This window comes from Amycolatopsis sp. lyj-112 (assembly GCF_046549055.1).
GTDB lineage: Bacteria > Actinomycetota > Actinomycetes > Mycobacteriales > Pseudonocardiaceae > Amycolatopsis.
In genome coordinates this window covers 731110-844324 of the sequence record NZ_JAJPWS010000002.1, presented here as the reverse complement: position 1 = coordinate 844324, position 113215 = coordinate 731110, and the positions used below count along the sequence as shown (strand labels likewise).

107 protein-coding genes, 2 tRNA genes and 1 pseudogene (1 of these 110 cut by a window edge) are annotated in these 113215 nt (G+C 68.5%); 74 read left to right on the top strand and 36 right to left on the bottom strand.

The features are described from left to right. The 3 genes from ACLJRL_RS10845 to ACLJRL_RS10835 form a co-directional block, all read left to right on the top strand. Window positions 1–717, top strand: the 3' portion of a protein-coding gene (locus ACLJRL_RS10845) for a glutamate decarboxylase (protein WP_410655953.1). It extends 657 nt beyond the left edge of the window; 717 of the gene's 1374 nt are visible here — the last part of the coding sequence; its start codon lies beyond the left edge, outside the window; it ends in the stop codon at window positions 715–717. A 62-nt stretch (window positions 718–779) separates the two neighbouring features. Then, on the top strand, window positions 780–1406 hold the full coding sequence (locus ACLJRL_RS10840; protein ID WP_410655952.1) for a TIGR03085 family metal-binding protein: 627 nt from the start codon (window positions 780–782) through the stop codon (window positions 1404–1406). A 10-nt stretch (window positions 1407–1416) separates the two neighbouring features. Further along, window positions 1417–1602 carry a 2-hydroxymuconate tautomerase gene (locus ACLJRL_RS10835; protein WP_410655951.1) on the top strand — a complete coding sequence of 62 codons (186 nt, stop codon included), beginning with the start codon at window positions 1417–1419 and terminating at the stop codon, window positions 1600–1602. Window positions 1603–1617: 15 nt separating this feature from the next. On the opposite strand, the gene ACLJRL_RS10830 is transcribed toward ACLJRL_RS10835, so the two are convergent. Continuing rightward, the gene (locus tag ACLJRL_RS10830) at window positions 1618–3462 is read right to left on the bottom strand and encodes a prolyl oligopeptidase family serine peptidase (RefSeq protein WP_410655950.1); all 1845 of its coding nucleotides are present in this window, start codon (window positions 3460–3462) and stop codon (window positions 1618–1620) included. A gap of 39 nt (window positions 3463–3501) precedes the next feature. Here ACLJRL_RS10830 and ACLJRL_RS10825 point away from each other — a divergent pair, with 39 nt between their 5' ends. Beyond that, entirely contained in the window at window positions 3502–4203 is a 702-nt protein-coding gene (locus ACLJRL_RS10825) for a class I SAM-dependent methyltransferase (protein ID WP_410655949.1), read from the top strand. 180 nt (window positions 4204–4383) lie between these two features. Here the strand turns inward: ACLJRL_RS10825 and ACLJRL_RS10820 are convergent. The 3 genes from ACLJRL_RS10820 to ACLJRL_RS10810 form a co-directional block, all read right to left on the bottom strand. Beyond that, a tRNA-Pro gene (locus ACLJRL_RS10820) sits at window positions 4384–4457 on the bottom strand. A gap of 28 nt (window positions 4458–4485) precedes the next feature. Then, the gene (locus ACLJRL_RS10815; RefSeq protein WP_410656170.1) at window positions 4486–5412 is read right to left on the bottom strand and encodes a metallophosphoesterase; all 927 of its coding nucleotides are present in this window, start codon (window positions 5410–5412) and stop codon (window positions 4486–4488) included. Between the two features lie 286 nt (window positions 5413–5698). Further along, on the bottom strand, window positions 5699–7867 hold the full coding sequence (locus ACLJRL_RS10810) for a transglycosylase domain-containing protein (RefSeq protein ID WP_410655948.1): 2169 nt from the start codon (window positions 7865–7867) through the stop codon (window positions 5699–5701). 351 nt (window positions 7868–8218) lie between these two features. Here ACLJRL_RS10810 and ACLJRL_RS10805 point away from each other — a divergent pair, with 351 nt between their 5' ends. Beyond that, complete coding sequence (locus ACLJRL_RS10805; protein WP_410655947.1) at window positions 8219–8542, top strand: WhiB family transcriptional regulator; 324 nt, start codon at window positions 8219–8221, stop codon at window positions 8540–8542. 63 nt (window positions 8543–8605) lie between these two features. Here ACLJRL_RS10805 and ACLJRL_RS10800 read toward each other — a convergent pair whose 3' ends face one another. The 4 genes from ACLJRL_RS10800 to ACLJRL_RS10785 form a co-directional block, all read right to left on the bottom strand. Beyond that, window positions 8606–9736, bottom strand: a complete 1131-nt coding sequence (locus ACLJRL_RS10800; RefSeq protein ID WP_410655946.1) for an ArsA family ATPase — start codon at window positions 9734–9736, stop codon at window positions 8606–8608. Then, a complete protein-coding gene (locus ACLJRL_RS10795) occupies window positions 9736–10740 on the bottom strand; it encodes an ArsA-related P-loop ATPase (protein WP_410655945.1) in 1005 nt (334 codons plus the stop codon). The genes ACLJRL_RS10800 and ACLJRL_RS10795 overlap by 1 nt, the downstream gene beginning before the upstream one ends. A 22-nt stretch (window positions 10741–10762) precedes the next feature. Next, on the bottom strand, window positions 10763–11011 hold the full coding sequence (locus ACLJRL_RS10790) for a hypothetical protein (protein WP_410655944.1): 249 nt from the start codon (window positions 11009–11011) through the stop codon (window positions 10763–10765). Window positions 11012–11182: 171 nt separating this feature from the next. Continuing rightward, the gene (locus ACLJRL_RS10785) at window positions 11183–12136 is read right to left on the bottom strand and encodes an esterase/lipase family protein (RefSeq protein ID WP_410655943.1); all 954 of its coding nucleotides are present in this window, start codon (window positions 12134–12136) and stop codon (window positions 11183–11185) included. A gap of 129 nt (window positions 12137–12265) precedes the next feature. Between ACLJRL_RS10785 and ACLJRL_RS10780 the strand changes: the two genes are divergently transcribed. From ACLJRL_RS10780 to ACLJRL_RS10750, 7 genes are all read left to right on the top strand, one after another. After that, a complete protein-coding gene (locus ACLJRL_RS10780; protein ID WP_005166970.1) occupies window positions 12266–12427 on the top strand; it encodes a DUF4177 domain-containing protein in 162 nt (53 codons plus the stop codon). Between the two features lie 12 nt (window positions 12428–12439). After that, window positions 12440–12895 carry a RidA family protein gene (locus ACLJRL_RS10775; protein WP_410655942.1) on the top strand — a complete coding sequence of 152 codons (456 nt, stop codon included), beginning with the start codon at window positions 12440–12442 and terminating at the stop codon, window positions 12893–12895. Then, window positions 12895–13524 carry a hypothetical protein gene (locus tag ACLJRL_RS10770; protein WP_410655941.1) on the top strand — a complete coding sequence of 210 codons (630 nt, stop codon included), beginning with the start codon at window positions 12895–12897 and terminating at the stop codon, window positions 13522–13524. The genes ACLJRL_RS10775 and ACLJRL_RS10770 overlap by 1 nt, the downstream gene beginning before the upstream one ends. A gap of 38 nt (window positions 13525–13562) precedes the next feature. Continuing rightward, window positions 13563–14729, top strand: coding sequence for a hypothetical protein (locus ACLJRL_RS10765; protein WP_410655940.1), 1167 nt, complete (start codon window positions 13563–13565; stop codon window positions 14727–14729). An 89-nt stretch (window positions 14730–14818) separates the two neighbouring features. Further along, entirely contained in the window at window positions 14819–15631 is an 813-nt protein-coding gene (locus ACLJRL_RS10760; RefSeq protein ID WP_410655939.1) for an NUDIX hydrolase, read from the top strand. Next, the gene (locus ACLJRL_RS10755; RefSeq protein ID WP_410655938.1) at window positions 15628–16398 is read left to right on the top strand and encodes an MBL fold metallo-hydrolase; all 771 of its coding nucleotides are present in this window, start codon (window positions 15628–15630) and stop codon (window positions 16396–16398) included. Before ACLJRL_RS10760 ends, ACLJRL_RS10755 begins: the two co-directional genes overlap by 4 nt. Beyond that, entirely contained in the window at window positions 16395–16646 is a 252-nt protein-coding gene (locus ACLJRL_RS10750; protein ID WP_410655937.1) for a glutaredoxin domain-containing protein, read from the top strand. Before ACLJRL_RS10755 ends, ACLJRL_RS10750 begins: the two co-directional genes overlap by 4 nt. Window positions 16647–16715: 69 nt before the next feature. On the opposite strand, the gene dnaN is transcribed toward ACLJRL_RS10750, so the two are convergent. The 4 genes from dnaN to ACLJRL_RS10730 all read right to left on the bottom strand — a co-directional run bounded on the left by dnaN (window position 16716) and on the right by ACLJRL_RS10730 (window position 20720). Next, window positions 16716–17786 (bottom strand): DNA polymerase III subunit beta, encoded by a 1071-nt coding sequence (dnaN, locus tag ACLJRL_RS10745; protein WP_410655936.1) that lies wholly within the window; start codon window positions 17784–17786, stop codon window positions 16716–16718. Between the two features lie 9 nt (window positions 17787–17795). Beyond that, complete coding sequence (locus ACLJRL_RS10740; RefSeq protein ID WP_410655935.1) at window positions 17796–19067, bottom strand: MFS transporter; 1272 nt, start codon at window positions 19065–19067, stop codon at window positions 17796–17798. Window positions 19068–19635: 568 nt separating this feature from the next. Then, on the bottom strand, window positions 19636–20310 hold the full coding sequence (locus tag ACLJRL_RS10735) for a Crp/Fnr family transcriptional regulator (protein WP_003081747.1): 675 nt from the start codon (window positions 20308–20310) through the stop codon (window positions 19636–19638). Between the two features lie 158 nt (window positions 20311–20468). After that, window positions 20469–20720, bottom strand: a complete 252-nt coding sequence (locus ACLJRL_RS10730; RefSeq protein ID WP_181776673.1) for a hypothetical protein — start codon at window positions 20718–20720, stop codon at window positions 20469–20471. A gap of 238 nt (window positions 20721–20958) precedes the next feature. On the opposite strand from ACLJRL_RS10730, the gene nth reads away from it, so the two are divergent. From nth to ACLJRL_RS10710, 4 genes are read left to right on the top strand one after another with little or no spacing between them, the layout of a single operon-like run. Beyond that, complete coding sequence (gene nth / locus ACLJRL_RS10725) at window positions 20959–21642, top strand: endonuclease III (protein WP_410656169.1); 684 nt, start codon at window positions 20959–20961, stop codon at window positions 21640–21642. Further along, the gene (locus ACLJRL_RS10720; protein ID WP_410655934.1) at window positions 21639–22235 is read left to right on the top strand and encodes a TlpA family protein disulfide reductase; all 597 of its coding nucleotides are present in this window, start codon (window positions 21639–21641) and stop codon (window positions 22233–22235) included. The genes nth and ACLJRL_RS10720 overlap by 4 nt, the downstream gene beginning before the upstream one ends. Then, a complete protein-coding gene (locus ACLJRL_RS10715; RefSeq protein WP_410655933.1) occupies window positions 22232–22939 on the top strand; it encodes an NUDIX hydrolase in 708 nt (235 codons plus the stop codon). The genes ACLJRL_RS10720 and ACLJRL_RS10715 overlap by 4 nt, the downstream gene beginning before the upstream one ends. Before the next feature lie 6 nt (window positions 22940–22945). Next, complete coding sequence (locus ACLJRL_RS10710; RefSeq protein WP_410655932.1) at window positions 22946–24130, top strand: MarP family serine protease; 1185 nt, start codon at window positions 22946–22948, stop codon at window positions 24128–24130. A 93-nt stretch (window positions 24131–24223) separates the two neighbouring features. Here the strand turns inward: ACLJRL_RS10710 and ACLJRL_RS10705 are convergent, their stop codons facing one another. From ACLJRL_RS10705 to nhaA, 3 genes are all read right to left on the bottom strand, one after another. Further along, window positions 24224–25141, bottom strand: coding sequence for an alpha/beta fold hydrolase (locus tag ACLJRL_RS10705; RefSeq protein WP_410655931.1), 918 nt, complete (start codon window positions 25139–25141; stop codon window positions 24224–24226). Window positions 25142–25155: 14 nt separating this feature from the next. After that, window positions 25156–25656, bottom strand: a complete 501-nt coding sequence (locus ACLJRL_RS10700; protein WP_410655930.1) for a phage holin family protein — start codon at window positions 25654–25656, stop codon at window positions 25156–25158. A gap of 222 nt (window positions 25657–25878) precedes the next feature. After that, the gene (nhaA, locus tag ACLJRL_RS10695) at window positions 25879–27078 is read right to left on the bottom strand and encodes a Na+/H+ antiporter NhaA (protein ID WP_410655929.1); all 1200 of its coding nucleotides are present in this window, start codon (window positions 27076–27078) and stop codon (window positions 25879–25881) included. Window positions 27079–27286: 208 nt separating this feature from the next. Between nhaA and ACLJRL_RS10690 the strand changes: the two genes are divergently transcribed. The 5 genes from ACLJRL_RS10690 (at window position 27287) to ACLJRL_RS10670 (ending at window position 31504) form a co-directional block, all read left to right on the top strand. After that, entirely contained in the window at window positions 27287–28747 is a 1461-nt protein-coding gene (locus ACLJRL_RS10690; protein WP_410655928.1) for a peptide MFS transporter, read from the top strand. A gap of 181 nt (window positions 28748–28928) precedes the next feature. Beyond that, on the top strand, window positions 28929–29246 hold the full coding sequence (locus tag ACLJRL_RS10685; protein ID WP_410655927.1) for an SAV_915 family protein: 318 nt from the start codon (window positions 28929–28931) through the stop codon (window positions 29244–29246). After that, window positions 29243–29530, top strand: coding sequence for a hypothetical protein (locus ACLJRL_RS10680; protein ID WP_410655926.1), 288 nt, complete (start codon window positions 29243–29245; stop codon window positions 29528–29530). Before ACLJRL_RS10685 ends, ACLJRL_RS10680 begins: the two co-directional genes overlap by 4 nt. Window positions 29531–29532: 2 nt before the next feature. Further along, a complete protein-coding gene (locus tag ACLJRL_RS10675; RefSeq protein ID WP_410655925.1) occupies window positions 29533–30696 on the top strand; it encodes a hypothetical protein in 1164 nt (387 codons plus the stop codon). Continuing rightward, complete coding sequence (locus tag ACLJRL_RS10670) at window positions 30683–31504, top strand: hypothetical protein (RefSeq protein WP_410655924.1); 822 nt, start codon at window positions 30683–30685, stop codon at window positions 31502–31504. Before ACLJRL_RS10675 ends, ACLJRL_RS10670 begins: the two co-directional genes overlap by 14 nt. Before the next feature lie 39 nt (window positions 31505–31543). On the opposite strand, the gene ACLJRL_RS10665 is transcribed toward ACLJRL_RS10670, so the two are convergent. After that, a complete protein-coding gene (locus tag ACLJRL_RS10665; protein ID WP_410655923.1) occupies window positions 31544–32272 on the bottom strand; it encodes a VIT family protein in 729 nt (242 codons plus the stop codon). Between the two features lie 113 nt (window positions 32273–32385). Between ACLJRL_RS10665 and ACLJRL_RS10660 the strand changes: the two genes are divergently transcribed. Both ACLJRL_RS10660 and ACLJRL_RS10655 read left to right on the top strand, forming a co-directional pair. Next, a complete protein-coding gene (locus ACLJRL_RS10660) occupies window positions 32386–32838 on the top strand; it encodes an AAA family ATPase (protein WP_410655922.1) in 453 nt (150 codons plus the stop codon). Window positions 32839–32840: 2 nt separating this feature from the next. Further along, window positions 32841–33617 carry a tRNA(His) guanylyltransferase Thg1 family protein gene (locus ACLJRL_RS10655; protein ID WP_410655921.1) on the top strand — a complete coding sequence of 259 codons (777 nt, stop codon included), beginning with the start codon at window positions 32841–32843 and terminating at the stop codon, window positions 33615–33617. On the opposite strand, the gene ACLJRL_RS10650 is transcribed toward ACLJRL_RS10655, so the two are convergent. Beyond that, window positions 33581–34261, bottom strand: coding sequence for a DUF2848 domain-containing protein (locus ACLJRL_RS10650; RefSeq protein WP_410655920.1), 681 nt, complete (start codon window positions 34259–34261; stop codon window positions 33581–33583). The two genes, ACLJRL_RS10655 and ACLJRL_RS10650, sit on opposite strands and share 37 nt — an antisense overlap. A 108-nt stretch (window positions 34262–34369) precedes the next feature. Here ACLJRL_RS10650 and ACLJRL_RS10645 point away from each other — a divergent pair, with 108 nt between their 5' ends. Both ACLJRL_RS10645 and ACLJRL_RS10640 read left to right on the top strand, forming a co-directional pair. Next, window positions 34370–35677, top strand: a complete 1308-nt coding sequence (locus ACLJRL_RS10645; RefSeq protein WP_410655919.1) for an MFS transporter — start codon at window positions 34370–34372, stop codon at window positions 35675–35677. After that, entirely contained in the window at window positions 35674–36009 is a 336-nt protein-coding gene (locus ACLJRL_RS10640) for a cupin domain-containing protein (RefSeq protein ID WP_410655918.1), read from the top strand. Before ACLJRL_RS10645 ends, ACLJRL_RS10640 begins: the two co-directional genes overlap by 4 nt. A 57-nt stretch (window positions 36010–36066) precedes the next feature. Here the strand turns inward: ACLJRL_RS10640 and ACLJRL_RS10635 are convergent, their stop codons facing one another. Next, window positions 36067–36573 carry a DUF6319 family protein gene (locus ACLJRL_RS10635; RefSeq protein ID WP_410655917.1) on the bottom strand — a complete coding sequence of 169 codons (507 nt, stop codon included), beginning with the start codon at window positions 36571–36573 and terminating at the stop codon, window positions 36067–36069. Window positions 36574–36740: 167 nt separating this feature from the next. On the opposite strand from ACLJRL_RS10635, the gene ACLJRL_RS10630 reads away from it, so the two are divergent. Then, entirely contained in the window at window positions 36741–37610 is an 870-nt protein-coding gene (locus ACLJRL_RS10630; protein ID WP_410655916.1) for a GyrI-like domain-containing protein, read from the top strand. A 69-nt stretch (window positions 37611–37679) separates the two neighbouring features. On the opposite strand, the gene acs is transcribed toward ACLJRL_RS10630, so the two are convergent. Then, window positions 37680–39650, bottom strand: coding sequence for an acetate--CoA ligase (gene acs / locus ACLJRL_RS10625; RefSeq protein WP_410655915.1), 1971 nt, complete (start codon window positions 39648–39650; stop codon window positions 37680–37682). A 100-nt stretch (window positions 39651–39750) separates the two neighbouring features. After that, the gene (locus tag ACLJRL_RS10620; RefSeq protein ID WP_410655914.1) at window positions 39751–40329 is read right to left on the bottom strand and encodes a GNAT family N-acetyltransferase; all 579 of its coding nucleotides are present in this window, start codon (window positions 40327–40329) and stop codon (window positions 39751–39753) included. 114 nt (window positions 40330–40443) lie between these two features. Between ACLJRL_RS10620 and ACLJRL_RS10615 the strand changes: the two genes are divergently transcribed. The 5 genes from ACLJRL_RS10615 to ACLJRL_RS10595 all read left to right on the top strand — a co-directional run bounded on the left by ACLJRL_RS10615 (window position 40444) and on the right by ACLJRL_RS10595 (window position 45776). Next, a complete protein-coding gene (locus ACLJRL_RS10615; protein ID WP_410655913.1) occupies window positions 40444–40941 on the top strand; it encodes a phosphoribosyltransferase in 498 nt (165 codons plus the stop codon). Beyond that, complete coding sequence (locus ACLJRL_RS10610) at window positions 40938–41669, top strand: oxidoreductase (RefSeq protein WP_410655912.1); 732 nt, start codon at window positions 40938–40940, stop codon at window positions 41667–41669. Before ACLJRL_RS10615 ends, ACLJRL_RS10610 begins: the two co-directional genes overlap by 4 nt. 167 nt (window positions 41670–41836) lie before the next feature. After that, complete coding sequence (locus ACLJRL_RS10605) at window positions 41837–42595, top strand: 3-hydroxybutyrate dehydrogenase (protein ID WP_410655911.1); 759 nt, start codon at window positions 41837–41839, stop codon at window positions 42593–42595. A gap of 23 nt (window positions 42596–42618) precedes the next feature. Next, window positions 42619–43935, top strand: a complete 1317-nt coding sequence (locus ACLJRL_RS10600; RefSeq protein ID WP_410655910.1) for an MFS transporter — start codon at window positions 42619–42621, stop codon at window positions 43933–43935. Next, entirely contained in the window at window positions 43932–45776 is a 1845-nt protein-coding gene (locus tag ACLJRL_RS10595; RefSeq protein WP_410655909.1) for a helix-turn-helix domain-containing protein, read from the top strand. Before ACLJRL_RS10600 ends, ACLJRL_RS10595 begins: the two co-directional genes overlap by 4 nt. On the opposite strand, the gene ACLJRL_RS10590 is transcribed toward ACLJRL_RS10595, so the two are convergent. The 3 genes from ACLJRL_RS10590 to ACLJRL_RS10580 form a co-directional block, all read right to left on the bottom strand. Continuing rightward, window positions 45754–46338: a nitroreductase family protein gene (locus tag ACLJRL_RS10590; protein WP_410655908.1), complete on the bottom strand. Its 585-nt coding sequence runs from the start codon at window positions 46336–46338 to the stop codon at window positions 45754–45756. The two genes, ACLJRL_RS10595 and ACLJRL_RS10590, sit on opposite strands and share 23 nt — an antisense overlap. 16 nt (window positions 46339–46354) lie before the next feature. Further along, on the bottom strand, window positions 46355–47629 hold the full coding sequence (locus ACLJRL_RS10585; protein ID WP_410655907.1) for a tannase/feruloyl esterase family alpha/beta hydrolase: 1275 nt from the start codon (window positions 47627–47629) through the stop codon (window positions 46355–46357). Between the two features lie 96 nt (window positions 47630–47725). After that, entirely contained in the window at window positions 47726–48031 is a 306-nt protein-coding gene (locus ACLJRL_RS10580) for an ArsR/SmtB family transcription factor (protein ID WP_410655906.1), read from the bottom strand. Window positions 48032–48082: 51 nt separating this feature from the next. Here ACLJRL_RS10580 and ACLJRL_RS10575 point away from each other — a divergent pair, with 51 nt between their 5' ends. After that, a complete protein-coding gene (locus tag ACLJRL_RS10575) occupies window positions 48083–49252 on the top strand; it encodes an MFS transporter (protein ID WP_410655905.1) in 1170 nt (389 codons plus the stop codon). A 97-nt stretch (window positions 49253–49349) separates the two neighbouring features. Here the strand turns inward: ACLJRL_RS10575 and ACLJRL_RS10570 are convergent, their stop codons facing one another. The 7 genes from ACLJRL_RS10570 to ACLJRL_RS10540 form a co-directional block, all read right to left on the bottom strand. Next, window positions 49350–50453, bottom strand: a complete 1104-nt coding sequence (locus ACLJRL_RS10570) for a HoxN/HupN/NixA family nickel/cobalt transporter (protein ID WP_410655904.1) — start codon at window positions 50451–50453, stop codon at window positions 49350–49352. Window positions 50454–50526: 73 nt separating this feature from the next. Then, window positions 50527–51456 (bottom strand): N-acetylmuramic acid 6-phosphate etherase, encoded by a 930-nt coding sequence (locus ACLJRL_RS10565; protein ID WP_410655903.1) that lies wholly within the window; start codon window positions 51454–51456, stop codon window positions 50527–50529. Between the two features lie 17 nt (window positions 51457–51473). Next, the gene (locus tag ACLJRL_RS10560; RefSeq protein ID WP_410655902.1) at window positions 51474–52445 is read right to left on the bottom strand and encodes a MurR/RpiR family transcriptional regulator; all 972 of its coding nucleotides are present in this window, start codon (window positions 52443–52445) and stop codon (window positions 51474–51476) included. A 237-nt stretch (window positions 52446–52682) separates the two neighbouring features. Then, window positions 52683–54416, bottom strand: coding sequence for a serine hydrolase (locus tag ACLJRL_RS10555; protein ID WP_410656168.1), 1734 nt, complete (start codon window positions 54414–54416; stop codon window positions 52683–52685). Window positions 54417–54466: 50 nt separating this feature from the next. Beyond that, window positions 54467–55765: an exo-beta-N-acetylmuramidase NamZ domain-containing protein gene (locus ACLJRL_RS10550; RefSeq protein ID WP_410655901.1), complete on the bottom strand. Its 1299-nt coding sequence runs from the start codon at window positions 55763–55765 to the stop codon at window positions 54467–54469. After that, a complete protein-coding gene (locus ACLJRL_RS10545) occupies window positions 55762–57567 on the bottom strand; it encodes a glycoside hydrolase family 3 protein (RefSeq protein ID WP_410655900.1) in 1806 nt (601 codons plus the stop codon). The genes ACLJRL_RS10550 and ACLJRL_RS10545 overlap by 4 nt, the downstream gene beginning before the upstream one ends. A gap of 730 nt (window positions 57568–58297) precedes the next feature. Beyond that, window positions 58298–59095 (bottom strand): HAD family hydrolase, encoded by a 798-nt coding sequence (locus ACLJRL_RS10540; RefSeq protein ID WP_410655899.1) that lies wholly within the window; start codon window positions 59093–59095, stop codon window positions 58298–58300. Between the two features lie 597 nt (window positions 59096–59692). Between ACLJRL_RS10540 and ssd the strand changes: the two genes are divergently transcribed. From ssd to ACLJRL_RS10500, 8 genes are all read left to right on the top strand, one after another. Further along, on the top strand, window positions 59693–60766 hold the full coding sequence (ssd, locus tag ACLJRL_RS10535; protein ID WP_410655898.1) for a septum site-determining protein Ssd: 1074 nt from the start codon (window positions 59693–59695) through the stop codon (window positions 60764–60766). Beyond that, window positions 60763–61905 carry a TadA family conjugal transfer-associated ATPase gene (locus tag ACLJRL_RS10530; RefSeq protein ID WP_410655897.1) on the top strand — a complete coding sequence of 381 codons (1143 nt, stop codon included), beginning with the start codon at window positions 60763–60765 and terminating at the stop codon, window positions 61903–61905. Before ssd ends, ACLJRL_RS10530 begins: the two co-directional genes overlap by 4 nt. Continuing rightward, window positions 61902–62642: a type II secretion system F family protein gene (locus ACLJRL_RS10525; protein WP_410655896.1), complete on the top strand. Its 741-nt coding sequence runs from the start codon at window positions 61902–61904 to the stop codon at window positions 62640–62642. Before ACLJRL_RS10530 ends, ACLJRL_RS10525 begins: the two co-directional genes overlap by 4 nt. Before the next feature lie 8 nt (window positions 62643–62650). Beyond that, window positions 62651–63229, top strand: a complete 579-nt coding sequence (locus tag ACLJRL_RS10520; RefSeq protein ID WP_410655895.1) for a type II secretion system F family protein — start codon at window positions 62651–62653, stop codon at window positions 63227–63229. A 24-nt stretch (window positions 63230–63253) separates the two neighbouring features. Beyond that, entirely contained in the window at window positions 63254–63427 is a 174-nt protein-coding gene (locus tag ACLJRL_RS10515) for a DUF4244 domain-containing protein (RefSeq protein WP_410655894.1), read from the top strand. Further along, window positions 63427–63777: a TadE family type IV pilus minor pilin gene (locus tag ACLJRL_RS10510; RefSeq protein ID WP_410655893.1), complete on the top strand. Its 351-nt coding sequence runs from the start codon at window positions 63427–63429 to the stop codon at window positions 63775–63777. The genes ACLJRL_RS10515 and ACLJRL_RS10510 overlap by 1 nt, the downstream gene beginning before the upstream one ends. Further along, complete coding sequence (locus tag ACLJRL_RS10505) at window positions 63767–64162, top strand: Rv3654c family TadE-like protein (RefSeq protein ID WP_410655892.1); 396 nt, start codon at window positions 63767–63769, stop codon at window positions 64160–64162. Before ACLJRL_RS10510 ends, ACLJRL_RS10505 begins: the two co-directional genes overlap by 11 nt. Window positions 64163–64570: 408 nt before the next feature. Then, a complete protein-coding gene (locus ACLJRL_RS10500) occupies window positions 64571–65197 on the top strand; it encodes a bifunctional DNA primase/polymerase (RefSeq protein ID WP_410655891.1) in 627 nt (208 codons plus the stop codon). Between the two features lie 29 nt (window positions 65198–65226). Here ACLJRL_RS10500 and ACLJRL_RS10495 read toward each other — a convergent pair whose 3' ends face one another. Next, window positions 65227–67719, bottom strand: coding sequence for a DEAD/DEAH box helicase (locus tag ACLJRL_RS10495; RefSeq protein WP_410655890.1), 2493 nt, complete (start codon window positions 67717–67719; stop codon window positions 65227–65229). Window positions 67720–68037: 318 nt separating this feature from the next. Here ACLJRL_RS10495 and ACLJRL_RS10490 point away from each other — a divergent pair, with 318 nt between their 5' ends. The 4 genes from ACLJRL_RS10490 to ACLJRL_RS10475 all read left to right on the top strand — a co-directional run bounded on the left by ACLJRL_RS10490 (window position 68038) and on the right by ACLJRL_RS10475 (window position 72311). Next, on the top strand, window positions 68038–70299 hold the full coding sequence (locus tag ACLJRL_RS10490; RefSeq protein ID WP_410655889.1) for a sodium-translocating pyrophosphatase: 2262 nt from the start codon (window positions 68038–68040) through the stop codon (window positions 70297–70299). A 115-nt stretch (window positions 70300–70414) separates the two neighbouring features. Beyond that, window positions 70415–70978: a hypothetical protein gene (locus tag ACLJRL_RS10485; protein WP_410655888.1), complete on the top strand. Its 564-nt coding sequence runs from the start codon at window positions 70415–70417 to the stop codon at window positions 70976–70978. Window positions 70979–71080: 102 nt separating this feature from the next. Further along, window positions 71081–71665: a hypothetical protein gene (locus ACLJRL_RS10480; protein ID WP_410655887.1), complete on the top strand. Its 585-nt coding sequence runs from the start codon at window positions 71081–71083 to the stop codon at window positions 71663–71665. 52 nt (window positions 71666–71717) lie between these two features. Beyond that, complete coding sequence (locus ACLJRL_RS10475) at window positions 71718–72311, top strand: hypothetical protein (protein ID WP_410655886.1); 594 nt, start codon at window positions 71718–71720, stop codon at window positions 72309–72311. A gap of 81 nt (window positions 72312–72392) precedes the next feature. Here ACLJRL_RS10475 and ACLJRL_RS10470 read toward each other — a convergent pair whose 3' ends face one another. Further along, the gene (locus tag ACLJRL_RS10470) at window positions 72393–73205 is read right to left on the bottom strand and encodes a serine protease (RefSeq protein WP_410655885.1); all 813 of its coding nucleotides are present in this window, start codon (window positions 73203–73205) and stop codon (window positions 72393–72395) included. A gap of 267 nt (window positions 73206–73472) precedes the next feature. On the opposite strand from ACLJRL_RS10470, the gene topA reads away from it, so the two are divergent. From topA to ACLJRL_RS10435, 7 genes are all read left to right on the top strand, one after another. After that, complete coding sequence (gene topA, locus ACLJRL_RS10465; RefSeq protein ID WP_410655884.1) at window positions 73473–76394, top strand: type I DNA topoisomerase; 2922 nt, start codon at window positions 73473–73475, stop codon at window positions 76392–76394. 214 nt (window positions 76395–76608) lie between these two features. Then, window positions 76609–77412: an ESX secretion-associated protein EspG gene (locus tag ACLJRL_RS10460; protein ID WP_410655883.1), complete on the top strand. Its 804-nt coding sequence runs from the start codon at window positions 76609–76611 to the stop codon at window positions 77410–77412. Beyond that, entirely contained in the window at window positions 77405–78175 is a 771-nt protein-coding gene (locus ACLJRL_RS10455; RefSeq protein WP_410655882.1) for an ESX secretion-associated protein EspG, read from the top strand. Before ACLJRL_RS10460 ends, ACLJRL_RS10455 begins: the two co-directional genes overlap by 8 nt. A 30-nt stretch (window positions 78176–78205) precedes the next feature. Beyond that, window positions 78206–79426, top strand: coding sequence for a hypothetical protein (locus ACLJRL_RS10450; protein WP_410655881.1), 1221 nt, complete (start codon window positions 78206–78208; stop codon window positions 79424–79426). 13 nt (window positions 79427–79439) lie between these two features. Continuing rightward, complete coding sequence (locus ACLJRL_RS10445; protein ID WP_410656167.1) at window positions 79440–80054, top strand: hypothetical protein; 615 nt, start codon at window positions 79440–79442, stop codon at window positions 80052–80054. 143 nt (window positions 80055–80197) lie between these two features. Further along, window positions 80198–82252 carry a bifunctional MFS transporter/dTMP kinase gene (locus ACLJRL_RS10440; RefSeq protein ID WP_410655880.1) on the top strand — a complete coding sequence of 685 codons (2055 nt, stop codon included), beginning with the start codon at window positions 80198–80200 and terminating at the stop codon, window positions 82250–82252. Continuing rightward, window positions 82249–83457, top strand: coding sequence for a DNA polymerase III subunit delta' (locus tag ACLJRL_RS10435; RefSeq protein ID WP_410655879.1), 1209 nt, complete (start codon window positions 82249–82251; stop codon window positions 83455–83457). The genes ACLJRL_RS10440 and ACLJRL_RS10435 overlap by 4 nt, the downstream gene beginning before the upstream one ends. A gap of 348 nt (window positions 83458–83805) precedes the next feature. On the opposite strand, the gene ACLJRL_RS10430 is transcribed toward ACLJRL_RS10435, so the two are convergent. After that, a complete protein-coding gene (locus ACLJRL_RS10430; RefSeq protein WP_410655878.1) occupies window positions 83806–85485 on the bottom strand; it encodes a hypothetical protein in 1680 nt (559 codons plus the stop codon). Between the two features lie 141 nt (window positions 85486–85626). Here ACLJRL_RS10430 and ACLJRL_RS10425 point away from each other — a divergent pair. Further along, a tRNA-Thr gene (locus ACLJRL_RS10425) sits at window positions 85627–85700 on the top strand. 572 nt (window positions 85701–86272) lie between these two features. Beyond that, on the top strand, window positions 86273–87418 hold the full coding sequence (locus ACLJRL_RS10420) for a TIR domain-containing protein (RefSeq protein ID WP_410655877.1): 1146 nt from the start codon (window positions 86273–86275) through the stop codon (window positions 87416–87418). A 325-nt stretch (window positions 87419–87743) separates the two neighbouring features. Here ACLJRL_RS10420 and ACLJRL_RS10415 read toward each other — a convergent pair whose 3' ends face one another. Beyond that, window positions 87744–88382: a TetR/AcrR family transcriptional regulator gene (locus ACLJRL_RS10415; RefSeq protein WP_410655876.1), complete on the bottom strand. Its 639-nt coding sequence runs from the start codon at window positions 88380–88382 to the stop codon at window positions 87744–87746. A 44-nt stretch (window positions 88383–88426) separates the two neighbouring features. Here ACLJRL_RS10415 and ACLJRL_RS10410 point away from each other — a divergent pair, with 44 nt between their 5' ends. The 6 genes from ACLJRL_RS10410 (at window position 88427) to ACLJRL_RS10385 (ending at window position 94720) form a co-directional block, all read left to right on the top strand. Further along, window positions 88427–89383 (top strand): alpha/beta hydrolase, encoded by a 957-nt coding sequence (locus tag ACLJRL_RS10410; protein WP_410655875.1) that lies wholly within the window; start codon window positions 88427–88429, stop codon window positions 89381–89383. Continuing rightward, on the top strand, window positions 89380–90207 hold the full coding sequence (locus ACLJRL_RS10405) for an SDR family NAD(P)-dependent oxidoreductase (RefSeq protein ID WP_410655874.1): 828 nt from the start codon (window positions 89380–89382) through the stop codon (window positions 90205–90207). Before ACLJRL_RS10410 ends, ACLJRL_RS10405 begins: the two co-directional genes overlap by 4 nt. Beyond that, window positions 90207–91136 carry a ferritin-like domain-containing protein gene (locus tag ACLJRL_RS10400; RefSeq protein ID WP_410655873.1) on the top strand — a complete coding sequence of 310 codons (930 nt, stop codon included), beginning with the start codon at window positions 90207–90209 and terminating at the stop codon, window positions 91134–91136. Before ACLJRL_RS10405 ends, ACLJRL_RS10400 begins: the two co-directional genes overlap by 1 nt. Next, window positions 91133–91618: an FAD-dependent oxidoreductase gene (locus ACLJRL_RS10395; protein WP_410655872.1), complete on the top strand. Its 486-nt coding sequence runs from the start codon at window positions 91133–91135 to the stop codon at window positions 91616–91618. The genes ACLJRL_RS10400 and ACLJRL_RS10395 overlap by 4 nt, the downstream gene beginning before the upstream one ends. Further along, window positions 91615–93102 carry a flavin-containing monooxygenase gene (locus tag ACLJRL_RS10390; protein ID WP_410655871.1) on the top strand — a complete coding sequence of 496 codons (1488 nt, stop codon included), beginning with the start codon at window positions 91615–91617 and terminating at the stop codon, window positions 93100–93102. Before ACLJRL_RS10395 ends, ACLJRL_RS10390 begins: the two co-directional genes overlap by 4 nt. Before the next feature lie 73 nt (window positions 93103–93175). Next, complete coding sequence (locus tag ACLJRL_RS10385) at window positions 93176–94720, top strand: PstS family phosphate ABC transporter substrate-binding protein (RefSeq protein ID WP_410655870.1); 1545 nt, start codon at window positions 93176–93178, stop codon at window positions 94718–94720. Between the two features lie 55 nt (window positions 94721–94775). Here the strand turns inward: ACLJRL_RS10385 and ACLJRL_RS10380 are convergent, their stop codons facing one another. Further along, window positions 94776–95237: a GreA/GreB family elongation factor gene (locus tag ACLJRL_RS10380; protein WP_410655869.1), complete on the bottom strand. Its 462-nt coding sequence runs from the start codon at window positions 95235–95237 to the stop codon at window positions 94776–94778. Window positions 95238–95360: 123 nt separating this feature from the next. Here ACLJRL_RS10380 and ACLJRL_RS10375 point away from each other — a divergent pair, with 123 nt between their 5' ends. The 5 genes from ACLJRL_RS10375 to glyA all read left to right on the top strand — a co-directional run bounded on the left by ACLJRL_RS10375 (window position 95361) and on the right by glyA (window position 100181). Further along, the gene (locus ACLJRL_RS10375) at window positions 95361–95948 is read left to right on the top strand and encodes a TetR/AcrR family transcriptional regulator (protein WP_410655868.1); all 588 of its coding nucleotides are present in this window, start codon (window positions 95361–95363) and stop codon (window positions 95946–95948) included. A 121-nt stretch (window positions 95949–96069) separates the two neighbouring features. Further along, window positions 96070–97296 (top strand): M14 family metallopeptidase, encoded by a 1227-nt coding sequence (locus ACLJRL_RS10370; RefSeq protein WP_410656166.1) that lies wholly within the window; start codon window positions 96070–96072, stop codon window positions 97294–97296. A gap of 87 nt (window positions 97297–97383) precedes the next feature. Then, the gene (locus ACLJRL_RS10365; RefSeq protein WP_410655867.1) at window positions 97384–97905 is read left to right on the top strand and encodes a gamma carbonic anhydrase family protein; all 522 of its coding nucleotides are present in this window, start codon (window positions 97384–97386) and stop codon (window positions 97903–97905) included. Between the two features lie 253 nt (window positions 97906–98158). Then, window positions 98159–98590: an uL11 family ribosomal protein gene (locus ACLJRL_RS10360; protein WP_410655866.1), complete on the top strand. Its 432-nt coding sequence runs from the start codon at window positions 98159–98161 to the stop codon at window positions 98588–98590. A 322-nt stretch (window positions 98591–98912) separates the two neighbouring features. After that, window positions 98913–100181 carry a serine hydroxymethyltransferase gene (gene glyA / locus ACLJRL_RS10355; RefSeq protein ID WP_410655865.1) on the top strand — a complete coding sequence of 423 codons (1269 nt, stop codon included), beginning with the start codon at window positions 98913–98915 and terminating at the stop codon, window positions 100179–100181. A gap of 173 nt (window positions 100182–100354) precedes the next feature. Here glyA and ACLJRL_RS10350 read toward each other — a convergent pair whose 3' ends face one another. Then, a complete protein-coding gene (locus tag ACLJRL_RS10350) occupies window positions 100355–100873 on the bottom strand; it encodes an inorganic diphosphatase (protein ID WP_410655864.1) in 519 nt (172 codons plus the stop codon). 152 nt (window positions 100874–101025) lie between these two features. On the opposite strand from ACLJRL_RS10350, the gene dacB reads away from it, so the two are divergent. The 10 genes and pseudogenes from dacB to ACLJRL_RS10300 form a co-directional block, all read left to right on the top strand. Next, window positions 101026–103140: a D-alanyl-D-alanine carboxypeptidase/D-alanyl-D-alanine-endopeptidase gene (dacB, locus tag ACLJRL_RS10345; protein WP_410655863.1), complete on the top strand. Its 2115-nt coding sequence runs from the start codon at window positions 101026–101028 to the stop codon at window positions 103138–103140. A 177-nt stretch (window positions 103141–103317) separates the two neighbouring features. Then, complete coding sequence (locus ACLJRL_RS10340; RefSeq protein ID WP_410656165.1) at window positions 103318–104346, top strand: zinc-dependent metalloprotease; 1029 nt, start codon at window positions 103318–103320, stop codon at window positions 104344–104346. Continuing rightward, a complete protein-coding gene (tilS, locus tag ACLJRL_RS10335; protein ID WP_410655862.1) occupies window positions 104343–105326 on the top strand; it encodes a tRNA lysidine(34) synthetase TilS in 984 nt (327 codons plus the stop codon). The genes ACLJRL_RS10340 and tilS overlap by 4 nt, the downstream gene beginning before the upstream one ends. 13 nt (window positions 105327–105339) lie before the next feature. Further along, a complete protein-coding gene (hpt, locus tag ACLJRL_RS10330; RefSeq protein WP_410655861.1) occupies window positions 105340–105903 on the top strand; it encodes a hypoxanthine phosphoribosyltransferase in 564 nt (187 codons plus the stop codon). A 145-nt stretch (window positions 105904–106048) separates the two neighbouring features. Beyond that, window positions 106049–106414 carry a hypothetical protein gene (locus ACLJRL_RS10325; protein ID WP_410655860.1) on the top strand — a complete coding sequence of 122 codons (366 nt, stop codon included), beginning with the start codon at window positions 106049–106051 and terminating at the stop codon, window positions 106412–106414. 17 nt (window positions 106415–106431) lie between these two features. After that, on the top strand, window positions 106432–107808 hold the full coding sequence (locus ACLJRL_RS10320; protein WP_410655859.1) for a hypothetical protein: 1377 nt from the start codon (window positions 106432–106434) through the stop codon (window positions 107806–107808). A 211-nt stretch (window positions 107809–108019) separates the two neighbouring features. Then, on the top strand, window positions 108020–108814 hold the full coding sequence (locus ACLJRL_RS10315) for an ESX secretion-associated protein EspG (RefSeq protein ID WP_410655858.1): 795 nt from the start codon (window positions 108020–108022) through the stop codon (window positions 108812–108814). A 233-nt stretch (window positions 108815–109047) separates the two neighbouring features. Beyond that, on the top strand, window positions 109048–109881 hold the full coding sequence (locus tag ACLJRL_RS10310; RefSeq protein ID WP_410655857.1) for an ESX secretion-associated protein EspG: 834 nt from the start codon (window positions 109048–109050) through the stop codon (window positions 109879–109881). A 201-nt stretch (window positions 109882–110082) separates the two neighbouring features. Further along, window positions 110083–112506 carry an ATP-dependent zinc metalloprotease FtsH gene (gene ftsH, locus ACLJRL_RS10305; protein WP_410655856.1) on the top strand — a complete coding sequence of 808 codons (2424 nt, stop codon included), beginning with the start codon at window positions 110083–110085 and terminating at the stop codon, window positions 112504–112506. Further along, window positions 112472–112747: pseudogene (locus ACLJRL_RS10300) on the top strand (GTP cyclohydrolase I); the annotation flags it as partial. The gene ftsH and the pseudogene ACLJRL_RS10300, both read left to right, overlap by 35 nt. Window positions 112748–113215 lie beyond the last annotated feature (468 nt).

The following is a 113215-nucleotide window of genomic DNA, read 5'->3' as shown; positions in this document are numbered from 1 at the left end:
CCGGTCGCCGAGATCGCCGCCGCGCTCGACGGGCTGCGGGAACGGTCCGGCTGGGACATTCCCGTGCACGTCGACGGGGCTTCGGGCGCGATGATCGCGCCGTTCCTCGATCCGGAGCTGGTCTGGGACTTCCAGCTGCCGAGGGTGGCGTCGATCAACACCTCCGGGCACAAGTACGGGCTGGTCTACCCGGGTGTCGGCTGGGTGGTGTGGCGCGACAAGGAGGCGTTGCCGGAGGAGCTGGTGTTCAACGTCAACTACCTCGGTGGCGACATGCCGACATTCGCGCTGAACTTCTCGCGGCCCGGCGCCGAGGTGGCCGCGCAGTACTACACGTTCGTGCGGCTCGGGCGCGAAGGTTTCCGCGCTGTGCAACAGGCTTCTCGCGATGTGGCGACCCAGCTGGCGGACGGGATCGCCGGGCTCGGCCCGTTCGAGCTGCTGACGCGCGGCGATCAGCTGCCCGTGTTCGCTTTCACGACGAAGGTGGACGTCGAGAGCTTCGACGTTTTCGACGTGTCCCGGCGGCTTCGCGAGCGCGGCTGGCTGGTCCCGGCGTACACGTTCCCGGAGAACCGGACCGATCTCGCGGTGCTGAGGATCGTGGTGCGCAACGGTTTCACCCACGACCTCGCGGACCTGCTGCTCGCGGACCTGAAGCGGGTGCTGCCCGAGCTCGATCACCATCCGCGACGACGGACGGCGTTCCATCACTGAGCCGGGTGCCCTCCGTCACGCGGTTCGTCCGGGTGGCGTACCGGCGCGTAACGTCAAAGGGTATGGGAGTCGCCGGAGACGAACGTCGTGCGTTGAGCGAGCTTTTCGAAGAGGTCGGGCCGGACGCGCCGACCCTGTGCGCGGGCTGGAAGACACGGGACCTCGCGGCACATCTGCTGGTGCGTGAGCGCCGGCCGGACGCGGCGCCCGGGATCCTGGTGCCCGCGCTGGCCCCCTACACGCAGCGGGTGCAGGACTCCTACGCCGCGCGGCCGTGGGCCGAAGTCGTCGGCAAGGTGCGATCCGGTCCCGCGTGGTTCTGGCCGACCTCGATCGGCGCGCTCGACGAACTGACGAACAGCGCGGAATTCCTGGTGCACCACGAGGACGTCCGCCGCGGCCAGCCTGGCTGGGAGCCGCGGGAGGCCGACAACGCGCGCGACGCCGCAGCGTGGAAGTCAGTCAAGCAGGCGTCGAAGCTGAACCTGCGGAAATCGCCGGTCGGCGTGATCCTCAAGACCCCCGAAGGCCGCGAGGCCCACGTGAAGGAGGGGCCGGACACGGTGAGCGTGGTCGGTGCGCCGATCGAACTGTTGCTGTTCGTCTTCGGTCGCGACGCCGCCCGGCTCACCTTCGAGGGTGACGCCTACGCCGTCGACCGCCTGCGGAAGCACGACCGCGGCCTTTAGAGTTCCGCCCATGCCGATGATCAGTGTTTCGATGTTCCCCGGCCGGACGGCCGAACAGAAGCAGGCCCTCGTACGCGAGGTGACCGACGCCTTCGTCCGCACCTGCGGCGGTAACCCCGAGGGTATCTGGGTCACCATCAACGAGATTCCCGCCGAACACTGGGCGACCGGCGGGACTCTCCTCTCCGAGCGCTGACCCTGTTCGCCGGGGTCAGCTCAGCCCGACGGCGCGCTGCGCGAAGGCCACCTCGATCGCCGTCTGCTTGATGGTCTCGGCGATCACCAGCGAACCGTGGCCCGCGTCGAAGCGGTAGAACTCGAACGGGATCTCCCGCTTCGCGAGCCTGTCGAGGTAGTTCTCGACCTGCCGGATCGGGCATCGCGGGTCGTTGTCCCCGGCGAGCACCAGCACCGGCGCCGTCACGGCCTCGACGTAGGTGATCGGCGAACATTCCTTGTACACCGCCGGTACCGACTCGGGCGACCCGCCGAACAACGCCCGGTCGAACGAGCGGAGCTGCTCCATCTCGTCCTCGTACGCGGCGACGTAGTCCGCGACAGGCACCCCGGCGACCCCGGCCGCCCAGCGCGCGGGCTGCGTGCCCAACGCCAGCAACGTCAGGTAACCGCCCCAGGAAGCGCCGCTCACCACGCATTTCGCCGGATCGGTGAGTCCACTTTGGACAGCCCAGTCGTGCACGGCGGCGACGTCTTCGAGTTCGGTCAGGCCGGGACGGCCTTCGATGGCGTCACGCCACGCCGAGCCGTAGCCGGTCGAGCCGCGGTAGTTGACCTCCACGACGGCGAATCCCGCGTCGAGCCAGGTGGCGCGATACGCGGAGAACCGGTCCTCGTCGGCCGAGTGCGGTCCGCCGTGCAGGGAGAAGACCGTCGGAAGCGGGCCTTCCGGAGCGTCGGCCGGCCGGGAGACCAGCGCGTGGATCTGCCCGCCGATCCCGTCGACGAACGCGTCGGTGACCGGAGCGGACTCCGGCGCCCGGTCGCCCGGCGGTTCGAGCAGCACCGCGTCGGTGCCGTCCTCGGCCCGCACGCGCACCGCCGTCGGCTGCGCGGCACTGGACCACGAGTACTCGACACTGCCGTCGGGACGCACGCCGGCACCGCCGATCCGGCCCGGCGGAGTGTCCAAAGAGGACAACGTGCCGCTCGCGAGTTCGTACCGGTGAAGGGAACTGCGGCCCTGGTGGAAGTGCACGACCAGCAGAGCGCGCGCGTCCGGGTACCAGCCCGCGACGACCTCGCCGGGCAGGTCGAGTTCGATCTCCTGCTCGGTGTCCACGGCGGTGTCCCAGATCAGCAGTTCTTCGTGCCCGCGCCGCTCGTGCAGCACCAGCAGTCGCTGGTCGCCCGCGACCGGCGAGAACTCCAATGCGCCGAGGCCCTTGCCTTCGCCGTCCCACTTGTCGGCGACCGTCGTGAACCCGTCGGTGGAAAGGACTCGCAGCGCGGGGTGTCGTGAATCACCGTGTTCGGAATGGGAGATCGCGAGCCGGGACTCGTCGCGGGAAAGCGACGCGATCCCGGCGTCGTCGTCGTGGCTGTAGAAGCGCGTGGTCTCGCCGTCGATCCGCGCGAAGAGTGCGCTGCCGTCGTCGGTCGAGACGCCGACGGCGATCACGCGGGTGCCGATCTCGAGCCCGGCGGGATAGCCGTCGTGGACGTCCGGAACCGCGCGCTCGGCGGCTGTCCCGGCGGCGAAGGGTTCCCGGACCCACGAGCCGAATTCGTCGCCGTCGGTGTCGTTGAACCACCAGATCCACTGCCCGTCCGGGGACGGGGTCGCGTGCAGGGTGCCGTTGGGCCGGTCGGTGACGCGGCGGTGTTCGCCGGTCGCCCGGTCCCAGCTGTAGACCTCCCAGACGCCACTGGCGTTGGAGACGTAGACGTTCGCGTCGGGGGCGTCGATGGCCCACTCGGGGACCGAAATACGTGGCGCGTGGAAGCGTGCCCGCCACCTGGCCTCGGCTTCGGCGTCGTCGAACAGGTGGTCCGGGACCACCGCGGACGGATATTTGTTGCCTGGCTGCGTGCTCACCCCTCGATCCTGCCACCTTGGAGCCGTACTGTGTGCGGAGTGCTGGAGGGATACGCGCCGGGCGTCGCGCGCAACGCGGTGACGAAGGTGGCGGCGCGCCAGGCGGTCGAGCGTGCGGTGTTCGCGCAACCGCTGTTCGCGCCGGGAATGTGGGTCGTCGACGTCGGTTGCGGTCCGGGTTCGATCACCCTGGGTGTCGGTGGCGAACACGCACGGTCCAAAGTGGACTTCTTGACCGTCGATGTCTGTTCCCTGCCGTTCGCCACCGCTTCGGTGGACGTCGTTTTCGCGCAGGCGATCTTCGAACATCTCACGGAGCCCGGTGCCGCTCTGGCGGAGATCCGGCGGGTACTCAAACCGGGAGGTGCGCTCGCAATGTCCACATCGGACTGGAGTCGCGCGCGTCTCCGGCCGAAGACGGCGAACGTGGACGCGGCGCTTCGCGGTCACTATCTTCTGTGCCGTCGCGCGGGTGGTGACCCGTTCGCCGGGCGGTCGATCTCCGCCGCTGTCTCGGCCGCCGGTTTCACCGACGTACGCACGAAAACCCGTTACCGCGCGGACGCGACCTACCGCTCGCTGGCCACCTACGTCGAGGCCCGTTTGATCACGGCGCTGGAAACCGCGACGACCCCGGACCGCGACCAGCTCGCCTCGGCCGCCCGCTCGGCGTGGTCCTGGGCACGCTCCGGCGATGGCGATTTCGCCCAATGCTGGACAGAACTCCTAGCCACCCGCTGACAGCACCGGTATCAACCCAGACGCCTTACTCAAGCTTCGACGCGTACGGAACCGACCACGGATGGGGGTCCGGGGGCGAAGCCCGCCGGGCGGGGCCTGGGGGTTGCACCCCCAGAAAACGCCGTTAGGGCCGTTGTGGTCGGCGCTTTCTGCCAACACAACGGCCCTACGGATCTAACGTCGGGGTGGCGGGATTCGAACCCACGACCTCCTCGACCCGAACGAGGCACGCTACCAAGCTGCGCCACACCCCGGTTACTGCTTAGTGGGTCGTGGAGAAGTTTAGCGGACGGTGTTTCGGGCTTTGCGGGGGGCTGCTTTCCGGGGATTCGCGCTGGTCGTACCGCGTGGGACCAGGGTCAGCAGGCTGGCCTCGGGCGGGCACGCGAAGCGGGCGGGGGCGTAGGGCGAGGTGCCCAGTCCGGCCGAGACGTGGAGCCACATCTGGGCGCCCCAGCGGGAGGCGCCGCGGGCGCGGGCGCGGTCGAGTTCGCAGTTGGTGATGATCGCGCCGTAGCCGGGGATGCGGAGCTGTCCGCCGTGGGTGTGGCCGGCGAGGACGAGGTCGTAGCCGTCGCCCGCGAAGTCGTCGAGGACGCGCGGTTCCGGGGAGTGGGTGACGCCGATGCGGACGGCGGCGCCGGTGTCGGCCGGGCCGGAGATGTCGGCGTAGCGGTCGCGGCGCAGGTGGGCGTCGTCGACGCCGGCGGTGAAGACGTACTGGTCGGCGACCTCGATGGTGCGGCGGACGTGGGTGAGGTCGGTCCAGCCGTGTTCGACGAAGGCGGCGCGCAGGTCCCGCCAGGGCAGGTGCTCGCCGTGGATCCGCTTTTTCCGGCCCTTGGGCATGAGGTAGCGCGCGGGGTTCTTCGGCTTCGGTGCGTAGTAGTCGTTGCTGCCGAAGATGAACACGCCGGGCCGCTTGAGCAGGGGGCCGAGGGCGCGCAGGACGGACGGGACGGCCTGGTGATGTGACAGGTTGTCACCGGTGTTGACGACGAGGTCCGGTTCGAGCTCGTCGAGGGCGGCTACCCAGCGTTGCTTGCTCACATGGCCGGGGAGCATGTGCAGGTCCGAGATGTGAAGGATCGTGAAGGGCTTGGCCCCTGCGGCGAGGACCGGGAGCTCCGCGGTACGGAGCGTCCACCGGCGCCTTTCGATGCCGACCGCGTAACCGAGGGTCGCGGCTCCGAGAGCGACGGTTCCCACGGCCAAACGCCGCGCCGTCGCCCCGGAGGTGTGGGTATTACTGAGCGTGCTCACAATGTCCAGTTTACGTGCTCATCCGGGGTGATCGTCCGCCCCCATTCCGGCGATGTCGAAAGACCGCCGGAATGGCCTCTTTTCTTAACTTTCCGTGGTCGATGTGCGGTTCGGTGATCAATCGACATGATTCCGTCGATCGCTGTTCCCCGGAAGGCCGCCACCTGCTCACTTAAAGTTATATCTCAGTAACTCATCGTGATTTGCGCTGGTGAACGCCCGCCTCGGAAGATCAGCGTCCACCGCCCAAATAGCGCGGGTCCGGCTGCGGCAGCGGGATGGTTTCCTGCCCTTCGAGGATCTTCGACATCGCCCCGAACCACGTCTGCGCCGGCGTCTTGCCGCCGAACATGTTCTCGCAGCCGCGGGTCGTCACATTGCCAGGGCCGAGGTAGCAGAGGCCACCACTGCCACCCTTCGGGCGGAACACCATCGCCGCGCCCGAGAGCTGCGGAGTCGCCCCGAGGAACGCCGCCGAGCCGTTGTTCTGCGTCGTACCGGTCTTGCCGATCATCGGCCGGTTCCAGTTGACGCCACGGGCCGCGCCGGCCGCGGTCCCGCCAGGCAGGTCGTCCTTGCTCATGCCGACGGCGAGGGTGTTGGCGAGCCCTTCGGGCACGACCTGCTCGCAGGCTTCTTCCTTCACCGGGACCGGCTTCCCGTCCCGGTCGGTGACGCCGGACAGCGGGGTCGGCGGGCACCAGACGCCGCCGCTCATGATCGTGGCGCCGACGTTCGCGAGTTCGAGTCCGCTGAGCGGGCTCACGCCGAGCGTGAAGGCACCGGTCCCGGGCCAGCCGGGCCTCGGGCCGTAGGCCTGCAGCTGGCTGGAGTTCGCGCCGGCGTTGGTGGAGTTCGGGTCGACGGTGCCACCGCCGAGGTTGCTGGCCATGGTGTCGCGCATGCCGAGCTTCCGCGCCATGTCCACGACGGGTCCGGTGTTCCCGATCTTCTCCTCGAGGATCACGAACGCGGTGTTCGGTGAGGTCTGCAGCGCCTGCTGCATCGACATGCTGCCGCCCGCGGCGTTGTAGTCGCCCGCGTTGCCGAGGCAGTACCAGCGTGAACGCAAAGGCGGCCCGGTCGGGGCGCATTTGTTGCCACCACCGGCGAACACGTTGGAGGTGTAGAAGTCGGGCACCGGAATGGAACTGTTGATCCCGGCGGCACCGGTTTCCAGTGCCGCCGCGGCGGTGAAGATCTTGTACGACGACCCGGCGCCGGCGGTGTTGTAGACGCCGGAAGGCAGCGCGTAAGTCGTCTGTCCCTTGGGTTCGTCCAGGCCGTAGTCACGGTTCGCCGCCAGTGCGACGACTTCGTGCCGGTTCTTGCCCGGTTTCACCAGTGACAGCGTGTTCGCGACGTTGTCCTGCGTCTTCTTGACCTGGGCTTCGGCCGACATCTTGGCTTCGTGGTTCGCCCGTTCGTCCAAAGTGGTCTTGATGACGTAGCCGCCGGTGTAGAGGTCGTCCTTCGTCATGCCGGACTTGAGGAGATAGTCCTCGACGTACTGGCAGAAGAAGCCGTTCTCCGTGCCGGCGCCGGTGCAGTTCGACGCGGGTTTCTGCGGCCCGCCCTCGGTGACGCCCAGCGGCTCGGCCTTGAACCGGTCGGCGTCCACCTTCGCGAGCTTCTGGTTGTCGACCATGCGGTCCAGCACCAGGTTGCGCCGCTCGGTCGCCTTCGCCGGGCTCTTCCACGGGTCGTTGGCGATCGGGTTGTTCACCAGACCGGCCAGCAGCGCCGCCTGCGGCACCGTCAGCTTGTCCACGGGGGTGTTGAAGTACGCCTGCGCGGCGGCGCCGACGCCGAAGATCTCGCGCGAGAATTCGACGACGTTCAGGTAGCCGGTCAGGATCTGCATCTTGTTCAGCTTGGTTTCCAGCTGGATCGCGATGCGGGCTTCCTTCAGCTTCCGGGCGACCGACTGCTCCTGCGCGCGCTTCTGCCCGGGCTTGTCGTCCCGGTAGACGACGTTGATCAGGTAGTTCTTGACGTACTGCTGGGTCAGCGTCGAGGCGCCCTGGGTGTCGCCGCCGGTGCTGTTGCTGACCGCGGCGCGCAGCGTGCCCTTCCAGTCCACCCCGTTGTGCTCGTAGAAGCGCTTGTCCTCGACCGAGATCAGCGCCCACTTCATGGCGTCGTTGATCTGGGCTTCGTTCGTCGGGATGCGGAACTGCTTGTACAGCGTCGCGATCTGCTTGCCGGTGTTGTCCGTGATGGTCGTCACCAGGGGCGGAGGGATGTCCGCAAGGTCCGAAGACGTCTTGTCGACGGTCTCGCTCGCCTGGTTGGAGATCACGCCCGCGGCACCGGCGACCGGGAACAACATCCCCGCTACCAGCACCCCCGCGAGCACACACAGGCCAAGGAGCTTCAACAGACCGTCGGTTTTGCGCACGCGGACCAGGGTACGCGGATCCCGTTAGCCCACCGTGACGTCACCTGGCTGTCGGTGCAAATTCGATTACAAAACCGACCCCATGAGGTGACTTCTGGTAGTGGGAGGCATTCTAGGGCTTGGCGGGGGGAACCGAGGGCCCCTACAGTCCGTCAACGTCTCACGTATGAAAAAGCCGACAGACGGGTGAGTGCGAGCGGCAGTCGCATTCGACCGAACGGAGGCACCGGCGCCGGGGAGGTGTCGGGTCAACCGACGTGAGCGCATAAGGGAGACACGCTCGTGGGGGCAGGAGCGCATGCTTTTCGTCCCCCCGTGGTGTGTCGAACACCAGGGTAGGGAGCTGGGGGTATGGAAACCAACCAGTCGAGCTGGCGAGTAAAGGCGTCGTGCCGCGACACCGATCCGGACGGTTTGTTCGTCCGGGGGGCCGAGCAGAACCGGGCCAAGGCGGTCTGCCTTGGCTGTCCGGTCAGGACGGAATGCCTCGCTGAAGCGCTGGACGGCCGGATCAACTTCGGCATCTGGGGCGGGATGACCGAGCGGGAACGGCGGGCGCTGCTGCGGCGGCGTCCGGACGTGACCAGCTGGGCAGACCTGCTCGAGGCGGCGAAGCGCAGGTTCATTGGGGTAGACGAAGACGAAGAGGAAGACGTACGCGTCCGAGTCTCGTGATCAGGAATCCGTGAAGGACCCCTTCCCTGAGTCCAAGGTAGGGAAGGGGTCCTTCACGGACCTTCAGGACTGGGTACCCAACCTGGTTCCGATGTCGCGCAGGCCTTCGAGATCGTGCACGTCACTGGGGAGCGCGGGCACCCGCACCAGCGGGACCTCGGGGTGAGCCCGCGTGAACCTGGCGAGCAGCCGTGTCTCGCGTTCGGCGAGCGCGACCCGGTCCGCGTGCAGGCGAAGGACGGCTTCGGCCAGCGGTGCGCTGGCCTCGCCCTTCGCCAGCTGTTCCGCGGCCGCGAGGGCCTCGGGGCCGGAAAGCGGGGCGAGTACCGGATGCGTCCGGTTCGCGACCAGCCCGGCCAGCGGCATGTGCTCCTCCGAAAGTCGCTCCACGAAGTAGGACGCCTCGCGTAGCGCGTCCGGCTCCGGCGCGGCTATCACGAGAAAGGAAGTGCCGCCGGAACGCAGCAGCTCGGAGGTCTTGCGGGCCCGTTCGCGGAACCCGCCGAACATGCTGTCGAAGGCCTGCATGAACGACGAAGCGTCGGTCAGCAACTGGCCGCCGATGATCGTCGAAACGGCCTTCGCGAACATCGAGAACCCGGCGTTGACGACCTTGCGCAGACCCCAGCCGCCCGCCTTCGCGGGTCCGGTGAGCAGCCGGATCATCCGGCCGTCGAGCGCGCTCGAAAGCCGGGTCGGCGCGTCGAGGAAGTCCAGCGCCGACCGGCTCGGCGGCGTGTCGACGATGATCAGGTCCCAGTCGTCGGTGGCCGCGAGCTGCCCCAGCTTCTCCATCGCCATGTACTCCTGCGTACCGGAGAACGACGTGGAAATGGTCTGGTAGAAGGGGTTCTGCAGCAGCTGCTCGGCGCGTTCGGGGCCGGCGTGCACGCGCACCATGTCGTCGAAGGTGCGGCGCATGTCCAGCATCATCGCCCAGAGTTCGCCCTTGGGTTCGAAACCCTCGACGTGCACCTGCTTCGGGTGGTTGCCCAGTTCCCGCAGGCCGAGCGCCTGCGCCAGCCGTCGCGCCGGGTCGATGGTGAGCACCACCGTCTGCCGTCCGCGTTCGGCCGCGCGCAGCGCCAGCGCCGCCGCGGTGGTCGTCTTGCCGACCCCGCCGGAGCCGCAGCAGACGATGACCCTGCTCTCCGGATCGTCGATCAGGGCGTCGATCTCCAGGATTTCCGACATCACCGCACCCCCTGCTCGGTCAGCGCTTCGGCGAGGTCGTAGAGCGCCGCGACGTCGACCCCGTCGGTGAGATCCGGCAGTTCCAGGCCCGGAAGATCGGCTTCGGCCAGCTGTTCGCGGGCACGTTGCTCGGCGGCGACGCGGACGGCGTGCTCGACGGTCTCTTCGACCAGCGCGTCGAGAGTGCTGTCGGGCAGGTTCAGCCCGGCCGACGCGAGCCCGGCGCGGACGCGCGAGGCGTCGACGCGGCCGTCGGCGGCGGCGGTCACCGATCGCGCGGGCAGCCGCGGTGGGCGGACCCGGTTGACCAGCACCGCGCCGGGGCGCAGATCCGCGCCGTCGAGTTCGGCGACCGCTTCGACGGTCTCCCGCACCGGCATCTCTTCGAGCAGCGTCACCAGGTGGATGGCGGTCTCGCCGGAGTGAAGCAGGCGGACGACGCCGTCGGCCTGGCCCCGGATCGGGCCGGTCTTGGCGAGGTCGGTGAGGGCCTTGGTGACGTCGAGGAACTTCACGACGCGGCCGGTGGGCGGCGAGTCGACGACGACGGCGTCATAGGTGTGGCGGCCGTCGGATTCGGTCCGGCCGACGCATTCCTTGATCTTCCCGGTGAGCAGGACGTCGCGCAGGCCCGGCGCGAGCGTGGTCGCGAACTCGATCGCGCCCATCCGCCGCAGCGTCCGCCCGGCGAAGCCGAGGTTGTAGAACATTTCGAAGTATTCGAGCAGCGCGGCCTCGACGTCGATGTGCAGCGCGCGCAGCTCACCGCCGCCGGGAACGGCCGCGATGCGCTGCTCGGCGTAGGGCAGCGGTTCGGTGTCGAAGAGCTGGGCGAGGCCCTGGCGGCCTTCGACCTCGATCACCAGCACGCGGCGCCCGCCCTTGGCGAGCGCGAGGCCCAGCGAGGCGGCGAGCGTGGTCTTGCCCGTCCCGCCCTTGCCGGTGACGAAATGCAGCCTGGCTCTGGCGAGTTCGTCGGTCCAGCCGGCAGGGGGAGTGCTCACCGGTCCCACCCTAATTGAGTGTTCAGCTCGCCAGCATCATGACGCTGAGCGCAGCCGCGACCAGTGCCACGACGGCCCAGGTCAGGACGCCGGGCAGAACCGTGAGCATCACCACACCGAGCAGAAGGAGCACCACGAGGGTGACCGCGCCGGTGACGGCGACCGTCCCCGAGCTGCTCGTCCGGTCCCGGGCCTTGGCCATCAGGACCAGCACCAGCGGCAGCCCGGCCGTGGCGAGCAGGACGGTCGCGACCACACGCCAGGTCTCCACGACCCCACCGTAACTGTCCGGCGTGATTGGCGTGATCAGACGGCGATCTCACGTGATCAGGCACCGAACTCACGTGATCAGACGGCGATCTCACGAGATCCGCCTCCAATCACGCGTGATCGCCGTCTGATCACGTGAGATCGCCGCGCAATCACGTGAGATCGCCGCGGGTCAGCTCCCGATGGGTGTCGCGGGCACGCACGGCACCGGCTTGGCGTGCGCCGGGTCGAGCGCGTTGAGGACGTGCCCGGCCGCGTTGCGGTCGGCGGCGACACCGGCGTGCTCGGCGAGGTCCAGCAGGCATCGGTCCTGCAGGACGATGTTCTTCACGTTCGATCCCTTGCCGAGCCCGCTCGTGTACGGGACGACGGCTTCGTCGTACCGGGTCAGGATGTTCGTGTACGTCACCCCCGGCTGGAAGATGCCGTTGCCTGACCGAAGGTTCGTGAGGAACTCCGAGCCGTGCAGGAACTGGCGGCACGAGCCGCAGACCGGGTCGAGGATGCCGTTGAACCCCGGGGCCAATCCCAGCGCGCCGGCGAGCGCGTACAGATGTGAGGCGCCGAAAAGCGTGGTGCCGTCCCATAACGGGGTCAGGCTGACGTACTTGTCCACTTTGGACGCACCGCCGAGGAACTTCACGTAATAAGAAGGCATCAGCGTTCCCTCGGAATGGCCGAGGATGTCCACCTTGGACGCACCGGTCGCGTCGAGCACCTTGCCGACGAACGCGGACAGTTCCTTCGCGCTCTGTTCCATCGGCAGCAGCCCGCCGGGCTGGTAGATCGGCAGCGGCTGCCCGGGGACGCCGTAGGTGAGAGAAAAGACGCAGTACCCGTTGTTCTTGAGCAGCGGGCCGAAGGTCTGCCAGTTCACCGTCTGGTTGGCGCCGAGGCCGTGGGCGAGCACGACCGGGTTCGGATGATCGGCGCTCGGGCGGCAGCCGAAGTCGTTCGCTCCCGGGGGCGGGCCGCCGGGATTGGCCGCCTGCGCGGGCAGGGCCGCGGCGAGTGTCCACGGAACGGGGAGTTTCTCGTCGGCGTTCGCGATGTTCGCGAAAGAGGTGCAGATCAGGGCTGCGACCGCGGCCAGGCAGGCGGCGGCACGGGACGTCGTTGTCCGCATGTCGGTGTCCTATCTACTCACGAGTAGGTGTGAAGTGAACCACATCGACGGGAAATCGGCGAACCGCACGCGAGAGGGTTTTCCGCATGTGTGTCAGACGCGTTCGCCGGTTTGACTACGCTCCCGGGCATGAGCGCCACCAAGTGGGAGTACGCGACCGTCCCCCTGTTGATCCACGCCACCAAGCAGATCCTCGACCAGTGGGGCGAGGACGGCTGGGAGCTCGTCACCGTGCTCCCGAACCCGACCGGCGAGCAGCACGTCGCGTACCTCAAACGAGCCAAGAACTGAGGGAATGAAGCCATGACCTGGAGCGATCGCCTCGCCGAGCTCGGTATCGAACTGCCCGCCGTCGCCGCCCCGCTGGCGGCTTACGTGCCCGCCGTGCGCACCGGCTCGTACGTCTACACGGCCGGGCAGCTGCCCTTCGTCAAGGGCGAGCTCGAAGCGACCGGCAAGGTCGGCGCCGAGGTCAGTCCCGAAGAGGCGAAGCAGCACGCGCGGACCTCGATCCTCAACGCGCTCGCCGCGGTCGACTCGGTCGTCGGGATCGACAACGTCGTGCGCGTGGTCAAGGTCGTCGGATTCGTGGCGTCCGCGGAGGGCTTCACCGGCCAGCCCGCGGTGATCAACGGAGCGTCCGAGCTGCTCGGCGAGGTCTTCGGCGAGGCGGGCGTGCATGCGCGCTCGGCCGTCGGGGTCTCCGAGCTGCCGATCGGGGCGCCGGTCGAGATCGAACTGATCGTGGAGGTGAAGTGATGGATCCGGACATCGAGCAGTCCTCGCACGAGCTCCTGCTCCGGCTGGCCGGACGGCTGCCGGACCAGCTCCTGTGGCGGTTCCGCGACTGGCTGGGCGAAGGCGCGATGGGAACGCTCGCGCGGACCCTCCCCAGGTCTTTGCTTAAGCACAGGATCGACCTGGATCAAACGGAGTATCGCCTGCTAGTCGCCGGGCTCATTCCTCACGGAGCCGACTGGCATCAGGTGAGTTCCACCCTGGGGGTAGACGACGTCACCGAGACCAGGTACACATTCACGCAGAGTGCGCCCGAATGGGTGAACTCCGTCGACTCTGTGTCCGTATTGATCCACGCAACGTTGCGGGGACGGCCGGATGTGGGTGAAGTGCGGCAAAGCTGGCGACACCTTGGTGTGGTCGGCGAGGGTGGGGCGAAGCGAGTCCTCCTGGTCACGGCGCTGAACGGGCTGCCGAGGCTGACGGGGGAACTGCAGCGTGTCCTGCGCGTGCTGGGGGACGAAGAACCCGGCGTCGAGGTGCTCCCACCGAGCATCGACCTCACCGGCTACCACCGGACCGCGCTCACCAACTCCGAGCTGGTCTGTGTGGGTGCCGTGGACACCGGTAGTCGGCTGGTCGCCGCTTAGCGCTCGCTCCACCAGGCGAGCTGGGAGGGAGCAGAGCAATGGTGGAGGTCCACGAAGGCCCGCCTATGGACGGGTTCTCGGTGCCACTGCGCCTGCACAACCTGTTATTGGCCCTGGCAGGCCGAATCGACGACAGTGCTTTGACCGAAGCGCGTGAGCTGATCGCGCGTGCGCACATCGACGAAGCGGTGGAACTCACCACCGGCACCCTGATCGCGGGCAAGATCCCGGTGAGCTCGGCCGAACAGCGTGAGCTCGCGCTCGTTCTCGAGATGAGCCGGTCGGACGCCACCCTGGCGAACGACCTGCTCGTCGAAGAGGACGAGTCGGTACTCACGCACCGGTTCACCGGCGACAACCAGCCCGAATTCGGCCTCGCCGAGGCGCTCGACCGCACCCTGCAGGTGCTGCCGGACGTCCGTTCGGTGCACGCCGTGTGGCGCAACACCCCGGCCGGGAGCGTGCCCGGCGCGCTGCCGCAGCGGGTGGTCCTGGTCGAGATCGGTCCGGAGGGCAACCCGCCCGCGGTCGCGTTCCGCGTGGACACCGCGCTGCGCCGGGCGGGTATCCGCTCGGTCGTCGAGGTCGCGGGCCCCGGCGTCGCACGGTCCGCGTACCACCAGGCCGCTTCGTCGGCCGCGAGCCCCGTCTGGGTCACTGGGAGTACCCATTCCAGTGACTTTCGGTCGGAGCCGGTGATTCCCAAGCCGGCTCCCGCTCCCGCGCCGTCCTCCGAGGCGGCCAAGGAGCAGCCGAGCAGGCACGGGCTGCGCCCGGTCAGCAACAACCCGGAGCCGATCGCGCCGGTGGTGCCGATCGTGCAGCAGGCGCCTGCCCCGCCGACGCCGCCCTCGGCGCCGGCGGCGGTTTCTCCCGCGCCGTCTTCGGAGCCGCCCGCGCCGCGCAAGTCGCGTGCGGAGACCCGTGCCGAGCGCACGGCCGACCTGACTCCGGCCGAGGTGGCGCAACTGCGTCAGGCGCTGCGGGAAGACCCGGAAAAGGGTCGCGAGATCGCCACGGGCAAGCCGAGCATGCACGAGGTCGTCGAGCTGCCCGCTCTCGACCTCGACGACCCGAGCCTCAGCGAGCGTGATCGTGCGCTCCTGCGTGAGCTGCATGCCGAGCTCGCCGAACGGGAGCGTGCCGAGGCGGCGAAGATCCGGCTTAACGGGGCTTCGCGCAGCAGCGGTTCCAGCTGGTCTTAGTAAGCCGTCCGCGATTCGTCCTCTAGTCGCGGTGGTTGCACGCGCAACTACCGCAACTAGAGGACGAATCGCGATGTTAGGTTGCGGGTGTGGCTGAAGAACTGACATTCGACATCCCGGTGGGGGCCGGGGTGGGCACCCGTGCCAACGCCGGCGGCCCGCCGGTGACACCCAAGGACGCGGCGACCGTGATCCTTCTCCGCGACGGCTCCGAAGGCGTCGAGGTCTTCCTCCAGCACCGCGTCAAGGGCATGCCCTTCGCGGGCGGGATGACCGTCTTCCCCGGTGGTGGCGTGGACTCGCGCGATGTCGACGCCTCGGTGAGCTGGGCCGGTCCGGAACCCGCCTGGTGGGCGGAGCGCTTCGGGTGTGACGAATCGCTGGCCCGCGCCCTGGTGTGCGCGGCCGTGCGGGAGATGTTCGAAGAGTCGGGCGTCCTGCTCGCGAGCGCCGGGGACACCGTCGTCGCCGACGTGACGCCGTACCAGGACGCCCGCGAAAAGCTGGTCTCCCGTGAGATCTCCCTCGCCGCGTTCCTCAAAGCGAACGACCTGACGCTACGCGCGGATCTCCTGCGCCCGTGGGCGAACTGGGTCACCCCGCCGGAGGAACCGCGCCGCTACGACACCTGTTTCTTCATCGCCGTGCTTCCCGAGGGGCAGCAGGCCGACAGCGCCACGTCCGAGGCCGTCAGCTCCGGCTGGCAGCGGCCGCAGGACGCCATCGACGACGCCAAAGAAGGGCGCCGCATGCTCATGCCGCCGACCTGGCTGACCCTCGCGGAACTGGAGTCCTTCGAGTCGGCCGCCGCGGCGCAGGGCACCGAGCGTGAGATCAAGAAGATCATGCCGACGCTGGTGCGCGAGGGCGACAAGATCCGCGTCGTGCTGGACCTCGCGTGAGCGCCCCCGCGTACGGCGTACTGCGCCAGGTCTCGCCGACGGCTTCGGTGCTGCTGGAAAACAATCCGTCGTCGATGACGTTGGAGGGCACCAATTCCTGGGTGCTGCGCGGGCCCGGCGCTGCCGGTTCCGTGGTCGTCGACCCCGGTTACGAGGACGTCGAGCATCTGACACTGCTCGCCGGAACCGGCGCTGTCGAGCTGATCATCCTGACCCACCACCACCCCGACCACGCCGAAGGCGCACCCTGGTTAGCCGAGCGCGTCGGTGCTCCGGTGCGTGCGTTCGACGAGTCGCTGTGCATCGACGGGAAGTCCCTTGTGGACGGTGAAGTCGTCGAGGCGGCCGGGCTGGAGATCACCGTGCTGCACACGCCCGGGCACACCGCCGACTCCGTTTCGCTGCGGACGGGCGAGCAGATCCTCACCGGCGACACCATCCTCGGCCGCGGCACGACCGTGCTGCACGACCTCGGCGACTACCTGCGCTCCCTGCGGAAACTCATCGAGTTACCCGCCGGCACCGTAGGCCTGCCGGGACACGGCCCCGAACTACCCGACCTGGCCGCGACCGCGCGCGAATACCTGGCACACCGGGAAGAGCGGCTGGACCAGGTGCGTTCGGCACTGAAGGTGCTCGGCGCGGACGCCACTCCCCGCCAGGTGGTCGAGGTCGTCTACGCCGACGTCGACAAGGCTTTGTGGGTGCCCGCGGAGTGGAGTGTGCAGGCACAGTTGGACTACCTGAGGTCGGAGGACGGCGAATGAGTGACGTCGAGGTCGAGTTCTACTGGCGCCCCGGATGCGGCTTCTGTGCCGCACTGGAGCGGCCGCTCGCGAAGAGCGGTTTCAAGGTGAAGGCAGTCAACATCTGGGAGGACCCGGCCGCTGCCGCGCGCGTGCGCGAAGTGGCGAACGGGAACGAGATCGTGCCGACGGTGTTCGTCGGGTCCACGGCGATGGTGAACCCTTCGTTCGCCGAGATCGAGGCCGCCGTTAAGGCCGCTTCCGCCTGACTTACCGATGCTATGAACGACTCGTTACTTGCAAAATTTGCAAGTAACGAGTCGTTCATAGCGTTTCGGTCAGCGGGGGAGCATCGGCATGACGTAGTAGGTCAGCTCGACGTCGCCAGGGTCCACCGCGCGGATGACGCACGCCCGCAGTCCGGGCTGGATGTCGAGCCGGATCCGTTCCCCGGCGAAACCCTGGAGCGCGTCCAGCAGGTATTTGGCCTGGAACGATGGCGATGTCCGGCCGCCGGAGACGTTCGCCTTCACCGTTTCCTCGGCCTCGCCGGTGTCCTGTTTCGCACTGGCCAGCCGCAGGTGTGAGTCGCCGACCTCCAGCGTCAGCACCCGCCGCTCGTCCGCGTAGACGCCGACCCGGCGCACGGCGGCGGCCAGCGCGTCGGCGGTGACCTCGACTGTGGTGTCCACAGTGGACGATTCGATCAGCTTCTCCGACAGGAATCCCGCGTCGAGCACGGCCGTGGTGACGGCGACCCCGGACCAGCTCAGCCCGAACCGGGTGCCGTCGCCGTGCAGGCCGACGGTGCCGCGCGCCTGTTTCGCCGTCTCGGCCAGCAGGCCGGCCGGGACCAGCGCGTCGATCGGCTCGCCCGCGGAACGCAGCGGCACGGTGGCCACGGCCATCCGGTATCGGTCGGACGCGGTCAGCCGCAGCTCACGGCTGAAGGTCTGCACGCGGACGCCGGTGAACATCGGCAGCGCGTCGTCCTTCGCCGCGGTGCCCGCGACCGTGCGCAGCGCCGTCGCCAGCGCCGGACCGTCCACTTCGGACACCTTGGGCGGCATGTCCGGCAGACCGGGGTGCAGTTCGCGGTTCAGCAGCGGCAGCGCGTACCGCCCGCCCTCGACCCGCACGGCCAGCCGCGAACCCTCGACGACCAGGCGCACCAGATCGTCTTCGAGCATGCGCAGGGTCTCCGCGAGCGGCCCGGCCGGGACGAGGACCTCGCCGTCGGTGTGGACCGTCGCGTCGCCGCTCAGCCGCACCGCCCGCTCGCTGTCGTTGCCGCCGACCGTCAGCCCGTCCCGGCCAGCACGCAGGAGTAGGCCGGACCGGGCCGAGAGCAGCCGCGCGGCGGCGGAAACGGCGGAGGAGAGGGAACGGGTGGCGGCGGTCAGGTCCATGCCCGCAAGTTAGCGGGCGGCACCGACAAGTTCGGGCGTCTCGACGGCGTCCACGGCCGGCTTCGGGCGGAAGGTGCCGCGCAGCAGCCAGACCAGTACCGCGAGCGCGAACCCGACACCGCCCGCGGCGAGGAACGCCGCTTCGGTGCCAGCGTGCTCGACGAGGTAGCCGCTGATCGACTGCCCGAAGGCGAGGCCGAGGGTCACCGCGGTGAGCACCCAGCCGAACGCTTCGGCCGCCGTGCCCTTCGGCGCGGCGATTTCGATCGCGGCCGAATGCGTCGTCGACTGCGGCGTGATGAGCGCGCCCGCCGCGAGCATGGCGATCGCGAGACCCCACAGCGTCGACGGCAGCGCGAGCAGCGCCACCAGCGCGCCGAATCCGGCCAGCAGTACCGGCAGCCGCAGGCCCATCTGCCGAGGCCACGGGCGAAGGCTGTACGCGACGCCGAACGCGACCGAACTGACCGACCACGCCGAAAGCAGCAGTCCGCCGATCGAGGTGTTCCCGGCCTCGGCGGCGGCCGCCGGGACGGCGACCTCGACGAAGCCGATCACGGCGCCGAAGCCCAGTGCCGCGAGCGCGAGCGTGCGCATCCCGGGACTGGCCAGCGCGCCGAGCAGTTTGCCGCCCGACGACGGAGCGGGGCCCCAGGCCCGGACCGTCGGGCTCAGTGCGAAGAACACCGCGCCGGCGGTCATGGTCAGCGCGCCCACCACGATGCCGGTGCCCGCCCACGGCGCGGCGATCAGCAGCCCGGCGAACCCGGGACCGAGGATGAAGAAGACCTCCATGCTGATCGCCTCGTAGGAGAACGCGGCGTTCCGCGTCGGCCCGGCGGGAAGAAGCCGTGTCCACAGCGCCCGCGAGGCGGAGCCGACCATCGGTTCGGTGATGCCGGTGCCGAAGGCCAGCGGGACGAGCATGAGCGTCGGGGAGTGCGCCTCGATCGCGAACACCAGCCCGGTCATCGCCAGCACGAAGAACACCGTCGTCGTCAGCAGCGGACGTGTCGGCCCGAAGCGGTCGATGAGCCTGCCCTGCACCACCGCGCCGACGGAAACGCCGACGAGCGACCCGGCCGAGACCAGCCCGGCCGAGGCGAAGGAACCCGTCTCACGCTGGACGTAGAGCAGGGCGGAGATGCCGATCATCGCGATCGGCAGGCGGGCGAGCAGCGACGCGATGACGGCCCCGCGGGACCCGGGCGCGGTCAGCGCGGCTCGGTAGTCGGCGAGGGTCGTGCGGCTCTCGGGGTGTTCGGACACAGACTGGGACACGCGTACCAGTATGACTACTTTGGTACGCGAGTACCAGATCTGCCGCGGTAAGGTTTGTCACCCCTGGATCTTGGGTACTACGCACCTTGAGGCTGTCGAGTTCGTCACGATCGGGTAACAGTCGGTCAAATCTTGGTCATTCGGGGCAACAAATCGCCGCAGATGGCGTCCTTGAGAGTGAAAGAACTTGAGTTCACGGCCGACGGCCGTGGATGGTTGTACAACAGCACACAATCTCCAACTCCCTCCGGCACACGGTCGGGGCCTGAATCCGGAGGGCGGGGAGCGCGGATCGTCGGGGGATGGTCCGCGCACAGCGAAGAGCCGGTGCGCCACGTCGGGGGTGGCGCCCGGCTCTTCGTTGTTATTGCCGCGCGCTGACGGAAACATTTCGCAGGGCGCTGGACCGAAGTCAAAGTCACTCGGGGTGCCCAGGGCGCCCTGCAAAATATTTCCGTGGGCCTTCGGCCCAAAAGCGGCGCGCGGGGGGTGAAGTTTCCGACGCAATTAGTCCTCTAGTTGCGGTACTTGAACGCACAACTGCCGCAACTAGAGGACTAATTGCGGCCTATCGGGCGCGGCGCGCCAGGCGTTCCGGGTCCAGGATGAGGACGCTCTTGCCCTCGAGACGCAGCCAGCCACGGTGCGCGAAGTCGGCGAGAGCCTTGTTGACGGTCTCGCGCGAAGCGCCGACGTACTGGGCGATCTCTTCCTGCGTGAGGTCGTGCGTGACCCGCAGCAAGCCGGCTTCCTGGCTGCCGAAGCGCTGCGCGAGCTGCAGCAGCGCCCGGGCGACCCGGCCGGGGACGTCGGTGAAGATCAGTTCGGCGACCATGTTGTTCGTCCGGCGCAGCCTACGGGCGACGACCCGCAGTAACTGCTCGGCGATCTCGGGGCGGGTGGAGATCCACTGCCGCAGTGCCGGGCGGTCCATCGTCACCGCGCGGACCTCGGTCACGGTCGTCGCGCTGGACGTCCGCGGGCCCGGGTCGAAGATGGACAGCTCGCCGAACATGTCGGACGGGCCGAAGATGCCCAGCAGGTTCTCCCGGCCGTCGGGTGACTTGCGGCCGATCTTCACCTTGCCGGACTGGATGATGTAAAGCTTGTCGCCGGGTTCACCTTCGTTGAAGATGACATGCCCGCGAGGGAACTCCACGGATTCCAAGGTCTGGGCCAGCGCCTCGGCGGCTGCAGGCTCAACACCCTGGAAAATGCCCGCTCGGGCCAGGGTTTCGTCCACCTCGGGTGCCTCCTCATCGAGAAACGACGCCGAACCTCGTTCCCGAGGATCGTGTCGCCGATCACTTATCGCGTCAGTCTAGGGCGTGCTGGCGAGATCGCTCGTCGGCTCGCCGCTGGCGCGTCCGGACCGGAAACGATCTCGCTCGAACGTGGAGCCTAACTCCGCACGCGACGCGCGCGTAGCCTGGCCGCCCGTCCGCCCAGCCTGCGCAGCCGGAACAGCTCCAGAGCGCGTCCGATGCCGTGCCCGTAGAGGGCCCTGACCTCGTTGGGCTGTGCCTGCTCGAGGAACTCCTCGACCTCGTTCTCCTGTACCGCGACGTGCTTGAGCCTGGTCTCCACGCGTTCCATGAACAGCGCGAAGAACATGATCACCAAGGGAACCAGGATGACGAACCAGACGGTCATGAGTCCTGCCCGGGGAAGTTCGGAAAACTGTGCATTACTCCAGATCCTCGCTCATGGCGCCCTCGAGCTCTGCGCCGAGGTGGTGCTCTGGCGTGTCGGCCGTCGACCGGCGGGTGCTCCCCACTGGCTCGTCCGATGGCGCCCGTAGGCTATCGGGGTGCCTCCTGCCCCCACCAATGCCCCCCGTGCGGGAGGTAAGGGTGAAAGCCGGCTCGCGTTGGTGAGACGCGCCAGGCGGATGAAGCGTTGCCTCGACGACGAGTTCCCGGACGCCCATTGCGAACTTGATTTCACCGATCCGCTCGAACTGCTGGTCGCGGTCGTGCTGTCGGCGCAGACCACCGACGTCCGCGTGAACCAGGTCACGCCCGCACTGTTCAAGCGTTATCGCACCGCCGCCGACTATGCCGGCGCCGATCGCGCCGAACTGGAGGAGTACCTCCGGCCGACAGGCTTCTTTCGAGCCAAGGCGAACTCGGTGATGGGCCTCGGTGCCGCCTTGGTGGAGCGCTACGACGGCCAGGTGCCCGGCAAGCAGAAGGATCTGGTCACCTTGCCGGGTGTCGGCCGCAAGACGGCCAACGTCGTGCTCGGCGACGCCTTCGGGGTCCCCGGCATCACCGTCGACACCCATTTCGGCCGCCTGGTGCGGCGCTGGGGCTGGACCGAGGAGGAAGACCCGGTCAAGGTCGAGCGCGCCGTCGGCGAGCTGATCCCGCGCAAGGAGTGGACGCTCCTTTCGCACCGCACGATCTTCCACGGCCGCCGCGTCTGCCACTCCCGTAAACCCGCTTGTGGCGCCTGTCCGCTGGCCAAGATGTGCCCCTCGTACGGAACCGGTCCGACGGGTTTCGAAGAAGCCGCGAAGCTGGTCAAGGGCGAGGAACGCGAGCATCTCCTGGATCTGGCGGCACGCGGGTGACCAGGGTCACCAAGCTGGCTCTCGGTGCCGCCGTGCTGGTGGTGGCCCTGATCGTCGCGTTGCTCACGGCCCGTGACGGCCAGGGACCGGTCAAGACTTCCGGCGATCTGACGGCCGCCCGCGCGAAGGCCGGGCTGGCCGCGTGCCCGCCGCCCGGCCCGGGCGAGGTCGCGGCCGTGCGCGGAGTCGACGTCGAATGCCTCGGCGACGGCTCCCGCGTCGATCTCGCGCGGGTGCTCTCGGGCGGTCCCGTGCTGGTCAACCTGTGGGCGTCGTGGTGCGAGCCGTGCCGCGCCGAGCTGCCGCTGCTCCAGGAATACGCCGCCCGCCCGGGTGCCGCCCGGGTGCTTCTCGTCCAGGTCGCGAGTTCCGGGGCGGACGGGCTGGCGCTGCTGGCCGAACTCGGTGTCCGGCTGCCGTCCGTGTTCGACGGCGACGGGCAGTCTGGTCCGGTCAGGACGGCACTGAAGGTCCCTTCCTCCCTGCCCGCGACGTATGTCGTCACGGCGGGTGGCGAGGTCCGGCTCATCGAGAACCCACGCGTGTTCCTGAACACTGAGCAGGTGCGCGCCGCTGTGGAAGGGACACCATGACCGGACCCCTCGTGGACACCGACGCCGTGCCCGCCTGGCTCCAGCCGCTGGTCAAGATCAGCCGGGACGTCGGCGCCGACACCTTCAGCAGGTTCAGCGTGCCGCCCGATGCCAGCTATCGGGCCGCGTCCGTGCTGATCCTCTTCGGTGAGGGCTCGGACGGGCCGGACGTGCTGCTCCAGCGCCGCGCCGACACCCTCGGCTCCCACGCCGGCCAGGTCTCCTTCCCCGGTGGCGGCGCCGATCCGGGCGACGGCGGGCCGGTCGGCACCGCGCTGCGCGAGGCGGAGGAGGAGACCGGGGTCGAACCCTCCGGGATCCTGCCGGTGGCCGTCTTCCCCGAACTGTTCGTGCCGGTGTCCGGTTTCGCCGTGACGCCGGTGCTCGCCTACTGGCAGACGCCGTCGCCGGTGCACGCCGTCGATCCCGGCGAGACGGCCGCGGTGGCCAGGGTTCCGGTCTCCGAACTCACCGACCCGGCGAACCGGTTCCAGGTCATGCGCAAGGGTTTCGGCTGGAAGGGGCCCGCGTTCGACGTCGGCGGGCTCTTCGTCTGGGGCTTCACCGGCGGCCTGCTGGCGATGACGCTTTCGCTCGGCGGCTGGGAACGCGAGTGGGACCACGGCGACGTCCGTGACCTTGACGTAGCGTTGGCCGAACATCAGGCACGGGTCGACGGGCGGCCAGTGCCGGAGAAGGAGTAGGCGCCCTTGAACTGGGTTGACGTACTGGTGATCCTGCTCGCTCTGCTGGCCGGTGTGTCCGGCGCGTTCCAGGGGGTGATCATCGCCCTTCCCTCACTGGTCGGGGTGGTGCTGGGCGCGCTCGCGGGGATCAAACTCGCGCCGATGGTCGTCGAGCTCTTCGAGCATCCGGCGGCGAAGGTCGCCTTCGCGGTGGCGACGGTGGTGTTCCTGGTCGCGCTCGGTGAGACCCTCGGGGTCTGGTCCGGGCGGAAGCTGCGTCAGAAGATCAATCCCGACAAGCTTTCCGGCATCGACAAGACGCTTGGCGCGGTGGTGCAGGCCGCGGTGGTGTTCGTGGTCGCGTGGCTGATCGCGACGCCGCTCACGGCGGTCTCCGGCGTGCCGGGGCTGGCCAAGTCGATCAACAGCTCGGTGGTGCTCGGCGGCGTCAACGACGTCATGCCCGAGGCGGCCCAGGGCTTCCCGAGCGAACTGCGCAAGATCCTCGACGCCTCCGGCTTCCCGTCCATTGTGGACCCTTTCCAGAAGCCGAACGTCCAGGACACCAGCCCGCCGGACACCGCGCTGCAGGCCAGCGCGATCGTCAAGCAGGTGCACGGCAGCGTCGTGAAGATTCGTGGCAACGCGACTTCGTGCTCGCGGGCGCTGGAAGGCAGCGGATTCGTCATCGCGCCGCAACGCGTGATGACGAACGCGCACGTGGTCGCGGGCACCGACGAGGTCGCCATCGAATCGACGTCGGGCAAGTTCGCGGCACGGGTCGTCTACTTCGACCCCGAGGCCGACGTGGCCGTGCTCGCGGTGCCGAGGCTGCAGGCGAAGGTGCTCCCGTTCGCGCCGCAGCTCGCGCGGGCCGGCGACAACGCCATCGTGCTCGGCTACCCGCTCGACGGCCCGTACACCGCGACGCCCGCCAGAGTGCGCGGCCGGATCAACCTGCGCGGACCGGACATCTACGAGTCCAACACCGTGCAGCGCGACGTGTTCACCGTGCGCGGGCAGGTCCGCAGCGGCAACTCAGGCGGGCCGATGATCGACCCGGACGGCCAGGTCATCGGGGTCGTCTTCGGCGCGGCCGTCGAGGACCCGGAGACCGGCTTCACGCTGACGTCGGAGCAGGTGCGGCCGGTGGTGGAGACGGCGCCGGCGTTGAGCGCGAACGCTTCCACCGGGCGCTGCGCGAACTGAGGTCCGGGTAGGCGCTTGTGTCATGAAAGGGTCTTTCAGGACGAAATATGTCCTGAAAGACCCTTTCATGACACGGGGGAAATCTCACGCGCATCAGGGCTTGCGGAGGAAGTCCAGCAGCCGCTCGGAGGTGCGTTCCGGCGCCTCCAGATGCGGAAAGTGGCCGATGCCCGGCCAGCGTTCGAGGCGCGCGTCGGGAGCCCAGCGGCGTGACGCCGCCGCGGTCTCCGGGAGCACGCAGGTGTCGTCCTCGCCGTGGAGTTGCAGTACACGGGCGGCGAAGCGGCCTCGCAGTGCCTCGCTGAACCGTCGGCCCTCGCCGCGGAACTGCGCGCGGAACGCCCAGCGGTAGTACTCGAGCGCGCTGTGCGGGACGCCGGGCACGAGCATCGCCTGCCGGAACGTCCGCACGGTGTCGGCGAAGTCGGCGGTTTCCGTCCATTGTGGACCGGACCAGTCGCGGAACAGCTCTTCGACGGCGAGCGCGTCGTCCCGGACCAGCCATTTCTCCGGCGCCATCGGCACCTGGAAGCGGAAGAGGTGCCCGGAAGCGCGAAGCTGTCCCGGCCGCCGGACGGCCCCGCGCAGTGCCAGCGGGTGAGCACCGCCCAGCACGCTGACCGAGGCGACCAGCCGGGGATGCAGCGCGCCGACCGTCCACGCGAGCATGCCGCCCCAGGCATGCCCGACCAGATGGGCCTTCCGCGCGCCGAGAGCCTTGATCAGCCCGCCGACGTCGCCCGCGAGCGTCCAGGCGTCGTAGCCGCGCGGGGGTTTGTCCGAGTCGCCGTAGCCGCGCAGATCCACCGCGACAGCACGGAAACCGGCGTCGGCGAGCGCGGTCAGCTGGTGGTGCCAGGTCCACCAGAATTCGGCGAACCCGTGCAGCAGCAGGACCATCGGCCCTTCGCCGATCTCGGCGACGTGCAGCCTGATGCCGTTCGCCGAGAGGTCACGATGGGTCCACGGACCGTCGATCCGGACGATCGACGGGTCCGGTGTGGCCTGCACCGCCTCGAAGACCGTCAGCCGCGGTCTGCGGGCAAGTCGTCATCGCCGTGGCGCGGCTTGAACGCGGCGGCGGTGTCCTTGAAGCTGTTGATCGTGCGCTCGGGCGCCTTGATCTTCTTCACCTTCAGGTAACCGAGGAAGCCCGCGGCGATGGTCGTGACGAGCATCAGCCCGAACACGATCGCGAACGCCGCCCAGCGGTGCAGCCACTCCGACAGCAGTTCGCCGAGGAAGAAAAAGAAGAAGAACGAGCTGTACAGCCCGATGACCAGCGCGATCAGGAAGAAGAGGGCGCCCTTGAGGCCCTTCTTCGCTTCCGCGACGACCTCGGACTTCGCCAGTTCGACCTCGGCGCGGATCAGCGTCGAGACGTGCTGCGTGGCATCGCCGACGAGTTTCCCGAGGGACTGCTCGCTCGCTACCACGTCGTCATCGCTCGACAGGGGGAGGTAGGGCACGGCCCCCACGCCGTCGGGGCCGGTGCGTTCGTGCTTGGGGCTGCTCACACCGGTCATCGTGCCACGTGCCCTCATCCCGGGCGCGGCGGACCGGCGAGTGTCGCGTCCTCAATGTCTGTTGGTGAACCCGCGACCGCTATCGCGTCGCCAGGGCGCGGCCTGGCCTGACCGTCGCGAGTAGCGGGTAATGGCGCCCTGCCGCCGCGATAGCGGGGCCTTCGGCCGGGCGGGTTCGCGTATGGTCGCTGTCCCGAGTGCATCGCAGCTCCGCCGATAGGCTCAATCGTCCCGGGCGTGCACCCGGCTGCGGTGCACGAGCATCGCGGCCGCCGAAAGCGAGGCGATGGCCGAAGCGATCAAGACCGCCGTCTTGGTCAGTTCGACGGCCTCGCCGTCGAGCGCGAGGTCCGCGATCAGCAGGCTCACGGTGAACCCGACGCCGCCGAGCACCGACAGCGCGCCGATGTCCCGCCAGCCCATGCCGCGGGGTTTCTCCGCGAGCTTGAACTTCACCGCGAGCAGGCTGGCGCCGAAGATCCCGACGAGCTTCCCGCCGACGAGTCCGACCAGGACGGCCAGCGGTAATGCCGTGGTGAAGACGGCTCCGAGCGACTCGGCGTTCACGGTGATCCCCGCGGCGAACAGCGCGAAGAGCGGCACGGCGACGGCCGCCGACCAGGGCTGCAGCCGGTGTTCGAGCCGGATCGCGGGGGCGTGCTCCTCGCCCTCGTCTGCGCGGACGCGGGTGAGCAGACCGAGCGCGACCCCGGCGATGGTGGCGTGGATCCCCGCCGAGTGGACAGCGACCCAGGTGATCAGCGCCAGCGGGACGTAGATCCAGGCGCTGCGGACACGGCGGTGCTGCAAGTAGGCGTAGAGCGCGAGGGCGGCGACGGCGACGCCCGCGGCGACGAGGTCGAACTTCGCGGTGAACAGGATCGCGATGACGAGGATCGCGCCGAGGTCGTCGACCACCGCCAGCGACAGCAGGAAGACCCGGGCGCTGCTCGGCAGGTTCGACGCGGTCAGCGCGAGCACGCCCAGCGCGAACGCGATGTCCGTGGCGACCGGGATGGCCCACGCGCGTTCGATCCCCGGCGTTCCCCAGCCGACGGCGAGCGCGACCAGCGCCGGGACGATCATGCCGCCGATCGCGGCCACCACCGGCAGGATCGCCTGCTTGAACCGGGAGAGTTCGCCGACCACCAGTTCGCGTTTGAGTTCGAGGCCCGCGACGAAGAAGAACAGCGCCAGCAGACCGTCCTTGGCCCAGTCGCCGATCGTCAGATTCAGGTGCAGGAATTCGGGACCGAGCCGGAAATCGCGGATTGCGCGGTAAATGTCGTCGATGGGCGAATTCGCCCAGAGCAGGGCGATCGCGGTGGCGCCCAGCAGGATCAGCCCACCGGTGGTCTCGGTGCGCAGATAGCGGGCGAAATCGGCGACGGCTTTCGCGGGACGGCTGGGGCCGGTTGACACGGCATCCTCCGGGTTTCGGCAACGACGAATACTGTTGCCGACCAGACTTCCCGGCGCACCTTGACGCTATTTTAGCGGCTGTAGCTGCGGAAATCTCGCCTTCATGACTTCGGCCACTGGATCATCGCCGACGTCGGTGTTCGGGAAACCTGATGGGCTTCTAGCATGTCAACGGAAAACCGACAACGATGTCTTCATAAAGGACGGCATGGTGAGTACCTCTACCGAGGTCCAGCAGGACACGAGGTTCTTCGGGCACCCACGAGGGCTGGCGAACCTCTTCGGCGTCGAGATGTGGGAGCGATTCTCGTACTACGGGATGCTCGGCATCCTCCCGATCTACCTCTATTACGAAGTCAGCCAGGGCGGCCTCGCGCTGCCGAAGGCCTCCGCGCTCGGCATCGTCGGCGCGTACGGCGGCATGGTCTACCTGTCGGCCGTGATCGGCGCCTGGGTCGCGGACCGCGTGCTCGGCTCCGAACGGACGCTGTTCTACAGCGCCATCCTGATCATGATCGGCCACATCAGCCTCGCGGTGCTGCCGGGACTGGCGGGTATCGGCGTCGGCCTCGTCTGCGTGGCCGTCGGTAGTGGCGGGCTGAAATCCAACGCCACGGCCATCGTCGGCACGCTGTACGCCGACGGCGACGAGCGCCGCGACGGCGGTTTCACGATCTTCTACATGGGCGTGAACATCGGTGGCTTCGTCGGCCCGCTGCTGACCGGGCTCGCGCAGAGCGAGATCGGCTTCCATGTCGGCTTCGGGCTCGCCGCGGTCGGTATGGCGCTCGGCCTGACCCAGTACACGATCGGCCGCAAGAACCTCGGCGAGAAGGCCAGTGAGATCCCCAACCCGCTGCCCGCGTCGAAGCGCCCGCTGGTCTACATCGGCACCGCTGTCGGCGTCGCGGCGATCGTCGTGCTCGTGCTCTCCGGCGTGATCAACCCGGAGAACCTGGTCGACATCGTCGTCTGGACCGTCGCGGTCATCTCGGTCATCTACTTCGCGGTGATCATCACCAGCAAGAAGATCACCGCCGACGAACGCAGCCGGGTGTACTCGTTCATCCCGATGTTCATCGCCAGCGCGGCGTTCTTCTCGCTGTACCAGCAGCAGTTCACCGTCGTCGCGGCTTACACCGACGAGCGACTGAACCGCACCATCTTCGGCTGGGAGATGCCGGTGGCGTGGGTCAACTCGATCAACCCGGTGTTCATCATCCTGTTCGCGCCGGTGATCGCCGCGATCTGGACGAAACTCGGCTCGCGGCAGCCGTCGTCGCCGATCAAGTTCGTGCTCGGCACCGTCGTCATGGGCGCGGCGTTCCTGCTGTTCCTCCCGATGGTCGGCAGCGGCAAGAACGCGAGCCCGCTGCTCGCGCTGGCCGGCATCCTGTTCGTGTTCACCATGGCGGAACTGATGCTTTCGCCGGTCGGCCTCTCGCTGTCGACCAAGCTCGCGCCGCAGGCGTTCCGGACGCAGATGGTGGCGCTGAACTTCCTGTCCATTTCGCTGGGCACGGCGATGTCCGGGAAGCTCGCCGAGTACTACTCGGTGGACGACGAAGCGCCGTATTTCAGCATCGTCGGCGGCGTGGCGATCGTGGTCGGTTTGGCGCTCCTGGCGGCGACGCCGATGATCCGCAAGCTCATGAAGGGCGTCCACTGACGCACTTCATCGCGCACTGACGAGCGATCCTCGGATGTGCGGCCGGAAGGCCCCTTCGTCGCGAAATTCGCCGACGAAGGGGCCTTTCTTTCGGGAACCGGGAGCCGGTCTTCTGCGTCGGAGCGGAGGAACTGAGACGATCATCACGCACGCCGCAAACCGGACCAACAGGGTTGACAAAATGACCACTCCCGAAGACGCACAGCCAGAAGGCAAGCCGATCCCGCGGGAATTCCCGCCGGTCGTCTACCTGCCCTGCGTGGAAGCGGTGGCCGACGCCGCGCAGGCCCGGGTCGCCATGCGAACGACGAGAGACGGCCGTGTCGCGCTTCTCGCCTATTCGGCGCTCGATCGCCTGTACGACTGCTGCGGCGCCCACCAGCCGTGGATCGTCATGCCCACGCCGGGACTCGACGCGTTGCAGAAGGCGCAGCCCTTTCAGCTTCTGCTGCTCGACGTCGTCATTCCCGAAGAGAAGCGTCAGGAGGGGGCGGCGTGACCGGGCCGAAGGTCGATCACGACGTCCTCGACGGAATCGCCAGCACGCTTCGCAACGCGAGTTCCGATGTGGACACACTGGGGAACTCCGTTCCCGGGACTCCGGACGCGGGTGACGGCACGCCCGCGGTCACCGGGATCCTCGCGCATTTCGTGGAGAACGCCAGCGCGCTCGTGCTCGGCGCGGCAGGCGCCGGTGACGACGTCGCCACGGCGAACAAGGGCTACCGCGAGCAGGACCACGCCGCGGGTGAAGACGTACAGAAAGCGGCCGGGGGGCGCTGACCATGGGGATCGACACCAAGATCGCGGGAAATCCGGAAAGCGTCCGCGGGGCGGGCCACTGGCTGCGGGACTCGCTCGCGAAAAGCGTTTCGGACGCGGCGACGCAGATCTACAACGCCCGGAACAGCGCGAACGCCGGATGGGGCGGCGAGGGCGGCGACGCCTTCAGCGGCAAGATGACCACCGGCGCCGAAAAGACCGACCAGCTGTCGGCCGCCGCGAAAACGGCCGCACAGAACTTCGACACCTACGCCGCCGATCTGCAGCGCGCCCAGGAGGACATGCGCAAGGTCCGGGAACGCGCGGCCGGCGCCGGGCTCACGGTGAACGGCGACGTCATCGAGGATCCGGGCAGCGGGCCGTCGGCTCCCGGCGCGGCGCCCACCGGCGAGGCCGCGACACCGGAAGCGGTCAAGTCGCACAACGACGCCGTCACCGCGGCGAGCGCCCACGCGGCCAAGGTCACCGCCTACAACAAGGCGAAAACCGAGTCCGACGCCGCGAGTCATATCGCGAAGCTCGCGGGCGACACCCTGAAGAACGTCTGGCAGGACGTCACGCAGAAGTGGTTCCTCGTGGTCGGCGACCTCACCAGCGGCGCCGCCGGGACGCTCGCCGCCAAACATTCGTCGATTCTCGGCAAGCAGGCGAAATTCCTTTCCGAAGAATCCGCCAAGTTCCTCGAGCGCGCGCGAACCGCGCCCGCCGGAAGCCCCGCGTCCCAGATCTACCGCGACTTCGACCTCGGCCGCGCCGCCGCCTACCAAGCGGACGACGTCGCCGCGGCGGCGAAGAACAGCGATGTGAACGCGGGCAAATGGGGGCTGCGGGCGGGCGGCGCCCTGGCCGTCGCCGGTGTCGCCTACGACATCGCGAACGGCAAACCCGCCGCGCAGGCGATCGTTTCCGGCGGTGTCGGTTTCGGTGCTTCGGTGGCCGCCGGCGCGGCGATCGGCACGCTGATCCCGGTGCCCATCGTCGGAACGGCGGTCGGTGCCATCGGCGGTGCTGTGGTAGGTGTATTCGCGTCGGGCATGGTCGATTCCCTGTGGACGAACGGGATCGGCGACGTGGGCGGAGCGATCGAGGACGGGGCCGAAGCTGTGGGCGATGCGGGCAAGGCCATCGGCGGACTGGCCAAGGACGCGTGGGATGCCATCTTCTGACCCGAACGGCCGGCCGGCGGAATGGCCTCCCGGCGACGGCGCCAAGTACAAGGTGGCGCTGGTCTTCGTCGTCCTCATCGGAATCGCGTGTGTGCCCGTGGGATTCGGTTTCGTCGCGATCGGCAAGCCTGCCGGGCTCAAGTACGCCCTGCTTTTCGCGGCGTTGTTCCTGCTGACGGCGGCGTACGGGCTGGTGACCAGGATCAGCCCGGGGCACCGCCAGGCGGACATCGCGATCACGACGTACGAAGGCCGGCCCGCCACCGAGATCCGGTACTCGCAGGCGGCCTTCGCGATTCTGACGCTGCTGATGGTCTGCGTCACGGCCCTCTGCGCGCTGGGCGTGTGGGACTTCCTGACCGCGGGGGACGACGTCCCGGCGGCACCGATCGGGGCGGCGCTGCTGGGAATCGCCACCCTGTTCTTCCTCAGTTTTATCGTGTTCGTGCTGTCCGGCCGGTTGCGGCGCGGCCGGGTCGTCCTGGCGCAACAGGGTATTTTCCAGCGCGGGCGGGCTTTTTCGTCGTTCCTGCCGTGGGAGGCGTTCGCCGGGGCGAAGGCCGCGTACAACGGAACGCCCGAAGTGCTGGTGATCGCCTACACCAACGCGCCCTGGGACAAACGGCAGTTCGGCGGGGTCTGGAAGCTGGACAAGCTGCCGCCCGCGCCGATGATCGAGATCGACACGACGTCGTTCGCGCTGGATCCGAACGTCGTCTACCAGCTGGTGCGGTTCTACGTGGAGAACCCGGCCGCTCGGACGGAACTGGGTACCGAGACTTCTCTGCGCCGGTTCGGTCGTGAGTGATTCGGGTCGTTCTAACGACCCGAATCACTCACGACCCCGCTAACCGACGCTCGTTCCGAACAGCACGCCCACGAAGTACGTCACCACCATCGTCAGCGCGCCGACACCGACGTTGCGCGCGATCGCGCGGCCGCGCCGGGCGTCGCCGAGTTTCGCGCTGACGAACCCGGTGAGCACCAGTCCGACCACGACGGCCGAGGCGCACGCCCAGACCCGCGCCGAGGTCGGCGTCCACACGATCGACAGCAGTGGGAGCAGGGCGCCGACGGTGAACGCCACCAGCGATGCCCACGCCGCCTGCCACGGGCTGGTCAGATTGCCCGGATCGATGCCGAGTTCGGCCTCCGCGTGCGCCTGCAGCGCGTCCTTCTCGGTGAGTTCGCGCGCGACGTCGGCGGCGAGATCCGCGGAAAGGCCCTTGTCCTCGTAGATCTCCGCGAGTTCCCGTTCTTCGGCCTCGGGCATCTCTTTCAGTTCCTGCTTTTCCAGCCGTAACTGCGCGCGTTCGGTATCGCGTTGCGTGCTCACCGAGACGTATTCGCCACCCGCCATGGAAAGGGCGCCGGCGACCAGTCCCGCGATTCCCGCCGTCGCGATCGTGGTGGAGTCGGTGGTCGCGCCCGCGACGCCGACCACGATGCCGGCCACCGACACGATCCCGTCGTTGGCGCCGAGAACCCCGGCGCGCAGCCGGTTCAGCTTGCCGCCGAGGTTCCCGTGGGGTTCGTGGGGATGCGACGTCGATTCAGCCGGGACGGTTTCGGTCACCGTTTCAGTGAAACACGGGAAACGGAATCCGGCGAGCGGGAAATGTTCTCGGTCAACGCAGGCAATCCTTATTGATTATTGCCTTACCTGACTTGTCGGCTAAGTTGTCGGATGTGGCCGAAGTGGTGATCCTGATCGGGCTCCAGGCGTCCGGGAAGACGACGTTCTTCCGCCGGGAGTTCGCGAGCACGCACGTCCACGTCAGCAAGGACACCTTCCCCAACGCCAAGCGACGGCAGGCCCGGCAACTCCGGATGCTCGCGGAGGCACTCGAGGACGGCCTTTCGGTGGTCGTGGACAACACGAACCCGTCGCCCGAGGAGTGGGCGCCGCTGATCGAGGTCGCCAGGCAGCACGGCGCGAGCGTCGCCGGCTACTGGTTTCCGCCCGATCCCGCCGGGTCGCTGGATCGCAACGCGCTCAGGAAAGGGAAAACCCGGGTGCTGGAGGTCGGTCTGTATGCGACTCTCAAGCGGTTGAGGCGACCTGGCGCCGAAGACGGTTTCGACGAGCTGTACACCGTCGGTTTCGATGGCGAGGGCGGATTCGTCGTGGAACGGGGGTAGGCGTGGAGGCGGGCGGTTTCGAGGCGCGGCAACGTGAGCGCGAGTGGTTTCACGGCCTGACCGTGCCGCCGGGTTCGTGGACGGTGCTCCGGGTCGACGGCCGGAGTTTCTCCAAGTTCACCGAAGCGCGTTTCGAGAAGCCGTTCGATCCACGCTTCGGTGACCTCATGGTCGAGACGGCGCAGGCGTTGATGACCGAGTTCGCCGCGCCGTACGTCTACACCGAAAGCGACGAGATCTCCCTCTTGCTCGATCCCGCCTCCGACTGGTTCGGTCGCGGTGTCGAGAAGCTCGTGTCGATCTCCGCGGGGGTCGCGTCGGCCGCGTTCACGCACGCGGCCGGGGTGCCCGCGCACTTCGACAGCCGGGTCTGGCTCGGTACGACGGCGGAGGACGTCCTCGACTACTTCTCCTGGCGTCAGGCGGACGCGACGCGGTGCGCGCTCAACGGCTGGTGCTATTGGACGCTGCGAAAAGCGGGGAAATCGGCGAGTGCGGCCGGGAAGGCCCTGGAAGGTGCCAGTGTCGCGGACAAGAACGACCTGCTCTTCGCGCACGGGGTCAACTTCACCGAACTGCCCGCCTGGCAGCGACGCGGCGTCGGGCTCTATTGGGAGTCCTTTGAGCGCACCGGATTCGACCCGGTACGGAAGGCCGAGGTCTCCGCGACCCGCCGCCGCGTTCGCGTCGAGCGCGAGTTGCCGATGAAGGACGCCTACCGCGCCTTCCTCGGCGGCCTGCTTCAGCCGATCGGTTCGGGCAGCCGCCGCACGTTGTAGGCGAGTTCGATCGTCTCGCCAGTGGCCGGGTCGCCCAGTTCCACGCGCCAGGAATCGGCGAACTGGTCGACGCCGTGCACCATCGGGATCGTCCCCGAGATCAGCACGGTGCCCGGCGCGTGCAGGCCGCGTTCGCGCAGCACGTCCAGCCAGTATGACGGCGGCAGCAGTTCCGCGAGTTTTCCTTGCTGGATCAGGGTTTCCCCGGCCCAGGCGGAGAGCGTGAGGTCGTCGAGGCGGTCCTGGACGTCGACGAGGCGCCAGGCCTTGGCCGCGAGGACGTCGGGGCCGGCGTTCTTGCTCCACGCGACACCGTGCGCTTCGAGCGCGCGGTCGGTGTGGTCGCAGGCGGCGGTCAGGAGGACGTCCTCGGGTTCGGGGCCGGTGATGACGAGGGCCCACTCCGCCTCACCGGAGGTCCGCTCGTGCTGGACGGGGACCTCGCCGGCCTGGCTCGCCAGGTACGGCGCGACGGGGTAGAGCGCCGGGATCACCGAGGGCGCGGGGACGCCGAGTTCGGCCAGTTCCGCCACGTGGGCGGCCACGTCTTCCTGGCTGCGACCGGCGTATCCGGCGTTCAGCAGCGTGTGGACCTCGGTCCGCCGCTCCTGGCCGTCGGGAAGGGTGAATCGCAGCTCAGACATCGTTCCTCCGAGATTGGGGGTTGCGCATACAGCTTGTATACAAGGAGTATATCCGCAATTCAACCCCTCCCGGCGGGGTTGAGGACCTCGAACGGACGGGATGTGGACATGACCTCACCAGCCGGTGACCGGCGCTCGTTGCACAAGGCTTTCGCCGCCAGCCTCTCGGGAACCGCTCTCGAGTGGTACGACTTCGCCGCTTACTCCGTCGCGGCCGCGACGATCTTCGGGCAGCTCTTCTTCCCTTCGGAAGACCAGCTCGCGAGCACGATGGCGGCCTTCTCGACCTACGCCGTCGGCTACCTTGCCCGCCCGATCGGCGGATTCGTGTTCGGCAGGCTCGGTGACAAGCTCGGCCGCAAACGCATCCTGGTCATGACGCTCGTGCTCACCGGGGTCGCGACGTTCCTCATCGGTGTCCTGCCCACCTACGAGAGCATCGGCGGCTTCGCGGCCGTCATGCTCGTGGCGCTGCGGTTCGCGCAAGGTGTCGGCATCGGCGGCGAATGGGGTGGCGCCGTCCTGCTGTCGAGTGAGTTCGGCGATCCCGCCAAACGCGGGTTCTGGGCGTCGGCCGCGCAGATCGGCCCGCCCGCGGGCAACCTGCTCGCGAACGGCGTCCTCGCCGTCCTGGCCGCGCTGCTCACCGAGGCCCAGTTCAACAGCTGGGGCTGGCGGATCGCGTTCCTGCTCTCCGGCGTGCTGGTCGTCTTCGGCCTGTGGATCCGCCTGAAGCTGGAGGAGACCCCGGTCTTCAAGAAGATCCAGGAAAGCGGCGAACGCTCGTCGGCGCCGATCTCCGAGGTCTTCCGCACCGAACGCCGCGCGCTGGTCGCGGCCGTGCTGATCCGCGTCTGCCCGGACGTGCTGTACGCGCTGTTCACCGTCTTCGTCCTCACCTACGTCACCACGCACACCGATCTCTCGCGCGGGGCCGGGCTGGCCGCGGTGATGATCGGATCGGCGTTCCAGCTGGTGCTGATGCCGCTGTTCGGCGCGCTGTCGGACCGGGTGTCGCGGCGCAAGATGTATCTCTTCGCCACCATCGCCGCCGGGATCTGGCCGTTCGTGTTCTTCCCGATGGTCAGCGGCGGTTCGTTCCTCATGCTGGTGACCGGCATCGTGCTCGCGCTCGTCATCCACGCCGCGCTGTACGGCCCGCAGGCGGCGCTCGTCACCGAGCAGTTCTCGCCGCGCCTGCGCTACACCGGCAGCTCGCTCGCGTACACCCTCGCCGGGGTCATCGGCGGGGCGCCCGCGCCGCTGCTGCTGACCGCGTTGCTGGCCGGCTACGGCACCTGGCTCGCGATCGGCGTCTACCTGCTCGCGACGGCGGTCGTGAGCATCATCGGCGTCGTGCTCGCCCGTGACCCGGACCGCGAGGAGGAGGCCGCCGCGCTGGAGGCGGCGCGATGACCTGGACGTCGATGTCGACGGTGGAGGGTCTGCCGCTGGTCGGCGGGCAGGGCCGGTTCCGGTCGCTCGCCAGAGCGGAAGGCGGTCTCGCGTACGAGATCTTCTACCCGGCCGGTGTCGCTTCTCCGGTGCACAGCCACGATCACGACAGCATCGTGTACCTGATCTCGGGTTCGCTGCGCGGCACACTCGACGGGCGGGCCGTCACACTCGAGGTGGGCGAGACGATCGTCCATCCTCGCGGAATCCCGCACAGCGTCGAGGCCATTGTGGACAGTCGATGGGTCGAGTTCAAGACCCCGCTGCCGCGGCGGCCGCCGATCGGAGAGTAAAAGAAACCGGGGCGGACACTGAAAGAACCAGCGTCCGCCCCGGTCGGGAGGAAAGATCTAGGCGTCCAGCTCGGCCAGCGCCAGCTTCGCCTTCTCCAGCTCGGCCTCGAGCTGGGCGACCTTCGCGGCCTGCAGCTCACGGGCGGCGTTGATGACCTCGTCGATCGGGCCGGACAGGTCCGCGTGCAGCTCCTTGGCCGCACGGGACACGGCGGCGGCCGGGATCTCCAGGCCCTTCGTGACCCACTTGCTGCCGTTCTTGAGCTCGGCCTGCCACTCGCCGTCGGCGGTGCCGGTGACCGTGAGCGTCAGCTCGACGGTGCGGGTCTTCTTGGCCGTGGTGGCGACCTTCGGGCGGCCGCGCTTCGGCTTGGGAGAGTCCACCGCGCTTTCAGAGGCTGGGGTCTCGGCGGGGGTCTCCGGCTTGGGCTCGCCCTCGGGGGTCTCGGCCGAGGCTTCGGCCGGGGTCTCGGTGGTCTCTGCCTGCGGCGTCGAGTCGACGGGCGCTTCAGTAGCCGCTTCTTCGGACACGGCGTCAGTGCGTGTCAAGGCATCCACGGTCATCGTCGGTGTCGCTCCTTGCCCGGGTGGGGGGTGGTACCGGGCACATCCTAGAACAGGCGTTCGACTGGCGCGAACCGGGGTGTGGTACGCGCATGATCGGATCGGATCGCCAAGGTCGGGCGCGGGTGGGCCGCCTTCGGTCAAGGTCGACGTCGAAAGGAGGCCTCATGATCTCGGCACTCAACGGGCTCGTCGATCTCGTCGAGCGGCACCTCACCGAAGAACTCGACGTCAGCGGCACGGCCAGGGCGCTCGGCACCACCGAGTACCACCTGCGCCGGATGTTCTCGTCGCTGGCGGGCATGCCGCTTTCGGAGTACGTGCGCCGTCGCCGCATGACCGTCGCCGCCGCGGACGTCGTGCGGGGCGAGGACGATCTGCTGAGCATCGCCGTCCGGCACGGCTACGGCTCGACAGAGGCGTTCGGACGGGCGTTCCGGGCCGTCCACGGCGCCGGTCCGGGTGACGTCCGCCGCGACGGAGGCCCCCTTCGCACACAACCGCAGCTCAGGTTCCGCCTGAGCGTCGAAGGGAGTATCCCGATGGACACCCGCATCGCCGACCGTCCCGCGTTCCGCCTCGTCGGGCACGCGGCCCGGGTCCCGCTCATCCACGAGGGCGGCAACCCGCATATCCAGCGGCACATCGCCGCGCTGCCGGCGGAGGAGCACGTCCGGCTGAAGGCCCTCGGCGACACCGAGCCGCCAGGCCTGCTGCAGGTCACCGACGCCCTCGGCCCCGACAGCGCCGAGGGCACCGAACTGACCTATCTGCACGGCGTCGCCGTCTCCGGGAGCACACCGGCGCCCGACGACCTCGACGCCATCGAGGTCACGGCCGGCCGGTGGGCGGTCTTCCGCACCGCCGGGCCGCATCCGCAAGCCCTGCAGACGGCGTGGGCGGCGACGGCGACCGAGTGGTTCCCGTCCAACCCGTGGCGGCTGCGGCCGGGACCGTCGATCATCACGATCCTGGAGCACGCGGACGACTTCACGACCGCCACCTGTGAGCTGTGGCTGCCCGTCGAACCCGCCTGACCGATGCTATGAACGGCCCGTTACTTGCAAAATTTGCAAGTAACGGGCCGTTCATAGCGCGCTCGGGGGCTACTCCTCGGACTTGCCGGACTTCAGACCCGAAGAGATCAGGTCCATCACCGACGAGTCGGCCAGCGTGGTGACGTCGCCGACCTGGCGGTTCTCGGCGACGTCGCGCAGCAGGCGGCGCATGATCTTGCCGGAGCGGGTCTTCGGCAGTTCCTGCACGACCAGGATCTGCCGCGGCTTCGCGATCGGCCCGATCTCCTTGGCGACGTGGTTGCGCAGTTCCTGCACGGCCTTTTCGCCGCCGTCCACCGCGTTGCCGCGGAGGATGACGAACGCGACGATGCCCTGTCCGGTGGTCGCGTCGGTCGCGCCGACGACGGCGGCCTCGGCCACGGTCGGGTGCGAGACCAGCGCCGACTCGACCTCGGTGGTCGAGATGCGGTGCCCGGACACGTTCATGACGTCGTCGACGCGGCCCAGGAGCCAGATGTCGCCGTCGGCGTCGTACTTCGCGCCGTCGCCGGCGAAGTAGTAGCCCTGGCTTTCGCAGCGCGACCAGTAGGTCTCGCGGAAACGCGCCTCGTCGCCCCAGATGCCGCGCAGCATCCCCGGCCACGGCTTGTCGAGGACGAGGTATCCGCCGCCGCCCTTGCCGACCTCGACGCCCTGGTCGTCGACGACCTTCGCCGAGATACCCGGCAGCGTCTTCTGTGCCGAACCCGGCTTCGTGGAGGTGACGCCCGGCAGCGGCGAGATCATGATCCCGCCGGTCTCGGTCTGCCACCAGGTGTCGACGATCGGCGCGGAGTTCGCGCCGACGTTTTCGCGGTACCAGATCCACGCCTCGGGGTTGATCGGCTCGCCGACGCTGCCCAGCACGCGCAGTGAGGAGAGGTCGTACTTCTCCGGGATCTCGTTGCCCCACTTCATGAACGTGCGGATCAACGTGGGCGCGGTGTAGTAGATGGAGACCTTGTGCTGCTGGACGATCTCCCAGTGGCGGCCCTCGTGCGGGGTGTTCGGCGTGCCTTCGTAGACGACCTGCGTCGTCCGGTTCGCCAGCGGCCCGTACACGATGTAGGTGTGCCCGGTGATCCAGCCGATGTCGGCGGTGCACCAGTAGACGTCTTCGCCGGCCTTGTGGTCGAAGACGTTGTGGTGCGTGTACGCCGCCTGCGTCAGGTAGCCACCGGAGGTGTGCAGAATGCCCTTCGGCTTACCGGTGGTGCCGGAGGTGTAGAGGATGAAGAGCGGGTGCTCGGAGTCGAAGGCCTCGGGCGCGTGCTCGGTGGACTGGGCGCCGACCAGTTCGTGCCACCAGATGTCGCGGCCTTCGGTGATGGGCACCTCGTCGCCCGTGCGGCGGACGACGATGATCTTCTCGACCGACTCGGCGCCTTCGAGCGCTTCGTCGACGTTGACCTTCATCGGGGCGGCCTTGCCGCGGCGGTACTGGCCGTCGGTGGTGATGACGACCTTCGCCGCCTGGTCATCCACACGAGAACGCAGTGCGGTCGGGGAAAAACCACCGAACACGACACTGTGCAGGACGCCGATGCGGGCGCACGCGAGCATCGCGACGATCGCTTCGGGGACCATCGGCATCTGGATGGCGACGCGGTCGCCCGCGGCGAGGCCGAGCGACTCGAAGGCGTTCGCCGCCTGGGAAACCTCGTCCTTAAGCTGGGCGTAGGTGATGTCCCGGCCGTCGCCGGGCTCGCCGACCCAGTGGATCGCGACCTGGTCTCCGTACCCGTCGGCGACGTGGCGGTCGACGCAGTTGTAGGCGACGTTCAGCTTCCCGCCCACGAACCATTTCGCGACCGGTGCATTGGTCCAGTCCAATACCTGCGACCACTTCGTTTCCCAGTGAAGGCGCTCGGCCTGCTTGGCCCAGAACGCTTCCCGGTCGGCGTCGGCTTCGGCGTAGAAGTCGGCGGTGGCATTCGCTTGCGCGCTGAAGGCCTCACTCGGCGGGAAGGTCCTGCTCTCCGTGAGCAAATTGTCCAGTGCCGGCGACTGCTCGGTCATGGTGCGATGCCTCCTGTGATTCACGTGTCTTCACGCCCGTTGGCACGCTATCGACGTTACGACGCGAAGTAAAAGGTTGCACCGTGGTTGCGCGCGGCATTCACACGCTTGAGGACAAAGCGGTACGGACCGCGGGCCATTCAGGTCCGGTCAGGGAGTAGAGGACGGTGTCGCGGACGGTTCCGTCGGGCCGGACGCGGTGCGCGCGCAGCACGCCTTCCCGTTGCGCGCCGAGGCGTTCGATCGCGCGCTGCGAGCGGAGATTGCGGATGTCGGTCTCCCACGCGACACGATTCGCGCCGAGGTCGTCGAAAGCGTGGCGCAGCAACAAGAGTTTCGACTCGTGGTTGAGTCCGGTGCGCTGCCACGCGGTGCCGATCCAGGTGTGGCCGACGGAAAGGATCTGGTGGCGCGCGTTCATCGCGTAGAACGACGTCGTGCCGGCGACCTCGCCGCTGTGCGCGTCGATCTGCGCCCAGGCGCGGCGGTCCGGGTCGGCGAGGATGCCGTCGACCATCGCTTCGGCCGCGGCGAGGTCCCGCGGCTGCCGCAGGCTCAGCCACGTCCAGATCGCCGGGTCGGAGCCGGCTTCGAACAGGCCCTTGGCGTGGTCACGGGTGAGCGGTTCGAGGCGGACGCGCTCGCCGGTCAAGGTCGCGTGGTCGTTCCAGTCAGTCACGATCTTGACGCTACGACCGGAAATGGCCTTGCTGGATATCCAGTTTCGAAGCATTTGAGAAGGCCACTGAGCGGTTGCCTATGCTCGCGGGAACGATCGAGAAGGCGAGGGCGCATGGCCGAGGAGCGGGAAGAGCTCACCTGGGAGTTGTTCGGAACGGCCGGCAGGGACCTGGCGCAGGCCGTCGCGGACGACGGGTTCGAGCCGGACCTCGTCCTGTCGATCGCGCGCGGCGGGCTGTTCGTCGCCGGCGCGCTCGGCTACGCGCTCGACGTGAAGAACCTGCACGTGATGAACGTCGAGTTCTACACCGGCGTCGACCAGCGCCTCGACCTGCCGGTGATGCTGCCGCCGGTGCCGAACGTCGTCGACCTGACGAAGAAGAAGGTGCTCGTCGCCGACGACGTCGCGGACACCGGCGCCACCCTGAAACTGGTCCGCGACTTCTGCGCCGACCACGTCGCCGAGGTGCGTTGCGCGGTCGTCTACGAAAAGCCGCGGTCCGAGGTCAAATGCGAGTACGTCTGGAAGCACACGGATCTGTGGATCAACTTCCCGTGGTCGGTGCAAGACCCGGTGGTGCGGCGCGCGGGCCAGGTGCTGGACGCATGACGGATCCGCTGAAGCCGCTGCTGGACCTCGAAGGCGTCGCGGCGGCCGCGAAATCGGCCCAGGACGCGGTGTTCGCCGTCCACCGGCTGCCCGCGAACCTGCGTGGCGGCGCGGCGACGGCCGCCGAAGCGTCGGTCCGGTCGGCGCGGGCGTCGGCCGGGATCGAGGGCGCCGCGCCCGAACTGCCGGAATCCGGCGAGGTGACCGATCCGGTGCTGGCCGGGGCGCTGCGCGTCGCCGAAACACTGGAGAGCCTGCTCCCGACCTGGCGCCGCGCGCCGCTGCAGGCGTTGGCGCGCCTGCACCTTCTCGCCGCGTCGGATCTGGTGACCGATGTCGATGCGCTGGGACGGCCTCGGGCGTCCGGCGATGTCGGGCCGCGGCTGGAGATGCTGGCGCAACTGATCACCGGCGCGACGTCGGTCCCCGGTCCGGTGCTGACCGCCGTCGTGCACGGGGAACTGTTGGCACTGCGGCCTTTCGGCTCCGCGGACGGAGTCGTCGCGCGGGCGGCGGCCCGGTTGTCGGCGGTGGCGACGGGGCTCGACCCGAAGGCGCTGACGGTGCCCGAGGTCGCGTACTTCCGGCGCGTGCCCAAGTACCTCGAGGCGGCCGAGGGGTTCGTCACCGGGACACCGGAGGGTATCCGGGCGTGGCTGCTCTTCTCGTGCGAAGCCTTCGAGGCGGGCGCTCGTGAGGCGAAGTCGATCTCGGACGCGGCCGGCTAAACCCCGCGTTTCGTCCTCTAGTTGCGGTACTTGCACGCGCAAGTACCGCAACTAGAGGACGAAACGCGAAGAGGTAGGCGGGTGTGGAGCGCGCACACGGGATCTTGAGCAGGTGTGGCGCGTAGCCACATGGCTTAAGTGCCCAGAGCGACCTAACGTCGTCGGGCATGAGTGGTGCGTATCACAGCGAGCTCGCCGGTAAGTCCGCGCTGGTCACGGGCGCGGCGAGCGGTATCGGCCTGGCCTGCGCCGAGGCGCTCGCCGAAGCCGGGGCGAAGGTCCACCTCGTCGACGTCGACGAGGCCGTCGAGAAGGCGGCGGCCGACGTCAACGGCATCGCGCACGTCGTCGACCTCACCGATGCCCAGGCCATCGAAACGCTCCCGGCCGAGATCGACATCCTCGTCAACAACGCCGGTTTCCAGCATGTCGCGCCGATCCACGAGTTCCCGCCCGAGACGTTCACCCGGATCCAGGCGCTCATGGTCACCGCGCCGTTCCTGCTGATCCGCCGCGCGCTCCCGCAGATGTACCACCGCAGCTGGGGCCGCGTCGTCAACATGTCGAGCGTCCACGGACTCCGCGCGAGCCCGTACAAATCCGCGTACGTCACCGCGAAGCACGCACTCGAAGGCCTCTCCAAGGTCACCGCGCTCGAAGGCGCGGAGCACGGCGTGACCAGCAACTGCGTCAACCCCGGCTACGTCCGGACCCCGCTGGTCACCGGCCAGCTTCAGGCGCAGGCCGAAGAACACGGCCTCGAACCCGACGCCGTCATCGAACAGGTCCTGCTGCGCCGTTCGGCGATCAAGCGGCTGATCGAACCCGCCGACGTCGCCGCGTGCGTGCTGTGGCTGTGCGGCGAGCCCGCCGCCCACATCACCGGAACCTCCCTCCCCCTCGACGGCGGCTGGACCGCCGCGTGAACCCCCAAGAAAGGAAGTCCCCGGTGACCACGCAGAACCGTGGCTCGATCGCGAAGGTCGTCAGCGCCAGTCTCATCGGAACGACGATCGAGTGGTACGACTTCTTCCTCTACACCTCCGCCGCAGCGCTGGTGTTCGGCAAATTGTTCTTTCCCACCAACGATCCGTTGACCGGCACGCTGCTGGCCTTCCTCACCTACGCCGTCGGTTTCCTCGCGCGGCCCATCGGCGGGCTGGTGTTCGGCCACTTCGGCGACCGGGTCGGCCGCAAGAAGCTGCTGGTGCTGAGCCTGCTGCTGATGGGCGGCTCGACCTGCGCGATGGGCATCCTCCCGACGTACGCCAGTGTCGGTGTCCTGGCGCCGATCCTGCTGACGCTCCTGCGCCTGGTGCAGGGTTTCGCGCTCGGTGGCGAATGGGGCGGCGCGGTGCTGATCGTCTCCGAACACGGTGACGACAAACGCCGCGGGTTCTGGGCGTCGTGGCCGCAGTGCGGCGCACCGGGCGGGAACCTGCTCGCGACGGCGGTCCTGGCGATCCTCGCCGCGACACAGTCGGACGAGGCGTTCCTGAGCTGGGGCTGGCGGGTGCCGTTCCTGCTTTCCGGTGTCCTCGTGGTGATCGGGCTGTGGATCCGGCTCGCGGTCAGCGAATCGCCTGTTTTCCTGGCGGCGCAGGAGAAGAGCAAGCCCGAGCATGCGCCGGTCGTCGAGGTGTTCCGGAACCACTGGCGCGCGGTGCTGATCACGATCGGCTCGCGGATGGCGGAGAACGTCTCGTACTACGTGATCACCGCGTTCATCCTCGTTTACGTCACCACCGGGCTGAGCCTGCCGAAATCGGTGGGACTCAACGCGGTGCTCATCGGCTCGGCCGTGCATTTCTTGACGATTCCCTTGTGGGGCATCCTTTCCGACCGGATCGGACGCCGGCCGGTGTACCTCTTCGGCGCGATCGGCATGGCGCTGTGGAGTTTCGCGTTCTTCGCGATGCTCAACACGAAGAACCCGGGCCTCATCATCCTCGCGGCGACCATCGGGCTGGTCCTGCACGGCGCGATGTACGGCCCGCAGGCCGCGTTCTTCTCCGAACAGTTCCCGACGCGGGTGCGCTACACCGGCCTCTCGGTCGGCGGGCAGCTGTCGTCGATCGCGGCCGGCGCGGTGGCGCCGCTCATCGCGGTCGCGTTGTTCAAGGAGTTCGGCAGCACGGTCCCGGTCTCGCTCTACGTCGTCTCGATGTGTGTGCTGACCGTCATCGCGTTGCTCGCCGCCCGTGAGACCAAGGGTGAATCCCTCCACTCCGAAGTTCTCACGGAGCGCACGCACGTGTCAGCATGACCGTTGTGGACGGTTCCGAAACCGCCAGGGCGTTGCGCCGGCTGCTCGAACTGCTCGCCTCCGGGGCGGGCAGTGAGCAGCTGGCGCATGTCCCGGCCGATCCGAAGGCGACTGAGCTGGCGCTGCGGATCCGGGACACCGTCGCCGAGCACCGGCGTCGCGAGGCCGAGCTGGCGGCGTTGTTCGACACCGCCAGCGACCTCGCGCGGCTCGACGATCCGGACGCCGTCCTGCGGTCGATCGTGCGCCGGGCGCGGGCGCTGCTCGGCGTGGACGTCTCCTACCTCAGCCTCAACGACGAGGCCGCGGGCAAGACCTACATCCGGGTCACCGACGGATCGGTTTCCGCGCTCTTCCAGGACATCGTGCTGGGGATGGGGGAAGGGCTCGGCGGGCTGGTCGCGCAGACCGCGCGGCCGTACGCGACGGCCGACTACTTCCACGACGAGCGATTCCACCACACCTCGCCGATCGACACCGGCGTGCTGGACGAAGGCCTGACCGCGATCCTCGGGGTGCCGCTGGCGATCGGCAGCAAGGTCATCGGGGTGCTGTTCGCCTCGGACCGGGGCGCCAGGGAGTTCAGCCCGGAAGAGGTCGCGCTGCTTTCGTCGCTGGCCGACCACGCCGCGATCGCCCTGGACAACGCGCATCTGCTCGACGAGACGCGCCGCGCGGTCGCCGAGCTGAACGGCGCCAACGCGACGATCAGCGCGCACAACGAGGCGATGCGCCGCGCGGAGGACGCGCACGACCGGCTGATGGATCTGGTGCTGCGCGGCGGTGACCTGGCCGAAGTGGCCGCCGCGGTCGCGGGCGTGCTCGGCGGCGGAATCACCGTCTACGACGCCGACGGCGCCGCCCTGGCCGGGACCGAAGGGGAGCTACGTCTCTCGCGAGCCGCGGTCTCGGCGTCCCGGACGAGCGGGCGTGCGGTGTCCACTAAGGACGGCTGGGTCTGCGCGGTCCAGGCGGGGCAGGAGTTCCTGGGCAGTCTGGTGCTGAGCGGCGGCCCCTCGCTCGGCGAGGCGGACCGGCGGCTGTTCGAGCGGGCCGGCGTGGTGACCGCGGTCCTGCTGATGCAGCGGAGGTCCGTCGCGCGGGCGGAGGACGAGGTCCGCGGGGAGCTGCTCTCGGATCTGCTCACCGCGCCGGGCCGCAATCCGGCCGCGCTGCTGGCGAGAGCCCGGCGCCTGGGGGTCGATTTGTCGACACCGCATGCGATCTTGGTCGCGCACTCCGACGATGTCTCGCGGCGACGGCTGGCCGCGGCCGCCGTGCGCCACGCCGATCTCGTCGGTGTCCACGCCGACGAGGTCGTCCTGCTGGTCAAGGGTGGCGATCCCGGTGTGCTGGCACGTACGGTCGTGGCCGAACTGACGTCCACAATGGACTGTGCGGTGACGGTCGGCGCGGCCGGTCCGGCGGCGTCCCCGCGGGCGCTCGCCGAGGCGCATGCCGAAGCCGCGCGCTGTGTCGCGTCGCTGCTGGCACTTGGGCGGGTCGGCGAGGGCGCGAGCATGGCCGATCTCGGGTTCGTCGGGCTGCTTTTAGGCGAGCACGCCGATCTCGCCGCGTACGTGACGGCCACGATCGGGCCGGTGCTCGACTACGACGAGCGGCGCGGCACGGATCTGATCGGCACACTGCGCGCGTATTTCTCCTGCGGCGGCAACCTGACGCGGGCCAAGGACCTGCTCCACGTGCACGTCAACACCGTCGTTCAGCGGCTGGACCGCATCGCGTCGCTGCTGGGCGAGGAGTGGCAGTCGCCCGAGCGCGCGCTGGAACTCCAGCTCGCGCTCAGGCTCCACCGCCTCACCAGTGACCGAAACGAATGACCTCGGAGAAGTCCCGGCGCGCGATCTTCGTCGCCGAAGATCCGGGTGACGGGCCGGGTTCGTCGCTGTGCCCGAGGGCGATGACACCGATCGGGTCGTGATCGCCCGGTACCCCGAATTCGGTGTGGAGGAGTTCCACGCTTTCCGGGGCGAGCCCGAAGAACACGGCGCCGAGACCTTCGTCCACCGCGGTCTGGAGGATCAGCATGGTCGCCATCCCGGTGTCGACGTCCCAGTACGGCACGCGCCACCAGGAGTCGTCTCCTTGGGCGAAACCCTTGTCGGGCTTGGCATAGCGATCGAGGTAGGCGTTCTTGACCGAGAGCGGCACGATCGCGACCGGCGCCGTCGTCACCGTTCCGGGTGCCCAGCTCGCCGCGAACTCCCAGAATCGCCGGAGTTCTTCGCCGGTGAGGACGAGAAACCCTTGTCCCTGGGAGAAACCCGCTGAAGGGCCACGCAGCGCGTTGCGCAGAATGCGCTGCAGGCTCTCGTCGGCGACGGGTTCGTCGGTGAACTTCCGGACCATGCGACGGCGTCGTACGACGTCCTGGAATTCCATCTGACCAGCCTAGTGCTCATCGGAGCGCGCAAGTGGTCGCGAGATCGCCCGCCGCACGCGGAATCGTCGCCGAGGCAGGCGGACGGACGCCGTCGAGCCAGCCTTCCATCGTGGTGAACGCCGTCTGGAAACAAGGACCGAGGGGCCGCAGCTTGTCGGGATAGGCGTCATAAAGACCGTCGACATGGTTGCCGTCCACGATCCGGAAGTACCGCTGCAGACCGGCGCGGCCCTGGGCGGCGATCATCCGCTGGTAGACATCGGAATCGCGGGTGATCGGCAGGAGCGTGTCGAGGGTGCCGTGCAAGGTGATCAGCGGTTTCCCGATCCGGCCGGTCAGCGAGATCCGTTCGACGGCACGGTGGACCGCCGGCGGACGAGCCGCGTAGTCGTAGCCCGGGCCGGTGAACGACGGATCGAATTCGGCCTGGTAGATGTGCTGGGTCAGCTCCCAGTAGACCTGGTTGTGGTACGGCCACAGGAATTCCGAACCCGGCGCGAATCCCGCGTCGAGGATCGCCTTGTGCGCTTCCGCGGAACCGGCGGCGTAGTCCGGGTAGGCCTTGATCGCGGGCGGCAGGAAGGTGAACAGGTTCGGCCCGTCTTCGTGCCAGAGCGTGCCCTCCCAGTCGATCCCGCCGTCGTAGAGCCATGGCCGGTTCTCGAGTTGCCAGCGGACGAGGTACCCGCCGTTCGACATCCCGGCGGCGAGCGTCCGGTTCGGCGGACGGCCGTAGCGGTGCGCCGCCGCGGCCTTCGCGGCGATCGTCAGCTGGGTGACCCGGGAGTTCCACTCGGCGAGCGCGTCGCCGGGGCGACGTCCGTCCTCGGAGAAGGTGGCGCCGGTGTTGCCCTTGTCGGTGGCGGCGAACGCGTAGCCCGCGGCGAGGACCTGGTCGCCGATGGCGCGGTCGTTCGCGTACTGCCGGCGCACGCCGGGCGAGCCCGAGACCACGAGGCCGCCGTTCCAGCGGTCGGGCAGGCGCAGCACGAACTGCGCGTCGTGATTCCAGCCGTGCGCGGTGTTGGACGTCGAAGTGTCCGGGAAGTAGCCGTCGATCTGGATACCGGGAACGCCTTGGGGGACAGGGAAACCGGCCGACGTCAGCCCGGCCCAGTCGGCCTGGACGGTATGCCCGGTGGCGAGCGTGCCGGTGGTGGTCAGATCGTCCAAGCAGGACAGTTGTTGTTTCGCGGCGCCGGGGACGCGCACGTTCGTGCATCCACTCGCCGCCGCTTCGGCGGGTGTTATCAGGGCCAGCATCATCGCGAGGACCAAGGTGAGCCGCATCGGCCGACGGTAAGCAGGTCCGGCGTCGATCGGTACCTGGTGCGACCACACAAAACGCGTACCCGCTGTGGTGGTCGTCCACGGGGGAACCGGCGGTCAGGCGAGAACGGCGTCCAACAGTCCCGGGAAGCGGGCGTGGACGTCGTCGGTCCGTAGCTCAACCCAGCGCGTCCGGCCTTCGACGAACGTCGTCGTGAGGCCGGCCTCGCGCAGGACCTTCCAGTGGTGGGAGAGCGTCGGCGCGCTGATCTCGACGTCGTACTCGGTGATAGCGCAGCTTCGCGGCGAAGGATTGCTTCGCAGGGCACGGATCAGCTCCAGGCGCACGGGATCCGCCAAGGCCTGAAGCACCGGCACGATCTCGATCTCCGTGGTCGCCGGTTGCGGCAACGTGCTGCTCACTTCTCTCCAATAGTTTGACAGTCATCAAAGAGTCCGGCCATCATACCTCTCATGACGATTCGACGATCATCAAATGATCGGCTCGCTCTGGGGGCTCTGCTGGTACTCGCCGTCGGGACTTTCACCGTCGGCACCGACGCATTCGTCTTGAACGGGCTGCTGCCCACCATCGCCGCCGACCTGCGGGTCTCCGAAGCCGCCGCGGGCCAGTTGACCACGGTCTTCGCGGTGACCTACGCGGTTTCTTCGCCGCTCATCGCGGCCTTCACCGGAAAGCTGGATCGGCGCTGGGTACTCGGCGCCGGGATGCTGTTGTTCACCCTCGGCATGGCAGGCCAGGCTGTCGGCGAGTCGTTCGCCGTGGTCGCCGTCGCGCGAGTGCTGGCCGCGCTCGGCGCCGCCGCGTTCCAGTCCAACGCCTACGTCCTCGCCGGTGCGCTGGCTTCGGACGAGCGGCGTGGCCGCGCGCTCGCGACCGTCGCCGCCGGGATGAGCGTGTCGATGGTGCTCGGCGTGCCGATCGGGGTGCTCGCCGGGAACTGGTTCGGCTGGCGGACGGTGATGTGGGGGATCGGTGCGGTGGCGGTGGTCGTCGCGCTGCTCGTGCCGGCGCTGCCCGCGGTCCGGGTCCCGTCGGCGGGCCTGCGCGAACGGCTCGCCGTCATCGTGCGGCCGCCGATCGCGCGCGTGCTGGGCGTGAGCGTCCTCGGCACGGCTGCGGGCTTCGCGGCCTTCGTGTACCTGCCAGTGCTCGTCGCTCCCGTGGCCGCGGGCGCGACGATCTCTTGGCTGCTCGTCGGTTTCGGGGTCGGGCAGATCGCGGGCAACGCCTTCGCGGGCAGGGCCACCGACTCGCTCGGCTCCAGCCGCGTCCGCTCGATTTCGCTCGCCGGAACCGTGGTGACGTTCGCGCTGCTGGACCTCGCCGTGCTGAGCCTGCCCGGATCTCTCGTCCTCGCGCTGGCTTCCGGGGCGTTCGGCGGGATGCTCATGGTGCCGCAGCAGCACCGGCTGTTCTCACTGGCGCCCGACGCGCCGACGGTCGCCCTGGGGCTCAACGGTTCCGCGATCTACGGCGGCGGTGCGCTCGGGGCCGCGCTGGGCGGAGTCGTCCTGTCGACGGCCGGTGTGGGGTGGATCGGACCCGTCGCCGCCTTCGTCGCTCTACTCGCCTTCGCGCTAGCGCTTTCTTCGCGTACTTCGGTGGCCCAGCCCGCCTGACCAAAAGTGAGAGCAAGGGACCTTTAGTGCCGCTTGTTTAGGCACGCTAAGTAAGCGGTAGCAAAGGTCCCTTGCTCTCTTTTAGCAGGTCAGGGAGTTACTTGGCGGAGAGCTGAGCCGACCAGCGCTCCTCGATTCGGCCGAAGCGCCAGACGAGGAGCGCGAGGATCCACGTAACCACGAAGAGCGCCACGACCGCGTAGCCGACGTAGTCCAGACTCAGGCTTCCGATGGCCGCGAGCGGCCCGGTGGTAATGCTGAGCCGTTCGGTGAGGATCGAGATCAGCTCGATCGTCCCGATGATCAGCGCGACCGCGACGGACAGCGCGGTCACGGTGAGGTTGTAGTAGATCTTCCGCACCGGCTTCGCGAAGGCCCAGCCGTACGCGTAGTTCATGAAGCATCCGTCGGCGGTGTCGAACAGCGACATCCCCGCCGCGAACAGGATCGGCAGCACGAGAATCGCGTACCAGGGCAGGGAGAACGCGGCCGCGCCGCCGGCGAGCACCAGCAGGCTGACCTCGGTCGCCGTGTCGAAGCCGAGGCCGAACAGCACGCCGATCGGGTAGATGTGCCACGGCTTGCGCACGGCCTTCGTGGCACCCCGCAGCAGCCGGTTCATGAAGCCGCGGTTGTCGAGTTGCCGCTCCAGCGCCGCTTCGTCGAAATCGCCGTGCCGCATCCGCCGGAACACCTTGATGATGCCGAGCAGCACCACCAGGTTCATGATCCCGATGAGGTACAGGAACACCGCCGACACGGACGTCCCGATCAGCCCGGTCGCCTCGTGCAGCGCAGACGAGTCGTCCTCGACGGCTCCCGCGAGCGCGCGGACGCCGAGCGACAGCAACAGGCACAGGACGAAGACGATCGTCGAATGTCCGAGGGAGAACCAGAAACCCACCGAAAGCGGGCGCTGTCCTTCGGCCATCAGCTTCCGGGTGGTGTTGTCGATCGCCGCGATGTGGTCCGCGTCGAAGGCGTGCCGCATGCCGAGCACGAACGCGGTGACGCCGAGCCCGATCCCGAACATGCCCGTGGCGCCGAGCTCATATTGGCGCGGCGCCACGAAAAGCGTCAGGACCCCCCAGCCCACGACGTTGAGCAGCAGGATGAATCCGGCCATCCCGGCGACGGACGCCCGTTCGCGTCGCGTGAGGGCGAGGCGTCGGGATGAACGGGGCTGTCCGCCGGTGCTCATGACCACCCGACCTCTCAGTCCGAATACCTGAGAGCCTAAGCAGATGAGCAGGTGATGGGCAATCAGCGATATTTCAGCTCGCGCGCACCCGCAGGGAGTCGAGAGCCTTGCGTACGTGCCCGTCGCTGGTCACGAGTGCCTTCGCGGCGTTGGTGACGTCCTCGCCGGACAACAGGTGGACCAGCGCGACCTTCAGGTCGCCCTCGGCCTCGGTGAGCGCGTCGGAACAGTCCGCCATGCTCATCCCGGTGGCCTCGCGCAGGATCCGGATGGTGCGTCCGCGCAGCTTCGCGTTGGTCGCGCGCATGCTCACCATCAGGTTCGAGTACGTCCGGCCGAGCTTGATCATCGTCGCCGTGGAGAACGCGGTGAGGATGATCTTCTGCGCCGTGCCCGCCTTCATCCGCGTCGACCCGGCGATCGCTTCGGGGCCGGTGTCCACGGCGATGAGGACGTCGACCCCGGGCGGGGTCACCGCGGCCGGGTTGCCCGAAACCAGGGCGGTGCGGGCGCCGAGACGGCTGGCCGCGGCCAGCGCGCCGAGCACGAAGGGCGTCCGGCCGGAAGCCGTCAGCCCGAGCACGAAGTCGCCGGGTGCGACGGCCTCGGCCACTTCGGCGGCTCCGGCCTTCGCGTTGTCCTCGGCGTCTTCGACGGCTTGGCGCAGTGCGCGCTCGCCGCCCGCGTGATGCGCGATGAACCAGTCGGACGGCACGTTGAACGTCGGCACGAGCTCCGCCGCGTCCAAGGTGGCCAGCCGGCCGGAAGTGCCGGCCCCGAAGTAGTGCACGCGGTGCCCCGACCGCAGCGCTTCCACGGCGAAATCGACTGCCCTGGCCACCTGCGGCAGAACCGCGGCGACGGCATCAGGGACCCGGCGATCCTCGGCGTTGATGGCGCCGAGGATGCCGATGGTCGACATCAGATCGATGTCGGTCGTCCGTGGATTGCGCTGTTCGGTTGGCGAATCGACGTGCACCACCTGGCGTGGGACGGTCATCATGCGCCTCACTTTTTCGCTCATTTGCCGGTTTCCCGCGGCCGTCGCCTGCCGTCGGGCCGCACGCCCATCCGGTGCGAACCAACCGCGTCCCTGGTTGCGTCGAGTGCGTTGACCGACGCGTCCATGTGCCGCTGCGCGACACCGATGAACAGGCAGTCGATGACGGTCAGCTGCGCGATGCGACTGGCGGTCGCACCGGAACGGAACGTCGTCTCACGTGCGGCCGTGGTCAGCACGTGGTCGGCGACCTCGGTGATCGGCGACCGCGGGAAGTTCGTCACCGCGACGGTGATCGCGCCGTGCTCGCGGGCCACCCGCAAGGCCTCGACGGTGTCCGTGGTCGCCCCGGTGTGGGAGATGCCGATCGCGACGTCTCCGGGGCTCAGCACGGCCGCCGAGGTCAGCATGATGTGCGTGTCGGACCACGCGAAGCTGACCCGGCCGATGCGGTGCAGCTTCTGCTGCAGGTCCGCGGCGACGAACGCGCTGGCGCCCACTCCGTAGACGTCCACACGGCCCGCGCCGGCCAGCATGTCGATCACGCGCTGTAGCGACGGGACGTCGAGCTGTTCGGCGGTCTCCTCCACGGCACGAGCGTCCGCGAAGCTGACCTTGCTGATCACCGCGGCCAGATCGTCGTCCGGGCCGATCTCGCCGCCGAGGTTCCGGCTCGACCGGGCCTCCGTGCGGGCGGTATCGGCCGCCAAGGCGATCCTGAGCTGCGGATACCCGCCGACCCCGACCGCCTTGCAGAACCGCGTGACCGTCGTTTCGCTCGTGTTCGCCGAGAGTGCGACCTCGGTGATGCTGCGCCGCGCGACCCTCGCGGGGTCGTCGAGGACGACCTTCGCGACACGCTGCTCGGCCCGGGCGAGTCCGGGAAGGAGGGAGCGGATCCGGACCAGCGGGCTCGCGTCGGCGTCTCGTGTCGGCTGTACCGGCACGCCATTGGACGGTGCGGCCACGATCACAGATTCGGTATCGCCCACCGTGGGAAAGTTACTAACCGTTGGCATTTGCGACAAGGCTACCCACACCCTTCAGGAAGATCGCAACCTATCCGTGTCTGCGGATTCGATTTACGATTAATCGTTGACCAGAAAGTCGCTAACCAGGTCGTGGTCGTTAACGAGGTCGAGCTAACGACTTGGCAACTTAGTGTCGCGATGCAAGCGGCTGTGTCCCGGTGAACGGGGCACTCTGGTCAGCTCAGCGGAGCGGGGTGGTCACCTAGCGCTCAAGTTCCACCCGGACGCACTAAACGCGGCGGGGTCTTGCTCACCGTCCAGCAGTGAATGGCCGCGTTCAGTGACTTTCACACTGTCCAAAGAAATTCCGCGTCCGGTGTAACGAGCGTCGGTCGTGTAACGCCACCGGAGGGTGATTTGTGAGCTTTGCGACACCTCGGCGCCGGCCCGCCACCAAGCCCGATGACCGTGGCCGCCTAGGCCCGCTAGGTCCCCGGCGGGAGCACCTGGTCCGCTCGCACGCAGAGTAATCGTTTTCCAGGTGATTCCACCGTCGGTGCTCGTCTCCAAGAAGAGCGAATCACTGGGTCCCTCGGTGTCCACGAAGGCGTCGAAAGAGACCTTCAGCGGGCCTCCACGGGTCCGCAACGGCGGCGTCGTGAGCGTGGCTGTGGAGACGTCTCCGGCGCCGCTGAACCACGCGTCCCGGCCGCGTACCGGGCGGACCGCCATCGCCTTCGCGAGCGAGCTCGCCCAGGCCTCCCTGGCGAGGTTGATCGAGCCCCAGTTCCGCGTCGGGTGCACGCGGTTGGTGAGCAGGATCGCGAACGACCTCGAGAGCGGGTCGATCACCAGCGAGGTTCCGGTGAACCCGGTGTGCCCGGCGGTCGACGTCCCGGCGAGCGCGCCCATGTACCAGGGCTGGTCGAGTTCGAACCCGAGCCCGTGGGAGTCGTCCGGGAATTTGTGGTTGTAGTTCGTGAGCATCGAGCGCACCGTCTCCGGGCGCAGGATCCGCTGCCCGCGGTACGCGCCGCCGTTGAGGAGAGCCTGCGCCAGCACGGCCATGTCGGGCGCCGTGGAGAACACCCCCGCGTGCCCGGCGACGCCGCCCAGCGACCACGCGTTCTCGTCGTGGACCTGCCCGCGGACCAGCCCTCGCGGCGGGTTCACCGAGTATTCGGTCGCCGCGACCCTGCCGAGCTTCGACGCCGGCGGGTTGTACCCGGTGTCGGCCAGGCCCAGCGGGGCGGCGATCCGGTCCTGGACCACCTTGTCGAGCGGCGCTCCCGCCAGTTTCTCGACCAGGAGGCCGAGCGTGAGCAGGTTGAGGTCCGAGTAGAGGTATGTGCTGCCCGGCGCGTTCTTCAACGGGCTGTCGAGGATGGCCTTGCGGCGCGAGGGGATGTCCGGGTAGCCGCCCCACAGCGACGGGACCGGCGCGGCCGCGAACCCCGAAACGTGGGTCAGCAGCTGCTGGACGGTGACGGCCTCCTTGCCGTTGACCCCGAACTCCGGCAGGTACCGCACCACCGGCGCCGCGACGTCCAGCTTGCCCGCCTCGGCCAGCTGCATCACCGCGATGGAGGTGAACAGCTTCGAGATCGAGGCCATGTCGAAGATCGTGTCGGCGCGCATCGGGACCTGCTGCTCGGGTGGCAGTTCGGTGCCGTTCGCGTCGGCGTACCGGACGGCGCCGCCGACGGCCTGGCGTTCGACGATCACCCCGTCGTGCGCGAGCAGGCCGACAGCGCCGGAGAAGTGCGGGTGCCCGGTGGAATCCGGCTTCGTCCAGCTCTCGATGAACCGCTCGGCCGCCTTGATGGGCGCCGGATCGAGCCCGACGTCGGAAGGTGCCCCGTTGCGGAGCACCGTGGACGCGGGCGCGAAGCCCTCGCGCGGCTTGTCGAACCGGCCCGCCGCGCGGTTCTGCTGTTCGGTACCCGGAATCGCCTGTGCTCCCGCCGTCGACAGCGTGGTCGCCGCGACCATGACGGAGACAGCCGCGATCAGGATCTTCCTAGCACGCAAGGTCGTTCCCCTCAGCGGTAGATGAGATGGCGACGGCGTTTCCGGTCGAACTCGGCCAGTTCGGCCTGCCAGGAACCGACGATCTCGGCCACCCCGGCGCCCTTGTCGATCATCGTGCGCAGCCTGTCCGATCCCGAGAGCTTGTCGAGGAAGTTGTCGGGTCGCCACTTGAACTTGTCCGGATGCACCTGTTTCGCGGTGACGAACATGGTGACCGCGGTGCGGATGGCGTCGAACTCCCGCGGGTCGGTGATCGTCACCTGCACGCCGCCGCAAGGCTCGTTGACGAACTTGCCGAACGTCGGCACGAAGTACGCCTCGCGGAACTTCACCCCCGGCAGGCGCAGCTCGCCGAGCTTCTCGCGCCAATGCCAGTCCAGGCCCGGCGCGCCGATGATCTCGAACGGCCTGGTGGTGCCGCGGCCTTCGGAGAACACGGTGCCCTCGAACATCCCGGTGCCGGGATAGACGAGCGCGGTGTCCGGCGTCGGCATGTTCGGGCTCGGCGGGATCCAGGTCAGCCCCGTGCGGGCGAAGAGCTGATCCCGCCGCCAGTCGCGGACCTCGACGATCTCGAGCTTGCCCGGCGTGACCCCTTCGGCCGGGAGGAACTCGGCGGCGAAGAACCGCGCGAGTTCACCGACGGTCATGCCGTGCTGCTGCACGATGGGTTTCCGGCCGACACCCGAGGCGTACGCGGGGTTCAGCATCGGCCCGGCGGCCTTGCCGCCCAACGGGTTCGGCCGGTCCAGCACGACCACCGCCGCGCCGACCTTCGCCGCCGCGACCATCGCCGTGTACAGCGACCAGATGTAGGTATAGAACCGCGCTCCGACGTCGGCGATGTCGAAGACGACGGTGTCGACGCCCGCCTTCGTGAACATCCCGGCGAGCTTCGCCGCGTCGGCGCCGTACGCGTCGTACACGGGCACGCCGGTGCGCGGATCGGTGTAGTCGCCTTCGGAGCCGCCAGCTTGCGCACTGCCGCGGAAGCCGTGTTCGGGACCGAACGCGGCGAGCGGGCGGACGCCGGCGGCGACCATCGAATCGACGATGTGGTCGCCGTTCGCGAGCACACCGGTCGGGTTCGACAGCACGCCGAGCTTGCGCCCGGCCAGCGCCGCCCAGCCGCGGGCGGCGAGCACGTCCGCTCCGGTCCGGGTGAGCGAGGGACCTTTGCTCTCACTTTCCGCCTGAGCCCCAGCCCGACCCTGAGCCGGGGCTTGGGCCTGGGCGACCGTGGACCCGGCGGTCAGTGCCGGGACCGCGAGCGCTCCGGCGGCGAGGAAATGGCGGCGCTTGAGGTTCACCAGGTCAGCCCGTGGCCGAAGGGGTACTTCACCGTGCCCACGTCCTTACCGGCCGGGACGTCCACCGGCAGCTTGCCCTGCGGCTTCACCTTCCCGAGGATCACCTTCGCCAGTGCCTCGACCGACGGCGTGATGTAGCCGTACGTCGCGAGCCAGGTCTTGACCGGGTTGTCGTAACCGGCGTCGTAGGGGATCTGTGCGGCGACGGCGACCACCGGCTTACCGGTGTCGGTCAGCGCCTGCAACAGCTTGCCCTGTAACGGGAAAGTGCCGACGTTGTTGGTCAGCACCACGACCAGGTCCACGTTCTGGGCCGCGGCGACGGCCTGCGCGATCTGCGCGTCGGTCGGTGCCTGGCCGGTCTGCAGCGCGGTCGCGCTGGTGCCGTGCGCGGTGAGCTTCGAGGCCAGCGCGGTGGTCGTGCTCGCGCCCCAGCCGGTCACGAGCGTCTTCGCGGGCTGCTGCTTGAGCGGCAGGACCCCGGCGTCGTTACGGATCGCGGTGACCGACCGGTCGGCGATGCCCTGCGCGGTCGCGAGGTTGGCCGGCGTGCCGACCTTCGAGGCGACCTTGGCCGGGTCGACGAACGGCGAGGTCAGGATGCCCCGGTTCAGCTTGAGCTTGAGGATCCGCAGGACGCTCTCGTCGATGCGGCGCTCGGTCAGCTCGCCCTTGCGGACCGCGTCGAGCACCGAGTTGATCGCGAGGTCGAGGTTCACCGGCATGAGCAGCTGATCGACGCCCGCCTTGAGCGCCAGCACCGGGATCTCCGCGTCGCTGTGCAGTTCACGGACGCCTTCCATCGACAGCGAGTCGGTGACGACGACGCCTCGGTAGCCGAGTTCGTCGCGCAGCTTCCCGGTGAGGATCGGCTTCGACAGCGTTGCGGGCTCACCCGACGGGTCGAGGCTCGGGAACTGGATGTGCGCGCTCATGATCGAGTCGATGCCCGCCTTGATGGCGGCCTTGAACGGCGGCACGTCGGTCTCGCGCCAGCTGGCTTCGGACCGGTCGATCCGGGGCAGTTCGTGGTGACTGTCCGTCGCCGCGTCGCCGTGGCCGGGGAAGTGCTTCGCGGCGGCCGACACGGTCTCGGAGCGTCGTCCGGAGTCCTGGAAGCCCTTCACCTGAGCCGCGACGTACTGGCTCGCCAGATCCGGGCGGCCGGAGAAGGAGCGGACGCCGATCACCGGGTTCGCCGGGTTCGAGTTCACGTCGGCGTCCGGCGCGAAGTCCTGGTTGATCCCGACGGCCCGCAGTTCGTGCCCGAGGATCCGCGCGGCTTCCTGGGCGGCCTTGGTGTCGCGCCCGGCCGAAATCGCCATCGCGTTCGGCAGTTCGGTGGCAGGAGCACCCATCCGGGTGACTGTGCCGCCCTCCTGGTCGGTAGCGATCTGCAACGGGATTCGTGCGCCGCTGCGGATCGCGGCCCGCTGGAGCCCGTTCGACAGCTTGGCGACCTGTGCCGGATCGTCGAAGTTGTCGCGGCTGTCGTTGTTGAAGTAGATGACGCCGCCCAGGTGGTACTTCTCGATCACCTGCGCCGGGGTGTCCACGCCGAAATCCGCCTTGTTCTTGGCGTTGACCTCGTCGGCGGTCTTCCCGTTCACCCACGTGACGAACAGCTGGCCGACCTTCTCCTCCAGGCTCAGCCCACGCAGCGTCCGCTGCGCCTCCGCGTCGGCCGTCACCGGCTGCGCGCTGGCCGGAACGCCTGCGACGGCCAGGGTGAGCAAGCCCGCGAGGGGTACGGCGAGCGCATGGATCCTCCGATGACGGGCGTGCGCGGTTCGGTGCGTCACCTCAAGCCTCCCAGACACGTGCCGACTCACAGATGGAAAGAAGTCCACCTGGAAGCACTGATATCCGGAAGCTACCCACGAGCACTTTGCTTGTCCATCGGCCATGCGCACGAACGGTCCGTTCATACACAAAGGGACGCGAATCGGCATGTCAGGCTCGGAAACCCGGATCGGCGCCGGGTGCATGACCGGTACCTGTCACGACGGACAGGGGAGAAAAAGGTCCATAAACACTGGCGGCGCCCGTCGGCCGAAGCCGACGGGCGCCGCCTGCAAGCGCGAACCACTCGGGCGACCAAGCGTGCAACTCTGGTCGTACCTTCATGGACTCGGCGTCCGGCGTCCCGGTACGCAGTCCCTAGACGACGAGCCTCCCGCGGCGCGCTGCGCGTGGGTACCCGGTGTCCGCGCACGGAGATTCGCCGGGGTGGAACAGGCTTCTCTTCTACCTGTTCCCTGGCCGACCGAACGTCCGCACCTACTTTCTACGCCGTGAGCCGGGTCACTTCAAGTGCGCAGACGGGTGCACCGGTACAGAGGCTCGATCTAGTGACACGGGTACCCTCCGCGACGGACAATTCACGGTCCTGCCTCAGAAAAGCCGGTGAGGTACCGCCGTGTGGGTGTGGCTTCAGTGGTCACCATCGGAAGTGGCGCCAGGCGTGATCAGGCACCGCACTCGCGTGATCAGAGGCGTATCTCGCGTGATCAGACGCCGCACACGTGAGTACTAGCGGGTGCGTTTGCGCCGGTTATAGCCGTACCAGGTGGCGCCCGCGGCGACGGCGCCGAGCGCGACCAGGCCGGCCGAACGGGCCGGGATCCGGGTCCGCAGCGACATCGGATGCTCGAACGCGAGGATCTCCCAGCCCTGCTCGGTCGCGTGCTTGCGCAGCATGCGATCGGGGTTGACCGCGTGTGGCCTGCCGACGACCTCGAGAAGCGGGATGTCGGTACTGGAGTCGGTGTAGGCGTGGCACTGGGTGAGGTCGTAGCCGTAGGTCGCGGCGAGTTGCTTCGCGGCGACGGCCTTGTTCTCGCCGTAGCAATAGAACTCGACTTCGCCGGAGTAGCGGCCGTCCACGATCTGCATCCGCGTGGCGACACTGCGCGTCGCGCCGAGCATTTCGGCGACCGGGGCGACGACCTCTTCGCCGGTCGCCGACAGGATCACGACGTCGTGGCCGTCCGCGCGGTGCGACGAGATCAGTTCGGCGGCTTCGGCGTAGACGAGCGGATCGACGACGTCGTGCAGTGTCTCGCGGACGATCGCGGACACCTGGGCGACGTCCCAGCCGGTGCACAGCGCCGAAACCTCGGCGCGCATCCGCTCGGTTTTCGCCGCGTCCGCGCCCGCGAGCGAGAAGACGAGTTGCGCGTACGCACTGCGAAGCGCGGCTCGACGGTTGATCAGACCTTCGCGCAGCAGAGGTTTGCTGAAGGCCAGCGCGCTCGATGACGCGATGATCGTCTTGTCGAGATCGAAGAACGCGGCGACCGGAGTCGGCGTGGTGCTGGGTCGGTCCACCCGGCAAGGATAGGAGAGCCGGGTGACGGCTCGCCCGTTGGCTGACCACGATCGGGATACGGCGGTGGAAAATTCACGACCGCACAGGGGATTCGGCGTGTCGTGCCGTTATCGAATTGTGGGTACCGGCGCGCACCACAACGGGCCGATACCGGAGTTACAGTGAGATTGTCCGGTTGCGAAACCGGGCTCAGGTTCAGTCCGACCCCCCGGGGCTGAACCCCAGGCGGCCCCCGTCCCTCCCCCCTGGCGGGGGCCGCCCTCTAACTTCCTTCCCGGTCAAAAGGTTTAGACCTTTATGGCCGCGAAAAGCCCGGTGGCACAAGGTCGAATCGATCGGTGCCCCGGGATTTTTCTTTTCCCCCAAGGCCTTTTGAATCCGAAGTGTCCGGCTGCACCGAAGGCGCTTTCGAAGAAGAAAAGGCGGGAGTGTGCCATACGGGGCCGACATAACGGCGGGAAAGGTGGGTCCCGGTCGCCGAGTTGTCCACAACACCCCAGTTGTCCACAGGCGGGACGGAATGGCGTTGTGCGGTGCCGGGACTCGGCGCGACCGTGGAGTCACCGAACGAATCCGACCGAACCCCTGGGGGAGTCATGGCCGAAGAACACCCGCTCGTCGTCGCCGGAGACGACACGGTGCTCGACGAGATCCTGCGCGTGGCGGCGGCCGCGGGCTGTGAGGTCGACCGGGCACCCGATCTGCACGCCGCCCGGGGAAGATGGGCCAGGGCACCGCTCGTGGTGCTCGACGAAGAAGCCGCGCGGTTGCCGAATCGCCTGCTGCGGCGGAACAAGGTCCTCCTCGTCTGCAAGGGCGCGCCGACACCGGAGACGTGGGAACGCGCCTTCAACACCGGTTCGGAGAAGGTCCTTTCGCTGCCGGACGAGGAAGGCGACCTCGTCGGGGCGTTCGCGGACGTCCTCGAGGGACCGGCGCGTGACGACGGTGTCGTCATCGGGGTCATCGGCGGCCGAGGCGGCGCTGGAGCCTCCGTGCTGTCGGCCGCCATCGCCTGCCGGGCGGCCCGGTCCGGGGGCGGCGGGCTGCTCGTCGACTGCGATCCGCTCGGCGGCGGGATCGACATCCTCCTCGGCGCCGAACGGGATCGCGGGCCGCGCTGGCCGGAGCTCGATCTCGGCGGCCGGGTCTCTATGACGGCGTTGAGCGAAGCGCTGCCGAGAAAGCGGTACGCGACCGGATCACTGTCCTTTGTGTCCCATGGCCGCGAGGTCCTCGGCCCCGAGCCGGGCGCGATCGAGGCCGTCCTGTCCGCGGGACGGCGATCGGGCCGGACGGTCGTCTGCGACCTGCCGAGACAATTCGGCGCGGAAACCTCTGCCGTCGTCGGGCTGGCCGACCTGGTCGTGGTCGTCGTCCCCGCCGAACTCCGGGCCTGCGCTGCCGCGAAACAGGTCCTCGAAAGGCTCGAACCCCAAGCCAGGCGGATCGGTATCGCCGTCCGCGGCCCGTCGGCCTCCGGGCTGGCGCCGCTGGAGATCGCCAGTGCCGTGGGCGCCCCGCTCATCACGTCGATGGGCCGCGAGCGGTCTCTCTCGATGGCGCTCGACCGCGGTGAGTTCATGGTGAAGCACCGCGGGCAACTGGCCACGGCGGCCGCCGACGTCCTCGCGGCCGTACGCGGAAATCTGGCCGGTGCCTCGCGATGAACGACGAACTGGTCGAGCGCGTCCGGCTGCGGCTGGCCGGATCGGCCGTTCCGGCGGACCCGGTGAGCGTGGCGCGGGCCGTCCGCGCGGAGGCCGGTGGCGCGCTCGGACAGGACGCCGTTCTCGATGCCGTCCGGCTCGCTCGAGACGAATTCGTCGGCGCCGGCCCGCTCGCGCCGCTGCTCGAAGATCCCGGCACCACCGACGTGCTCGTCACCGCACCGCACGAGGTCTGGGCCGACACAGGTGAGGGGCTGGTGAGGACAAAAGTCCGTTTCGTGAGCGAAGAGGCTGTACGCAGACTGGCTCAGCGGCTGGCCCTCGCCGCCGGCCGGCGGCTCGACGACGCGCAGCCGTTCACCGACACCTGGCTGCCGGGAGTGGGACCGCACGGTCGCATCCGGTTGCACGCGGTCCTCCCGCCGCTCGCGCCCGCTGGTACGTCGCTTTCCTTGCGCGTCCTGCATCCCGCCACCCACGACATCGCCGCGCTGCGGCTGCGCGGAGCCTTCGGTGCCGGTGGGGCCGCGCTGCTCGACTCGGTCATCCGGCGACGGCTCGCGTTCCTGGTGACCGGCGGCACCGGGGCGGGCAAGACGACCCTGCTCTCCGCGCTTCTCGGCGCGGTGCCCCCGGCCGAACGCATCGTCTGCGTCGAGGACGCGGGCGAACTGCAACCGGACCATCCCCAGTTCGTCAGCCTGATCGCCAGACCTCCCAACGTCGAAGGAGCGGGTGAGGTCGGGATCGGCGAACTGGTGCGGCAGGCCCTGCGGATGCGCCCGGACCGCCTCGTCGTCGGCGAGGTGCGCGGGGGCGAGGTCTGCGCGCTGCTCAACGCGATGAACACCGGCCACGAGGGCGGCGCCTGCACGATGCACGCCAATTCCCCGTCGGAGGTCCCGGCCCGGATGGAGGCGCTGGCCGCGCTCGGCGGGCTGAACCGGGGCGCGCTGCACAGCCAGCTGGTCGCGGCGGTGCGGGTCGTGCTGCACATGCGCCGGATGCCGAGCGGGATCCGGCGGCTGGACGAGGTCGGCGTGCTGCGGTCGCTGCGCGGCGAGGCCAGTGTCGTCCCGGTCTGGAGCAAGGGCCGCTGGATCGGGGACGAGACACCGTTCGAGGAGGTCGCGGCATGACCCCCTGGTTCCTCCTCTCCTGCGGTGCCGGGCTGGCGTGCTGGCCCAGAACGGTGGCGGGCACTTCGTTCGCCTGGCGCGTTCCCCAGGCCGCGCGTGCCGGGTTATGGCTGCTGCCCGCGGTCCTCGCGCTCGTGGTCCTCGGATTCGGCGGCGCGGTGGCGACCCTGGTCCTCACGCTGACCGTCCGCCAGGAGCACCGGAACCGGGCACGGACCAAGGCCGCTCTCGCCGAAGCCGAACTCACCGCGTCCGTGCTGCGGACGATGGTCGGCGAACTCCGGGCCGGTGCCCATCCGGTGACGGCCGCCGAAGCCGCGGCCGAGGCCGTACCCGCCGCGTCCGGGCGGTTGCGCGGACTGATCGCGGCCGCGCGGCTGGGCGGGGACGTCGCCGATCCGGGAGTGCCGCCGTCGCTGGTGAACGCGTGGACGCTCGCGAACCGCTTCGGGCTGCCGATGGCCGACGTGCTCGACGCCGCCAGGCGGGACGCCGAGGCGGGCATCGGCTTCGGCCGCCGTCTCAAGGCCAAGATGGCGGGCCCGCGGGCGAGCGCCGCTGTGCTCGCCGTACTCCCGCTGGGATGCGTGCTGCTCGGCGAGGCGATGGGGGCCGATCCGGTCCGGGTCTTCACCGAGACCGGCGCCGGCCAGTTGCTGCTAGTCCTGGGCAGCGTGCTGATCTGGGCGGGTACAGCCTGGTGCCGCGCGCTCACCGGGCGGGTGTCGCCGTGCTGAGCGGAGCCATGTTGATCCTGGTGGGCGGTGCCGTCTTCTGCTGGCCGGCCCCGGCTGTCCTGCACCTCCGCCCTGTTTCGACGTCGCGGCCGGAGCGCCTCCTCGGCCGGCTTCGTGAACGTCTGGTCCGGGACAGCGGTGTCACCGAACATCTGCGGTCCGCGGCCACCCTCGACCTGCTGGCGGCGTGCCTGACCGGCGGGCTGCCGGTGCCCGTCGCGCTCGAAGCCGTCGCGGTGACGGCCTCGCCACCGACCGCGGCGGCTTTGCGTTCGGTGGCGTCACACCTCGCCATCGGGGTCGAACCCGCCGAAGCCTGGGCGCCTGTCCGTGACCGGCCCGGGTTGGCCGAACTGGCCGTCGCCGCCGTGCGCACGGCGAGGGCGGGCACCGCGCTGGCCGCCTACGCGAAAGACCTCGCGGCACGGCTGCGCGAGTCGCTCTCGGCCGAAGCGGAGGAACGCGCCGAACGGGCCGGGGTACTGCTGGCCGCACCGATCGGGCTCTGCTTTCTCCCCGCCTTCCTCTGTCTCGGCGTCCTTCCCGTCGTGCTCGGCCTCGCCGCCCGGCTCGACGGCGTCCTCTAACCCCGCCAACGGAAAGGCGATCCCATGACCAAGCTCCCCACCTTCCGCGAAGACGACGGCATGGCGACGGTCGAGTACGCCATCGCCACCCTCGCCGCCGCGGCCCTCGCCGGAGTCCTCTACCTGATCATCAGCGGCGACGCCGTCGTCGCCGGGCTCACCGCGCTCATCGAGCGGGCGCTGGCGGTGAAGTTCTGATGCGCGGCGGCGACCGCGGATCCGTGACGGTGGAGGCCGCGCTCGGCATCGGCGCGCTGACCTTCGTCTCGAGCCTGCTGCTGGCGGGCGTCGGCGTCGCCGCCGATCAGCTCCGGTGCACCGACGCCGCCCGCGAGGCCGCCCGTCTCCTCGCCCGCGGGGAGCCCGCCCGCGCCGAACAGGCGGTGCGGGAGATAGCGCCGCGCGGAGCCCGGCTCGACGTCGTCCGCGAAGGCGACGCCATCACCGCCGGCGTCGAGGCCGAACCGGTGGCCGGCCTGCTGCCGGGCATCCGGCTGAGCTCCCGCGCCTTCGCGATCGCCGAGCCGGGGAGCGGCCGTGAGCGCTGAGAGCCTGTTGGCGGACACGGGTTCACCAACAGACGCCGACGATCGCGGCGTCGCGACCGCGTGGACGGCCTCGATCGTCGCCGTCCTGATCTGCGTGGCGACGTTCACCTACTGGATCGGCGCCGCCGCCGTCACGCGGCATCACACCGAGGCGGCCGCCGACCTGGCCGCGCTCGCCGCGGCCTCGCACGCGACGGACGGCCCGGAAAGGGCCTGCGAACGGGCTCGCCAGGTCGCCGCCCGGATGTCGGTCACGCTGCTGACCTGCCGGTGGGAGCGAGGAGACACTCTCGTCGAGGTGCGGTCAGTGGTGTCAGGACACCTGGCGACCTTCGGGCGGCCGGAGGCACGGGCGAGGGCCGGTCCGGTCGACCGGCCACCGTGACCTACGTCGCACGCCGAACGGTCGCCCGGCGGTAACCGGTCGGGAGTACGGATGAGTAACCGCCGGCCGCGAGCAGCGGTCGTTGACGCGCGGCGAGCGGTCAAATGCATGATCAGCGCTCCGCCGAACGGCCGCACACCGCTGACCGTGAGTGGGTTCACGTCGGCGAAATCCCCTGCTCAGCTGCGATGAACGGCATGGTGCCGGTCGTGGAGGCCCGTTCACCGGACGCGCGATGTTCGGTCCGTCCGGTCGGACTACCGCGCGTTCATCGCTAAGTAACCGCCGGTTGTCGCGTGCCCTCTTCTCCCGATGTGCAACTTGCCGTTTATTGAGATGTGCACCACCTCGAGAAGGTCGCCGGGTGGCAGCGACACAGGACAGAGTTGACCTGAGGCAGGGACAGTAATGTTGGACGCGAATTGGCCGGACAGCTGGCGCGGCGCCTTCCGCATCGAAATGCGGGCGGAGGCGATCGGTCTCGCTTGGCGCGGATGGCCGGTGCTCCCGGGTGCCGAACCCGCCGCGATCACCGCGGAGGGTGACGACCTCACCTGGCGGCGTCCTGTGCCGGCTCAGGACAACTGGCGTGAACTGATCGAGACCCACCCGCACGAGGTCGCCACGTGGTTCGGCGACAGCACGCACAGCCTGCTCGTGGCCACCGGCACCGTGCTGGACGCCATCGAGGTCGATGACCAGCTCGGCAAGCGGGCCGCCCGTCTGCTGCGCGCCACCGGACACCCGGCCCCGATCGTCGCGATGCCGAACGGCCGCTGGCTGTTCCTCACCACCGTCGCCGCGAGCATCCCGCAGGAACTGGCCGCGCAGGCCTCGATCCAGTGGCACGGCGCGAACGACTACATCCCGCTGCCCCCGTCGCCGTTCCAGCACGGTGTCGTGCACTGGCGGGTCAAGCCCGAGGTCTGGGGCTGGCAGCTGCCCGAGGCCACCGAGGTGCACGACGTGCTCGTTCGAGCACTGGCAGAGGACAAGGCCGCAGCCCCTGTGGCGACCCTGACCACCGCCGCCTGATCAACCCACAATTTCAAGCCACATCGATTTCACACCTCCAAGTGGCCTGACTGGGACCCGTGCTGACGCAACGCCCCGAGCACGGTATCCAGAACGGTCACTGCCCCCGCCTTGTCCAGCGGATCGTTGCCGTTCCCGCACTTCGGCGACTGGACGCAGGACGGGCAGCCGGCCGGGCACTCGCAGGAAATGATCGCCTCCCGCGTAGCGGCCAGCCAAGGGACAATCGCGGCGAACCCGCGATCGGCGAATCCCGCACCCCCGGGATGGCCATCGTGCACGAACACCGTTGCCTCCCCGGTGTCTTCGTGCCACGCGGTCGACACCCCGCCAATGTCCCAGCGGTCGCACGTAGCGAACAGCGGTAGCAGGCCGATCGCCGCGTGCTCGGCGGCATGCAGGGCACCGGGGACGCGCGCCGGATCCAACTCGGCGCTCGTCCTCGGTGCCCCGCCAAATTCCTCGGTCCCCACCCTGGAGCCTCCGGTCCCCACCGGCTCCAGCACTTCGGTCCCCGCCCGATGGCCCCCGGTCCCCGCCCCGCCATCGGTGCCACCGAAGCCATCGACGCCACCGATGCCACAGAGCAGATCCGCCGAGATCGTGTACCAGACGGCCCGGGTGTGCAGGCTCTGCTCCGGCAGATCCAGCGGAGTCTGATCCAGCACCTCACCCGAAAGACGACGGCGCAAGTAGCCGACTACTTGCGAACTCACCGACACCTCGCCGAGGTTCACCGTGACTCCGCCGTGCACCTGACTTTCCTCGGTGCGCAACACACTGATGTCGACGATCTCGCGCGGCGACGTGGTCCAGTCCGGATCCTCCGCGTGCACCAGGGCGAGCCCGGTGTCCAGATCCAGTTCGTCGACCACATAGGACGAACCCTGGTGCAGGTACACCGCTCCGGGATGCACCGCGTAACAGGCCGAACCCGGATCGACGGTGCCGAGCATCCGCCCGGAATCGGCTTCCACCACGGCGATCTGCTCACCGCCGGAACCACGGATCCCGACGTCGGCGTGCGGCCTGTCGCGGGAGGTCCAGTACCAGCCGCTGGTGCGGCGCCGGATGATCTTCTCCTTGACCAGATCGGCGAGCACGGCACGAGCCGCGTCACCGCCGAAAGCCGTGACCTCCGGTTCGGTCAGCGGGAGTTCGGCGATGGCGCAGGCCAGTTGCGGTCCCAGCACATACGGATTCGACGGGTCGAGGACGGCCGCCTCCACCGGCCGGTCCAGGATCGCGGCCGGATGGTGCACGAGGTAGGTGTCCAGCGGATCGTCGCGCGCCACGAACACCACCAGCGCCGCGTCACCCGCGCGCCCGGCCCGGCCCGCCTGTTGCCAGAACGACGCGAGCGTCCCCGGATAACCGGCCAGCACCACCGCGTCCAGTCCCGCGATGTCCACCCCGAGTTCGAGCGCGTTCGTCGTCGCGACGCCGAGCAGCCGTCCGGACAGCAACGCCGCTTCGAGCGCGCGGCGCTCCTCCGGTAGGTATCCGGAGCGGTACGCGGCAACGGAGTCCGCCAGCGCACCGTCCACTTCGGACAAGATCCGCCGGGCGGCGAGCGCGGTCAGTTCCGCGCCTCGCCTCGACCGGACGAACGCCAGCGAGCGAGCGCCCTCGATGACCAGTTCGGCCAGGATCCGCGCCGCCTCGGCTCCCGCCGAGCGGCGCACCGGGGCCCCGTTCTCGCCGGAAAGTTCCGACAGCAGCGGAGGCTCCCACAGCGCGACCGTGCGCGAACCGCGCGGTGAACCGTCCTCGGTGACCGGGACGCACTCCTGTCCGGACAGTTTCGCCGCGAACGCCGCCGGGTCCGCCGTCGTCGCCGAGGCGAGGACGAACACCGGCGATGCGCCGTAGTACGCCGCGACCCGTTGCAGCCTGCGCAACAACAGCGCCACATGGGAACCGAAGACGCCTCGGTAGCTGTGGCATTCGTCGATGACGACGAACGAGAGCCGCCGGAAGAACCGGGACCAGCGCGAGTGCGACGAAAGTATGCCGCGGTGGAGCATGTCCGGGTTCGTGAACACCCAGTTCGCGTGGGCGCGGACCCAGTCCCGTTCCTCCATCGGGGTGTCGCCGTCGAACGACGCGGCGCGCACCTTCTTGATGTCCAAAGAGGACACGGCGCGTAACTGGTCGGCGCCGAGCGCCTTGGTCGGGGAGAGGTACAGTGCCGTGGCCCGCTCGTCCTCGACCAGCGCCGAGAGCACGGGCAACTGGTAGGCCAGCGACTTACCGGACGCCGTGCCGGTGGAGATGACGACGTGCCTGCCCTCGCGGGTCAGCGACGACGCTTCGGCCTGATGCCGCCACGGCGCCTTGACCCCGCTCGAGGTCAGCGCCTCGACGACCGGAGCCGCCACCCACCCAGGCCAGTCCACGGAATCCGCCGCCCGTGCCGGCAGCTCGGCCACATGGGTGACCGGGTACAACGAAGCCGGGATCCCCGCCGTCGCGCGGTCGAGAAGCCGCCGCCCCTTACCGGATTCCACCGCGCCGTCCACGTTCCGAGCTTGGCACAGTGCCCCGACAGAAAACGGCCGTCCGCGGCCGGATCGAGCGCCGGGACGGCCCGCGGATGATCGATACAGTGATCAGCCTCACAAGGTAACGGAACGTGCGGTGGCAGGGACGCCTTGCCGCCCTCCATCCCACTACCAATACACTCCCGCAATCCACACCGTCTGTGGCGAGCGTCATGTGAGACGTGCCTTGCAGTGCGACTAGCGTGACGTTCGGCTCAGATCCCCATGCCAACGCGCGAGCCGACGGTTCCATCGGCGGATCGTCGTTGGCCAACGGCGACGTCTCCAGGAGGACGAATGTCCCGGCAGTTCCTCGCGGAGGGCGAAATCACGCTCTCCGGAGGTGGTTACACCATCGTCGGTGTAATCGCCGTGGTCGCCCTTGCCGCACTGGTCATCGGCTACGTCCTGCTCAAGGAGGTGCTGGCCGCCGGCCAAGGCACCGCCAAGATGCAGGACATCGCGAAGGCAGTGCAGGAAGGTGCGGCTGCCTATCTCAAACGGCAGCGCAACACCCTCGTTATTTTCGGGGGAATCGTGTTTTTGCTGCTCTTCGCTCTGCCGGCCGAAGACTGGAACGAAAAGATCGGCAGGTCGATCTTCTTCCTGGTCGGCGCGGGATTCTCCTTCGCGATCGGCTACCTCGGCATGTGGCTGGCGACGCAGGCGAACCTGCGGGTCGCGGCCGCGTCACGTGAGCCCGGGGGTCGCGAGAAGGCGATGCGCCTGGCCTTCCGTACCGGTGGCGTGGTCGGCATGATCACCGTCGGTCTCGGCCTCTTCGGTGCCGCGGTGGTCGTCCTGGTCTACACCGGACAGGCCCCGAAGGTGTTGGAAGGCTTCGGTTTCGGTGCCGCGCTGATCGCGATGTTCATGCGTGTCGGCGGCGGTATCTTCACCAAGGCGGCCGACGTCGGCGCGGACCTGGTCGGCAAGGTCGAGCAGGGCATCCCCGAGGACGACCCGCGCAACGCGGCCACCATCGCCGACAACGTCGGTGACAACGTGGGTGACTGCGCCGGTATGGCCGCCGACCTCTTCGAGTCGTACGCGGTCATGCTCGTGGCGGCACTGATCCTGGGTAGCACCGCCTTCGGCGTGCACGGCCTGATCTTCCCGCTCATCGTTCCCGCCATCGGCGTGATCACCGCGGTCATCGGTGTCTACATCACCAAGGCCAAGGTGGGCGAAGGCGGTCTGGTCACGATCAACCGCTCGTTCTACATCTCCGCGGCCATTTCAGCGGTGCTTTCGACGATCGCGGCGTTCGTCTACCTGCCCAGCACATTCTCCGAGTTCGGCGGCGACTTCGCCGCCAAGGCGGGTAACCCGGCGGTCATCGCGACCATCTCGGTGATCATCGGCATCGTGCTCGCCGCGATCATCCTCAAGATCACCGGCTACTACACCGGCACCGAGCACAAGCCGGTCAAGGAAGTCGGCAAGTCCTCGGAAACCGGTGCGGCGACGGTGATCCTGGCCGGTATCTCGGTCGGTTTCGAGTCCGCTGTGTACACCGCGCTGGTCATCGCCGCGGCCGTGTTCGGCGCTTTCCTGGTCGGTGGCGGCGTCGCGCTGTTCGCCGTGGCGCTGGCCGGTACCGGTCTGCTCACCACCGTCGGTGTCATCGTCGCCATGGACACCTTCGGCCCGATTTCGGACAACGCTCAGGGCATCGCCGAGATGTCGGGCGACGTCGACGAGGAGGCCGCGCAGATCCTCACCGAGCTCGACGCGGTCGGCAACACCACCAAGGCCATCACCAAGGGCATCGCGATCGCCACGGCGGTCCTCGCGGCGACGGCGCTGTTCGGGTCCTATCAGGACGCGATCACCAAGGCGATCGGCGACGGCAAGGAGTTCGTCGCGAACATCGTCGGCCCGGAGACGCTCGTCGGCGTGATCATCGGCGCGGCGGTCGTGTTCCTGTTCTCCGGTCTCGCGGTCAACGCGGTGTCCCGTGCCGCCGGCGCGGTCGTCTACGAAGTGCGCCGCCAGTTCCGCGACATCCCGGGGATCATGGAGGGCACCACGCGGCCCGAGTACGGCCGTGTCGTCGACATCGTCACGCGCGACTCGCTGCGTGAGCTGACCACTCCCGGTCTGCTCGCGGTCTTCGCCCCGATCGCGGTCGGTTTCGGTCTCGGCACCGGCGCGCTCGCCGGTTACCTCGGCGGTGCGATCGCTACCGGCACCCTGATGGCGATCTTCCTCGCCAACTCCGGTGGCGCCTGGGACAACGCGAAGAAGCTCGTGGAGGACGGAAGCCATGGCGGCAAGGGTTCGGCCGCGCACGAGGCCACCATCATCGGTGACACCGTGGGCGACCCGTTCAAGGACACCGCCGGTCCGGCCATCAACCCGCTGATCAAGGTGATGAACCTGGTGTCGGTGCTGATCGCCCCGGCGGTCGTGCAGTTCTCGATCGGCCCGGACGCCAACGTCGGCGTCCGGATCGGGATCTCGCTGGTCGCCGTCGCGATCATCGTGGCCGCGATCGTCGTTTCCAAGCGTCGCGAGTCGGTTCTCTCCGACACGCCCGCGGAAGCGAAGGCGTAACGCCGAAAAGTTCCACCCGCCGGGCCCGCCACGTTTCCCGTGGCGGGCCCGGCGTCCGTCCGGGGCGCGCTAAGGTCTGCGCTCCACGATGTTCCTGATCCGGGGAGTCCCTGTCATGAGGCGTTCGGTCGCCCTGTTCGCCGCCGCTTTCCTGGTGGCTGGCTGCGGCGGTGGTGGCACGCCGCCGCCGTCCGCTCCTTCTTCCTCTTCTTCCGGCCCGGCCGGCGCGACCGGTGTCTCGTGGATGGACGGCTTCTGCGGCTCGCTGATCGACTTCGCCAAGATCGGCGAATTCAGGATGCCCGACTTCGAGCAGGGCAACGTCGCGAACGCCCGGAACGCGATGGACGAGGCCTTCGGTGTGTTCGCCCCCGGTTTCGACAACGCCGTCACCGGCTTGAACGGACTCGGCCAGGCGCCGAGCCCGGAAGCGGAAGCCGCGCGCAAGGACCTTGTCGTCGCGCTGACCCCGGTCCGGGACCAGGTCGTCGCCGCGAAGGCCAAACTCGATGCCGCTCCGAAGGACGACAACGCCGCGACGGCGGAAGCCGCCGCGGCGTTCCGGCAGATCGGCACGGACATCAACGACATGCCCGACCCGTTCCAGCAGCTGGAAACGAACGCGTCGCTCAAAGCGCTGGCCGGACAGGCCCCGAACTGCAAGAAGCTGCCTTCTTGACCTTTCTTTTCGCCGCGTCGATCGCCCGGCGATTTGCATTGCCCCGGGGTATCGGTACCGTCGGGGGCCAGCCGGGAAGTCGTCAGGTCGGGAGGTGTTTTCGTGCGGCCGCGGTCCACCGTCATTGCCGCGCTAGCAACAGGTATCGGGCTCGGCCTCGCCGGGTGCGGGCAGCAGCCCGCAGTGACTTCCCATGCCAGACAAGAGGGTCTCGCCACGGTCAGCGCATCGGCGGCGGACCCTGCTTCAGCCTGGGCCGAGGGCTACTGCGGCGCGGTCAGCCAGCTCATCCGGACGCTGGCGACGCTGCCCAGCGTCGATCCGAGCACGCCGGCGCAGGCGTCCCGGACGTCCAGTGAGCTGATGGGCTCGGTCGTCAACGGGCTGAACCGCACGACCGCCGCGCTCGGGAACCTCGGGTCTTCACCGGTCCCCGGTGGTGACGCCTCGCGAACGGCCGCCGTCGCCCAGCTCGACGACCTCCGTTCCCGCGCCGACGGCGTCCGTCAACGCCTCGACTCCACAACGGACTCCGAGACGACGAAGACGGCCCTGCGCGATGCCCGGACCTCCCTCGACGATCTCGACCGCCTCGACCTTCTCAGGGGCCTTAACGACGTGCCTCAGCTCGCCGCGGCGAGCAGCCGGATCCCCGGTTGCCAGGAATTGGTGAAGCAACCCCGCTGAGTCACCACGTTGTCACTGGCCATGACTCGAACTTGTGTTCTATTGTGTCGGGGTGAACGGGACGATCTCGCTCTTCTCGGCGGAGGCGAGCGGGCCAGGGCTCGCCGACCTCGCCGGGGTGCTGTGCGGGCCCGGTCGGATGGCGGGCTTCGGGCGGACGGCCGCGCGCCTGTCCGCCGTGGTCGACGAGCCGTGGCGGGCGCACGCGCTCGCCCGTGAATGCCGTCGTCGTGGTGCGGAGGCGCAGGTCTCGGCCGCCGAATGCGGGCGGCCGCTCGTGAGGACGCCGTTCCGGGTCGATCTGCTGTCGCTGGAGCGGCGCTGGTGCCGCGGCGAGGGCAAAGTGCTGCCGGAGGGGTTCCGGCTCGACGGGGGAATGCTGAGGCTGTGGGCGCTGGCGGCAGGCAGCCCGCAGGGCAACAACTACCTGCTCGCGCTGGATCCGGAGGCCCCGGAGACGTACGAGCGGCTCATCGCCGCGCTCGCTCAGCTGGGCGTTCCGGCGAAGGTGCAGCGGGGCGAGGAGGCTTTGCTGCGGGTGACGGGGCGTCGGCGGCTCCTGCGGGTGCTGGAGCTGATCGGGGACGCGCCCTTGGGGGCGGAGGCGGCTTGGCCGAGTCCGGTCCCCGTCGTTCGTGCGGTTTGAGTGTCACCAAGCGCTATGAACGACTCGTTACTTGCAAAATTTGCAAGTAACGAGTCGTTCATAGCACTTCAAGGAGCGTCATCAGGGCTTCGGCACCCGGCAGTTCGGGTTCGCCAGGTCCAGCTCGCTACGGGAAAGGCAAGAGGTCAGCTGATAGGTCTGCTCTCCGTAATTGATGCCCTTCCGCACGGTGACCTTCCCGGCGGCGTCGACCTCGCACGGGTTGTTCATCGTGCACCGCTGACCGCTTTCGTTGCCGGTGTTGTTGACGCCGACGACCTTCCCGGTGGAGGTCTCGATGATCGGCGACCCCGACGTCCCGCCGATCGTCTTGCACGCCGAGGTGTACCGGATCGAGTCCTTCCAGACCCAGTCCGCCTCGTGCAGCTCGTGGACGAAGCCGTCGACGTTGCAGGAATAGATCTTCTTCCAGTAGCCGGAGACCACGTCCATCGCGACGCCGGCCGAAGGACGGGTCGGCGAGAGCGTCAGCGGGGCGATACCGTAGGTCGCCTGAATCTGCGAGTAGCTGGTGTTGAGCTGGTACAGCGAGACGTCGGTGTCGGTCATCGTCGCGTAGAGCAGCTTTTTCGCCTTGAGCGTGCCCAGCGACGAACGGCCGTCCTTCGACAGGAGGCTGAAGGTCCGCGTCGACGGCTGGTTGACGATCACCTCTCCTGGGTCCGGGAAACCTTCTTGGAGGCAATGCCCGTTGGAGAGGACGAGGGCGGGGTCGCTGAGGCTCGCTTCGGGCGGCTTGACCACCGACCCGGAGCAGTTCGACAGCGCCACCGTTCCGGCGAAGGTGGTCGTCGCCGCTTCCGCGGGAGTGGCGCCGACCAGGGCGGATGCGGTCAACATGGCGAACAGCGTGCCGAGGAGTCGTCGGGTCACGTGGAGTCCTTTCGGGTCGGCGTGGATACAAGTGAAGCGTTGACGGAAGGGGGCCACCACCGTCGAACGGAGGGTGTTCGGGCGATCACGCGGCCCCCCGGGCGGACGTGTCCGACATCACGTGCTAGGTCTTGAAAGGAAACATCGGCGAGGTCAGCGGCGATGCGCTGGACACACGATCGGCGGCGTGTTGTGCCACCTAGACGTGGTGCGGACGGCGCGAGCGTGCACACTGACGGGTCGAGAGGCGGCGCGAAGGCGCCGAAGATGAGCGGAGAGCAGGACAGCGTGGCAGGAGCACGGACGAAGAAGACAGCGGCGTCGGACGACGGCGCGGGCCGTCGTCGGCTGGTGATCGTCGAGTCGCCGACCAAGGCCCGCAAGATCGCCCCGTACCTCGGCGCCAACTATGTCGTGGAGTCTTCCGTCGGGCACATTCGTGACCTTCCCCGCGGCGCGGCCGACGTGCCCGCCCAGTACAAGGGCGAGTCGTGGGCACGGCTGGGCGTCGACGTCGACAACGACTTCAAGGCGCTCTACGTCGTCACTCCGGACAAGAAGTCCAAGGTCACCGAGCTGAAGAGCCTGCTGAAGGACGTCGACGAGCTCTACCTCGCGACGGACCCCGACCGCGAAGGCGAAGCGATCGCCTGGCACCTGCTGGAGACCCTCAAGCCGAAGGTCCCGGTCCGCCGGATGGTCTTCCACGAGGTCACCGAGCAGGCGATCCGCGCGGCCGCCGACAGCACCCGTGAACTCGACGCCGACCTGGTCGACGCGCAGGAGACTCGGCGCATCCTGGACCGTCTCTACGGCTACGAGGTCTCACCCGTGCTGTGGAAGAAGGTCATGCCGAAGCTTTCGGCGGGCCGTGTGCAGTCCGTGGCGACCCGGATCGTGGTCGAGCGGGAGCGTGAGCGCATGCGCTTCACCTCGGCGTCGTACTGGGACATCTCCGCGACGATGAAGACCACGGCCGCCGGTGCCGATGGCGAGCCCAGCACCTTCCCGGCGCGCATGATCGCCGTCGACGGCGCACGCCTGGCGACCGGCCGCGACTTCGGTTCGGACGGGCAGCTCAAGGCGTCGAACAACGAGATCCGCGTGCTGGCCGAGGCGGACGCCGTCCGGCTGGCCGAGGGGCTGAAGAACCGCGACTTCAAGGTCTCGAGCGTCGAAGAGAAGCCGTACACGCGGAAGCCGTACGCGCCCTTCATGACCTCGACCCTGCAACAGGAGGCGGGCCGCAAGCTGCGGTTCACCTCCGAGCGCACCATGCGGATCGCGCAGAAGCTGTACGAGAACGGTTACATCACTTATATGCGTACCGACTCCACGACGCTGTCGGAGTCGGCGATATCGGCGGCGCGCAGCCAGGCGACGCAGCTGTACGGCAAGGAATACGTCTCGCCTTCGCCGCGGCAGTACACCCGCAAGGTGAAGAACGCGCAGGAGGCCCACGAGGCGATCCGTCCCTCGGGCGAGGTCTTCCGCACGCCGGGTCAGGTCGCGAAGGATCTGGACACCGACGAGTACCGCCTTTACGAGATGATCTGGCAGCGCACGATCGCGTCGCAGATGACCGACGCCAAGGGCACCACGATGTCGGTGCGCATCGCCGGCACCGCCACCAGCGGCGAAGAGGTCACCTTCGCCTCGTCGGGTCGCACGATCACCTTCGCCGGGTTCCTCAAGGCGTACGTCGAAGCCGTCGACACCGAGAGCGGTGGCGAGGCCGACGACAAGCAGAGCCGGCTTCCGCAGCTGGTCAAGGACCAGGCGCTGACCGCCACCGAGCTCAACCCGGACGGGCACACCACCTCGCCGCCGGCGCGGTATTCGGAGCCCAGCCTGGTCAGCAAGATGGAAGAACTGGGCATCGGCCGCCCGTCGACGTACGCGTCGATCATCAAGACCATCCAGGACCGCGGCTATGTCTGGAAAAAGGGCTCCGCGCTGGTGCCCTCCTGGGTCGCGTTCGCCGTGATCGGCCTGATGGAGCGGCACTTCGAGCGGCTGGTCGACTACGACTTCACCGCCGGCATGGAGGACGAACTCGACCGCATCGCCGCCGGTGACGAGCACCGGACGCAGTGGCTGTCGAAGTTCTACTTCGGTGGCGACATGGGCGTCGACGGTTCCGTCGGCCGGCTGGGTGGTTTGAAAAAATTGGTCGGCTCCGGCGTCGAGGACATCGACGCCCGTGAGATCAACTCGATCCCGCTGTTCAGCGACGCCGACGGCCACACCGTCGTCGTGCGCGTCGGCCGCTACGGCCCGTACCTCGAGCGTGAGGTCGACGGTGCCTCGCAGCGGGCGAACCTGCCCGAGGACATGCCGCCGGACGAGCTGACCCTGGAACTCGCCGAAAAGCTGTTCGCGACGCCGCAGGAAGGCCGCGTGCTCGGCACCGACCCGGTCAGCGGACACGAGATCGTGGCGAAGGAAGGCCGCTTCGGGCCGTATGTCACCGAGCTCCTGCCCGAGCCGGAGCCGCTGCCCGAGACCGCGACGGCCGCGCAGAAGAAGGCCGCGAAGGCGAAGCAGCCGAAGCCGCGTACGGGTTCGCTGTTCAAGTCGATGGCGATCGAGTCGATGAACCTCGAAGACGCGCTGAAGCTGCTTTCGCTGCCGCGCGTGGTCGGCAAGGACCCGGAGTCCGGAGACGAGATCACCGCGCAGAACGGGCGCTACGGGCCGTACCTGAAGAAGGGCACGGACTCGCGTTCGCTCACGACCGAGGATCAGCTGTTCTCGATCACCCTCGAAGAGGCGCTGAAGATCTACTCGGAGCCGAAGCAGCGTGGCCGTTCCGCGACCGCGAAGCCGCCGCTCAAGGAACTGGGCGACGACCCGGTGTCCGGTAAGCCGATGGTGGTCAAGGACGGCCGCTTCGGTCCGTACGTGACCGATGGCGAGTTCAACGCGACGCTGCGGAAGTCGGACAGCATCGAGGAGCTCACCGCCGAGCGCGGTGCCGAGCTGCTGGCGGAGAAGCGCGCGAAGGGCCCGGCGCCCAAGCGCAAGGCTCCGGCGCGCAAGCCCGCCGCCTCGAAGACGACGGCCACCAAGACGGCCGCGGCCAAGAAGACCACCGCGACCAAGTCGACCGCGACCAAGACCACCGCTACGAAGACTGCGGCGGCGAAGAAGCCTTCGGCACGCTCCACCGCTACGAAGACGAAGTAGCGCGCCAAGCCCGCACAAGTGTCATGAAGGGGTCTTTCAGGACGCGCTTTGAATCAGCGCTGTACGTCCTGAAAGACCCCTTCATGACGTTCGGGACACATCGGGCCGCTGAGTCTCCCGAGGGTCGCGAACGGACCCCCCGGACCGCTCGCCGACCGCTCACAGACCGCCTTCACCCATTCGAACAGAAGTTCTAAAAATTGTCGGTACCAGGGTGTTCAATGGTCATGTGAGCACTTCAAGGACCGGTTCGTCGACCGCTGTCTTCGACGTCATCGACGAGGTCATCGCGCCCCTGGCAGCCGAGGTTCCGGAGCGTCCCTCGGTCATGGAGTTCTACGATCCGCACCTCGCCGTGCCTCCGGTGCTGGCCGACGAGGAGCCGACCCCAGGGCTCACCCTGGCCGAGGAGGTGGAGCAGTACACCCGGTTCGTGAGCGGGATGGCGACGATCGGGCTGGCCCCCGGCGGCGAGGTCACGCCCGAGGCCGTCGGGCTGTACCGGGCGCTGCGCGGCGGGTTCATCCGCGGCGTGGTGACCGGCGTCTTCCCGGCGCGTCCGGAGCCGTGGGAGGTCCGGTTCTTCGGCGACGAGGACTACACCACGGTGCTGAACAAGCTCGGCAAACGGGCGCGCCTGCGGTCGGGTTTCCTCAGCGCGCTGCCGGGCTGGGTGTTCGACGGGCTGCCCGACCACCCGACGGGGCCCGGCGAGACCGTCCGCATCGAGACGGGTGCGGGCGGGCTGATCCCGGAGCAGGCCAGGGAGGCCGTCGAGGTGATCCGTGAGGGTGCTTCGCGGCCGCGTCACGGCACGGTCCTGGTCGATCTCGCGGTGCGGAACTCCATCCTCGCCGAGTATCCGCACGGCGCGTTCGGCCTGGTGGACAACGATCTCGGCCGGTACCAGTTCAGCGCGGCGATGAACGCGGCCGGCCACTGGACGCTGACCTGGGGCCCGGCCAGCCGGTCGATGGCAGAGCAATGGATCGTGCGGGCGGTGCAGAACCATGCCTGAGCCGACGGTGAAGGACCTGATGAAACGCGCGGCCGAGCCGGTGCTGCGCGCGGTGCCCGAGCGCCGGAGCGTGTACCTGGGCTACGACCCGGAGATCACCGACGACGAGATCCGCCGCCTGTGCCCGTCCTACGACGAGCCGGGGGATCTCGTCACCCAGGCCGAGCGGTACGCGGCCAAGGCGGCGATGCTCGAAGAGGCCGGGCTGATGGAGAACGGCGAGATCCATCCCTCCGCCGTCCAGATGCACGGGGTGATGCTGCGCGGTTCGGTGCGAGGCGTGCTCACCGGCGTCTTCGCGGCCGAGTCGCGCGCGGTGCGGGTCGATTGCTACGGGGACGGGCACCAGGCGGTCGTGTGGCGGATGCGGACCGGACGGCGGACCACGTTCAGCCTGAGCGACTTCGGCGAACTGGGCGCCCGGGTCTTCGGCGGGCTCCCGCACGTCCCCGCCGGTGACTGCACGCCGCTACGCATCCAGGTCGATGGGCACGGTGTGCCGCTGACCGGGCAGGAAGAGGAGGTCGGCCTGGTCGGCGACATGCTGAGCCGCCGGCGGACCGGGACGGCGATCCTCGATCTGGTCGCGTTCGGCGGCCTGAACGCGGAGTATCCGGACTACGGGTTCGTGATCATCGACAACGATCTGGGGAGGTTCGTTCTGTACGCGGCCCCTTCCGAAGGGTGGTTGATGTTCGGTGGAATGGACCGGCCGGCCCTGGCGGGCTGGCTGCACGAGGCGGTGGACTTGAGCCGGACATAGCCGCCTCGGCGGCGAGGGGGAGGGCGGGGCATGGACCTGGACCGGCGCGCGGCGGACGCGTGGTTCCGGCGGCGAGGGCTGCCGATGGTCATCCACCGGCGCAGACGCGGGGCGGGGATGCTGCGCCGGTCGACGCCGGGTGTGGTGTTCCTGTGCCTGCTGGACCTGTTGCTGGCCGGGTTGCTGAAGCTGCTCGACGTCCCCGAGGACGTGCTCGAAGCGAGGATGCGCAGCAGCGGCCTCGGCTACGTACTCGGTGTGCTGACGCTGACGCTGGCCGTCGTCGTGGTGCCGGTGGTCGCCGGCCGCCTGATGGCGAAGCTGCTCCGGATCCTGCACAGAACCCGGGTCCGGCTGGCCGTGATGGCGGCGACGCTCGGGTTCTGGGTGGTGCTGCTGCCGCTCGGGGAACGTCTCACCGGTCTGGTGTCCTGGGGCGATTCGCTGGTCATGGCCGTTCTCACCAACATCGCCGCCCTCGTGGTGCTGATGCTGCTGGTGCGGATCGGCATCGGCTCGATCATGACCTGGGCGGCGCGGAGCGCGGTCTCCCAGGTCCGGGCCATCGGCACGCTGGCGTCGCGGGCGTTGCCGCTGCTCCTGCTGGTGGTGATGTTCAGCTTCTTCACCGCCGAGCTGTGGCAGGCGGTGGAACGGCTGAGCCCGGGACGGCTGTGGCTGGTGGTCGGATTCCTCACCGTGATCGGCGCGGTGTTCCTGGCGTCGATGCTCTCCGACGAGATGAAGGAGCTGAAGTCCTGGACCGTCGAGCCGGGGGCGGTCGCCCTGCGCGGCACGCCGTTCGATGACGACGCTCCGTCACCAGGCCGGAGGGTGGTGTCGACGGCCGAACGGCTGAACATCGCCCTGGTGCTGTTCTTCGCCCAGGCCGTGCAGATCGTGGCGTTCGGGGCCCTGGTGTTCGTCTTCTTCATCGTGTTCGGGGCGCTGATGATCCGGCCCGAGGTGGTGGCGGAGTTCGCCGGTCGCGAGTCGGCTCCGGGGGTGCTGCTCGGTGTCCCCCTTCCGGTGAGTTCCGCACTGGTCAATGTCTCCTTGTTCCTTGCCGTTTTCTCCGGTTTGTATTTCGCCGCGTCCACCGCGACGGACGCCCGATATCGCCGTTCCTTCTTCGAACCGCTGCTCGAAGATGTGAAGATCAGTCTCGCGGCGCGTGACATTTATCTGGCCCATTGGGCGGATGCGCGCCGGGCAGAGGTGGTTACCCTGGAAGCAGAGGACATTCCGTAGTGAGGTGGTCACCATGAGCGGGAACGGTGAAGCGCTCTTCTTCGATGCCCCCGATTCAGTGAAAGGCGACGGTACTCAGGCCGATATTCCGAGCGATACCTTTGCCGATCCGTTGTCGGGGCTGGTCACGGCGGGTGCGCCGGGCCAAACGATCTCGCCGCCCGGGTCCGAAGAACATCACCTGGAGATCCCCGGGCCGGTCCAGCACGACCCCGAGGTCGTGAGCCGCATGGTCAACGCCGCCATGCTGGCGGAAGACCAGCCGGCCCGAACCCCGGGCACGGATCAGCCGGTGGAGTTCTCGCCGACAAAGATCGTCAGCACCGTGGGTGACCAGGGCACTCCTCCGATCGGGATGCTGCCCCAACAGCGCACCTGGCCGTCGAGGCCGCCACAGCTGCTTCGCCAGCCTCGCCGCGCGAGGCAGGAAGAACCGCTCGAGGTCGACGAAGAGGCCGAGGTCGAGGTGCGCCGCGCGAAGACCGCGATGCAGTTCCCGAAGCTCGGTAAGCCGTCCTCGAACACCACGGGCGTGATGATCGCGATCAGCTTGATGATCGTTTTCGCGGTCCTGGCCATTCAGCTGCTGGCCAGCCTGTTCAACAGCGTTTCGGGACTGTTCGGGTAACCCGTCCGGCGGTAGCGCCGGGACGGGCCCGTCCGCCCTCACGTCACCCATCGGGATACCCTGGCCCTACGGTCGGGGGCCTCGGCGTACACCCGGGTCGCCCGGCGCCGCGTGACTAGTGGGGTGGGCGTATCAGCGAGGGCGTGCAGTCGGTGCCCGAAGCGGGCACCAGTGGATCGACGGGCCGTGACGCCTCCACCATTCATCGCGCGCGGCGGGTGCTGGCGATCAAGCCGTTCCGCCGCCTCTGGGGTGTCACCTATCTGTGCAGCGTCGCGGACTGGCTGAACCTGCTGACCTTGACCGGTCTGGTCACCAAACTGACCGACAACTACGCCGCGCAGAACTTCGCGTTCGTCGGTGTCGTGCTGACATCGCTGCTGCCCGGCCTGCTGTTCGCCCCGATCGGCGGGCTGCTGGCCGACCGGTTCGACCGGCGCAAGGTGATGGTGCTCTGCGACCTCGGCCGGTGCGGGTTCCTGCTGTCGATCGCCTTCGTCGGCACGCCGTGGTGGGTGTTCGTCGGGAACTTCCTGGTCGGCTGCTGCTCGATGATGTGGATCCCGTCGAAGGACGCGGCGGTGCCGAACCTGCTGCGCCGTCCGGACCAGGTCGAGACGGCCAACCAGCTCGGCATGGTGATGACCTACGGCCTCGCGGTGGTCACCGCGGCCGGGGCGAACGCCGTGCTCACCGGCAGTAACACCACGTTCCACTTCTTCGAGGGCGACGCCCAGCTCGGCATCGCGAAGATCGCCGTCGTCATCACCGGCCTGCTGTACCTGACCAGCGCGATCGTGATCGCCACCCGGATCCCCGAACTCTCCTTGCGCAATGTCCACTCGGTCGAGAAACCGAAGGTCAAGCAGGCCGACGAGGAGAAATTCGGCTTCCGCCAGATGATCTCCGACGGCGCCCGCTTCGTCCGGACGACGCCACTGGTGCGCGGCCTGATGATCGGCGCGTTCGGCGCGTTCGCCGCCGGCGGCGCGGTGATCGGCTCGGCCAAGCCGTACTCGTCGAGCTTGGGCGCCGGCGACGCGGCGTTCAACCTCCTCGTTCTCTCCGTCTTCCTCGGGCTCGCCACCGGTATGGCCGTGGCCCCGAAACTCGCTCGGCGGCTCGCGCACGACAGGCTGTTCGGCATCTCGATCGTCGCCGCCGGTCTGTGCCTGATCGTCGTCGCGTTGTCTCCACATCTGGCCGTTTCGCTGGTCGCGGTGGCCGCGGTCGGTGTCTGGGCCGGAACGGCGTTCCTGACCGGTGTGACGATCATCGGTTCGCGGATCGAGGACGCCATCCGCGGCCGGATCAACGCGATCTACCAGTCGTTGATGAAGATCGTGCTGTTCGGCTCGACGATCCTGGTCCCGGTGGTGATCAGCGCCGTCCAGCAGCGAGAGATCGTCGTGTGGGGCAGCCTGATCAAGATCGACGGCACCCGGCCGGTCATGATCGGCGGCGGTGTCCTCGCGCTGCTCGCCGGGATCATCGCCTACCGGCAGATGGACGACAGGCGCGCCGAGCCGATTCTCGCCGACCTCCGCAACGCGCTGCGCCGCAGCCCGCGTCGCGTCAACGGCCTGTTGATCGCGCTCGAGGGGACGAGGGCCATCAACACCGAGACCCAGGCCGCGCGGCTGGCCGAATGGCTGGGCGGGGGGACACGTCCCGTCGTGCTGGCCGCCGACCCGGCGCTGGACGACGAGAGGCTCGCGAAGCTGATCTCCGGTGCTTCGCTGTCCGGTGCGCGGGCGCAGGCGCTCGCCGCCGCCGCGGTGCGGGCGGACATCGTCGAACGGGACGTCCAGCCCGCGCTCGACGCCGGTTCCGTCGTGGTGATGGAACGGTTCGTGGATTCGCCGCTGGCGCACTTGTCCGCGGTCGCCGGGCTGGACAGCCAAGAACTCGAAGGGCTCGCCGACTGGGCGACCGGACGGCTGCGGCCCGACATCACCGTCCTGCTCGACGCCGATCCCGGCACGGTGATGCGGAAGTCGGAGTCGCTGGACGCGCAGTGGCGTGTGCAGCATCTGCTCACGGAAATGGCCGCCGCGGACCCGGACCGGTACGTGGTGGTCGACGCGGACGGCACCGAGGACGAGATCAGCGAGCGGGTGCGGACCGCGATCCGCGCGGTGCTCGTCGGCAGGCTCGCCGGGCTCGCGCCGACGGAGGAAAAGGTCGAGGCGAGATGACGGAAGCCCCTGCGCTGATCGGTGTCTGGAAGCAGCTCGTCGGCCAGGAGCCCGCCGCGCGCACGCTTTCCACGGCGTCGACGGCGGCCGCGAGGATCATCGAGAACCAGCCTGTCGCACCCGGGGCGATGACCCACGCGTGGCTGGTCACAGGGCCGCGCGGGTCGGGCAGCGCGACCGCCGCCCGGATCTTCGCGGCGGCGTTGGAATGCAGTACCGGCACCGGATGCGGCGAATGCCCCGGTTGTCGCACGGTGCTCGCCGGCACCCACGCCGACGTCCGGCTCGTCGCGCCGGAAGGGCTGTCGATCTCCGTCGCCGACATGCGTTCGCTGGTCCAGACCGCGGCCCGCCGCCCGACCAGCGGGCGATGGCAGGTGGTGATCATCGAGGACGCCGACAGGCTGACCGAAGGCGCGTCGAATGCGCTGCTGAAGGCCGTCGAAGAACCGCCGGACCGTACGGTTTTCCTGTTGTGCGCGCCGTCCGATCACCCGGACGACGTCTCGGTGACGATTCGTTCGCGGTGCCGTCTGGTCACCCTGCGGACGCCGCCGCCCGAAGCGATCTCGCAGGTGCTGGTGGAGCGGGACGGCATCGAACCCGAGCGTGCGCGGTGGGCGGCGTCCGTCTGCGGTGGACACGTCGGCCGTGCGCTGAGGCTCGCCACCGACGAGGCCGCCCGGCAGCGTCGCGCCACCGTGCTGCGGATCCCGACGAATCTTCGCCGCCCATCGGACGTCTTCACCAGCGCGGATCAGCTGATCAGCGCGGCGGAGGCCGACGCGGGCGAGGAAAGCAAGGTCCGCGACGAGGGCGAGCGCTCCGAACTTCGCACCGCCATGGGCGGCGACGGCATCGGAAAGGGTGTCGCGGGCGCGAAACGGTCCGCCGAAGCCGCGGTGAAACAGCTTGAGAAACGCCAGAAGTCCCGCGCGACCAGGACCCAGCGCGACTCACTGGACCTCGCGCTGGTGGACCTCGCCGCGTTCTACCGGGACGTGCTCGTGACCGCGGCCCGCTCGGGCGCGACGCTGAACCACCCCGACCACGCCTCGGAAATCGCCTCCGCCGCCACGGCATGGGCGCCGGACTCGATCCTGCGCCGCCTCGAAGCCGTCCTGGAATGCCGCGAGGCGATCGACCTGAACGTGAAACCGCGGATCGCCGTCGAAGCCATGGTCACCACCCTGCGCCAAGGCTGATCCGCCCCGATCCTCGCCGAATCCGCCCCAGCCCAGCCCCCCGCCCGTCCCAGGGGGGCGTCCCCGAGCCCAGTTTACCCGGGTGAGCGGGCGAAAAGTGCTGGTCACGGGAGTTGTCCACAGGTAGGGGCCGTTGTGGACAACTCCTGTGGGTAAGTGAAGCGGATTCGGGTCATGCGCCAGGGGTGAGGGACGCCGAACGTCATGAAAGGGTCTTTCAGGACGAAAAACGTCCTGAAAGACCCTTTCATGACACCAACCGCTAAAGCTCAAGCGAGCCGAGTACGAACGGGCCTCCCACGCGGGGGCAAGGCGCGAAAGGACCGTTCATCACCCTCCTCGCCCCGTCTAGGTCCGCGGCCGCGGCGACGGCTTGAAGTCGTCGTCCTTCGCGACCGGAATCGCCACCACCGAGAGCCGGCGCCGTCCGGGCAGCGCGGCCACCAGGACCACGCCGAGCAGCAGCATCGCGGTCCCGCTCCAGAACATCGGAACAGTGTCGTACGCGCCGTTGGTGTAGGCCAGGTTCTTGACCGGGCTCTTCGGCGCCGCGCCACCGTTGTAGCCCGCGGGCGGCGGGGTCACCGTGCCGCACTCGACACCGCCGGTGGGGGCGTACGCGCGGGCGATCTGCTCGCCGAGCGAAACCTGCGCCAGCGACGACGGCAGCTTCTTGGCGGCCTCCGGCGGGAGCGCCTTCTGCAGCGCGGTGGTCGGCAGGATCTGCAGATCCAGCAGTCGCGCGGAGGCACCCATCTGGAAGCCCTTGAACGGCGAAGTCATGTCGCTCGACTTCTGGTTCAGCCCGGCGATCGACAGCTTCAGCACCCCGAGGTCGAGGGTGAGCCCGTTCCCGGCCTCACCGCCGGGAAGCTGCTTCGTGGCGCCGTCCAGCATCTCCGCGAGCCCGCCGATGACCGGCACGTTCTTCAGCTGCTCGAAACCGGGGGTCTGCTTGAGCGACGGCAGCGGGATGCCGATCGGGATGTCCTTGGCCGGGTTGTTCGCGTCGAGGGTGAACAGCACCTTGTCGCCGCGGACGATCTGCAGCACCGGCGCGGTGTACTCGACCTTCGACGTCTTCTTGTCGCCGGTCGAGGTGACCCGCAGCGTCGGCTGGCTGGCGACCTTGATCGTCAGGCCCAGCGGCGTGCCCTTGAGCAGTTCGATGCTGGCGGCTTGGAGGGTCGACGTCGATTCGACGGCCTTGTTCTTCGAACCGGGGATGTCCACCAGCCGCACGGTCGAACGCGACGACAGCGTGTTCGGCAGGCTCAGCACGGCGCCCTTGCCGTCGCCGCTGGTGCTGGTGCCCGAAAGCAGTCCGCCCAGGTTCGCCAGCGGTCCGGGCAGCCCGGACAGACCGGCCTTGAGCTGGTCGCTCGCCGCGGTCAGCTGCTCCGCGCCCGGGATGTTCGGGATGGTCGGCAGCAGCGCGAGGTTCGCGATGGAGGTACTCGAGTCGGCGATCGTGCCGACGCACGGCCCCAGCGTCGGGCTCCAGCGCGCGTGCGCTTCACCGTTCAGCAGACCGAGGTTGAACAGCGGGTTCTTCGGCGCGTTGAGGCCGCCGCTGATCGGCTTCGGATTGTCCGGCAACGCCGTCTGCACGAGGCTGCCCGGCGTCTGCGGCGCGTTACCCGCGGCGGACAGGCCGAACGGCGACGACTGCGCGATCGACCGTTCGTAGCTCAGGTAGGCCTCGGAGTTGGCCTGGGCACTGGAAAGCCCCATGCCGGCTTCGACCGCGGACTGCTTCGGCAGCTGGTCGCTCACGCCGGGAAGGATGGCGCTGGTCGGAACGGCGTTGGGCAGCAGCCGCAGCACTCCGAGCGCGGCCCCCGCGTCGCCCACCGCGCGGCCGAGCGGCTGCGGTCCGATCGGCGCCGACATCGGCGGCTGTCCCGGATTGGCCGGATCGGGAATCGGCGTGGTCGGGATGTTCTGGGCCGTCGCCGGTACCGCGGTCAGCAGGAGCAGAGCCGCGGCGGCCGGAAGCGCCAGCACACGGGGCATTCGTTGCCGCATGAACAGGTCCTCCAGTGGGGATGGGCCGATCTTGGGGGACTGAGACCGGCGTCATAGGACACTAACGACGGTGGCCGGAGAAGGTGACGTTCAACCCCTCCGCTACACTTGGCCGCGTCATCGGGTGCGAGCCCGGTGTCTGCCGCCTTAGCTCAGTCGGCCAGAGCGATTCACTCGTAATGAATAGGTCAGGGGTTCGATTCCCCTAGGCGGCTCCGCAGGTCAGGGCCCATCCGGAACACTTCGGATGGGCCCTGACTCGTCTGGTGAGTGACTAAGTGGGTGGCCAAGCCGCCTGATCCTCAGGTCCGGAAAGTTCGGCAAAGTTCACCCGTTCCGGGGGATGGTGGTCCAGCGCCGTCGCGCCCGACTCGATCACCGGCCGGTTCTGCTTCCGGTAGATCAACTCCGTCACGGACGGTGCTGCAGTGCTCGGCCAGCCGGGAGATCTCCTCCATCGCCAGCCCGCCGCCTGGCCGGATCGATTCGAGGCTGTGTCGCAGTTCCCGAAGGAGCCCACCAGGGCGGGCTAAGCAGGCCGCCTTGATCACCTGGAGGAAGCCCCGCTGGACGTTGTTGACGTCTCGCTCGGGGCCGACGTTGGTCGCGAACACCAACCCTTCTCGTGCCAGTCGCTGTCGGCGGGCCATCCGGCTACTCATGTCTAGTCGTTGCGCGGCCACCTGGCCTGAATGGAGTTGCAGGGTTGTAACACGACGGCAACGGCGAGCGTTTCTAAGGGCTACCTGTCGACCCGACCCGGTGGCAGGCCACCTTAGGAGTACCTATGCCCGACCTGTCTGAAGAGTGGACGTCCGGTTTCTGGAGCTACGTTCGTAAGGACGACGCCTCGACCAAGGGGAAGCTGAGCGAGATCCGAGAGGATCTAATCGGCATGTACGCACTTGAAACAGGTGATCAGCTCAAGATTTTTCAGGATACTGACACGATCGGTTGGGGTGAAAACTGGGAGGGTGCGCTCGGTTATGGAATCAGAAGGACGGTGTTCTTTATTCCACTGATTACCCCGAACTACTTCAAGAGTGATGCGTGCAGAGATGAACTCCTTTCCTTTTATCAACTTTGCCAGTCGCGCGGCCTGAAAGGATTGATTCTTCCGATTATTATAACCGGAAGAAATAAAATTCAAGTCGACCACGAAGACGAGTTGGTTCGAATTATCGCTAAGGCCAACTATGAGTCTTTCGAAGATATATGGCCCAGCTCGCGAGATGGTGAGGCGTGGATCTCGGGAATACGCAGGCTTACGGGAAAGCTGATCGATGCCGAACGGCGGGTCGAGGAGCAGCTTCCGGCGATACTGCAGAATGAACTTCGGGCTAGTGGGTACGATCCCTCGGGTTCTCCTGTTGTTCCGTTATCAGGAGAGATGGAATCTCCCGGGCTCATTGAGATTGCAGAAGAGTTTGAGCCACTTGTCCCGTTGGTCCAGGCCGCGGTGGAGCGGGCAGTGGCAGATTTTATGTCTCTTTCTGCCTTATTGGCAGAGTACGGTGACAGGGCAAAGTCGTCTGGCGATAACCCAACTTTATATAAGGCGACAATCCTCAATATGGCTAGGGCGATCGAGGAGCCTACGGTCGACTTTGTGAGTTCTGCCAGTGAGGCACAACGTATCGTGCTCGAGGCGGACTCTTTCTACAAGCGGTACAAAACGATTGTGAACTCTGAGCAAGACGAAAGAATAATGGCGCAATTCCGCGCGCAACTCAATGCTGAAACTGGGAATCTTCGTGAGGTTGCAGCGGTCGCAGATCAATTGGACGACGTTGCGACGTTGATTGCAAGTGTTGAGAACATTAGCACTGTTCTGCGGCGTTCTTTGCGGCCTGCCAATCGCGGAATCAAGATGCTGAGCGACGCGGCTCGCACGGTAGCAAGTTGGGCACCCGATGACGACGTAACCCGGTAGTTGGACCGCGATTTCTCGCGGCTTGCGCCGTCGCAGTGTTAAAGGAGGCTGAACGGCGGTAAGCGGTGGAATCCTCCACCTGGCGCTGTTTCAGCCACTTTCAGTCCTCGGTGAGCGACAATCTGGGTGAGGACATCCGTGGACGATCGGAGACGTAAACGTGCTGGGCATGGACTTGTTGATCAAGGTCAACAAGTAATGAATAGGTCAGGGGTTCGATTCCCCTAGGCGGCTCCGCAGGTCAGGGCCCATCCGGAACACTTCGGATGGGCCCTGATCCGTTTCCGGTCCCGGCCATCGAGCTGGTGAGAACACCGCGCGAAATTCACCCGTTGGGGTCGCTGCGAAGGAACATCCGGGACAGCGAAGTGCCCACTCCCATCAGGTGATCGACGAGGGTGTCCGCGTCGGCTTCGAGCAGTCCGGAGCGCCAGGCGAGCATGGTCTCCACGAATCCGCCGATGCCCAGCAGGACGTTGACCCGGAACTCCAGATCGTCCACATCGGCCTTCAGATGCGGCCGCGCCAGTTCGATGAGCAGGCCGGTGGTCTCCTGGACGGTCTGCCGCCGGAGCTGCTCCAGTACGGCGCTGCCGGAGTGGTCGCCGAACAGGATCTGCGCCCGCGCGGGTTCTTCCTGGATGTGGTGCACGACGACATCGAGGGCGGCGCGGAGCTGGTCCAGCGCCGGCCGTTCGATCTGCTCGGCGACGGCGTCCAGGAGCATCCGCAGCGTCTCGTCGCGAACCTGTTCCCACGCGATCGCGAGCAGTTCGTCGCGGTTGGTGAAGCTCTCGTAGAAGTACCGGTCGGTGAGGTTCGCCCGCGCGCAGACGCCGCGCATGGTGACCGCGGCCCAGCCTTGTTCCTGCCAGATGTCCGTGGCGGCGCCGAGCAGGGCGCTCCGGCGTTCCACTCGGCGCTGGTCTGCGGTTTTGCCGCTGTAGCGGCGGGACGCGGTCACCCCTCCATCTTGACAGCAACTGCCTTCAGATTCATTCTGAGGGCATGCGACCGCAGAATGGCCTGCGCCTCATCCGGAGCGGGGTGGCCGCCGCGCTGACGTCCGCCTTCGTGCGGCCGATCACCACGGCGATCCCGGCCAACCGGGCCGGAATCGCGTTCTCCCGCCGGTTCATCGCGAGCAGTCTGTGGCTGGCGTCGCCGCCGCTCAAAGGCAGCCGGATCGAGCCCGGCGTCCGTGGCGAATGGGTTCACGGTCCCGAGGTCGGCGACAGTGACGCCGTCGTCCTCTACATCCACGGCAGCGGCTACGCGCTCTGCTCGGTCCAGACCCACCGTGGGCTGACGACGCGGGTTTCCGCAGGCACCGGGCTGCCGGTTTTCGCCTGCGAGTACCGGCTCGCGCCCCGGCATCGGTTCCCGAACGCCGCCGACGACGTCCGCGCGGCGTACGACCGGCTCGTCGAGCAGAGATATCAACGGATCCTGGTCGCGGGCGACTCCGCGGGCGGGCATCTGGCCGTCGACCTCGCCGCGCAACTGATCCGGGAGCGCCGGGTCCCGCCTGCCGCGCTGGCCCTGTTCTCGCCGCTGTTCGACGTGACGTTCTCCCTGGCGGCCGAGCGCGAACGCATGCGCCGGGACCCGATGATCTCCGCCGCCGCGGCCGCCAAGCTCGTCGGTCTGTACACAGTGGACGCCGACCTCGAATCCGCTCGGCTGCGCTTCGCTTTCGACGACCTCGACGGCTTCCCGCCCACGCTCATCCAGGCCGGTGGCCGGGAAATGCTCGCCGCGGACGCCATCGAACTGGCCAGGGCGCTGCGCCGGACGGGAGCGCTCTGCGAACTGGACGTCGTCCCCGGCCAGATGCACGTCTTCCAGGCACTGACCCGGTTCATTCCCGAAGCGGGGCCGGCGATGGACCGCGCCTGCCGGTTCCTCACCGAGCACCTGGCCGTCGCCGATGTCGCCGATGTCATCAAGAGGGAGGCTTCGTGACCAAGCGAACCCGAGGCGCGCACGCCGTCGTCACCGGCGCCGGAAGCGGGATCGGCCGGGCGATGGCGGCCGAGCTCGCTCGTCGCGGCAGCCGCGTCGTCTGCGCCGACATCGACCTCGACACCGCCGAGGAAACCGCCGTGATGCTCAAAAAGGACGGTGGTGAGGCGGTCGCCGTCGCCTGCGATGTGTCCACTGTGGACGAGGTCGCCGAACTCGCGAACCAGGCTCGCTCGTGGCTCGGCCGCGATCCCGATCTCGTGGTCAACAACGCGGGGATCGGCGCCGGCGGCAAGCTCGTCGGGGAGAGCCCGCTGGGCGACTGGCAGCGGACCCTCGGCGTGAACCTCTGGGGCGTGATCCACGGATGCCACACCTTCCTGCCCGCCATGCGCGCGGCGAAGGCGGGCGGTGTCATCAACGTCGCTTCGGCCGCCGGATTCACCGCCGCGCCGATGATGGCCGCCTACAACGTGAGCAAGGCCGGGGTCGTCAGCCTCTCGGAAACCTTGGCCGCCGAGCTGTCCGGCACCGGTGTCGCGGTCACCGTGCTGTGCCCGACCTTCGTTCGCACCAACATCTTCGGCGGCGAACTCATCGACGCCGCCGCGAGCGGGCTCGCCCGGCGGATCTCCGACCTGGTCGGATTCTCCCCGGAGCGCGTCGCGCGGATGACCCTCGACGCCCACGATCGCGGGCGGCTTTACGTGGTGCCGCAGCCCGACGCTCAGCTTCTCTGGCACGCCAAGCGTTTCGTGCCCGTTCCGTACACGCGGATCGCCGGTCTCCTCGGCCGGTTCCTGCCCGCCGACAAGGAGAAGTGATGTCCTACGACTTCGCCGCGATGCTCCAGACCATCAAGGACAAGCAGTGGTCGCTGGCCGACATCGACTGGGACGCGCCCGGCGCCGAGACGATGACCGACGAACTGCGGGCCAAGATGCGGCCGTTCATGGCCGATCTGGTGTGGATCGAGCACGTCGGCGCCCGCGGGTTCGCCTCGCTGGCCAAGAAGGCGCCGACGCCGGTGATCCAGGAGATCTACCGGTACTTCCACGCCGAGGAACAGAAGCACGCCAACGCCGAACTGGCGTTGATGAAGCGCTGGGGGATGCTCGACGAGAACGGTTCGATGCCCGAGCCGAACATCAACGTCAAGCTGGCCATCAAGGTGCTCGACGACTACGGCGACACGTTGCCGCTGACGGCGTTGGCCACGCTCATCCCGCTGCTGGAGTGCGCGCTGGACGGGGCGCTGGTGAAGTTCCTGCTCGACGAGGTCTCCGATCCGGTGTGCCATCAGGTGTTCCGGCATATCAACTCCGACGAGTCCCGGCATATCGCGGCGGATTTCGAGGTGCTGGAACTGATCGGTGCCGGCTCCACGCACAAGCTGCTCACCGAATCCCTCGGCTCGCTCAAACCGCAGATCGTGCTGGGCCTGATCGTGGTGTTCGTGCCGCTGATCAACCGGATGCGGGACAACATCGTGGCGATGGGCCTGCCGGAGAAGAAGCTGTACAACGCGGTCAAACGGTTCTCCACCATCGGCGGCCGCGGCGAGTTCACCAAACGCATCCCGGCCTATCACGTGCTCAAGGCGCAGGCGTCGATGATCGTCGACCGCTCGCATGTCTACCACCGGTTCCTCGCCGACCCGATGGTCAAGGTGACCCGCCTGATTCCCGCGCGGCTGCTGGGCAAACCGCAGTCGTGGACCGAGGAGATCACCCACGAGCCGGTCGCGTCATGATGCTCGGCCGGTTCGAGGGCGAGGTGCTGCGCGGGACCGAGTGGTTCGGCCACGACTTCGCCGGGCAGCGGGTCGCCGTCGTCGCACCGGGCCGTGAGGCCGCGCAGATCGTGCCCGAAGTGGTGGCCACGGCGCTTTCGGTGAAGGTGTTCCAGGAGGAGCCGGACTGGGTGGTGCCGATGCCCGTTCCCGGTCCGACCGTGGTGGGCGTCGCCGTCGCCCGGGTCTTCCTGCGGTGGCAGGTGAAGGATCCGTGGCTGCGCAGGCTGCTGACGCCGGACCGCCGGTTCGGTTCGCGGAAGACCGCGCCGGGCCTCGGCTACTACGGCGCCCTGCGGCGGCCCGGCTGCAAACTCATCACCTGGCCCGTCTACGCCTTCGCACCCCACGGAATTCGCACCGCCGAAGGCATCGAGCACCGCGCCGACGTCGTCGTGCTCGGCGCCAGTTCGCTCTTCGCTCCGGAAGGACGTCCCGTATGACCCCCGACCACGAGATCGCGATCATCGGCGGCGGTTTCTCCGGTATCGGCGCCGCGATCCTGTTGCGGAAGGCCGGTTTCGACGACTTCCTCATGCTGGAGGAGGGCGACGGCGTCGGCGGCGCGTGGCACTGGAACACCTACCCCGGCGTCGCCGTCGACATCCCGTCGTTCAGCTATCAGTTCTCCTTCGAGCAGATCTCCGGCTGGTCGCGGGTCTACGCGCCGGGCCGCGAACTCAAGGCCTACGCCGAATACTGCGTCGACAAGTACGACATCCGCCGCCGTACCCGCCTCGGCGCCAAGGTCGTCGCCGCGACTTTCGACGACGAAACGCATCTGTGGCGGCTCGACACCGCCGACGGCTGGTCGATGACCGCGAGGTTCGTCGTGGGCGCCACCGGTGTGCTCACCCAGCCGAAGCCACCGGACATCGCCGGGCTGGCCGGCTTTCGCGGCACGATCATGCACACCGCCCGCTGGGACCACAGCGTCGATCTGCGCGGCAAACGCGTCGCCGTCGTCGGGACCGGGGCCTCGGCCGTGCAGGTCATCCCGTCCATCGCGCCGGACGCCGGGCACCTCACGGTGTTCCAGCGGACGCCGATCTGGTGCCTGCCCAAACCGGACGCCGCGCTGCCGGGGGCGGCGAGGGTGGCGCTGCGGCGGCTGCCCGGGGCGAAACGGCTTTCGCGCCTGGCCAGCCAGGCCCTCGTCGAGCTGACCTTCCCGCTGGCCGCGCATTTCCACAAACTCCTGCCGACGGCGGGTGCGGGCGAGCGGATCGGGCGGGCCCATCTGCGCCGCGCGGTCAAGGATCCCGAAACGCGCGAGAAGCTCACCCCGCGTTATGCGCTGGGCTGCAAGCGCCCGAGCTTCTCCAACGAGTACCTGCAGACGTTCAACCGGGACGACGTCACGCTGGAGACCACGAGCATCGACACGATCACCGAGACCGGCGTCCGCACCGTCGACGGCACCGAGCACGCGGCCGACGTCTTGGTGCTGGCGACCGGGTTCAAGGTGTTCGAGAAGGGCAACATGCCCGCGTTCACCGTGCGCGGGGCCGACGGCGCCGATCTGGAGAAGTTCTGGGCGGAGAACCGGTTCCAGGCCTACCAGGGCGTGAGCGTGCCCGGCTTCCCGAACCTGTTCACCATCCTCGGGCCGTACGGCTACAACGGTTCGTCGTACTTCAACCTGATCGAGACCCAGACCGCGCATATCGTGCGGTGCCTGAACAACGCGCGCAAGACCGGCTCCACCCGCGTCGAGGTCACCCAGGCGGCCAACGACCGGTACTTCCGGTCCATGCTGGACCGCCGCAAGCACCAGGTGTTCTTCCAGGACAGCTGCTCGCTGGCGAACAGCTACTACTTCGACGTCAACGGCGATGTGCCCTTCCGGGCGTCGCCGACGCTGGAGACCATGGTGACGAGCCGGTTCTTCGACCTCGACGACTACGCCTTCGCGGCCGGCCGGTGAACACTGGCTGAAGTCCGCCCGGCGACGCCACGACGGGCCTTACGTTCGGTTTCCACCGACGTGGAGGCTGGTCTTGGAAGGCTTTCCCTGGGACGTCCTGCTCGCGGTGGTCGGGATCGTCGTCCCGGCCGCCGCGTTCCTGTGGGAGTTCGCGCTCGGCGGCCGGAAACGGCTCGGCTACCGCGTGCAGATGGACACCCCGACGGCGTCCGAGCGCGGTTTCGCGCCCTCGGCCGACGCGCTGGCGCAGTTGCAGCACGAGAACGGCGACCGGCTCGTCGACCCGTCGTTCGTGCTGCTGCGCATCGAGAACAGCGGCACCACCGACATCGACACCGACGACTACGCGGTCAACGAGAACGACCGCGTCGGCGTCCGCGTGAAGTTCCCCGGCCGCACCGTCGCCGGGATGGTGGTGACCGAACTCAGCTCGTCGCATCTGCACGAATGCTTCGGCGACGACTCGGGTTTCGGCGCGCGCGACGAGAATCCCGAGCGGCCGGTCGGGGTGATCGACCTGCCGAGGGTGCCCCTGAACCGCGGCGCGCACTACAAGATCCTCGCCGTGCTCGACCGGGTTCCCAACGGCACGACCGACGAGTTCGACGATCCTCAGGTCGTCGGCGAGATCAAGGGCGGCAGCCTCCGCGAGACCACGAGCCGCACCGGGCCGACCGGATCGGTGATCGCGCTCATCTGCTTTCTCGTGGTCGTCAGCATCTTCCAGCTGACCCGCTCGCTGCTCTTCGACGCGAAGCCGCCTCCGCTGGACTGCGCGTCCGGCCAGCTCGTGATCACCGGGTCGACGGCGTTCGCTCCGGTGCTGAAGGAAGCGACGTCCTCGTACGCGAAGACGTGTCCGGGCACGTCGTTCACCTTCGACAGCCGGGGCAGCGCGGAAGGGCTCGGCAGCCTGAACCAGGCCGGGCAGAAGGACGAGAACCCCGGCGTGCTGGCGTTCTCCGACGGCGCGAAGGGGGAGGGCTTCCCGCGACTGCTGCCGCGTCCGGTCGCGTTCTCGCTGTTCACGCTGGTGGTCAACAAGGAATCCGGCGTCCAGGACCTGTCGCTCGCGCAGATCCGGGACGTCTACGACGGGAAGATCGCGAACTGGAAGGACATCGGCGGCAAGGACCTGCCGGTCCGGCTCGTCGACCGGCATTCCGACTCCGGCACGCGGCGGACGTTCGAGGTCCGGATCCTCGAAGGCAAGCGGGAACCGGGCGACAACTCCGACGACTGCCTCAAACAGGCGCCGGGAGCGGCACCGGGTGTCGTGCGCTGCGCGAGGCCGTCCACGAACGACGTCCTCGACGCGATCGCGCGGGTGCCGGGCGCGCTCGGCTACAGCGAACTGGGTGCGGCGACGAAACGCCAGGACGTGCTGCCGGTCCGGATCGACGGCCACCAGGCGACGCTGGAGGGCGCGGTCCACGCGGCGTATCCGCTCTGGGAGACCGAGTACGCGTACACCTTCGGAGAGCCGAAGGCCGACTCGCTCGCCGCGAGCTTCCTGCGCTACCTGACCAACCAGGTCGGCAAGGACATCGTCCGCTCGCACGGGCACCGGCCCTGCGCCGAGCTGGCGAATCCGGTCCTGTGCCGCCCAGGTACGTGAAGGCCACCTTGAGGGACTCTGAATCCCTCAAGGTGGCCTTCACGGAATGCCAGGGTCAGGCAGGCGGCTTCAGGGTGACGACGGTGGCGGTGGCTTCGCCGCGCGGAGTCCGGTACTTGATGTCGTCGCCCTCCTTGGCGCCCACGAGCGCGAGGCCGAGCGGACTGTCCGAAGTGACCGCGAAGGCGTCGGAGTCCTCACCCGGGATCGTGACGATGTGGAACTCGTCCTCGTCGCCGGGGGCGAACCTGAGGGTGACGGTGGTGCCGTCGGGAAGCAGGCCCTTGGTGCGCCCGCCGTGCTCGAGTTTCGCGGCGACGTCGGAGATGCGCCTGTCGAGATAGGCGGCGGCCTCCGCGCGGTCCAGCACTTCCGCCTGATCGGCGGCGTCGCCGGTTCGTTCCTGCTCGCCGACGATCGGCGCCATCGCGTCGCGCTGCGCGCGCAGATCCGCGAGTTCCTTCTCCAGCTGACGGCGCGCGGCCGGGCTGAACCCGTTGTCCCCTGTGGTCACCATGCCGCGCATTGTCCGCTACAGAAGGGCCGCTAGCCACCTAGATTTTTCACCCGCTGTGATCGATCGGGACGCACGGCCTAGGATTCAGGGCCCCAGTCCTGACTACTTGGTGTAAGGATCTTCGTGACCGTCGTTCCCGGCCGCAGTGTGCGGCTCTCGCCCAATCAGCTGCAGAAACAGGAGCAGATCGTCGAAGCGGCGCGCGCCGTGCTCGCCAGGGACGGTCTCGCCGGCTGCACCGTGCGGGCGATCGCGGAAGCCGGACCGCTCACGAAGAGTGCGATTCATTACTACTTCGCCGACATCGATGTCCTGATCGACCGCGCGATGGCGGCGCACATCACAACGTTCACGGCCGATTTGCGCAAAATCGCGGACGAACACGATCACCCGGACGAGCGGCTCTTCGCCGCGCTCGAGGCGTTTCTCGCCGAGTTCGCCGAGCACCCGAACGCCGCGTTCCTCTGGTTCGAGTACTGGATCGCGGCCGGCCGCGCGCAGCACCCTCAGGCCATCGACGTCATGCTGACGTCGATCACCGAACTGCTCGCCGAACTCCTCACCCCGCTCGACGTCGAGGACCCGCGGGCGCGGGCGAGGGCACTGCTGTCCTACCTGCTCGGCGCGATCGTCCAGCAACGTGTCCGGCGGCGGCCGTTCGCCGCGCTGCGTGGCGACATCGAAGCGCTCTGTTTCGCGAACTACGGCTAGAAATACGCATTAGATCCGTACCGTTACGGATTGTTCGATCCGTCCGGCTCCGGCCATGGTGAGGTGCCTTTCCCTTCCCTTGCCTGAGAGCTAGGAGACGACGATGCGCATAAGACGGTGCATGGCCGCGGCGATCGCGGCCGTCGCGGCGTTCACCATCCCGGTCGCGGCCAGTCCGGCGACCGCCGACCAGCAGGCCGAAGAGGCGCAGGTCCAGATCTACGAGGTCTTCGGGACCGGCACTTCGCAGCAGCGCACCCAGATCTCCCGGCTGGGGGTCGACGTCCTCGGCTCCGCGGGCGGCACGACCACCTTCATCGGCGAAGAGATCGACGCGGCCAAGATCCGCTCGCTCGGCTACCGGGTCGAGCAGCGCGGCGTCGTCGACCGTTCGCCCGAGGTGAGCACGAACGCGATCAACGACTTCCCGCCGTCCGACTCCGGCTTCCACAACTACGCCGAGGTCGGGACGGAACTGCGCAACGCCCAGACGAACTACGGCTCCGTCGCGCGGCTGAGCAGCGTCGGCAACTCGTACCAGGGCCGCGCGCTCAACATGATGAAGATCAGCGACAACGTCGGGACCGACGAGAACGAGCCCGAAGTCCTCTTCACCTGCAACCAGCACGCGCGCGAGCACCTCACCACCGAGATGTGCCTGCGGATCGTGAACCGGTTCACCCAGGGCTACGCGTCCGACCCGGCGATCAAGCGCTTCGTCGACAGCACCGAGATCTACGTGATCCCGAACGTCAACCCGGATGGCTCGGAGTACGACATCTCCGGCGGCAGCTACAAGTACTGGCGCAAGAACCGCCAGGGCAACGGCACCGATCCCAACCGCAACTGGGCCTACAACTGGGGCTGCTGCGGCGGTTCGTCGGGCTCGACGGGCAGCGAGACCTACCGCGGACCCTCGGCGTTCTCCGCCCCGGAGACCAGGGCCGTGTCCAACTTCGTGAACTCGCGGAAGATCGGCGGCGTCCAGCAGATCAAGGCGAGCATCGACTTCCACACCTATTCGGAGCTCGTCCTGTGGCCGTTCGGCTTCACGTACAACGACACCGCACCGGGCATGACGGCGGCCGAGGCGCAGCGGTTCCAGCAGCTGGGCAGGCAGCTGGCGGCGACGAACGGCTACACGCCGCAGCAGTCGAGCGACCTGTACATCACCGACGGGACGATCGACGACTGGATGTGGGGCACCCACAAGATCCTGAGCTTCACCTTCGAGATGTACCCGCGGGGTTCCAGCCCCGGTTTCTACCCTCCCGACGAGGTGATCGTCCGGGAGACCACGCGTAACGACAGGGCCGTGGACCTCCTGCTGAACACCGCCATCGGCTGACCGGCGGCCAAGTTCCGTGAAGGACTCCTTCCCTGCTCTCAAGGTAGGGAAGGAGTCCTTCACGGACATTCGGCATAGGGTGCGGGCATGCCGCTGTTCGAATTCGAGGGGCACCGTCCCCAGGTGGATCCCGAAGCGTGGATCGCCCCCACCGCCACCCTGATCGGCGACGTCGTCGTCGAGAAGGGCGCGTCCATTTGGTACGGCGCCGTACTGCGCGCCGACTTCGGGAAGATCGTCATCCGCGAGGGCGCCAACATCCAGGACAACTCGGTCATCCACGTCAACGACGGGGTCACCGAGGTCGGCAAGAACGTCACCGTGGGCCATCAGTGCCTGGTGCACGACTGCACGATCGGTGAGCAGGCGCTGATCGGGAACGGCTCGACGGTGCTCGACAAGGCGCAGATCGGGGCGAAGGCCCTGGTCGCCGCCGGTGCCACGGTGACGCCCGGCATGGTCGTCCCGCCCGAGACGGTCGCCATGGGCAGCCCCGCGAAGAAACACGTGCCGCTCGACGGCAACGCGAGGATGTGGGTCGAGCACAACGCGGCGATCTACCAGCAGCTGGCGCGCCGGCACGCGGAAGGCATCAAGCCGATCGACTGACGCACACCCGTGATCAGACGGCGAACTCGCGTGATCAGACGCGTAACTCGCGTGATCAGCCGGACGACACGGCTCCGCCCCACGTCATCACCGTGTCGTCCGCTCAATCACGCGTGTGGCGCGTCTGATCACGCGTGTGGCGCGTCTGATCACGCGTGTGGCGCGTCTGATCACGCGTGTGGCGCGTCTGATCACGCGTAATCCCCGAATCGAGTTTGACTCTCCAGTAACTGGAGACCTTAGCTTCGGCCGTATGGCACCGAAGACCAAGAAGAAGACGTACCAGGCGACGCTCGAGCTGGCCGCGGGTAACGCGCCGGTCGTCGACCTCGGCAAGATGCTCGGTCAGACCGGCGTGAACCTCGTCGAGCTCAAGAAGACCTACGACGCGGCGACGGCGGCGCAGCGCGGCGACATCGTCCCGGTGGTCGTGTCGGTGTTCGAGGACCGCTCGTTCGAATTCCGGCTGAAGACCCCGCCGACGTCGTTCCTCATCAAGAAGGCCCTGGGAGGCAAGGGATCCGGCCGTCCGGGGCACGAGGTCGCCGGAAAGCTCAGCCAGGAACAGCTGCGCGAGATCGCCGAACGGAAACTGCCGGACCTCAACACCGGCGACCTCGGCGCGGCCATGCGCACGGTCGCGGGCACGGCCCGTTCGATGGGCGTCGCGATCGAAGAGCCGTGACGCGCAAGCATGTGATCGTCCCGCCTTGCGCAAGGGAACCCGTGGCTCGCCGGAACCGGCGCGGCACCGCGACTCTCCCGCGCCGGAAACGCTTGGCGCGTAGTACATGTGACGCCCTGCCCGGGCTGCGATCGGACGTCCGGGGCGTACCCGCCGTTGGTGTGCCGAACATCGTCCGCATGCCGAGTCCCGCTCGAGCCGGGTGCACTAGGCTCTGTGTGCACCAGCGACTGGCGCCGTATGAGGTGGAGCACCACCGGGAAGCGAATTCAGGCCAGCACCGCGCGCCTGGGTGACGGCCACTCCTGAGCCGGAGTACGCCATGACACACCAGCCAGAACTGTCCGCGCTCGCCGCCACCGACCCGCAGATCGCCGGGCTCGTCGAGGACGAGGCGAAGCGTCAGCACGAAAAGATCCGCCTGATCGCGTCCGAGAACTACGTCTCCCAGGCCGTCCTTGAAGCGACCGGCACCGTCCTCACCAACAAGTACTCCGAGGGCTACGCCGGCAAGCGCTACTACGAGGGCCAGCAGCTCATCGACCAGGTCGAGACCCTCGCCATCGAGCGCGCGAAGGCCGTCTTCGGCGCCGACCACGCCAACGTCCAGCCGTACTCCGGCTCCCCGGCGAACCTCGCCGTGTACCTCGCCTTCGCGAAGCCGGGCGACACCGTGCTCGGCATGGCGCTGCCGGACGGCGGGCACCTCACGCACGGCTGGAGCGTCTCCGCGACCGGCAAGTGGTTCACCCCGGTGCGCTACGGCGTCCGCAAGGAGACCGGCCGCGTCGACCTCGACCAGGTACGTGAACTCGCGCTGCAGCACCGGCCGAAGCTGATCTTCGCCGGCGGCACGGCCATCCCTCGCACCATCGACTTCCCGGCGTTCGCGGAGATCGCCCGCGAGGTCGACGCCGTCCTCGTCGCCGACATCGCGCATATCGCCGGGCTCGTCGCCGGCGGCGCGCACCCGTCGCCGGTCGGGCACGCGCAGGTGATCACCACGACCACGCACAAGACGTTGCGCGGCCCGCGCGGCGCGATGATCCTTTCCGACGCCGACCACGCGAAGGCCGTCGACAAGGCGGTGTTCCCCGGTCTGCAGGGCGGCCCGCACAACCACACGACCGCGGCGATCGCGGTGGCGCTCGGCGAGGCGCAGAAGCCCGAGTTCCGGGACTACGCGCACGCCATCGTCGCCAACGCCAAGGCGCTGGCGGAGGCGCTCGTCGAACGCGGCTACGACCTCGTGTCCGGTGGCACCGACAACCACCTGCTGCTGATCGACCTGACCAGCAAGAACGTGCCGGGCAAGCCGGCCGCGCAGGCACTGGACCGGGCCGGGATCGAACTGAACTACAACACCGTGCCGTTCGACCCGCGCAAGCCGTTCGACCCGTCCGGCATCCGGCTCGGCACCTCCGCGATCACCACCCGCGGGCTCAAGCCGGAGCACCAGGTCCAGGTCGCGGACTGGATCGACCGCACGATCACCGCGGCCGCAGCCGAGGAGCCGTCCGCTTTGGACACCATCGCCGCCGAGATCCGCGAGTTCCTCGCGCCCTTCCCGATCCCGGGCTACTCGGCCTGACACCCCCGCGTTTAGTCCTCTAGTTGCGGTTCGGCGTGGGCGGTCGTGAGTGGCGATTCGGCCTGACACCCCCGCGTTTAGTCCTCTAGTTGCGGTTCGGGAGTTGGACGTGACGAAGGGGCCCTTCACCGCATCAGATGCGGTGAAGGGCCCCTTCGGCTTTCGGCTACGAACTAGTGAGCGGCCGGACCGTCGACGGCCTCTTTGGCCAGCCGGTCGGTCTCGCGCTCGAACGAACGCTTGATCTCGGCCTCGGCGTCGGAACGCCCGACCCAGGACGAGCCCTCGACGCTCTTGCCCGGCTCCAGGTCCTTGTACACCTGGAAGAAGTGCTGGATCTCGAGCTTGTGGAACTCGTTCAGGTGGTGGATATCGCGCAGGTGCTCAAGGCGCGGGTCGTTCGTCGGGACCGCGAGGACCTTGTCGTCCGGGCCCTTCTCGTCGGTCATCCGGTACATGCCGATCGCGCGGCAGCGGATCAGGCAACCCGGGAAGGTCGGCTCCTGGACGAGGACCAGTACGTCGAGCGGGTCGCCGTCCTGGCCGAGGGTGTCGTCGATGAAGCCGTAGTCGGCGGGGTACTGGGTGGCGGTGAACAGGGTCCGGTCCAGTTTGATGCGACCGGTCTTGTGGTCCACCTCGTACTTGTTGCGCTCCCCCTTGGGGATTTCGATAGTGACGTCGAATTCCACGCCGGCCTCGCTGCTCTCGTCTTTGGTACGCCCCGCCGTCGCGGACGGCTCACCGAAATCATGGTCCTGTCTTCACTAGTGTGGACCACGGGGGCTCAGGTGGTCGCATCGATGTGGTCGTATGTGAGCTTGGCCCCTTCCCCGAGCGGTGGATGAAGGAGTGTTGCGTGCCGGAAAACGATGTCCCGATGTGGCCGTCGGACGACAAGGACACCTCATCCGCCGAGCCCAAGGGCACTGCCGGAGACGGTGAGGCGACGGCTTGGCTGTCCATCAAGGGCCTGGCCAACGGCAAGACCGAGGAATTGGCCGTGCCCAACGTCACATCCGAACCCGACTCCTGGTTCAGCCCCGTCGTCGAGGTCGAAGACGAACCGGACGTCCCGGAGACGCCGACGCCGAAGTGGTCCGCCTTCGCGCCGGTGACGCCTGTCGAGCCGAAGGAGCCGGAGGCGCCGAAGACGGTCTTCGTCAAACCCGTCGACCCCCAGCGCGCGGGCAAACCGGACTGGGACCAGTTCGACCGCGCCGCCGCGACGCCCGCCCGCGATCCCGAGCCGGACCCCGAGCCGTCGAGACTGGAGCCGCCGCGCCAGGAGCAGCCCCCGCGGCAAGAGCAGCAGCGCCGCGAACCCCGCCTGGAGCAGCCGCGACGTCCTGAGCAGAACCGGATCGAGCCGCCGCGTCCGGCGCAGGTCCCCTCCGCGACCATGCACGCGAGGCCTGTCCGCATCGAGCCGACCCCAGAGCCCCCCGCCACAGAGCGCTTCGACTCCGAAGCGACCGTCGGCATCCAGCAGCCCGAACCGCCGTCCGAAGAGCCCCCGGCCGCGGAGACCGAGGCCGCGCCCGCCCCGAAGCCGAAGAAGAAGCGCAAGCGCAAGGTCCTGGTGATCGCGAGTGTGGTCATCGTCCTGCTGCTCGCCGGCCTGGGCGGTGCCGCCGCGATGCCGAAGGTGTCGAACCGGCTCGGCCTGCCCTGGGCGCCGAACGCGCCGAAGGGCGACATTCCGAAGCCCGCCGGGGTCAGCCGCGTCCTGCACGGTCCGGACGTCAACGGTGTCGCGCCGACGAAGGCGGGTCTAGCCGCCGCGCTGAAGGGCCCGGCGGGTTCCGCCGATCTCGGCACGCTCACCGGCGTCGTCGTCGACGCGGCCACCGGCGACGTGCTCTGGGACAAGAACTCCGGCACACCGCTGACACCGGCTTCGACGACGAAGATCCTCATCGTCGCGGCCGCGCTGCTCGGGCTGGACCACGGGATGCAGCTCTCGACGAAGATCGTCCAGGGCGCGGACCCGGGCACCGTCATCCTCGTCGCGGGCGGCGACCCCTCCCTGACCGCGCTTCCGCTGGGCACCGACTCGCCGCTGTACCCGGGCTCGGCCCATGTGGACGATCTCGTCGCCCAGGTCAAGAAGGCGGGCGGCGGCAAGATCTCCAAGGTCCAGCTGGACGTCAGCCTGTTCAAGGGGCCGACGTCCGCGAAGGGCTGGGATCCGGAGGACACCGCCGCCGGGAACACCTATATGGCGCCGGTCTTCCCGGTGATGGCCGACGGCGGCCGCCCCGACCCGAAGAACGACCACTCGCCCCGGATCGCGAACCCGGCGACGACGCTGACCCAGAAGATCGCGGGGAAGCTCGAGGCGCAGGCGGGCAGCACCGTCACGGCGCCGAAGGACGCGAAGGTGCTCGCGGAGGTCAAGTCGCCGCCGCTGCCGGAGCTGGCGAACTCGCTGCTGCAGCTCTCCGACAACATGCTCGCCGACGCCCTCGCCCGGCAGATCGCGCTCGCCAAGGGCGGCGAGGCGTCGTTCGTCGGCGGTGCCGCGGCGACGATGGACGTGTTGAAGCAGGCCGGGTTCGACCTGACCGGCGTGCAGCTCAACGACGGCAGCGGACTGTCCGATCAGAACAAGATCCCGGCCAAGGTGCTCAGCGAGATCCTCACGGTCGCGGCGGCACCGGACGGGCAGGACCCGCGGACGGCGAAACTGCGGCCGCTCCTGGCCGGCCTTCCCGTGGCGGGGGGCAGCGGGACGCTGGAGAAGCGTTACGGCGACCCGTCTTCGTCGGCGGGCCGGGGCTGGGTGCGCGGCAAGACCGGCACGCTGTCCGGGGTGAACACCCTCGCCGGCGTGGTCCTCGACACCGACGGCCGGATGCTGGTCTTCGCGCTGATGTCGTCCGGATCGGACCAGGACAAGGGCCGGGCGGCACTCGACGTCGTCGCGGCGACCCTCCACAAATGCGGCTGTCGTTGAGTTTGATCGACCCCGTGGTCGGCTGGTTTCCGCGCTGCTCGCATCTGCTCCGCCAGATGTCGCTGAGCGGAAAGCGCACGACCGGAACCGGAGCGTGAGGAAGTCGAAGCGGAATTCGTCCTTCCAGCGGGTAGCGTCATAAGAGTGAGTGAGGAAACGCCGACCAAGACACGCTCGATGGTCGACTGGTCCCTGGCCGCCTCGACGGGTGCGCTCCTGGTACGCGGCGGCCCGGTGGTGGACCGTGACGAGGCCGAGGAAGCCGTCGCCGATCTTCGTGAGCTGACCAGCGAGGCGGAGGGGCACGTCCGCGAGCTGACCGGGCTCGGTCTCGATCTGCCGCTGCTGCCCGCCGAAGTCGTCGACAGGCCCGGCTGGGTCCGCTCGGCCGCTTCCGGGCTCGACGCGCTCACCGGCCGCGCGCTGCCGGAGGCACAAGGCGGCCCGCTCGCCCCGGTGCTGGCCTCCGGAGCCGGTGTCCAGACCGGGCTGGTGCTCGCCTTCCTGGCCTCCCGCGTGCTCGGCCAGTACGACCCGTTCGGCGGGCCGGAGCGCAAGGGACAGCTGGTGCTCGTCGCGCCGAACGTGGTCGCCGCCCAGCGCGCGATGGACGTCCCCGGCCACGATTTCCGGCTCTGGGTCTGCCTGCACGAATGCACCCACCGGCTGCAGTTCACCGCGGTCACCTGGTTGCGCGACTACTTCGCCGACGAGGTCGAGCGCCTCATCGGCGGCCTCGCCGGCCACGACGCGGACGGTTTGAGCGACCTCGTCGGGCGCCTGCCGGACACCATCAAGCAGATCGGCCGCGGCAAGACGGGCGGGGCCGGGCTGGCCGAACTCCTTCAATCGCCCAGCGAACGCGCGGTGTTCGACCGGCTGCTCGCCCTCTCCACACTGCTGGAGGGGCATGCCGACTACGTGATGGACGCGGTCGGGCCGCAGGTCGTGCCGAGTGTCGAGCTGATCCGCTCGCGGTTCACCGCGCGGCGCAAGGGCGGCGGGCTGATCGACCGCGTGCTGCGCAGCCTGCTCGGGGTGGACGCGAAGCTCCGCCAGTACGAACAGGGCGCGAAGTTCACCAAGCACGTCGTCGACGCCGTCGGCATGAACGGTTTCAACGCCGTGTGGACATCGCCGAACACCCTGCCGACCAGGGCCGAGATCAGCGATCCGGCGGCCTGGGTGCGGCGCCTGCACGGGTGAGCGGACCCGATCCGGCGATCGCGGCCGTGCGGACGGCCGTGCGGGACTTCCTCGCGTCGATCGACGGTGCTGTCGCCTCCGGTGAGGTGTGCGTCGCGGTTTCCGGCGGCGCGGACTCACTGGCGCTGGCCGAAGCGACCGCGTTCACCGGCTCCCGCGCGGGGCTGAAGGTGCGGGCGCTCGTCGTCGACCACGGCCTGCAGGAGGGTTCCGCCGAGACCGCGGCGAAAGCGGCGAGCACCGCGCGAGAACTGGGCGTCGACACCGCCGACGTCCTCACCGTGAAGGTCGAAGGCCCGGGCGGACCGGAGGCGGCGGCCCGCCGGGCCCGCTACCGCGCGCTGCGCTCCGCACTCCCGGACGGGCGTGGGCTCGTCTTGCTCGGCCATACCCTCGACGACCAGGCCGAAACCGTGCTGCTCGGCCTCGGCCGGGGTTCGGGGCCACGCTCGCTCGCCGGGATGCGGCCGCACGATCCGCCGTGGGGACGGCCGCTGCTCGCCGTCGCGCGGGCCACCACCCGGCAGGCGTGCCGCGCGCTCGGTGTCGAGCCGTGGGAGGACCCGCACAACGCGGACCCGCGCTTCACCCGTGTCCGGTTAAGAACGGAAGTAGTGCCCCTTCTGGAGGATGTCCTCTCCGGTGGGGTGGCGGCCTCGCTCGCCCGCACCGCCGCGCAACTGCGCGAGGACACCGAGGCGTTGGACACACTCGCCGGCGACGTCCACTTGCGTGCTTTCACCGAGGAAGGGCTCGACGTCGCCGTGCTCGCCACCGAGCCGCCCGCGCTGCGCCGCCGCGTCCTGCGCAGGTGGTTGCTGGACGCCGGCGTCCGCGAACTCACCGACGCCCACCTGCGATCCGTCGACGCGCTGATCGGGAACTGGAGGGGCCAAGGCGGCGTCTGGCTACCCGGCGACTTGGTGGCCGCGAGGGCGCATGGCAGGCTCTGCGTTGAAACACCCCATTCCACCACCTAGAGGGGAACGCCCCGTGTACGAAGGCGAGATCGCCTCCGTGCTCGTCACCGAGCAGCAGATCAACGAAAAGATCACCGAGCTGGCCGCGAAGGTAGCCGCGGACTACCCGGCCGACGGACCCGAAGCGGGAAAGGGTGACCTCCTGCTCGTCGGGGTGCTCAAGGGCGCGGTGATGTTCATGACCGACTTCGCCAGGGCGCTCCCGGTCCCGTCGCAACTCGAGTTCATGGCGGTCTCCTCCTACGGCTCCTCGACCTCGTCGTCCGGCGTGGTGCGGATCCTCAAGGACCTGGACCGCGACATCGCCGGCCGCGACGTGCTGATCGTCGAGGACATCGTCGACTCCGGGCTGACCCTGTCCTGGCTGTTGAAGAACCTCGCCAGCCGCAACCCGGCCTCGCTGGAGGTCGTCTCGCTCCTGCGCAAGCCGGAAGCGGTCAAGGTCGACGTACCGGTCAAGTACATCGGGTTCGACATTCCCAACGAATTCGTAGTCGGATACGGCCTGGACTACGCGGAGCGTTACCGGGACCTGCCCTACATCGGCACCCTGGATCCGCACGTCTACACATCCTGAGAACCGCTTGCCCGGGTCTGAAGAAATGCGGAACCCTGGTGGCGGAGAACGCGTCATAGGCTGCGATCAAGTGCGTTAACCTATGCGAAGACCAACGCCTGCGAAGCCGTCGTGGCCTGGCCCGGGGGAAACGGAGAGAGCTCAGATGGGGAACAGCAGCTTGGCGGACGCGAACGCGTTCAAGAACGCCGCGGCCCAGGGTCAGGTCGGGATCGACCCGGACGCTGCCCAGACGGTCCTGAACAAGATCCGCGTCGGCAAGGACGCGATCGAGGCCCTGATCGGCGGGTCCGGGGATCTCGCGCAGGCGCCGAAGCTGGGGAACAACCCGGTCGGCAACGCGATCGCCGCGAAGGTGGCGAACCGTGCCGACGGCGGTGGCGACTCGTACGCGTCCGCTCTCCAGAATCTGTACCAGCAGTACGAGGCCGCCGAGTCGGGCATCGTGACCGCGATGGCGCGCTATCACGAGATCGACCAGGCCGCGGCCGAGCCGTTCCGTAACGTCTGAGGGGGAGTCAGAAAGCCATGCCACCGAAGCACAGCGCCGACTCTTTCGGCGAACAGAGCAACACCCCGGTCCAGCTCGGCGACAACTCGGATTCCGCGGGCATCGTGTCGTCCGCCCGCGGCCGTTCCGACAGTTTCGAGATCGGCGCCGACCGCGCCATCACGAACCCGCCGAACTGGGAGAGCGCACCGTCGAGCCAGGACCTGTGGAATCAGGCCAACCTCGGCAACGACCCCAGCACGGCGACGTCGATCGGCTCGTCCTGGAACTCGCACGGCAGCAAGCTGAGCCAGGCCTCGAACGACCTCTACAACGCGATCTCCGAACTGGGCTCGGCCTGGATCGGGCAGGGCGCGGCAGGGGCGCAGGGCGCGCTGGTGGCGATCGCGAACTCGAGCTCGCAGGCCTCCGAGGCCGCGACCACGATGTCCGAAAGGCTGCAGAAGCAGGCTGACGCGGCCACCAAGGTCAAGCTCATGCCGAAGCCGACCGACTACAGCCCCGAGAAGGCGATGGGGCAGGCGCTCGCGGCGGGCCCGGTCGGGATGATCACCGACCAGAAGCCGCTCGCGGACCAGGACAAAGAGGTGCGGGCGGAGCAGGCCAGGTTCCTCGAGGCCTACACCAAGGAGATGAGCGAGGTCGACGGCTCGACGCCGAGCTTCGGCCCCGAGTCCCTCGGCATGAAGCCGACGGCCACGCACAACAGCACTTCGTTCAGCGGCGTCGGCAACGTCGGCGGCGGGCACCTCAACTCCGGTGCCGTCTCCGGTACTCCCGTCCTGGCCGGCACGCACGGCTACGGCGGCGCGCAGGGCGGCCCGGGAGTCGCGGCCGTCCACGGCGGTCCGGACTCGGGCGTGTTCTCGCAGGCCGGGTACAACCCCGCCGCGAACGCTCCGGCTCCTTCGTCCGGCCTCGCGGCCGGTGCCGGAGCCGCTTCGGGCGCCGGTGCGCCGATGACCCCGCACGCCCCGGCGAGCGGTGGTGGCGCGCTCGGCCAGGCACTCACCGCCGGCGCGCTCGGCGGTGGCCTCGGCTACGCCGGTGCCAAGGCGCTCGGACAGGGCAACAAGTCCGGCGCCAAGGACTCCGACAGCACCGAATCCGCGGCGACCGACAGCGCCGCTCCCGCGCAGAGCGCCGCCTCGCAGGCCTTGCCGCAGCAGGGCCTCGTGTCCTCCAGCGGCACCATCGGTGGCGGCCCGCCCCCGCCGATGCAGGGCATGGGCGGCGGCATGGGCAGGGGTGCCCAAGGTGCGCAGGCCGAGCAGGAAGAGGAGCACACGCACGCGTCGTTCCTCATCGAGCCCGACCCGGACGACGCCTTCGGTGCCAACGAGGCGACCCCGCCGCCGGTCATCGGTGCCTGGACCGAAGACGACGATCGCTAGAACGGTTTTCACCGGGCGCGCGGCCGAACCGGCCGCGCGCCCGCTGACTTGTGCGAGCCTGTTGGCGGAGCGCGTGAACCCGCCCGGCCGAAGGCCCCGCTATCGCGGTGGCAGGACGCCCTGCCCGCAGTCGTGAGGTAGATGACCAGGCAGCGTCCTGCCGACGCCGATCGCGGACGCGGGTTCACCAAAAGACACTGAGGGGCGGACGATGGCGAACGGTGAACTGTTCACCGCGGTCGAGCTGGATTTCCTGTGGGAGAGCGCGAACGCCGGTGAACTGCCGTACCCGCTGCGGGCCCGCTCGCACGGGGCGACGATGGATGAGCGCGGTGTCCTGCGGAAGCAGACGCTCCAGTCGCTGAACCAGCGGCACCTCGTCGACGACCGCGGCCGCCCCGAGCCCCACATCGAAGACTTCTTCGAAATCCTCTCGAAGCCGGATCTGAGCCTGGACTGCGTCCAGCTCAACAATCCCAACACCGAACCGCTGCTCGCGGTCGCGTCGGTGCTCGGCGGCCAGGGCCTCCTGACCGTCCAGGACCAGCGCGGTTTCCACTTCCACCCCATCGCCCCGGACGGCCTCGCGAGCGCGATCATCTCGCTGCTGCCCCCGGGCCCTCGGGGCACCGAGAAGTCGATCACCCTCCCGCTGGACGGCCTCGTCGGCGCTTCCGGCGCGGACTTCCTCCAGCGCCGTCAGCCCCAGGTCGACGGCCGGGCCACCTCCGACGAGGACCGCAAGGCCCTGTCCCGGCTTCAGGCCCAGCCGCGGTTGCGCGGTGGCCAGTTCGGCGCCAACGCGCGGAACCGGATGGGGACGCGTAGCCGCTCTTCGGTGCTGAGCTGGTTCGACACGCAGTCGGGCCGGTACTTCACCCAGGCCACGCGCGGCTCGGACGGGCGGGACTGGATCACCATCGCGCCCGCGGACCCGGCGACACTGCGGCAACGCCTTACGGAACTACTGGGCAAGATCGCCGCGGACTCCGCGGTCGCGCGCTGAGCTTCTTCGGTACTTCGCGTGTGTCATGAAAGGGTCTAATAGGACAAAATTTGTCCCATTAGACCCTTTCATGACACACGCCGCCGATACGCGCCGAACCTTCAAGCCATCCGCCCACCGCCTGTCGTACCCCTTCGCTATCGTGAACACCGGGGCCGTTCTGACGCACAGCGACCGGCCGGGCACGGGGCCGCCCCACCGCACGGGTCAAGGTGCCGGGAGGGCACGGAGCAATGCACCAGGAACACTTCACGCCGATGGCGTTCGACTTCCTCTGGGAGTCCGCCGAACTCGGAGACCTGCCGTACCCGCTGCGGGCGCGCTCGCACGGCGCGACCGAAGGCGAGCGGCGGGCTCTGCGCAACCGCACCGACGTCGAGCTCAGGGCCCGCGGTATCCGCGACGGCCGGGGCAGGCTGGAGCCCCGGATCGAGGACTGGCTCTACCTCCTCGCGCGCGGCTCGCTGACCATCGACGCCCTGCACATCCCCGAATTCCAGGCCCCGACGATCGCCGTGCTCGGTGCCTCGGACGGCAGCAGCGGGGTACTCGCGATCCAGGACGGGACCGGGATCTGGCTGCGCGAGGCCCCGGCCGACGGGCTCCCCACCGCGGTGGTCGAACTGCTGCCGCCGGGACAGCGCGGCTCGGAGGCGTCCGTCACGCTGCCGATCGACGACGCCCGCCGGACCGAACCGATCCGCGCGGCCGTCAACCCGACGAAGCAGGCCGAAGAGCCCGAAGCGGCGAAGATCCGTCGCAAGGATAAGGGTCGCGTCTCACTCAGTGAACGCATCAGCGCGGACCCGCGCGAGGCCTTCGGCAAGCTCACCGGCCAGCCTCGGCTGCGCGGCGGTCAGCTGGCAGCGAACAGCCGTTCCCACGTGGGCGCCAAGCAGCGCTCGCGGGTCCTCGGCTGGTTCGACACCGCCAGCGGGCGCTACCTCAGCACGTCACAGGCCGGTCCGGACGGTCGCGAGTGGGTCACCGTCTCACCCGCGGACATCAAGACACTCCGGATGCGGCTGGGCGAAATGGCCGCTGGTGTGGCGGTCGACACACGTTAGGGTGATCGTCACGCTCACGCTCCGGGAACCCTCACGCTGCGTCCGCCGTTGACGTGCGAGAGGCTCACCACCCGCGTCCGCCCAGGCGGGCGGTATCCTGAGGGGTGGGTGTCGGAGCACCATGGGTCGTCAAGATCGTGATGGCGGGTATCGCAAGAGCCGCCCAACCAGGAAGGGTCGAGGCCACCAGGGCCGAGTCGTATGAACCGGAAGAGCGTGCTCAAGAACCCAGTGCTCTGGATTCTCGCGGCGGTACTGGCGTTTCTCGCTTACAACACGATCTTCGACAGCGATCGTGGCTACACCCAGGTGCCGATCTCGGTCGCGAATCAGCAGATCACCGCGAACAACGTCAAGGAAGCCTCGCAAGAGGACAAGGAGCAGCAGGTCAAGCTGCTGCTGAACAAGAAGATCGAGGTCGACGGCCAGCAGGTCGACCAGATCATCTCCCAGTACCCGGCGAACGTCGCGGGCACCGTCTACGGGCAGCTCATCGCCCTCAAGAGCGGTGACAACCCGGTCAAGTTCACCACCAAGGTCACCACGCAGAACGTCCTCACCCAGATCCTGATCTTCGCCATTCCGCTCGCCCTCGTGCTGGGCCTGCTGATGTGGATGATGAACAACGCCCAGGGCGGCGGGAACCGGGTGATGAACTTCGGCAAGTCGAAGGCCAAGCAGCTCAACAAGGATATGCCCAAGACGACCTTCGGGGACGTCGCGGGCGCCGACGAGGCCGTCGAAGAGCTGTACGAGATCAAGGACTTCCTGCAGAACCCGGCGCGATATCAAGCTCTCGGCGCGAAGATCCCGAAGGGCGTGCTGCTCTACGGGCCGCCCGGTACCGGTAAGACGCTGCTCGCGCGAGCCGTCGCCGGCGAGGCGGGCGTGCCGTTCTACACGATCTCCGGTTCCGACTTCGTCGAGATGTTCGTCGGTGTCGGTGCCTCCCGCGTCCGCGACCTGTTCGAACAGGCCAAGCAGAACGCGCCCTGCATCATCTTCGTCGACGAGATCGACGCGGTCGGCCGCCAGCGCGGCGCCGGCCTCGGCGGTGGCCACGACGAACGTGAGCAGACCCTGAACCAGCTGCTCGTCGAGATGGACGGCTTCGACGCACGCGGCGGCATCATCCTGATCGCCGCGACGAACCGCCCCGACATCCTCGACCCGGCGCTGCTGCGCCCCGGCCGGTTCGACCGCCAGATCCCGGTGTCCGCACCGGATATGCGCGGCCGTAGGGCGATCCTCGAGGTGCACGCCAAGGGCAAGCCGATCGCGCAGGGCACCGACCTGAGCGGCCTCGCCAAGCGGACCGTCGGGATGTCCGGCGCCGACCTGGCGAACGTGCTCAACGAGGCCGCACTGCTCACCGCCCGCATGAACGGGCACGTGATCACCGACGAAGCGCTGGAGGAGTCCGTCGACCGCGTCGTCGGCGGTCCCGCCCGCAAGAGCCGGATCATCTCCGAGAAGGAGAAGAAGATCACGGCCTACCACGAGGGCGGGCACGCGCTCGCCGCGTGGGCGATGCCGGATATCGAGCCGGTCTACAAGCTGACGATCCTGCCGCGCGGGCGCACCGGCGGTCACGCCCTGCTCGTCCCGGAGGACGACAAGGAGCTGATGACCCGTTCGGAGATGCTCGGGCGCCTGGTCTTCGCGATGGGTGGCCGGACGGCGGAGGAACTCGTCTTCCACGAGCCCACCACCGGTGCCTCCTCCGACATCGAGCAGGCGACGAAGATCGCCCGCGCGATGGTCACCGAGTACGGCATGAGCGCCCGCCTCGGCGCGGTCAAGTACGGCCAAGAGCAGGGCGACCCGTTCCTCGGCCGCTCGGCAGGCCGCCAGGCGGACTACTCCCTGGAAGTCGCGCACGAGATCGACGAGGAGGTGCGCAAGCTCATCGAGACCGCGCACACCGAGGCGTGGCACGTGCTGAGCACCTACCGCGACGTGCTGGACGAGCTGGTCATCGAGCTTCTCGAGAAGGAGACGCTGACCCGCAAGGATCTCGAGCGGATCTTCGCGTCCGTCGAGAAGCGCCCGCACATCACCATCTTCAACGAGTTCGGCGAGCGGAAGCCGTCGGACAAGCCGCCGATCAAGACCCCGGGTGAGCTGGCGATCGAACGCGGCGAGCCGTGGCCCCCGCCGCAGCCGGAGAGGGAGCAGCCGGTGCTGCAGCCGGCGCCGACCCCGGTCGGCACCGTGCAGGGCGGCGGCGAACTGCCCGGTGGTCCGCCGTACTCGACCCCGGCTCCGCCGCCGGACCCGAACGCCAACCCGTACGCGCCGCCGCAGCCGGGCGCCCACCCCAACGGTGGCCGCCCGAACGGTGGGCCGAACGGCACCGGCCACTGGCCCCAGGCATATGGTGGGCAGCAGCCGGGCGGTCCGGCAGGCGGTTACCAGGGTGGGCCCGTGGGCGGCCCGCCGAACTACGGGGCTCCCCCCGGATGGACCCCGGCGACTCAGCCGGGCGGCCAGCCGAATCAGCCCTGGCGTCCCGCCGAAGACCGTCCGCGCGACGACTGGTTCAGTGGCCAGTCTGGCGGTCAGCAGCAGGACGAAGGACAACAGCGGCGTGAATCCGACGGACAGGACGACAACAAGCGGTAGCGGTGAAGGCCCGGTCTTCGACCAAGACCGGGCCGAGAAGGCCGTACGCGAACTCCTGCTCGCTTGTGGTGAGGACCCGGACCGGGACGGTCTCCTTGAGACCCCCGCCCGGGTCGCTCGCGCTTACCGGGAGATGTTCGCCGGGCTCTACACCGAGCCCGATCACGTGCTGGACCGCACGTTCGACGAGGCGCACGAAGAACTCGTCCTCGTGACGGACATCCCGATGTATTCGACCTGCGTCCCCAGCAAGCAGACGGTGAACGCTGTCGGGGGCCAGAAGCAAGCGGCAGAAGTCGAGGTCGGCGACAAGCTGTGGACCCTCTCGGGCGGCAAGGTCGAGGAGACCACGGTCACCGAGATCAGCTCGCACCAGACTCGTGAACTCGTCGAGGTCATCACCTCGGGCGGACGTTTCAAGGTCACTCCCGACCATCCTTTGGCGACGCCGAAGGGGTGGATGGAAGCCAGGGATGTCGAAGGCTCGTTCATCGAGTGGACTCACGCGCGCAAGCTCTGCCGGAATCGGTGGAAGCCGAAGTTCGGCTACGACTTCGGCTATGTCATCGGTGCGACTTGCTCGGATGGGACGGTCGCAGAGCGCTACGTTTCTCTTGTGGTGAACGACCGCGACTTCGCGAAGAAGTACGCCGAGTCGCTCTACCGGGCCTTTGGGATCGAGGCGAAGCTTGAGCCCGTCACCCGCCCT

Excerpts from the sequence above, each read along its gene's own strand:
- ACLJRL_RS10420 (WP_410655877.1), top strand. The coding sequence starts at position 86,273 with ATGCCCGACCTGTCTGAAGAGTGGACGTCCGGTTTCTGGAGCTACGTT.
- ftsH (WP_410655856.1), top strand. The coding sequence starts at position 110,083 with ATGAACCGGAAGAGCGTGCTCAAGAACCCAGTGCTCTGGATTCTCGCG.
- ACLJRL_RS10320 (WP_410655859.1), top strand. The coding sequence starts at position 106,432 with ATGCCACCGAAGCACAGCGCCGACTCTTTCGGCGAACAGAGCAACACC.
- ACLJRL_RS10635 (WP_410655917.1), bottom strand. The coding sequence starts at position 36,573 with ATGACCGTGGATGCCTTGACACGCACTGACGCCGTGTCCGAAGAAGCG.
- ACLJRL_RS10675 (WP_410655925.1), top strand. The coding sequence starts at position 29,533 with ATGGGGATCGACACCAAGATCGCGGGAAATCCGGAAAGCGTCCGCGGG.
- ACLJRL_RS10610 (WP_410655912.1), top strand. The coding sequence starts at position 40,938 with ATGACGGATCCGCTGAAGCCGCTGCTGGACCTCGAAGGCGTCGCGGCG.
- ACLJRL_RS10450 (WP_410655881.1), top strand. The coding sequence starts at position 78,206 with ATGGACCTGGACCGGCGCGCGGCGGACGCGTGGTTCCGGCGGCGAGGG.
- ACLJRL_RS10785 (WP_410655943.1), bottom strand. The coding sequence starts at position 12,136 with ATGCGGACAACGACGTCCCGTGCCGCCGCCTGCCTGGCCGCGGTCGCA.
- dnaN (WP_410655936.1), bottom strand. The coding sequence starts at position 17,786 with ATGGACCTGACCGCCGCCACCCGTTCCCTCTCCTCCGCCGTTTCCGCC.
- ACLJRL_RS10525 (WP_410655896.1), top strand. The coding sequence starts at position 61,902 with ATGACCCCCTGGTTCCTCCTCTCCTGCGGTGCCGGGCTGGCGTGCTGG.
- ACLJRL_RS10630 (WP_410655916.1), top strand. The coding sequence starts at position 36,741 with ATGATCTCGGCACTCAACGGGCTCGTCGATCTCGTCGAGCGGCACCTC.
- ACLJRL_RS10840 (WP_410655952.1), top strand. The coding sequence starts at position 780 with ATGGGAGTCGCCGGAGACGAACGTCGTGCGTTGAGCGAGCTTTTCGAA.
- nth (WP_410656169.1), top strand. The coding sequence starts at position 20,959 with ATGAAGCGTTGCCTCGACGACGAGTTCCCGGACGCCCATTGCGAACTT.
- ACLJRL_RS10570 (WP_410655904.1), bottom strand. The coding sequence starts at position 50,453 with ATGAGCACCGGCGGACAGCCCCGTTCATCCCGACGCCTCGCCCTCACG.
- ACLJRL_RS10750 (WP_410655937.1), top strand. The coding sequence starts at position 16,395 with ATGAGTGACGTCGAGGTCGAGTTCTACTGGCGCCCCGGATGCGGCTTC.
- ACLJRL_RS10455 (WP_410655882.1), top strand. The coding sequence starts at position 77,405 with ATGCCTGAGCCGACGGTGAAGGACCTGATGAAACGCGCGGCCGAGCCG.
- ACLJRL_RS10595 (WP_410655909.1), top strand. The coding sequence starts at position 43,932 with ATGACCGTTGTGGACGGTTCCGAAACCGCCAGGGCGTTGCGCCGGCTG.
- ACLJRL_RS10485 (WP_410655888.1), top strand. The coding sequence starts at position 70,415 with ATGAGGCGTTCGGTCGCCCTGTTCGCCGCCGCTTTCCTGGTGGCTGGC.
- ACLJRL_RS10645 (WP_410655919.1), top strand. The coding sequence starts at position 34,370 with ATGACCTCACCAGCCGGTGACCGGCGCTCGTTGCACAAGGCTTTCGCC.
- ACLJRL_RS10715 (WP_410655933.1), top strand. The coding sequence starts at position 22,232 with ATGACCGGACCCCTCGTGGACACCGACGCCGTGCCCGCCTGGCTCCAG.
- ACLJRL_RS10500 (WP_410655891.1), top strand. The coding sequence starts at position 64,571 with ATGTTGGACGCGAATTGGCCGGACAGCTGGCGCGGCGCCTTCCGCATC.
- ACLJRL_RS10765 (WP_410655940.1), top strand. The coding sequence starts at position 13,563 with ATGGTGGAGGTCCACGAAGGCCCGCCTATGGACGGGTTCTCGGTGCCA.
- ACLJRL_RS10510 (WP_410655893.1), top strand. The coding sequence starts at position 63,427 with ATGCGCGGCGGCGACCGCGGATCCGTGACGGTGGAGGCCGCGCTCGGC.
- ACLJRL_RS10410 (WP_410655875.1), top strand. The coding sequence starts at position 88,427 with ATGCGACCGCAGAATGGCCTGCGCCTCATCCGGAGCGGGGTGGCCGCC.
- ACLJRL_RS10390 (WP_410655871.1), top strand. The coding sequence starts at position 91,615 with ATGACCCCCGACCACGAGATCGCGATCATCGGCGGCGGTTTCTCCGGT.
- ACLJRL_RS10700 (WP_410655930.1), bottom strand. The coding sequence starts at position 25,656 with ATGACCGGTGTGAGCAGCCCCAAGCACGAACGCACCGGCCCCGACGGC.
- ACLJRL_RS10835 (WP_410655951.1), top strand. The coding sequence starts at position 1,417 with ATGCCGATGATCAGTGTTTCGATGTTCCCCGGCCGGACGGCCGAACAG.
- ACLJRL_RS10400 (WP_410655873.1), top strand. The coding sequence starts at position 90,207 with ATGTCCTACGACTTCGCCGCGATGCTCCAGACCATCAAGGACAAGCAG.
- acs (WP_410655915.1), bottom strand. The coding sequence starts at position 39,650 with ATGACCGAGCAGTCGCCGGCACTGGACAATTTGCTCACGGAGAGCAGG.
- ACLJRL_RS10530 (WP_410655897.1), top strand. The coding sequence starts at position 60,763 with ATGAACGACGAACTGGTCGAGCGCGTCCGGCTGCGGCTGGCCGGATCG.
- ACLJRL_RS10585 (WP_410655907.1), bottom strand. The coding sequence starts at position 47,629 with ATGCGGCTCACCTTGGTCCTCGCGATGATGCTGGCCCTGATAACACCC.
- ACLJRL_RS10640 (WP_410655918.1), top strand. The coding sequence starts at position 35,674 with ATGACCTGGACGTCGATGTCGACGGTGGAGGGTCTGCCGCTGGTCGGC.
- ACLJRL_RS10325 (WP_410655860.1), top strand. The coding sequence starts at position 106,049 with ATGGGGAACAGCAGCTTGGCGGACGCGAACGCGTTCAAGAACGCCGCG.
- ACLJRL_RS10805 (WP_410655947.1), top strand. The coding sequence starts at position 8,219 with ATGGAAACCAACCAGTCGAGCTGGCGAGTAAAGGCGTCGTGCCGCGAC.
- ACLJRL_RS10360 (WP_410655866.1), top strand. The coding sequence starts at position 98,159 with ATGGCACCGAAGACCAAGAAGAAGACGTACCAGGCGACGCTCGAGCTG.
- ACLJRL_RS10565 (WP_410655903.1), bottom strand. The coding sequence starts at position 51,456 with ATGATGACCGTCCCACGCCAGGTGGTGCACGTCGATTCGCCAACCGAA.
- ACLJRL_RS10685 (WP_410655927.1), top strand. The coding sequence starts at position 28,929 with ATGACCACTCCCGAAGACGCACAGCCAGAAGGCAAGCCGATCCCGCGG.
- ACLJRL_RS10575 (WP_410655905.1), top strand. The coding sequence starts at position 48,083 with ATGACGATTCGACGATCATCAAATGATCGGCTCGCTCTGGGGGCTCTG.
- ACLJRL_RS10310 (WP_410655857.1), top strand. The coding sequence starts at position 109,048 with ATGCACCAGGAACACTTCACGCCGATGGCGTTCGACTTCCTCTGGGAG.
- ACLJRL_RS10515 (WP_410655894.1), top strand. The coding sequence starts at position 63,254 with ATGACCAAGCTCCCCACCTTCCGCGAAGACGACGGCATGGCGACGGTC.
- ACLJRL_RS10670 (WP_410655924.1), top strand. The coding sequence starts at position 30,683 with ATGCCATCTTCTGACCCGAACGGCCGGCCGGCGGAATGGCCTCCCGGC.
- ACLJRL_RS10380 (WP_410655869.1), bottom strand. The coding sequence starts at position 95,237 with ATGGTGACCACAGGGGACAACGGGTTCAGCCCGGCCGCGCGCCGTCAG.
- ACLJRL_RS10445 (WP_410656167.1), top strand. The coding sequence starts at position 79,440 with ATGAGCGGGAACGGTGAAGCGCTCTTCTTCGATGCCCCCGATTCAGTG.
- ACLJRL_RS10730 (WP_181776673.1), bottom strand. The coding sequence starts at position 20,720 with ATGACCGTCTGGTTCGTCATCCTGGTTCCCTTGGTGATCATGTTCTTC.
- ACLJRL_RS10435 (WP_410655879.1), top strand. The coding sequence starts at position 82,249 with ATGACGGAAGCCCCTGCGCTGATCGGTGTCTGGAAGCAGCTCGTCGGC.
- ACLJRL_RS10770 (WP_410655941.1), top strand. The coding sequence starts at position 12,895 with ATGGATCCGGACATCGAGCAGTCCTCGCACGAGCTCCTGCTCCGGCTG.
- ACLJRL_RS10340 (WP_410656165.1), top strand. The coding sequence starts at position 103,318 with ATGGTCGACTGGTCCCTGGCCGCCTCGACGGGTGCGCTCCTGGTACGC.
- ACLJRL_RS10800 (WP_410655946.1), bottom strand. The coding sequence starts at position 9,736 with ATGTCGGAAATCCTGGAGATCGACGCCCTGATCGACGATCCGGAGAGC.
- ACLJRL_RS10605 (WP_410655911.1), top strand. The coding sequence starts at position 41,837 with ATGAGTGGTGCGTATCACAGCGAGCTCGCCGGTAAGTCCGCGCTGGTC.
- ACLJRL_RS10690 (WP_410655928.1), top strand. The coding sequence starts at position 27,287 with ATGGTGAGTACCTCTACCGAGGTCCAGCAGGACACGAGGTTCTTCGGG.
- ACLJRL_RS10590 (WP_410655908.1), bottom strand. The coding sequence starts at position 46,338 with ATGGAATTCCAGGACGTCGTACGACGCCGTCGCATGGTCCGGAAGTTC.
- glyA (WP_410655865.1), top strand. The coding sequence starts at position 98,913 with ATGACACACCAGCCAGAACTGTCCGCGCTCGCCGCCACCGACCCGCAG.
- ACLJRL_RS10365 (WP_410655867.1), top strand. The coding sequence starts at position 97,384 with ATGCCGCTGTTCGAATTCGAGGGGCACCGTCCCCAGGTGGATCCCGAA.
- ACLJRL_RS10650 (WP_410655920.1), bottom strand. The coding sequence starts at position 34,261 with ATGTCTGAGCTGCGATTCACCCTTCCCGACGGCCAGGAGCGGCGGACC.
- ACLJRL_RS10395 (WP_410655872.1), top strand. The coding sequence starts at position 91,133 with ATGATGCTCGGCCGGTTCGAGGGCGAGGTGCTGCGCGGGACCGAGTGG.
- ACLJRL_RS10775 (WP_410655942.1), top strand. The coding sequence starts at position 12,440 with ATGACCTGGAGCGATCGCCTCGCCGAGCTCGGTATCGAACTGCCCGCC.
- topA (WP_410655884.1), top strand. The coding sequence starts at position 73,473 with ATGAGCGGAGAGCAGGACAGCGTGGCAGGAGCACGGACGAAGAAGACA.
- ACLJRL_RS10370 (WP_410656166.1), top strand. The coding sequence starts at position 96,070 with ATGGCCGCGGCGATCGCGGCCGTCGCGGCGTTCACCATCCCGGTCGCG.
- ACLJRL_RS10490 (WP_410655889.1), top strand. The coding sequence starts at position 68,038 with ATGTCCCGGCAGTTCCTCGCGGAGGGCGAAATCACGCTCTCCGGAGGT.
- ACLJRL_RS10430 (WP_410655878.1), bottom strand. The coding sequence starts at position 85,485 with ATGCGGCAACGAATGCCCCGTGTGCTGGCGCTTCCGGCCGCCGCGGCT.
- ssd (WP_410655898.1), top strand. The coding sequence starts at position 59,693 with ATGGCCGAAGAACACCCGCTCGTCGTCGCCGGAGACGACACGGTGCTC.
- ACLJRL_RS10315 (WP_410655858.1), top strand. The coding sequence starts at position 108,020 with ATGGCGAACGGTGAACTGTTCACCGCGGTCGAGCTGGATTTCCTGTGG.
- ACLJRL_RS10520 (WP_410655895.1), top strand. The coding sequence starts at position 62,651 with ATGTTGATCCTGGTGGGCGGTGCCGTCTTCTGCTGGCCGGCCCCGGCT.
- ACLJRL_RS10780 (WP_005166970.1), top strand. The coding sequence starts at position 12,266 with ATGAGCGCCACCAAGTGGGAGTACGCGACCGTCCCCCTGTTGATCCAC.
- ACLJRL_RS10615 (WP_410655913.1), top strand. The coding sequence starts at position 40,444 with ATGGCCGAGGAGCGGGAAGAGCTCACCTGGGAGTTGTTCGGAACGGCC.
- dacB (WP_410655863.1), top strand. The coding sequence starts at position 101,026 with ATGAAGGAGTGTTGCGTGCCGGAAAACGATGTCCCGATGTGGCCGTCG.
- ACLJRL_RS10555 (WP_410656168.1), bottom strand. The coding sequence starts at position 54,416 with ATGGTCGCGGCGACCACGCTGTCGACGGCGGGAGCACAGGCGATTCCG.